The organism is Variovorax sp. 10L421 (assembly GCF_056395365.1).
This window is the reverse complement of the sequence record NZ_JBFTJJ010000001.1, coordinates 727,493-818,006: the sequence shown is the minus strand read 5'-3', so window position 1 is coordinate 818,006 and position 90,514 is coordinate 727,493. Positions and strand designations below refer to the sequence as shown.

Annotated in this window: 90 protein-coding genes, 1 tRNA gene, 2 pseudogenes and 1 riboswitch (1 of these 94 only partly in view); of the genes and pseudogenes, 39 read left to right on the top strand and 54 right to left on the bottom strand. The window is 63.2% G+C overall.

Annotated elements, in window-relative coordinates:
* Positions 1 to 185 precede the first annotated feature (185 nt).
* Positions 186 to 572, bottom strand: coding sequence for a limonene-1,2-epoxide hydrolase (locus tag AC1DFC_RS03985; RefSeq protein ID WP_478131972.1), 387 nt, complete (start codon positions 570 to 572; stop codon positions 186 to 188).
* 156 nt (positions 573 to 728) lie between these two features.
* Between AC1DFC_RS03985 and AC1DFC_RS03980 the strand changes: the two genes are divergently transcribed.
* Complete coding sequence (locus tag AC1DFC_RS03980; RefSeq protein ID WP_478080756.1) at positions 729 to 1,682, top strand: AraC family transcriptional regulator; 954 nt, start codon at positions 729 to 731, stop codon at positions 1,680 to 1,682.
* Positions 1,683 to 1,695: 13 nt separating this feature from the next.
* Positions 1,696 to 1,914, top strand: coding sequence for a hypothetical protein (locus AC1DFC_RS03975; RefSeq protein WP_478080755.1), 219 nt, complete (start codon positions 1,696 to 1,698; stop codon positions 1,912 to 1,914).
* A gap of 217 nt (positions 1,915 to 2,131) precedes the next feature.
* On the opposite strand, the gene AC1DFC_RS03970 is transcribed toward AC1DFC_RS03975, so the two are convergent.
* The 10 genes from AC1DFC_RS03970 to AC1DFC_RS03925 form a co-directional block, all read right to left on the bottom strand.
* Positions 2,132 to 3,121: a zinc-binding dehydrogenase gene (locus tag AC1DFC_RS03970; RefSeq protein WP_478080754.1), complete on the bottom strand. Its 990-nt coding sequence runs from the start codon at positions 3,119 to 3,121 to the stop codon at positions 2,132 to 2,134.
* An 82-nt stretch (positions 3,122 to 3,203) separates the two neighbouring features.
* The gene (locus tag AC1DFC_RS03965) at positions 3,204 to 3,560 is read right to left on the bottom strand and encodes an MmcQ/YjbR family DNA-binding protein (protein ID WP_478080753.1); all 357 of its coding nucleotides are present in this window, start codon (positions 3,558 to 3,560) and stop codon (positions 3,204 to 3,206) included.
* Positions 3,544 to 3,777 carry a hypothetical protein gene (locus tag AC1DFC_RS03960; RefSeq protein ID WP_478080752.1) on the bottom strand — a complete coding sequence of 78 codons (234 nt, stop codon included), beginning with the start codon at positions 3,775 to 3,777 and terminating at the stop codon, positions 3,544 to 3,546. The genes AC1DFC_RS03965 and AC1DFC_RS03960 overlap by 17 nt, the downstream gene beginning before the upstream one ends.
* A 54-nt stretch (positions 3,778 to 3,831) precedes the next feature.
* Positions 3,832 to 4,761, bottom strand: a complete 930-nt coding sequence (dctP, locus tag AC1DFC_RS03955; protein WP_478080751.1) for a TRAP transporter substrate-binding protein DctP — start codon at positions 4,759 to 4,761, stop codon at positions 3,832 to 3,834.
* A 32-nt stretch (positions 4,762 to 4,793) separates the two neighbouring features.
* Entirely contained in the window at positions 4,794 to 6,095 is a 1,302-nt protein-coding gene (locus AC1DFC_RS03950) for an amidase (RefSeq protein ID WP_478080750.1), read from the bottom strand.
* Positions 6,096 to 6,220: 125 nt separating this feature from the next.
* Positions 6,221 to 6,493 carry a hypothetical protein gene (locus AC1DFC_RS03945; protein WP_478080749.1) on the bottom strand — a complete coding sequence of 91 codons (273 nt, stop codon included), beginning with the start codon at positions 6,491 to 6,493 and terminating at the stop codon, positions 6,221 to 6,223.
* A 96-nt stretch (positions 6,494 to 6,589) separates the two neighbouring features.
* Positions 6,590 to 7,120 carry a flavin reductase family protein gene (locus AC1DFC_RS03940; protein ID WP_478083243.1) on the bottom strand — a complete coding sequence of 177 codons (531 nt, stop codon included), beginning with the start codon at positions 7,118 to 7,120 and terminating at the stop codon, positions 6,590 to 6,592.
* Positions 7,121 to 7,134: 14 nt separating this feature from the next.
* Positions 7,135 to 8,064, bottom strand: a complete 930-nt coding sequence (locus AC1DFC_RS03935; protein WP_478080747.1) for an ABC transporter substrate-binding protein — start codon at positions 8,062 to 8,064, stop codon at positions 7,135 to 7,137.
* A gap of 10 nt (positions 8,065 to 8,074) precedes the next feature.
* Entirely contained in the window at positions 8,075 to 8,467 is a 393-nt protein-coding gene (locus tag AC1DFC_RS03930; RefSeq protein ID WP_478080746.1) for a cupin domain-containing protein, read from the bottom strand.
* A gap of 12 nt (positions 8,468 to 8,479) precedes the next feature.
* Positions 8,480 to 9,208 (bottom strand): DUF2848 domain-containing protein, encoded by a 729-nt coding sequence (locus AC1DFC_RS03925; protein ID WP_478080745.1) that lies wholly within the window; start codon positions 9,206 to 9,208, stop codon positions 8,480 to 8,482.
* An 80-nt stretch (positions 9,209 to 9,288) separates the two neighbouring features.
* Between AC1DFC_RS03925 and AC1DFC_RS03920 the strand changes: the two genes are divergently transcribed.
* The 3 genes from AC1DFC_RS03920 (at position 9,289) to AC1DFC_RS03910 (ending at position 13,065) form a co-directional block, all read left to right on the top strand.
* The gene (locus AC1DFC_RS03920; RefSeq protein ID WP_478083241.1) at positions 9,289 to 10,899 is read left to right on the top strand and encodes a 4-hydroxyphenylacetate 3-hydroxylase family protein; all 1,611 of its coding nucleotides are present in this window, start codon (positions 9,289 to 9,291) and stop codon (positions 10,897 to 10,899) included.
* A 189-nt stretch (positions 10,900 to 11,088) separates the two neighbouring features.
* Positions 11,089 to 11,655 (top strand): MarR family winged helix-turn-helix transcriptional regulator, encoded by a 567-nt coding sequence (locus tag AC1DFC_RS03915; protein ID WP_478080743.1) that lies wholly within the window; start codon positions 11,089 to 11,091, stop codon positions 11,653 to 11,655.
* A gap of 444 nt (positions 11,656 to 12,099) precedes the next feature.
* Positions 12,100 to 13,065: a Bug family tripartite tricarboxylate transporter substrate binding protein gene (locus AC1DFC_RS03910; protein ID WP_478083239.1), complete on the top strand. Its 966-nt coding sequence runs from the start codon at positions 12,100 to 12,102 to the stop codon at positions 13,063 to 13,065.
* 116 nt (positions 13,066 to 13,181) lie between these two features.
* Here AC1DFC_RS03910 and AC1DFC_RS03905 read toward each other — a convergent pair whose 3' ends face one another.
* The 3 genes from AC1DFC_RS03905 to AC1DFC_RS03895 all read right to left on the bottom strand — a co-directional run bounded on the left by AC1DFC_RS03905 (position 13,182) and on the right by AC1DFC_RS03895 (position 15,676).
* Entirely contained in the window at positions 13,182 to 13,559 is a 378-nt protein-coding gene (locus tag AC1DFC_RS03905; protein WP_478080741.1) for an MmcQ/YjbR family DNA-binding protein, read from the bottom strand.
* 136 nt (positions 13,560 to 13,695) lie between these two features.
* The gene (locus AC1DFC_RS03900; RefSeq protein WP_478083238.1) at positions 13,696 to 14,454 is read right to left on the bottom strand and encodes a citryl-CoA lyase; all 759 of its coding nucleotides are present in this window, start codon (positions 14,452 to 14,454) and stop codon (positions 13,696 to 13,698) included.
* A gap of 40 nt (positions 14,455 to 14,494) precedes the next feature.
* Complete coding sequence (locus tag AC1DFC_RS03895) at positions 14,495 to 15,676, bottom strand: CaiB/BaiF CoA transferase family protein (protein ID WP_478083237.1); 1,182 nt, start codon at positions 15,674 to 15,676, stop codon at positions 14,495 to 14,497.
* An 83-nt stretch (positions 15,677 to 15,759) separates the two neighbouring features.
* Between AC1DFC_RS03895 and AC1DFC_RS03890 the strand changes: the two genes are divergently transcribed.
* Both AC1DFC_RS03890 and AC1DFC_RS03885 read left to right on the top strand, forming a co-directional pair.
* Positions 15,760 to 16,500: a dienelactone hydrolase family protein gene (locus tag AC1DFC_RS03890; RefSeq protein WP_478083235.1), complete on the top strand. Its 741-nt coding sequence runs from the start codon at positions 15,760 to 15,762 to the stop codon at positions 16,498 to 16,500.
* On the top strand, positions 16,497 to 17,363 hold the full coding sequence (locus AC1DFC_RS03885) for an SDR family NAD(P)-dependent oxidoreductase (protein WP_478080737.1): 867 nt from the start codon (positions 16,497 to 16,499) through the stop codon (positions 17,361 to 17,363). The genes AC1DFC_RS03890 and AC1DFC_RS03885 overlap by 4 nt, the downstream gene beginning before the upstream one ends.
* Before the next feature lie 273 nt (positions 17,364 to 17,636).
* Here AC1DFC_RS03885 and AC1DFC_RS03880 read toward each other — a convergent pair whose 3' ends face one another.
* The 10 genes from AC1DFC_RS03880 to AC1DFC_RS03835 are packed head-to-tail and all read right to left on the bottom strand — an operon-like array spanning position 17,637 to position 26,967.
* On the bottom strand, positions 17,637 to 18,737 hold the full coding sequence (locus AC1DFC_RS03880; protein WP_478080736.1) for a zinc-dependent alcohol dehydrogenase: 1,101 nt from the start codon (positions 18,735 to 18,737) through the stop codon (positions 17,637 to 17,639).
* Complete coding sequence (locus AC1DFC_RS03875; protein ID WP_478178686.1) at positions 18,734 to 19,966, bottom strand: NAD(P)/FAD-dependent oxidoreductase; 1,233 nt, start codon at positions 19,964 to 19,966, stop codon at positions 18,734 to 18,736. Before AC1DFC_RS03875 ends, AC1DFC_RS03880 begins: the two co-directional genes overlap by 4 nt.
* A 12-nt stretch (positions 19,967 to 19,978) precedes the next feature.
* Positions 19,979 to 20,284 (bottom strand): non-heme iron oxygenase ferredoxin subunit, encoded by a 306-nt coding sequence (locus AC1DFC_RS03870; RefSeq protein WP_478080734.1) that lies wholly within the window; start codon positions 20,282 to 20,284, stop codon positions 19,979 to 19,981.
* 12 nt (positions 20,285 to 20,296) lie between these two features.
* Positions 20,297 to 21,622, bottom strand: a complete 1,326-nt coding sequence (locus AC1DFC_RS03865; protein ID WP_478080733.1) for a Rieske 2Fe-2S domain-containing protein — start codon at positions 21,620 to 21,622, stop codon at positions 20,297 to 20,299.
* A gap of 25 nt (positions 21,623 to 21,647) precedes the next feature.
* Positions 21,648 to 22,421, bottom strand: coding sequence for an SDR family NAD(P)-dependent oxidoreductase (locus tag AC1DFC_RS03860; protein ID WP_478080732.1), 774 nt, complete (start codon positions 22,419 to 22,421; stop codon positions 21,648 to 21,650).
* A 32-nt stretch (positions 22,422 to 22,453) separates the two neighbouring features.
* Positions 22,454 to 23,149 carry an ABC transporter ATP-binding protein gene (locus AC1DFC_RS03855; protein WP_478080731.1) on the bottom strand — a complete coding sequence of 232 codons (696 nt, stop codon included), beginning with the start codon at positions 23,147 to 23,149 and terminating at the stop codon, positions 22,454 to 22,456.
* Entirely contained in the window at positions 23,142 to 23,894 is a 753-nt protein-coding gene (locus AC1DFC_RS03850; RefSeq protein ID WP_478080730.1) for an ABC transporter ATP-binding protein, read from the bottom strand. Before AC1DFC_RS03850 ends, AC1DFC_RS03855 begins: the two co-directional genes overlap by 8 nt.
* Positions 23,881 to 24,843 carry a branched-chain amino acid ABC transporter permease gene (locus AC1DFC_RS03845; protein WP_478080729.1) on the bottom strand — a complete coding sequence of 321 codons (963 nt, stop codon included), beginning with the start codon at positions 24,841 to 24,843 and terminating at the stop codon, positions 23,881 to 23,883. The genes AC1DFC_RS03850 and AC1DFC_RS03845 overlap by 14 nt, the downstream gene beginning before the upstream one ends.
* Positions 24,843 to 25,712: a branched-chain amino acid ABC transporter permease gene (locus AC1DFC_RS03840; protein WP_478080728.1), complete on the bottom strand. Its 870-nt coding sequence runs from the start codon at positions 25,710 to 25,712 to the stop codon at positions 24,843 to 24,845. The genes AC1DFC_RS03845 and AC1DFC_RS03840 overlap by 1 nt, the downstream gene beginning before the upstream one ends.
* 58 nt (positions 25,713 to 25,770) lie before the next feature.
* The gene (locus AC1DFC_RS03835) at positions 25,771 to 26,967 is read right to left on the bottom strand and encodes an ABC transporter substrate-binding protein (protein WP_478080727.1); all 1,197 of its coding nucleotides are present in this window, start codon (positions 26,965 to 26,967) and stop codon (positions 25,771 to 25,773) included.
* A gap of 154 nt (positions 26,968 to 27,121) precedes the next feature.
* On the opposite strand from AC1DFC_RS03835, the gene AC1DFC_RS03830 reads away from it, so the two are divergent.
* Entirely contained in the window at positions 27,122 to 28,348 is a 1,227-nt protein-coding gene (locus AC1DFC_RS03830) for an IscS subfamily cysteine desulfurase (RefSeq protein ID WP_478081845.1), read from the top strand.
* A 510-nt stretch (positions 28,349 to 28,858) separates the two neighbouring features.
* Here the strand turns inward: AC1DFC_RS03830 and AC1DFC_RS03825 are convergent.
* From AC1DFC_RS03825 to AC1DFC_RS03780, 10 genes and pseudogenes are all read right to left on the bottom strand, one after another.
* Complete coding sequence (locus tag AC1DFC_RS03825; RefSeq protein WP_478083234.1) at positions 28,859 to 30,715, bottom strand: DUF3363 domain-containing protein; 1,857 nt, start codon at positions 30,713 to 30,715, stop codon at positions 28,859 to 28,861.
* Between the two features lie 465 nt (positions 30,716 to 31,180).
* Entirely contained in the window at positions 31,181 to 31,714 is a 534-nt protein-coding gene (locus AC1DFC_RS03820) for a S26 family signal peptidase (RefSeq protein WP_478081836.1), read from the bottom strand.
* Positions 31,711 to 32,127: a DUF2840 domain-containing protein gene (locus AC1DFC_RS03815; protein ID WP_478081838.1), complete on the bottom strand. Its 417-nt coding sequence runs from the start codon at positions 32,125 to 32,127 to the stop codon at positions 31,711 to 31,713. Before AC1DFC_RS03815 ends, AC1DFC_RS03820 begins: the two co-directional genes overlap by 4 nt.
* Before the next feature lie 110 nt (positions 32,128 to 32,237).
* Positions 32,238 to 32,501, bottom strand: coding sequence for a chromosome partitioning protein ParB (locus AC1DFC_RS03810; protein ID WP_478081840.1), 264 nt, complete (start codon positions 32,499 to 32,501; stop codon positions 32,238 to 32,240).
* Positions 32,498 to 33,256 (bottom strand): ParA family partition ATPase, encoded by a 759-nt coding sequence (parA, locus tag AC1DFC_RS03805; protein ID WP_478081841.1) that lies wholly within the window; start codon positions 33,254 to 33,256, stop codon positions 32,498 to 32,500. Before parA ends, AC1DFC_RS03810 begins: the two co-directional genes overlap by 4 nt.
* Before the next feature lie 200 nt (positions 33,257 to 33,456).
* Positions 33,457 to 34,281, bottom strand: a pseudogene (locus AC1DFC_RS03800) (replication initiator protein A); the annotation flags it as partial.
* A 26-nt stretch (positions 34,282 to 34,307) separates the two neighbouring features.
* On the bottom strand, positions 34,308 to 34,604 hold the full coding sequence (locus AC1DFC_RS03795; protein WP_478080453.1) for a helix-turn-helix transcriptional regulator: 297 nt from the start codon (positions 34,602 to 34,604) through the stop codon (positions 34,308 to 34,310).
* Between the two features lie 92 nt (positions 34,605 to 34,696).
* Positions 34,697 to 35,236: a DUF2285 domain-containing protein gene (locus tag AC1DFC_RS03790; protein WP_478080454.1), complete on the bottom strand. Its 540-nt coding sequence runs from the start codon at positions 35,234 to 35,236 to the stop codon at positions 34,697 to 34,699.
* Positions 35,237 to 35,249: 13 nt separating this feature from the next.
* Complete coding sequence (locus AC1DFC_RS03785; RefSeq protein ID WP_478178685.1) at positions 35,250 to 35,501, bottom strand: transcriptional regulator domain-containing protein; 252 nt, start codon at positions 35,499 to 35,501, stop codon at positions 35,250 to 35,252.
* Between the two features lie 113 nt (positions 35,502 to 35,614).
* Positions 35,615 to 35,956, bottom strand: a complete 342-nt coding sequence (locus tag AC1DFC_RS03780) for a DUF2958 domain-containing protein (RefSeq protein WP_478080456.1) — start codon at positions 35,954 to 35,956, stop codon at positions 35,615 to 35,617.
* A gap of 209 nt (positions 35,957 to 36,165) precedes the next feature.
* Here AC1DFC_RS03780 and AC1DFC_RS03775 point away from each other — a divergent pair, with 209 nt between their 5' ends.
* The gene (locus AC1DFC_RS03775; RefSeq protein ID WP_478080457.1) at positions 36,166 to 36,456 is read left to right on the top strand and encodes a helix-turn-helix domain-containing protein; all 291 of its coding nucleotides are present in this window, start codon (positions 36,166 to 36,168) and stop codon (positions 36,454 to 36,456) included.
* A 30-nt stretch (positions 36,457 to 36,486) separates the two neighbouring features.
* Here AC1DFC_RS03775 and AC1DFC_RS03770 read toward each other — a convergent pair.
* From AC1DFC_RS03770 to AC1DFC_RS03755, 4 genes and pseudogenes are all read right to left on the bottom strand, one after another.
* Positions 36,487 to 36,835: pseudogene (locus AC1DFC_RS03770) on the bottom strand (DUF2958 domain-containing protein).
* Between the two features lie 621 nt (positions 36,836 to 37,456).
* Complete coding sequence (locus AC1DFC_RS03765; protein WP_478080458.1) at positions 37,457 to 37,765, bottom strand: DUF736 domain-containing protein; 309 nt, start codon at positions 37,763 to 37,765, stop codon at positions 37,457 to 37,459.
* Between the two features lie 690 nt (positions 37,766 to 38,455).
* Positions 38,456 to 40,492: a ParB/RepB/Spo0J family partition protein gene (locus AC1DFC_RS03760; protein WP_478080459.1), complete on the bottom strand. Its 2,037-nt coding sequence runs from the start codon at positions 40,490 to 40,492 to the stop codon at positions 38,456 to 38,458.
* A 74-nt stretch (positions 40,493 to 40,566) separates the two neighbouring features.
* On the bottom strand, positions 40,567 to 41,394 hold the full coding sequence (locus AC1DFC_RS03755; RefSeq protein WP_478080460.1) for a DUF932 domain-containing protein: 828 nt from the start codon (positions 41,392 to 41,394) through the stop codon (positions 40,567 to 40,569).
* 545 nt (positions 41,395 to 41,939) lie between these two features.
* Between AC1DFC_RS03755 and AC1DFC_RS03750 the strand changes: the two genes are divergently transcribed.
* The gene (locus tag AC1DFC_RS03750; RefSeq protein ID WP_478083231.1) at positions 41,940 to 42,752 is read left to right on the top strand and encodes an NYN domain-containing protein; all 813 of its coding nucleotides are present in this window, start codon (positions 41,940 to 41,942) and stop codon (positions 42,750 to 42,752) included.
* Between the two features lie 35 nt (positions 42,753 to 42,787).
* On the opposite strand, the gene AC1DFC_RS03745 is transcribed toward AC1DFC_RS03750, so the two are convergent.
* Positions 42,788 to 43,162 (bottom strand): JAB domain-containing protein, encoded by a 375-nt coding sequence (locus AC1DFC_RS03745; RefSeq protein WP_478080462.1) that lies wholly within the window; start codon positions 43,160 to 43,162, stop codon positions 42,788 to 42,790.
* Positions 43,163 to 43,276: 114 nt separating this feature from the next.
* Here AC1DFC_RS03745 and AC1DFC_RS03740 point away from each other — a divergent pair, with 114 nt between their 5' ends.
* The gene (locus tag AC1DFC_RS03740) at positions 43,277 to 44,140 is read left to right on the top strand and encodes a hypothetical protein (RefSeq protein ID WP_478080463.1); all 864 of its coding nucleotides are present in this window, start codon (positions 43,277 to 43,279) and stop codon (positions 44,138 to 44,140) included.
* 72 nt (positions 44,141 to 44,212) lie between these two features.
* On the opposite strand, the gene AC1DFC_RS03735 is transcribed toward AC1DFC_RS03740, so the two are convergent.
* Positions 44,213 to 44,863, bottom strand: a complete 651-nt coding sequence (locus AC1DFC_RS03735) for a hypothetical protein (protein WP_478080464.1) — start codon at positions 44,861 to 44,863, stop codon at positions 44,213 to 44,215.
* A 236-nt stretch (positions 44,864 to 45,099) separates the two neighbouring features.
* On the opposite strand from AC1DFC_RS03735, the gene AC1DFC_RS03730 reads away from it, so the two are divergent.
* The 9 genes from AC1DFC_RS03730 (at position 45,100) to AC1DFC_RS03690 (ending at position 58,276) form a co-directional block, all read left to right on the top strand.
* The gene (locus tag AC1DFC_RS03730; RefSeq protein ID WP_478080465.1) at positions 45,100 to 46,044 is read left to right on the top strand and encodes a hypothetical protein; all 945 of its coding nucleotides are present in this window, start codon (positions 45,100 to 45,102) and stop codon (positions 46,042 to 46,044) included.
* 302 nt (positions 46,045 to 46,346) lie between these two features.
* The gene (locus tag AC1DFC_RS03725; protein WP_478178684.1) at positions 46,347 to 47,585 is read left to right on the top strand and encodes a hypothetical protein; all 1,239 of its coding nucleotides are present in this window, start codon (positions 46,347 to 46,349) and stop codon (positions 47,583 to 47,585) included.
* Positions 47,586 to 47,638: 53 nt separating this feature from the next.
* Entirely contained in the window at positions 47,639 to 48,079 is a 441-nt protein-coding gene (locus AC1DFC_RS03720; RefSeq protein ID WP_478080467.1) for a hypothetical protein, read from the top strand.
* A 199-nt stretch (positions 48,080 to 48,278) separates the two neighbouring features.
* Positions 48,279 to 48,617: a helix-turn-helix transcriptional regulator gene (locus AC1DFC_RS03715; RefSeq protein ID WP_478080468.1), complete on the top strand. Its 339-nt coding sequence runs from the start codon at positions 48,279 to 48,281 to the stop codon at positions 48,615 to 48,617.
* A gap of 371 nt (positions 48,618 to 48,988) precedes the next feature.
* Positions 48,989 to 50,302, top strand: a complete 1,314-nt coding sequence (locus AC1DFC_RS03710) for a DUF6361 family protein (protein ID WP_478083252.1) — start codon at positions 48,989 to 48,991, stop codon at positions 50,300 to 50,302.
* A complete protein-coding gene (locus tag AC1DFC_RS03705) occupies positions 50,295 to 52,172 on the top strand; it encodes a phospholipase D-like domain-containing protein (protein ID WP_478178683.1) in 1,878 nt (625 codons plus the stop codon). The genes AC1DFC_RS03710 and AC1DFC_RS03705 overlap by 8 nt, the downstream gene beginning before the upstream one ends.
* Positions 52,169 to 55,351: a hypothetical protein gene (locus AC1DFC_RS03700; protein ID WP_478080470.1), complete on the top strand. Its 3,183-nt coding sequence runs from the start codon at positions 52,169 to 52,171 to the stop codon at positions 55,349 to 55,351. The genes AC1DFC_RS03705 and AC1DFC_RS03700 overlap by 4 nt, the downstream gene beginning before the upstream one ends.
* Before the next feature lie 775 nt (positions 55,352 to 56,126).
* On the top strand, positions 56,127 to 57,161 hold the full coding sequence (locus AC1DFC_RS03695; RefSeq protein ID WP_478083229.1) for a hypothetical protein: 1,035 nt from the start codon (positions 56,127 to 56,129) through the stop codon (positions 57,159 to 57,161).
* 89 nt (positions 57,162 to 57,250) lie between these two features.
* Positions 57,251 to 58,276, top strand: coding sequence for a hypothetical protein (locus AC1DFC_RS03690; RefSeq protein ID WP_478080472.1), 1,026 nt, complete (start codon positions 57,251 to 57,253; stop codon positions 58,274 to 58,276).
* A 672-nt stretch (positions 58,277 to 58,948) separates the two neighbouring features.
* Here AC1DFC_RS03690 and AC1DFC_RS03685 read toward each other — a convergent pair.
* From AC1DFC_RS03685 to AC1DFC_RS03630, 12 genes are all read right to left on the bottom strand, one after another.
* Positions 58,949 to 60,199 carry a tyrosine-type recombinase/integrase gene (locus tag AC1DFC_RS03685; RefSeq protein WP_478083228.1) on the bottom strand — a complete coding sequence of 417 codons (1,251 nt, stop codon included), beginning with the start codon at positions 60,197 to 60,199 and terminating at the stop codon, positions 58,949 to 58,951.
* A gap of 190 nt (positions 60,200 to 60,389) precedes the next feature.
* Positions 60,390 to 60,466 (bottom strand) — tRNA-Pro (locus tag AC1DFC_RS03680).
* Positions 60,467 to 60,492: 26 nt separating this feature from the next.
* Complete coding sequence (locus AC1DFC_RS03675) at positions 60,493 to 60,951, bottom strand: MerR family transcriptional regulator (RefSeq protein WP_007832504.1); 459 nt, start codon at positions 60,949 to 60,951, stop codon at positions 60,493 to 60,495.
* A gap of 64 nt (positions 60,952 to 61,015) precedes the next feature.
* Positions 61,016 to 61,387 (bottom strand): integration host factor subunit alpha, encoded by a 372-nt coding sequence (locus AC1DFC_RS03670; protein WP_042673257.1) that lies wholly within the window; start codon positions 61,385 to 61,387, stop codon positions 61,016 to 61,018.
* Positions 61,388 to 61,392: 5 nt separating this feature from the next.
* Positions 61,393 to 63,834, bottom strand: coding sequence for a phenylalanine--tRNA ligase subunit beta (pheT, locus tag AC1DFC_RS03665; RefSeq protein ID WP_007832501.1), 2,442 nt, complete (start codon positions 63,832 to 63,834; stop codon positions 61,393 to 61,395).
* A gap of 40 nt (positions 63,835 to 63,874) precedes the next feature.
* Positions 63,875 to 64,951, bottom strand: a complete 1,077-nt coding sequence (pheS, locus tag AC1DFC_RS03660; protein WP_007832500.1) for a phenylalanine--tRNA ligase subunit alpha — start codon at positions 64,949 to 64,951, stop codon at positions 63,875 to 63,877.
* A gap of 112 nt (positions 64,952 to 65,063) precedes the next feature.
* Positions 65,064 to 65,423: a 50S ribosomal protein L20 gene (gene rplT, locus AC1DFC_RS03655; RefSeq protein ID WP_007832499.1), complete on the bottom strand. Its 360-nt coding sequence runs from the start codon at positions 65,421 to 65,423 to the stop codon at positions 65,064 to 65,066.
* 24 nt (positions 65,424 to 65,447) lie between these two features.
* Positions 65,448 to 65,651, bottom strand: a complete 204-nt coding sequence (rpmI, locus tag AC1DFC_RS03650; RefSeq protein WP_007832497.1) for a 50S ribosomal protein L35 — start codon at positions 65,649 to 65,651, stop codon at positions 65,448 to 65,450.
* 154 nt (positions 65,652 to 65,805) lie between these two features.
* Positions 65,806 to 66,429, bottom strand: coding sequence for a translation initiation factor IF-3 (infC, locus tag AC1DFC_RS03645; RefSeq protein ID WP_081502643.1), 624 nt, complete (start codon positions 66,427 to 66,429; stop codon positions 65,806 to 65,808).
* 101 nt (positions 66,430 to 66,530) lie between these two features.
* A complete protein-coding gene (gene thrS / locus AC1DFC_RS03640) occupies positions 66,531 to 68,438 on the bottom strand; it encodes a threonine--tRNA ligase (RefSeq protein ID WP_007832494.1) in 1,908 nt (635 codons plus the stop codon).
* A gap of 325 nt (positions 68,439 to 68,763) precedes the next feature.
* Entirely contained in the window at positions 68,764 to 70,095 is a 1,332-nt protein-coding gene (aceA, locus tag AC1DFC_RS03635; protein ID WP_007832492.1) for an isocitrate lyase, read from the bottom strand.
* A 205-nt stretch (positions 70,096 to 70,300) separates the two neighbouring features.
* Positions 70,301 to 70,714 (bottom strand): gamma-glutamylcyclotransferase family protein, encoded by a 414-nt coding sequence (locus tag AC1DFC_RS03630; RefSeq protein WP_413336067.1) that lies wholly within the window; start codon positions 70,712 to 70,714, stop codon positions 70,301 to 70,303.
* Positions 70,715 to 70,752: 38 nt separating this feature from the next.
* Here AC1DFC_RS03630 and AC1DFC_RS03625 point away from each other — a divergent pair, with 38 nt between their 5' ends.
* The 15 genes from AC1DFC_RS03625 (at position 70,753) to arsC (ending at position 85,060) form a co-directional block, all read left to right on the top strand.
* A complete protein-coding gene (locus tag AC1DFC_RS03625) occupies positions 70,753 to 71,676 on the top strand; it encodes a DMT family transporter (RefSeq protein WP_042673253.1) in 924 nt (307 codons plus the stop codon).
* A 155-nt stretch (positions 71,677 to 71,831) separates the two neighbouring features.
* A complete protein-coding gene (locus AC1DFC_RS03620; protein ID WP_007832487.1) occupies positions 71,832 to 72,275 on the top strand; it encodes an SWIB/MDM2 domain-containing protein in 444 nt (147 codons plus the stop codon).
* Between the two features lie 256 nt (positions 72,276 to 72,531).
* Positions 72,532 to 73,188, top strand: a complete 657-nt coding sequence (locus AC1DFC_RS03615; RefSeq protein WP_007832485.1) for a TetR/AcrR family transcriptional regulator — start codon at positions 72,532 to 72,534, stop codon at positions 73,186 to 73,188.
* Between the two features lie 143 nt (positions 73,189 to 73,331).
* Positions 73,332 to 74,297 (top strand): tripartite tricarboxylate transporter substrate binding protein, encoded by a 966-nt coding sequence (locus tag AC1DFC_RS03610; RefSeq protein ID WP_413336069.1) that lies wholly within the window; start codon positions 73,332 to 73,334, stop codon positions 74,295 to 74,297.
* Positions 74,298 to 74,324: 27 nt separating this feature from the next.
* Entirely contained in the window at positions 74,325 to 75,098 is a 774-nt protein-coding gene (locus AC1DFC_RS03605; protein ID WP_413336071.1) for an ABC transporter permease, read from the top strand.
* A gap of 38 nt (positions 75,099 to 75,136) precedes the next feature.
* Complete coding sequence (locus AC1DFC_RS03600) at positions 75,137 to 76,138, top strand: ABC transporter substrate-binding protein (RefSeq protein ID WP_007832482.1); 1,002 nt, start codon at positions 75,137 to 75,139, stop codon at positions 76,136 to 76,138.
* A 157-nt stretch (positions 76,139 to 76,295) separates the two neighbouring features.
* On the top strand, positions 76,296 to 77,075 hold the full coding sequence (locus AC1DFC_RS03595; protein WP_413336074.1) for an ABC transporter ATP-binding protein: 780 nt from the start codon (positions 76,296 to 76,298) through the stop codon (positions 77,073 to 77,075).
* A gap of 11 nt (positions 77,076 to 77,086) precedes the next feature.
* Complete coding sequence (locus AC1DFC_RS03590) at positions 77,087 to 78,517, top strand: enolase C-terminal domain-like protein (protein WP_413336075.1); 1,431 nt, start codon at positions 77,087 to 77,089, stop codon at positions 78,515 to 78,517.
* Between the two features lie 42 nt (positions 78,518 to 78,559).
* Positions 78,560 to 79,723 (top strand): Gfo/Idh/MocA family protein, encoded by a 1,164-nt coding sequence (locus AC1DFC_RS03585; RefSeq protein ID WP_478178682.1) that lies wholly within the window; start codon positions 78,560 to 78,562, stop codon positions 79,721 to 79,723.
* Between the two features lie 7 nt (positions 79,724 to 79,730).
* The gene (locus AC1DFC_RS03580) at positions 79,731 to 80,918 is read left to right on the top strand and encodes a dihydrodipicolinate synthase family protein (protein WP_478178681.1); all 1,188 of its coding nucleotides are present in this window, start codon (positions 79,731 to 79,733) and stop codon (positions 80,916 to 80,918) included.
* An 8-nt stretch (positions 80,919 to 80,926) separates the two neighbouring features.
* A complete protein-coding gene (locus AC1DFC_RS03575; RefSeq protein ID WP_413336078.1) occupies positions 80,927 to 81,805 on the top strand; it encodes a sugar phosphate isomerase/epimerase family protein in 879 nt (292 codons plus the stop codon).
* A 194-nt stretch (positions 81,806 to 81,999) separates the two neighbouring features.
* Complete coding sequence (locus AC1DFC_RS03570) at positions 82,000 to 83,091, top strand: DNA glycosylase AlkZ-like family protein (protein WP_007836559.1); 1,092 nt, start codon at positions 82,000 to 82,002, stop codon at positions 83,089 to 83,091.
* 104 nt (positions 83,092 to 83,195) lie between these two features.
* Positions 83,196 to 83,359: riboswitch (FMN riboswitch) on the top strand.
* Between the two features lie 95 nt (positions 83,360 to 83,454).
* Complete coding sequence (locus tag AC1DFC_RS03565) at positions 83,455 to 83,967, top strand: 6,7-dimethyl-8-ribityllumazine synthase (protein WP_007836561.1); 513 nt, start codon at positions 83,455 to 83,457, stop codon at positions 83,965 to 83,967.
* Positions 83,968 to 83,999: 32 nt separating this feature from the next.
* Positions 84,000 to 84,683, top strand: a complete 684-nt coding sequence (locus tag AC1DFC_RS03560; RefSeq protein ID WP_478178680.1) for a glutathione S-transferase family protein — start codon at positions 84,000 to 84,002, stop codon at positions 84,681 to 84,683.
* Positions 84,680 to 85,060 carry an arsenate reductase (glutaredoxin) gene (gene arsC, locus AC1DFC_RS03555; protein ID WP_056511244.1) on the top strand — a complete coding sequence of 127 codons (381 nt, stop codon included), beginning with the start codon at positions 84,680 to 84,682 and terminating at the stop codon, positions 85,058 to 85,060. The genes AC1DFC_RS03560 and arsC overlap by 4 nt, the downstream gene beginning before the upstream one ends.
* A 4-nt stretch (positions 85,061 to 85,064) precedes the next feature.
* On the opposite strand, the gene queG is transcribed toward arsC, so the two are convergent.
* A complete protein-coding gene (gene queG / locus AC1DFC_RS03550) occupies positions 85,065 to 86,138 on the bottom strand; it encodes a tRNA epoxyqueuosine(34) reductase QueG (RefSeq protein ID WP_042673949.1) in 1,074 nt (357 codons plus the stop codon).
* Here queG and tsaE point away from each other — a divergent pair.
* From tsaE to AC1DFC_RS03535, 3 genes are all read left to right on the top strand, one after another.
* A complete protein-coding gene (gene tsaE, locus AC1DFC_RS03545) occupies positions 86,124 to 86,630 on the top strand; it encodes a tRNA (adenosine(37)-N6)-threonylcarbamoyltransferase complex ATPase subunit type 1 TsaE (RefSeq protein ID WP_007836569.1) in 507 nt (168 codons plus the stop codon). The genes queG and tsaE overlap by 15 nt on opposite strands.
* Positions 86,627 to 88,114: an N-acetylmuramoyl-L-alanine amidase gene (locus AC1DFC_RS03540; protein ID WP_007836571.1), complete on the top strand. Its 1,488-nt coding sequence runs from the start codon at positions 86,627 to 86,629 to the stop codon at positions 88,112 to 88,114. Before tsaE ends, AC1DFC_RS03540 begins: the two co-directional genes overlap by 4 nt.
* A gap of 150 nt (positions 88,115 to 88,264) precedes the next feature.
* A complete protein-coding gene (locus tag AC1DFC_RS03535) occupies positions 88,265 to 88,552 on the top strand; it encodes a glycine zipper domain-containing protein (protein WP_007836573.1) in 288 nt (95 codons plus the stop codon).
* Positions 88,553 to 88,612: 60 nt separating this feature from the next.
* On the opposite strand, the gene AC1DFC_RS03530 is transcribed toward AC1DFC_RS03535, so the two are convergent.
* Positions 88,613 to 89,272: a DedA family protein gene (locus tag AC1DFC_RS03530; RefSeq protein WP_007836574.1), complete on the bottom strand. Its 660-nt coding sequence runs from the start codon at positions 89,270 to 89,272 to the stop codon at positions 88,613 to 88,615.
* 115 nt (positions 89,273 to 89,387) lie between these two features.
* Here AC1DFC_RS03530 and mutL point away from each other — a divergent pair, with 115 nt between their 5' ends.
* Positions 89,388 to 90,514, top strand: the 5' portion of a protein-coding gene (gene mutL, locus AC1DFC_RS03525) for a DNA mismatch repair endonuclease MutL (RefSeq protein WP_007836575.1). 769 nt of this gene lie beyond the right edge of the window; only the first 1,127 of its 1,896 coding nucleotides appear in the window; it begins with the start codon at positions 89,388 to 89,390; the stop codon falls past the right edge of the window.

Sequence of the window (90,514 nt, the reverse complement as noted above, 5' to 3'; positions counted from 1 at the left end):
TGATGATCCGATATGCGTTTGCCGGGCAATGTGGCTGCCTCCTCTTGAGGCAAACCACTTTAAGACCCGACCGCAAACGCACCCCGGGCGCGTGCGTCAACCGCTCAGGATAGTTGTCGTCGACCGCTCAAGATAATTGTCGCTGGCCAGCATTCCCAGGCCCTGCGCTATAGCGAGCGGGCGTTCTAGCCGGCGGAGAACTTCTGGATGTTGTTTACGTCGAAATAGTCCCGCCACTCGACGATCTTGTCGCCTTCCACCTCGAAGATGCCCATGATCATCACGCGTCCGACTTCGCTGCCGTCAGCACGCTCGAACCGGTCGAGCCTTTCGGTGAGAACGCGAGATCCGTCGGCGGCGATCGCGAGCATGTCGATATGGACCGTGGAGATGCTTACCGATGTCTCCAGTCCGTCGATCATCGCGATGGCTTCTTCGGGGCCGGTGGTGACTGAGACGCCTTCGTTGACCCAGCGCGTGTTGGGTGTGAACCAACGACGGACGGCTGGTCTTCCGCCGTCTTCGTGAAACGTTGCGCAAAAAGCCGAAACGGTTTCGATTGGGGTGGGCATGGCAGCTCCTATTAGGTGATTTAGAAGCCTCGTGGCCTCGGTATTGGGCCTGATGATAGGTTTTGGGCCGCGACGCCACGATGCCGGATCTTCCTCCACTATTGCCTGATTTTCCGGAAATCTTGATAATTTTGGGCAATCGGGTAGGATGCCTTGATGAGCGAACTCGACAAAATTCGCGCCATGGCGATGCGCCACGCTGGCGGTGCCAGTCCTCAACTGCCGAGACTGTTCGCCTACACCCTCGACCATACAACTGAGATTGACCCGCTGATCTACGATCCTGCGGCGTCCCTGGTGATCCAAGGAACTCAGCGCATGTTTATCGGCGACCAGATGTTTGAGTACGGCCCTGGTCAAAGCATGATTGTCGCGGCTGAGATCGCTGCGTTGGGCCAGATCTGTGAGGCGTCAGAGGATCAACCGTTTCTCGCAGTCGGTCTGTTTTTGGACCAAGCTCTGCTGTCGGATCTCGTACTTGAAATGGCTGCGATACCAGAGTTGCCGATTGAATCGGGATACGGGGTTAGCACCGCGAGCGCGTCGCTTCTGGGCGCTTGGGGAAGACTGTTGGAACTGCTAGATCGGCCAACCGAAATCCCCGTCATGGCTCAGTCCTTGGAACACGAGCTCATGTTTCGGTTGCTGATGGGACCACACGGCGGCCTGCTCCGTCAAATTGCCGGATCTGACTCGCGCCTGAGGCATATCCGAAAGGCCATGGCTTGGATCCGTGATCATTACACCGAGCGCCTCAATTTCAAAGCGGTCGCTGCACTCACGGGAATGAGCGTATCGGTCTTTTACGAGCGCTTTAAAGCCGTCGCCGCCGTCAGTCCCCTTCAGTATCAAAAGTATATCCGGCTCCACGAGGCCCGCCGTCGCATGATCGCGGACCAAGTGAGTGCGGCCGAGGTGGGGTTCTCGGTCGGCTATGAAAGCGCCTCACAATTCAGCCGCGAGTACAAGCGTCTCTTCGGAGCGCCGCCAGGTCAGGACGCTGAAAAAGCGAAGGCGGGCCTGGGGGGAATTAATCGGCCAAAATCGCTTGGCGCTCGGCCAGATGCTGATTGGAACGTCGAGCGTAGTCTCGACCCACGGCTAAGATGACGCTCGCTCGCAAATGGACGTCTTCGACAACCTGTTAGATCAGGGCCGCTCGATGCCTTCAAAAGTTCTGAGGACCTCGACCGCATGGGCGGTAGCGTCGTATGGCGGATTGCCGATCCCTTGGGTGCAAGCGCTCCAGCGCCAGGTCTCGTTCGGTGGTCATCACACGCAGTTCGCCGATGAGAGATTCGCTGCGCCGAGTGGCCTCGGCCAGGGCTTGCTGCAGGGCTGAGAATTCTTCGGTGGTGGGCATCTCAACCATTGCCTGCTTCGATCAACATGACGTGCAGGCGTTCCTCGAACATCGCATTGTCGAGGAAGATTCGGCAGCACTCAACGTCCGCGAATGAGTTGCCTCAAATGTATTGGACTCCACCGATCTCTGACCCCAGATTGGATTGAACCCCATCGACTGGACCACTGGGGAAAGATGAACTGATACGCTGTTGTTAGTCGAGCACGACGACATGCTTGCCTGGTGTGTTGCCGGCCTCCAGATCAGATTGCGCATCGCGCACGCCTTCCAGCCCTTGATAGACTTTGGCGACGCTAACTTTCATCCGTCCCGCAGCGATGGCTTCAAGCTGGCCGTTGAACACGTCGGCAGGAAGATCAGTAGCCTTACCGCCATAGCACGTCAGCCGGACGCCGAACGGAATGAGAGAGAACGGGTCAAAAACGGGCATCGTCCATTGGTCGCCCAGGGCCCCGGTAAAGCAGGTGGTTCCATGAACGCGGACCGCCTTCAGTGTGTCGGCCAGAACGCCACAGCCGACAAGCTCCAGTGCGGCATCGACCCCCTCGGGAACGATCTTACGCACGGTCTCAGCGATGTTCCCGCCATCGACGACCACATGACGGACGCCGACCTTGCGTAGCATTTCGGTCCGTTCAGAATTGCGTGTCGTGGCAATCACGGTGACGCCCATGGCGTCTGCAATGGTCGCGGCCGACAATCCCACTGTAGAGGTGCCGCCCCGGATCAGCAGCGTTTGGCCCGCCTTCAGGTCAAGGCCCGTGGTCAACGATCCATAGGCCGTTTGGAACATTTCCGGCAAGGCGCCGACGACATTCCATGGCAGACCCGTCTCGAACGGAATGACTTGGCCGACCGGCACCACGACATACTCGGCATAGGAGCCATCAAACGAACGCCCCATACCGCCCATCATGGTGGCGACCTTTTGTCTCGGCCTCAGATCGCTGTCGGCGGGCGCTTCATCAACCTCACCAACGCACTCGATTCCGGGAATGCGCGGCAAGGTTACATCGGGCGAGGACAGACCCTTGCGGGTGGTGACTTCGGATTCATTTACCCCGAAAGCTCGGATCCGGATCCGCACCCAGCCGGGTTTGATTTCCGGGACAGGACGCTCCTCCAGAATGAGGTTTTCGAGTGGACCGGCTTTGTACAGGACGATTGCTCGCATCGTTTTCATGATGAGCTCCTGGCTAGGTGGGACGTGGAACGACGTGCCGCCCCCAAGGGCGACGCTGCCGGGGTGGCCCTGCGTCAGCGAGCTATTTCGTGAGGTCGTAGCTCTCATCGAGGAGGGAAAAGATCTCTTCCTTCGATACAGAGCCGTCGAGAACGGCGGTGAGCCAGTGTTCCTTGTTCATGTGATAGGCCGGCCGAAAGCCGGGTTTGGTCTTGAGGTCATCGACATTCGCCGGGTGGCATTTGACGTCAAGGACATCGACCTCGCCTTCGCCTTTCAGGCCCAACTTTTCCCTGGGGACGTTCATCACCAGCCCGAACCATTTGTCATCATCCGAATGGCGGAGGACTGCATAACTGCGGTACTTTTCGAAGGGGTAATCGGGCTTGGCGTTGTACTTCTTTTTGGCGTAGTCAAAGATTTCAGAACGTTTGATCATGATCGATCTCCAGAGGTGTAAATCCGAACGTCTTGGGAAGAAGAACCAGACAGCTGAAGTCTTGCTCATCTGATTTATCCGTATCAGCCGATCCCTTTCGGACGCGCGAGAAGCCGGCCGTGCGCCGCGCCCGCAAGATCGAACTCGGCCCCTTCGCCACAAGAACCGTCAGGTCCACGAAGCCTTCCTTGCGCGCTACCCCGACCAGGATACGCATTCGCCGGATCGATGCGCGCGCCCACCACGAAGAGGGTGCTGCTACGGGAGCAGTCTACCTACCCTGAGGCGACGGGAAATACTCTCCGAGGATCGAGGCAGTCCGGTCACACGCGCCCTGCTCCCATTGACTGATCGCCTTGTGTCCGCCTTCCCAGAGAGCTTGCTTCAACTTCGCGTCAAGTTCCGGGAATACCCGGACGCCGGCAGCCATCATGTGGCGATGGTTCCGACGGATACGTCCATCCAAGTCGCACCAGAGCGAACGCTCGACCGCTTGGGCCGCTTGATCAACAAACCGTCGCTGGTCGACTGTCAGACCGAGGTACAGCTCTGCATTCATGACAGCAAAAGAAATAGGCGTTGCGTACTTGATGTCATAGAAGCATCGGAGGTACTTGCCGAGGCGCTGGCCTGCCGCGCCGTCACCCGATGAGAGTACGCCATCCAATTGGCCGTCGCGCAGACGGCCGAAGGCTTCTCCGATTGGCATTTGCACCGCCTGGCCGCCCGCGCTACGTACCACGTCAGCGGACATGTCGTCGTACGTGCTAATTCGCAACCTTTTGAATTCCGCCTTTGAATGGACCGACTCCCGCGTCCACAGTCCAGTTGGAGGCCAAGGCGAAACGTACAGCAGACGGACTCCCAGAGTGTCAAACGTTTGCTCGTAGTGCGGTCGCGCCACCGCCAGAAGCTGCATCGCGGACGCACGGGTCGACGATTGAAACGGCATTGAGCCGATCTGGAAGATTCGATCAACCGTGCTCAGCGCACCACAGTAAAGTTCGCCGATCTGAAAGTCGCCACGACGCACCGCATCCAGTATCGCAGTCGCCCGCAGTGGCAGGTCGTGACGACACTCGACGGTCGCCTTGGAGCAAGAAAGCTCGCGAAGCCCCGTGGCGAATCGGGACAGCCCAATCCCTGGCAAGGTGCCTTCAGGATATGCGGAGGCCGCATCCAAACGGATTGCGCTTTGCATGGCGTTCTCCTTCGTCGATCCGTATTGAGGCGCTAGGCGGAGAGCACCTGCTCGATGGCATGCGCGATGCTCAGCACCTGCCAATCGCGCTGGCGGTCACCCACGATCGACAGACCTACGGGGGCCGCACCGCGTTCGTGACACGGCAACGACACTGCGCAGCCGTCCAGGACGTTCACGATGGTGGGGTTGCGCAGCATCAACAGATTGACACGCCCATACTCGTCGCCATCTTCAAGTGCTTCCAACGTGGGCGCCACTGTGGGCACCGTCGGCATCAGGACAGCGTCGAAGGCCGCTATCTGCGCAGACCAGCGTTGAATCATCCGTTCACGTAGGCCCAGCAATGAGATGTAGTCGGCAGCGCTAATGCTCTTTCCGCGCTGGATCCGGACCGAGACACGAGGGTCGTACTCTCGCTCTTGGCTGGACAGGAGCTCACGGTGCCACTGGAAGGCTTCCGCGGCGACGAGTCCGCCGCCATGAAGGACATTCGGAATATCGGTCAGCACCGGCAACGTCAGTTCGTGCAAGATGGCGCCGGCCGCCGCAAGTTTTCTCAACGCGGCTTCGTATGCGTGCCCGACGGAATCGTCTAGCCCGTCCATGACGTAATTCCGAATGACGCCCAAATGGAGCGTGGAGAATTCGCGTTCGACGAGCGCTGCGGCGGACGCACTAATGACCGAGTACACCCGCGCGCAATCTGCCACTGTCGACGCGAGCGGCCCAATGGAATCGTAGCTGAACGAAAGGGGAAGCACTCCGTCCCGCGGGACCGTAGAAGCCGTTGGTTTCATTCCTACGATGCCGTTCAATGCTGCGGGAATGCGGCACGATCCTCCGGTGTCTGTCCCGATGGCGGCCCAGGCCATTCCTTCGGCGACGGACACAGCTGCGCCGGACGATGACCCACCTGGGATGCGGCGAGCCGGCCGATCCCATACGCTCACCGGTGTTCCATAGTGGGGATTGATGCCCAATCCGCTAAACGCGAACTCGGTCATGTTGGTTTTGCCGATGATCGCCGCGCCGCATTGGCGCAGTCGGGCAACAACGGCTGCGTCGTGCATTGCAGGCTTGGTATCTTTCAGCACGCGCGAACCAGCCAGCGTCTGAGCACCCTTCACATCGAAAAGGTCCTTGACCGATATCGCCACCCCCGCCAGAGGGTGTTGCTCGATGCCCACCTTTTCCAATGCGTCCGCGCTCGCCGCGGACGCGCGAGCTTGTTCGCGGTACACCTGCGTGAACGCAACGGCCCCTTGTCCCGTCGGATCGTCGATCCTCGACAGCATTGCTTCGACGGTTTCAAGCTTGGAGAGTGTTTCCATGACGTCCCTAAGGGAAGAAAGTATTAATGTGGTGCGCCAAGCAGCAATGTGCTTATCCGCTCCTGTTTGACTCGCACCGGACCTACGTGGACCGACGAATGAAACCTCTGACCGGCTGGGACCATTCAGCGCCCATCACAATGCCAAGCCGATAGTTGTGGCCGCATGGCCTTGTCGCACGGGGCATCCGACAAGCCAAGCATTTCGACGCTGCACTTCTGTAGCAACTCTGAGTCGCTCGTCATCGCGCGCTGCAAGCACTCGTCGAGGTAGGCCTTGTCGCTCTGCAAGCGCGACAAGTTGACCCACCAGCCCATGCCGGCCATCAGCCATTTGAAGTCAACCAGATTTAGGAATTGGTCGCGTCCTTCCGCGGCTTTGATGTATGCGGTATTCATAGCTACAACAACTTCTAGTGCCGAGTACCAGGATGAGTCAGAGGATCGTGGCGACTGTTGTCAGCCGTGCCTTGTGCGAGTCTGAAGCGGCCGCGCTCACCAGCCGTGCAAGTACAGGTTTTCGGGAGGCGGCTTGGTTGCGGCGTCAAGGGCGCTCAGGTGCCTGTACCTGCCACCACAAAAGATCAGCGACGGCTCGGCTTGAGGGATCACGCGAAATGCACTGACCCGACAGATGAAGATCTCATGGTCCCCTCCGTCGCATACGCTCCAGGGCTCGCATTCGAAATAGGCGTTCGCTCCCGGGACCATCGGCGCGCCGTTGGCAGCAAACGCAGGGTCGATGCCGATCCACTTATCGGTTCCCGCTTTTGCGAATCGGTTGGACAAATCCCGTTGCGACTCGCCGAGAATGGCGATGCAATAGGATTTCGCGGCCTTCCACTGGGCAATGCCGAGAGAACCACGGATCATGCTGAATAGCACAAGCGGCGGGTCCAGCGACACGGAGTTGAACGAACTGATGGTGGCGCCCATACGGTTGCCGTCCACCGTCGCGGTCACGATGGCGACGCCGGTTGCGAACTGGCCCAACGCGTTGCGAAATTCTTTCTGGTCGACGGACATGGCAGACCTCCTGCTTATGCGTTCCAGAGCGGCTTGAACTGCTCGGCAACCACGTCGGAATAGACGGGATGGGCGTGGAGAATGCCCAGAGATCGGGCAAAGGCATTCATGCCGTCCACGGCTCGCGTCGAGATCGACGCGTCGTAATACGGCAAGTCCCGCTCGATTAGCGTGGCAATCAGCGACGCTTCCGTGGGAGGAAACAGCTTTTCGCCAACCTTAGCCGCGATACCGGGGTTCTCGATCAGTGCCTTCTGGGTTCTGACCAAGGCATTCACCGCGGCTGCTACCAGATCGGGAGACTTCTCGATGAATTTGTCCGAAGCGGCAATCGACGCGAACGTGTAGTCGAAGCAACCCGCAGGGCCGTCTCCCCGACGCACATCCAGGACGACGGTACCGACGCCATTGCGGACAGCCACTTCGGTGCCCATGCCGTTGGCCCAGAAGCCGTCGATCTTCCCGTCTTCGAGCGCTTTCGCGGCTGTGACGCCAAAGTTCACGTTGCCCGCCTGAACCCCAGGCACAGGCGCAATCTGAACACCGTCAGCCTCGATATTGATCCCGCCGGCAGTCAATAGCTGCCGCAGGCCCATTTCGACCCATGGGGCCGCGCCGATCTTGCGGCCCTTGACCACGCTGAGGTCGCCCTTTTGGTGGACCAGATCGGACCGCATGACAAGGAACCAGTACATGCCTTGCGCCTGGGCGGCCAACAGCTTCACGCCTTTCCACTGCGGGAAGGCGGCCAAGGCGGAATGCGCCGATCCCCCCACAAAATCGACTCGCCCTTCTTTCAGCGCCGCATAGGCCTTGTCAACTGGGAAGATCAACTCAAGTGAAACGTCCAGGCCCGCGGCTTTGAAGAAGCCGAGTTCCACGGCAGCTTCGACCGGAAAGTAGGAGTTCGAGATCAGGTCGGGGACGGCAATCTTCAAAGTCATGAGGTGCCTCTTACTTCTTGCTCTCGTCGTAGTAATGAATCTCGTACAGCAGACATCCAGTCTCGGACTTGAACGGACCGTGCCAGACACCTGGGGGACGGCATGCATAGGTTGGTGCGGCGAACTCTTCCCCTCCCACGCCGTTCTCGTCGTTGCCCACCGTCAGATTTCCCGACACCAGGTAGACCTCTTCCCAGTGGTCATGAACGAAAGGCTTGGTGGAGAATGCGCCCGCTTCGAACCGAAGCAGTCGCGTCCGGCTGCCGGACTTGTTCACTTCGTCGATGTCACTGGCCAGAATCTTCTCTTGCACGCCCGCGCCCGGCGGATATCCAGGGGGGCTCTGCCATCCGTTGACCATGTCCAATGGGTGAAATTCAAGGTGGGGTTTGTTCATCGGCATAGCGCTCTCCTTTTAGCCCTCGATGGGCAGTTCAGACACACGATAGGAATGGCTCAGGCGGCGCTGGAGCACAGGGTCTTCCAGCTCCATTTCGAACTTCTCCGCGGGCTCCAAGTTGCCGTGCACCGCCAGCGTTCCACAGAACATGACCAGTCCGGGCGCGGGAACGTAGCCATCGCCGCCATAGAGTCTGAGAAGTTCGGTGGGATGGCGAATCTTGGCGAGCGGTCCCTCCTGGTAAAGGCGACGTTCACCGCCCTTGGTCATCCATGAACGAACGATGAGTTCGTTCCAGTGGCCGGCCACCTCCTCAAAGGCCCAGACTTTTGTTGATACGGGCTTGGCGCACATCTGCTTGGAGATGGTGATGCCCACGGTCTCCACTTCGCGATCGGTGTGGTCGGAGCCAATGCCCAACCACAAACCGCGCTCGGTGCTGAAGATCACGGGTTCCACCTCACCGCTCGCGGTGCTTCCCACCACCTCGATAGATTCGCGCTGGGTCAGCAACGTGGCAGCACCCCGGTAGAAGATTGGCGTCTTCTTAGGGCGTCGTACACCCAACGCCTCGAGTTCCAAGATGTGGGCTTCGATGGCCGCAGCGTCGCTGCCGGTCCAGCCCGCAATCACCAGGTCAGTGACAGGCACCTCGAGGGCATGTTCGCCCAGAGAGTCGGTCGTCTCGAAATGCAGCGTTGTTCGAACAGGGCTCGTTTCCATCTCGTTCCTCTTGATCAACATGTCACGGGTTCGTGGACCCCGGCGCTGCATCGCGAACCCAACCCATTGCATGCGCCAGATAGATGAGTTAACATACCTATGTGGCTGAGTATGCAGCGTTTGCGATCTGGCGTCAACCGTCCGATCTGGCGAAGCCGACCGAGCCAAGTCGCCGCCCCGTCAAAGGCGGTATCAAGTCGTTTCAACAAGGAGCTACAGTGGTCACAGCTAACTTGCGTACAGGTGATGAGTACCTACGCGCGCTGCGCGATGGTCGACAAATTTATGTGGATGGCGAACGGGTTTCGGACGTGACGACCCATCGCGCATTCGCGAGGGGAGCGCGCTCGCTGAGCAACCTCTACGACATTGCGGCGGCGCCCGAAAATCGTGAGGTGATGACGTACACGTCACCGACGACTGGAAATCCGGTCCTTCGCGGCTTTCAGATCCCGAAGACCCACGCAGATCTGAAGGCGAAGCGCCTGGCGAGCGAGATGTGGTCGGAAGCGACCTTCGGCCTCATGGGCCGCTCGCCGGACCACGTCGCTGGATTCTTCTCCGGCTATGCAGCCGTACCGAGCGTGTTCGCTGCTGGCGGACAGCAGTTTGCGGACAACGTGATCAAGTTCTACGAGCACTTGCGCGAGACCCACCAGTACGTGACGTATGCCATCGTGCCTCCGCAGATCGACCGCAGCAAGCCGGCACATCTGCAAAGCGACCCCACCTTGTACGCAGGGGTCGTCAAGGAGAGAGACGATGGCATCGTCATCAAGGGCGCCCAGCAACTGGCAACGGCCGGCGTCTACTGCGACTACATCTACATCAGCACCATCCACCCCCTGCAGCCTGGCGACGAGAATTACGCATTCGGCGTGGCTGTGCCTGTGGGAGCCCCAGGCGTCAAGCTGTACCCGCGCCGCCCCTTCGGCGGTCAAGCACTGAACTCCTTCGACTACCCGCTGTCCAGCCGCTTCGACGAATCGGACTGCTTCGTGGTGCTCGACGACGTGTTCATCCCCTGGGAGCACGTGTTCATTTACCGCAACCTCCAAGTCGCCCGCGACCAATGGTGGAAAACGCCCGCGCATCTGTACGGCAACTTGCAGGCGCAGGCTCGCTACGCCACCAAGCTGCGTTTCATGACCGGCTTGGCCAAACGCATGAACGAGCTGACGGGCAACGATGCCAACCCCGCGGTGCAGACCCAGATGGGTGAGTTGACCTCGCTCGTGTCCATCGTAGAGAACATGCTGCTGGCCCAGGAAGTGGCGGCTGAAACGGACAGCAATGGCGTACTGTGGCCGTCGCGCACTGCGCTGTACTCGATCATGGCGCTCCAATCGGAGTTGAACGCTCGCATGGTGGAAATCATCCGTGAGCTCTCCGGCGCCGGGATGATCACCCTCCCCTCATCGTTCAAGGACTTCCAGAACTCCGAAACCGCCGCCGACGTGCAGCGGTACTACCGTTCGGCAACCACCAGTGCCGACGAGCGCGTTGCGCTGATGCGGATGGCCTGGGACTTCATTGGCTCGGAGTTTGGCAATCGCCACCAGCAATACGAGAAGTTCTACGGTGGTGCGTCCTTCTTGGTCAAGCAAAATGTCAACCGTAGTTTCGACTACGCACGAGCAACCGGTTTGGTTGATCGCGCGTTGGCCCTTCCAGGCTTCGAAGGCGCATTCGGACCGGACGACTATAAGTAACGATTGCGCAATTACAAAGGGCCGGAGTCGACGCCGGCCCTTTGTCGGCGGACGGTCAATGCTCCCTATATTTGCGTCATATCAGTATGTTGACAACGGTAGCTGAAGAATATACATTGCACTGGATCAAAGTCTTTATAACCTGAGGTGCGCCGGCGCGCGACGCACATTCGGGACCAAGTAGATTAAATGACCTCCGTAACGAAGACTTCCCGTGCTCTGATCAAACCGCGTGAACCCAAACTCGAAGTGCCAGTTGCTTCCCAGCCGCTGTCCGTTGACCGTATCCGTCGCAAAAGCGCTGCAAGCCGCAAAGCGCGGGAGAGCAACAAGCACCTCTACTTCATAGGTGTTGCCGAAGCGCGCTACGTGCTGCGCAAAGTGTTCCGCATCGTCGAAGAGCAGGCAAAAAAGTTTGGCATCGATCCGTTGGCTCACCAGGCACTGATTCAAATCTATGGTTGCCCCGACATGGAGCTTCAGGTCAATCAGATTGCAAGCCGCCTTGATATCACACCGGCCTTTTCCTCCAGCCTTGTCAAACTGCTAGTGGAAAAGGACTTGGTGGTTCGTCGGCGTGGTGATCAGGATCAGCGGACGACCTATGTCGCCATGACGGATCTGGGCCGAGATACGCTGCACAAAATCGACGAGAGCGTGAAATTTCACGTGGACTATTTCGTCAGTCAGTTGAGCATCGAAGAGCGCGAGAGCGCCTTGTCAATTTTGATGTTCTACGTGGGCGCGAAGCTCTGACAGCCTGCCGGGTCGGGCTGGTTCCTCGCCGCGGCCGGCGGCACCGCCAGCAGATGGGCGCCGACCTGGCCGCTGCGATCAGGGCTGCGGAAGCTCTTCCCCATCCGATCTTTAAGCCTTCCGCATTCATCAATGCTGGCGCCTCTCCGCGGCTTGGGCGCTGGCCCGGCGTCCTCGGTCCCTGGAGGCCATGGTGGCCTGCCTACCGCGGGTGCCCATCTACATCTCTTGCTGAATGGGATTAGAGGGCGACGGCATTAAGAGATACCAGATCGCACAAGGACGGGGCACCTCGACACTCCTCGTCGCTCGTGCTCAATGGGCCACGTCATCGGGTTGGCCCCAATATTGCATGAGGCAACAAGGCTACTTAACATAGCCTGTCGGATAGGTTTGCACGGGCCAGTATCCGGCTTTGAGGTAGTTAAACCCAAAGGATTTGCCATGCTCTCTCGTCGAACACTCCTGACCGCCGCCGCCGTTTGGGGCCTCGCGCATCAAGCCGTCGCGCAGGATTACCCCATCCGCCCCATCAAACTCGTGGTGCCATTCGGCGCGGGCACGACCGCGGATATCGTGGGACGCGTCTTCGGGGAGAGCATCGCTCGACAGATGGGCCAGCCGGTCGTCGTTGAAAACAAGGCTGGCGCTGGTGGCAACATTGGCGTGGATATGGTTGCCAGGGATTCCGCAGATGGATACACCATCCTGCTCGGCACCGTCGGAACACATGCGATCAACCCTACGCTCTACCGCAAGCCCACCACCAACGCGCTCAAGGACTTCGCGCCCATCGGCTTTGCCGGCTCTACCCCTACGCTGCTTATCGTGTCGGCCAACTCGCCCTACAAGACACTGAAGGACCTGCGCAACGCTGCATCAGGCGGGAAGAGCCTCAGCTTCGCCTCTGCGGGCAACGGCACTTCAGGGCACCTGGCTGGCGAGCTGCTCAAGACTCGCCTTGGCGGCGACATGGTACATGTGCCCTACAAGGAGGGCGCAACAGCGTTAAACGACGTGATCGCGGGCCAAGTGGACTTCATGTTCTACCACCCTGTGGCGGCACTTCCTCACATCCGCGCGAACAAGTTGCGAGCACTCGGCGCTTCAACTGCGCAGCGAACCTCGATTGCTCCGGACGTCCCAACAATCCAGGAGCAAGGCGTGGAGAATTTCGACCTGATGGCATGGATGATGCTCTACGCTCCTGCGAAGACCGCTCCTGCTGTACTTGCAAAGTTGCGGGACGCTGTCTCGAAAGCTGCCATGACCGAAGGGACCAGAGCCAAGTTGGTCGCGTTGGGCCTCGAGGTTCCACTGATGGACGAGCGACAGCTCGCGCAGTTCAGCAAGGCCGAGATTGAAAAGTGGTCCGAAATCGTGAGGCTATCCGGAGCCCACATCGATTGAGCCATACCAGGCGGAGGCAGAGCCGCCCCTGGTCTTCGGCGACCTTCCTGCGCTGCCGGGGTGCGGCAGCTTGATCGAAGCCGATGACCGGTCATCATCCGGCAGGTTGCCAGACCTCATGCGCCCGATGTGAGCTCGAAGCTGTCGGAGATCAATTCCAACACTAGCTTCTCTGGCACCGTTCTATCCAAAAGCACCGAGAGCCAGTGCTCCTTGTTCATGTGGTAGGCCGGAAGGATCCCGTCCTTCATCCTGAGGGATCCCACAATTTCCGGCCTGCTCTTGACGTTCACAATGTCAACAGTGCCGTCGCTCGAGAGCCCAAGCTTCTTCCGCTGTACGGTCGTGAACAGCGCATACCACCTGCCGTTGTCTTGATGCCTGAACACCGCGTATTCCGGAAGCTTTGCCCACGGATGATCCGGACGGGTACGGTACCGCTTCTGGACAGATTTCATTACCGCGGCCTTCAGGCTCAAAGTCGTTCGATCCATTCGATGCTTCGGAAAGAGTGGTGCGCCGAGTCGGCGCGGCGCCAAGGCTCAGAGGTACAGTCGCGGAACTAGGTGCCCAGGCACACGCCACCCGTCAACGGCAAGCGCGCGTTCTTCGCCCGTCTAGGAAATGCCTTTAATACGGCCCCTCTTCGTAGGCGATCGATTCGCTGAAGGCAAAAATATCTGGAGAAATGGGCGAGCTCCGCTCCTCGAGCACATGACCGACCAGCCCAGCACAGCGGCTCACCACAGCGACCGCGCGCATTGCCTCCACAGGGAAGTCGATCTCGTGCAAGATCGCGCCGAGTGCGCCAGTCGCGTTCAGGACAATCCGCTTGCCCGCGTCGGCATCGATCTCTTCACTCAACGTCTGCAGCAAGGCGATGTAGTCGCCCTTCACGCCGGCCGCTTCAGCCACCTCGAACAGCCGCGCCGCACGTGGGTCCACACTCTTGTAGTTGGCGTGACCGAAGCCGGGGACACGGCGCTTCGATTGACGAAACTTGGCGACGAGACTCTTCGCCCATTCGCGCTTGTCGCCCGCAAAGGACATGCCTTCGCTCAACACCCGGCCTGCGCCCACCATCGTACCCGCGTATCGATTGCCGACCATCAATGCACCCGCTGCCAGCGAGATCTGAATGTCATCGGGATTAGAGTCAGCAACGATGCGAGCCACGAGTGCGCTGGGCGTCAGGCCATGGTCCATTAGGACAAGTAATGCCGCGTCCAGAACCTTGCGCTGCGTCGCGGTCGGCACTCGGCCAGTAACGACCAAGTAGAAGCCTTCGGTAAAGCTCAGTTCGCCGACGACTTCACTTAGTGTGTCTTTGCCGCGAATCCGAAGCCGCGCGGTGTCATTAAGGTGGGTTCCAATTCGTGTCTTCGTCATGATTGATTTCCTGAAGTTCTATGTCTCATCCGCCACCTTTTTAGCCGCCGGACTGAATCTTCGCGATGACTTCGTCGGCGTAGCCGAGTGCGCGAAACACCTCGTCGGAGTGTTCGCCGAGGTCGGGGGCGGGCTGCAACGGTTGGTCCTCCCGCTGGCCGTCGTAAAGAACCGGCCTGCGAATCATCTTCTGCGGACCGTGCACGGCGTGTTCGGCCTCCGCGAAGGTCTTCAGGTGCTTCACCTGCACGTCGTCCATGACTTCTGGAAGCGTCAGCACAGGTGCATGCGGCACGTCGTTCTCGACAAGGCGAGCCAACCAATGGTCACGCGGCTGCGTCTTCGACGTACGGTTTAGTTCAAAGGCAAGTTCTTCATAGTTGTCCAGCCGCTGTGCTCGCTCAGCGAAGCGCGGGTCCGTCGCCAGGTCCTCGCGCTCAAGGGCCTTGAGCAAGCCCACCCAGAACTTTTGAGGCGAGGACATGTGCACGGCCACCAGCGATCCATCTTGGCAGCGCAATGCGTAAGACTGCGACGCGCGCACTCGCATCAAAGGATCCGGCTTGACGCCAGCCATCGTGAAGTTGGCGAAGGGATCGCTGATGAACGCCATTGTCGATTCCAGCATGTTCAACTGGAGCGTACGGGGCTTGCCTGTGCGTTCTCGCTCGAACAGCGCGCCGAGGATGCCGTAGCTGGCATACATGCCAGTCAGGTTGTCCGCAATCGAGGGCCCGGTTATCTGCGCGTCGGCACCAAGCAGGAGGCTGGAGATGCCGCTCAGCGCTTGCCCCACCGCGTCATAGGCCGGCCGATCAGCGTACGGCCCTGACTCCCCGAAACCCGTAATGGAGCAGACGATCAGACGAGGGTTGACTTCCCGCAGCTTGTCCACGCCCAGGCCAAGCCGCTCCATCACGCCGGAGCGGAAGTTCACTATCAGCACGTCAGCGCTTTCTATCAACCTCAGGAACGCCTCCTTACCCAGCGCACCTTTCAGGTTGAGCGTGACCCCTTTCTTGTTTCGGTTGTAGGTGGCGAAGTAGGGACTGTAAGTACCGCCGCGGAAAGACCGGAAAGGATCGCCATCCTTCGGGTTTTCCACCTTGACCACCTCGGCGCCTAGATCCGCCAACAGTGTGCCGGCCAGCGGCCCCGTGATCATCGCCGTGAGTTCGACGATTCGCACGCCGGTCAGGGGCGAGGTTGGGTTCTTGTCCATTTTTCCTTCCACGTCATTGCAACGCCAAATACTGCATGCTAGGATGCCTCATCCAACTACCTTTGTCAACAGACCTACTTGCCATGGATCTCCTTTCGACAAATGTCTCGATTCCCATCGGTTCTGACCGCATGGACGCGTACTTCACCCGACCTGCCCAAGCCAGCGGCTCCATCGTTTTGATCCAGGAGATCTTCGGTGTCACGCCCGCGATGCGTTCGATCGCGGACGACCTTGCCGGAGCGGGCTATGCAGTTGTTGTGCCGGACATCTACTGGCGGCTGGCACGTAATTTGGACTTGGGCAACGGCGAGGACGCCAATGAGCGCCAAGCGGCCGTGGACTACTCCCTGCGCTACGACGAGGTCACGGGAGTGTTGGATCTGACTGCTTGCGCCGACTGGCTACAGGCAGAACAGGCGGTAGACCAGCGGCCAATCGTGTTCGGCTTTTGCCTGGGCGGCCGAATGGCGGTTCGCTTGGCCGCTGCCACACCACTGTCCGGGATGATTTCCATGTACGGGGTGGGCTTGAACAAGCTGGGCGATCTGATCCAGGCGATCAGATGTCCTGTGCAGTTCCACTTCGGAACGAACGACAACCACAACCCTGTCGAGGTCATCCAAGCGGTCCGCGACGAAGTCGCCAAGCGCGAACGGGCCAACGACGAGTTCCATACCTACGAGGGCGCCGAGCATGCCTTCTTCAACCGGCTTCGAGCGGATCGCTTCAATCCAGGTGCGCACGAACTCGCGAGAAGTCGAGCACTGCGCTTTGCGGCCAGCCGCTTTGCCGAAGCAGTACCCAGGGACTCACGAGCATGATCGAATCCTTATTGCCATACGCGGTCAACGAGCTCAAGGGTCGAACGGCACTAGTGACAGGAGCGGCACAAGGCATTGGCCTGGCAATCGCGCAGCGCTTGGGCGCCGCCGGTGCCAGTCTCGTCCTGGTGGATGTCGCAGCACACGAACTCCAGCAGGTGGCCACGCACTTGCGGGAACGTGGTGGCAGCGTTATTGCCAAGGCAATGGACATCGCTGACCGGCCAAGTGCCCAGGCGCTGCGGGCGGAGCTGGTCGAAGCATCTTCCGGGATCGACATCCTGATCAATAACGCAGCGATAGGTCCTGAGCGCAATGATCCGGCCTATCTCGTGGCGAAGCCCAAATTCTGGTCTACCCCGGACGCGCTGTGGCTCGAAATGCTGCGGGTCAACGTCTTTGGAGCTCAACTGCTCAGCACACTGTTCGCTCCGGACATGGTACGGCGCGGGTGGGGCCGCATCATCAATGTCTCGACCAGCCTAGATACCATGTATCGCCAGGGCATCGGCCCCTATGGGCCTTGCAAAGCCGCACTGGAGGCGTCATCGCGCATCATGTTCCAGGATTTGGATGGATCTGGCGTTACCGTCAACGTGCTACTCCCCGGTGGACCAGTGAACTCCCGCATGGTGCCGGCGGACTGCGGGATAGAACCCGAAGACCTGATCCAACCCGAGAAGCTCGCCGAGCCAGTGCTCTGGCTGTGTTCGAACGAAGCAAATGACGTCACGGGCTTGCGGCTGGTGGCGAGGCACTGGGACTTGGCGCTCTCGATTCAGGAACGCCTTACCGCAGCAACCGCGCCGATTGCCTGGCCACAGTTGGGCGCGCAATCGCACATCCCGGTGGCCAAGGCCTGATTCCGCGGGAACCGTGCAGCCTGGTTGCTTGGTGCTGCGAACAACGCAGGCTCAATCTGCACTCGTCACTGTGCGCCGGGACGGGGGGCGCGTGGCGCTACACCCTTTGCTGGGACTGCTCGCTTCCAAGCGTACCGATTGAGGCTGGGGGAGATCCGTCAGAAGAATTGACCGGCGGGGGCTTTTGATTTTTCTTTTCGTCCGTCGTTGCGCGCTCCTCGTTCGCCAGAAGCGAACGAAACGAGGCAGCGCGATAACAGGCTGCACACATGCTTATTCGGGCGTCAGTGTGATGTGGATGGCGTCCCGCCCGTCGGTCACCTCTCGCCCGAGCGTGCGCACCGCCTCAGTGCCTCTGTCCATTCCAAAAGAATGCGTGCAGAGTGGCCTTAGCGCCTCTCCGGCATGCGTGACGATGTCGATCGCCAATTCAGTCGATTCCCACCCTGCGCTCAGCACTCCGACAAGCTGAATCTCCCGCAGCACTGCCTTGTCGATCGGAAACCCGTCGAGTGGTTTGTTCGCTTTGAGACCGGCCAGCACGATTCGCCCGCCGCGCTTGACCATGTCCACGCCCTGGATGATCGGAGCCATCGATCCTGCCGACACGTCAAGGACGACGTCCGCCAATCGTCCACCGGTGATTTCGACCACGCGCTCCACTGGATCCTCCTTGTCGACATCGATGACCGCCGTAGCACCAAGCTGTAAGGCCAGATCCAAACGGCCGCGGTCAGACGATGTCCCGGTCACAATGATCTGCGAAGCGCCTGCCCTGCGTGCAGCCACGGCGGCCAGCAGCCCCCGCTGACCTGGACCAGCGATCACGACCGTCTTTCCGAGCGCAGCGCCGCCCACCTCGTACACCCAGCGGATTGCGTTGGACAACGGATTCACCAAGGTCATCAGGTCGGTGGCGACGCTCGTGGGAAGCTTGTGCACCATCGTCTTCGGATGCAGGTACACATGACTCGCGTAGCCGCCCCACAGCGACGGCGCAGAATGGATATTCTGGTACAGGCCATACCCCAAGTCGGACTGACACCGCGTGTACTCGCCCGCTATGCAATCTGCACAGTGCCCGCAAGGGATGATCGGCTCGACCGCGACGCGGTCGCCTTCTTGCACACGCCAACGCTTGGCTGCCGTGGGCCCGATACGCTCGATGAATCCCATGATCTCGTGGCCGGGCACGATCGGCATGCCTCCGCCCCAATCACCAAGGTGGCCGAGCCACTGTTCATAGTCGGTGCCGCACAGACCACAGGCTTCGACCCGCAACACCGCGTCGTCGTCGCTGATCTCGGGTAAGGGGAATTCACGCAACTGGAGGTTCTTCGGTGACTCCAGCACCAACGCTCTTGCGCCGCTCATAGTTCTTTCTCCTGCCTCTCAGGGGCATCACATTGATCTTGAATCAACACCAAGCCTTCTTCAGAGAACGGAAGCGCTTTCTGGATCGCTCTCTTGGCTTCCCGCAATTCGCGAGGGCTGTTGATGGCCGCCGCTGCTACCAGGTGTCCTTCTTGCACAAAGAAGTCGATGAAGCCGCTGTCACTCGCATTGGCCTTTCGGTACTGCTGCGCGCCTGGGGGCACGACGCCCAACAACTGAAAGTTGATGTCGAACTGGTCGGACCAGAACCACGGCAGCTCTCTAGTGACGGGCTCGGCGCCCAGCATCGCCTTCGCAGCTGCCACCCCTTGATCCTGCGCGTTCTTCCAAGATTCGAGGCGTCCCCTGCCCTGTCCCAGCGGCTGGTCGGTCACGTCACCGCAGGCAAATACTCTGGGGTCCGAAGTCCGGCAGTGCTCGTCGACCACGATTCCATTGCCAACGTCCAGCCCGCAGGACCGTGCAAGTTCGTCGTTCGGCACTGCACCGATGCCTACGAGCACTACCGTAGCAGGCACGATCGAACCGTCATCGAGCTCAACCCCTTGAATCTTTCCATTTCCCACGAAGCGCTTGAGGCGAGCGCCCAGCCGAACGTCCACGCCGCGACTAACGTGCTGCTCCAGGAAATACTTGCTGAGCGACGGAGGAAGCGAGCGTCCGCAGAGTTGATTGGAAGCCTCGAGCACCGTGACATGGGCGCCGCGCGCTCGCAGACCTGAGGCAACTTCCAGCCCGATCCAGCCGCCGCCCACGACAACCAGCCGGATGGCAGTTCCGAGGTTGGCGCGAATGGCCAGGCAGTCGTCGATCGTCCGCAGGTAATGCACGCCCTGCAGCTCGGCCCCCTCGCAGGACAATTGCCGGGGTCGAGACCCCGTCGCCAGAAGCAGCTGGTCGAAGTGARACGATTTTCCATCCCGACAAACAACCTGGCGGCCGGCCCGGTCGACTCGCTCGACGTGATTCCCAAGCTCCACTTTGATTGCCAGCTCCACAAGGCGCTCTTGCGACCACAGTTGACATGCACCGAGTCCCAGCTCGCCGAGCAACACTTGCTTCGACAGGGGCGGACGTTCGTAGGGAAGATGGCTTTCATTGCCAATCATCTGCACTGAGCCGGTGAAGCCTGAGTCGCGCAACGTCTTGGCTGCCCAGCCGCCGGACTGCCCGGCTCCGATGATGACGATGTCGTTGACGTTAGACATGTTCGCGGCCGACTAAAGGTTAAGGAAGATCTTGTTGTCGACCACCGTGACGGGGTACGTCTCCAGATCAGACTCCGCGGGCGGGCCCATGCATTTGCCAGTGCGGATGTTGAAGACAGCGCCATGCAAGGGGCACTCGATGGTTTCGCCTTCCACGAAACCGTCGGACATCAGGGCGTAGGCGTGCGGACACACGTTGTCGGTTGCGAAGAACTCGTTGTTGACCCGGTAGATCGCAATCTTCTTTCCCTGGCCTTCATAGGCGTATGGAGCGTCCTGCGTGACCTTTTCACATGCGGCGATAAGCTGAAGCGTCATGACGGCAAGCGACTAGGCGGCAGCGGGCTCGGCAGTGTCGCCGGGCATCAGTTCGCCGTGATGACGTTCCAGGAATTCGTCCATCTCGCCAAGCTCGGAAACGACGTCGAGAGGCACAACCGCGTAGGCACTGCCATCCTTGACGATCTCGCGGAACTTCGCGAGGCTCTCTTCGGACTTGACGTACTCGAGCAGGCGGCGGCGGCTGCGGACGATCGCGATGTCCGTCGGGAGCAGGAACTCTTTCTCGCGATCGACGATGCGGCCTTCGGTCCCCGGGAGGGCCAGCATGCCTTCCTGCATGGCACGATCTTGGTCATTGAGGCCATGAATGCCGGACGGGCTCGACAGGCTGGCCCCCTTGCGGTCGATCATGTAGTTGTTGCGTTGATTCCGAACGGGAACGAACGTGTCAATGATGGCGCCCGTGTTCAGGCGATACGGTTCATAGACACTGTCCGGAGGAAAGGCCAGCCCTTTGCCGATGTAGTCCAGGAAAGCTTCGGGAAGATCGCCCTTGAGGTAGTAGTTGAAGTCCCAGGTGTAGGTGTTGTGGTCGTCGATCGGGATGAAGGCGCGGCCACCCACGGGGAAGTCTGCACTGGGGATGGAACTGAAGCACGGGGCCATGAACTGAGAGACGCGCCAATAGAAATTCTCGTCAGCGTTGCGGCGGGCGATGCCGATGACGCCGATGGACGTATCCTTGGCGAACAGCTTGGGCGTGATGTCAATCGCCGAATATGGACGGTGCACCGGAGAGGTCGCCATCGTGGCCGGGTTCGTGTGGAGGATCGAGACGTGCGAGCTGTCCAGTTCGCCTTCCATGCCCTGCAGCCAGTTGGACTCCTGGATCCACACCGTCGCATTGCGCTGCGACTTCGGCAGATCGATCCACGGAAATTGGGGAAGCGACGGGGGTTCGCCGCTGCCCATGAACACCCAGACGATGTCGGCTTTCTCCTGTGCCTTGTAAGCGGTCAACTTGACCTTCTTGCAGATCGATTGGTCGGCTGCGTTCTTCATCTCCAGGCAGTCGCCAGAGGCGTTGTAGAGCCATCCGTGGTAGTTGCATCGGATGCCTTCCTGCTCTACCCGTCCATAAAAGAGCGGTGCGAGTCGGTGGGCGCAGTTGGCCTGAACGATGCCGACCTCACCCTTGCCGTTACGGAAAGCGACGAGCTCTTCGCCGAGTAGCTTCAGGCGCACGGGCGCGCAGCCGGGCTCGGGCAGTTGAGATGAAAGCAAAGCGGGCAGCCAAACGGATCGGAACAGTTCACCGACCGGCGTTTCTTTGCTCACGTGGGACAGTACATCGAGTTTGTTGACGTGTGCCATGGTGTATTCCTTATCGAGACTCGAATCAAAGGGTGAGAAAGCCGCCGTCAACCGGGAGAATGACGCCGGTCACAAAGGAAGCAAGGTGCGAAGCCAGAAAGACAGCAGGGCCTGCCATCTCGTCTGCGCGGCCAGCGCGCTTCATCGGTGTATGCGACATGACGAACGCGACGCGGTCGGGATTGGCCCGAGAGACGGCGGTTTGCGGGGTTTCGATAAAGCCGGGTGCGATGGCGTTGACGCGCACGCCATGCTGGGCCAGGTCTACCGCCAGCGATTTGGTCAGCATCGCCACCCCGCCCTTGCTGGCGGCATAGGCCGTCGTGAAGTTCGGGGCTGCGGTGAAGGATTGGATCGACGCCAAATTGATGATGTTGCCTTTGGTGCGCTTGAGTTGATCCAGAAAAGCCGTGATGCCGTACATGATCCCGTCCAGGTTCACCGCCATGACCTCACGCCAAGTGCCAAAGTGGCCCTCCTCGCCGAACTGACCGCGGCGATGGATGCCCGCGTTGTTCACGAGAATGGACGCGTCGCCGGCCAAGTCGTGGACATGAGCCGCGGCCTGCTTCGCTTGGTCGGGATCGGATACGTCCCAAAGCACTGACCATGCGGTGCCTCCCTGCCGCGTGATCAGCGCGACGGTCTCTTCGATGGTCTGCATGTTGACGTCGGCGACCACCACCTTCGCGCCCGCTGCGGCAAGGCCGATGGCGATCTCGCGCCCCATCCCTTGACCCGCCCCGGTCACCACAGCCACCTGGCCGTCCAGCAGCGGGCTGCCGTTGAATTCGATCATCTGATAGCTCCTGATTCTCAATCGAAAGATGTTCAGATCGTCAGCCACTGACGATGGACGCGCTCCGCGTCGGCCTTGAAATCGGCGATGGAGAGCGTCTCCACAACTTTTCCTTTGGACATCACCAGGATGCGGTCCGAGATGCGCTCGGTGAGGTTCAGGTTCTGCTCGACAAGCAGGACCGCGACCCCTTCGGACTTCAGCAACTTGATCACGTCACCAATCTGTTGGACCACCATGGGTGCCAGGCCCTGTGTCGGCTCGTCGAGCATCAGGACTTTGACGTCCGTCACCAAAGCTCGCGCGATCGCTAGCATCTGCTGCTCACCACCAGAAAGCGCGTGACCTGCGTTCTTGATGCGGCGCTGAAGGTTGGGAAACAAGTCGAGCACCCGCTCTTCGGTCCATGTTTTTGGCTTGCTGCGCTGGCCCACGCGCAGGTTCTCAAGGACCGTCAGCGCCGGGAAGATCTGCCTGCCTTCGGGCACGTATCCAATGCCCGCTCTCACCACTTCGTGCGCTGGCTTGCGACTGAGATCGAGGCCATCGAGCGACACCGTGCCGGAAGATGCCTGCACAATCCCCATGACGGTCTTGAGCGTCGTGGTCTTACCCACGCCGTTTCGCCCGATGATTGCGGTCACTTCACCCTTGGGCACCTGAAAGTCGACGCCGAAGAGAACCTTGCCGGATCCATAGCCGGCTTCCAGCCGCTCAGCTTTAAGCATGTGCCACCCCCAGATACGCGCGCTGCACCGCCGGATCGTTTCGCACCGCCTCCGGCTTGCCATCGGCGATTTTTCGCCCCTGATCCAGTACAACAATGCGGTCCGCAACGCCGAACACGACCTCCAGATCGTGTTCCACCAGCAGCACCGCGATGGGTGCATCCTCCAGTAGCGACTTGAGCAATCTCACCGTCGCGCGGGTCTCTTCGACCGACATGCCTTGTGTGGGCTCATCCAGGAGAACCAGCTTCGGCTGAAGCGCTAGGGCCGTCGCGATCTCCAACAGCCGTTGATCACCATGGGATAGCTGCCCAGCCGTGCGGTCTGCGCAATCAGCCAAACGGACTCGGGCTAACCACTCCATCGCCGCTGCCTCGGTCTTGTCGACAAAAGCCTTCGACGCCATCGGCCTGAGCCGCCCGGGGGATCTGGCTTGAACGGCCAGTCGGACGTTTTCCAGGACCGTCAGCTGCGGAAACAAGCAGGTAATTTGGTATGTACGACTCAGGCCCTTCTGAGCCAGGTCATACGCGGAAAGGTGTTCGACACTTTCACCAGCGAAGCGCACGGCTCCAGCGGTCTTCTTTATCGCACCTGCAATCAGGTTGAACACGGTGCTCTTACCTGCCCCGTTCGGACCAATGAGTGCGACCACCTCGCCTGCATCTACGGTGAGGCTCACGTCATCGACCGTCGTGACCGCTCCCCAGCGCTTGGTAAGACCAGAACATTCAAGAAGCGGCATGTTTCTCTCCAGCAGTGGGCGCGCGGCGTCGGGAAATCCTGGCGGCGAGCGAAGCCTTGATGCCCCACAGGCCCTTGGGTGCAGCAATGACGACGATGATGAACAGCAACCCCATTACCAATGGCCAACTGTCGGTGACTGCGCTCAACTGGTGGTGAGCAAGGACGATCAAGGCGGCTCCGATCATCGGGCCGATCAGGGTGCCGGTTCCGCCAAGAATGACGGCGATGATGACGTGCCCCGACTGCGTCCAATGCAAGATCTCTGGAGAGACGAACAGCAGGAACCCTGCATGTAGCGCCCCCGCCATGCCCGCGAGCGCCCCGGACACGACGAATGCGACGATGCGCAAGGTCCGCGGCACGTAGCCGATGGCGCTGGCACGTCGCTCGTTTTCTCGAACGCCGACGATGGCTCTACCCATCGCGGAGTTCATGAAGCCTCGGGCCAACCAGTACATCGCAAACACGACGATCAGAACAAGCCAGAAGAAGCCATCGCGGGACATGAATCCCTCGAACCCGAACGGGCCTGCATTGCGCGCAAAGCCGGTCAGGCCATCCGAACCGCCGGTAAGCGTGTTCCACTTGAAAACAATTGCATAGCCGAGTTGCGCAAAAGCCAACGTCAGCATCGCGAAGGCGACGCCGCTAGCCCGTGTGCTTAACCATCCGATCGGGATGGAAAGGAGCGTTGCAACAAGCACGGCGGCAGCAATCGCGAAAGGCAACGGCCAGCCAGCCAATAGCGCAAACGCACAGGCGTACGCACCGACACCGTACGGCAGAACGTGGCCGAAGGAAAACATGCGTGCGTAGCCCATTTGCACGTCCAGGCTCATAGCAAACAGCGCAAAGATCAGTATTTCCGTCAACAGCGTGACTTGGTAGCTCTGGAGAGCGAACGGGGCCGCCGCCAGCATGGCGACGACAGGAACGGCGTACTTCATCACTCTTCTTCTCCAAACAAGCCACCCGGGCGATAAAGCAGAACGCCAATCATCAAGAGGTAGGTAACCACCAGCGAGAGGTCGGGAAAGTAGAAGTTGCCGAACGACTGTGTTGTGGCGACCAGCAGGCTGCCGACAGCGGATCCGAGAAAGCTGCCCATACCCCCGATCATCACGATGACGAACGATTCGATGATGGCCGCGCTGCCCATGCCGATGTAGCCCGTGATTAGCGGGACGGCAAGGAAACCACCCAATCCAGCAAATCCGCAACCCACGGCGAAGGTCAACGTGCGGATGGTGCCGACATTGACACCTAGCGCCTGAGTCATTTCTGCGTTCTGCGAGATCGAACGGATGAGCAGGCCCAGGCGAGACCTCAAGATGACGATCGCAAGGATGCCCAAAGCGGTCAACCCGAAAACGATCAGGAAAACGCGGTAGAGGGGGAAAGGCTCATCCATGACGAACACCACTCCAGCGAGCGCTTCGGGCAGTTGGACGTCGCGGCTGTTTGATCCCCACCCAAGGCGCGTGGATTCGGTGAGCACCAGACTCAGCCCGAACGTGATCAGAAGGAAGCTGCTTGCGTCGCGCTTATAAAGGTGACGCAGAAGCCCCGATTCAAAAATGGCCCCAACGGCCGCAGCGCTCAGCGCCGCGAGCAGAAGTCCGGCCCAGAAGTTACCGGCCCATTGGGCCGCCGAAATACCGACGTAAGCGCCAAACATGTACATCGCCCCGTGGGCAAAGTTCATGATGCGCATGATGCCGAAAATCAGCGTCAAGCCCACCGTGAGCATCGCGAGAAGCGATGCGAGGGATAGCGTGTTCAGCCCGAGGTTGAGCCAAAGTTGCAACACACTCATAGTGCGTCTTTCGTGAGGTTTGATGTTCTAGCGACGGGCGCAGCGGTCAACGCTCGCGTCAAAACGTGTCTTTGCGGCAGGCCGGAATGACTGCATCCGAGCTGAACGTTTCGATGATCTTGGGGAGTGGGTAACTCGCATCGGCACTCTTCTCCAGACGCGCGATAAAGACGCTTTGCTCGCCTTGCTGGTCGCAGCCACGCAGCTTCACCCGCCCCTTGACCGACTCGATCTCCAAGTCAACCAGCGCTTTCCTGACCGTCATCGCATCGACGGACTTGGCACGTCGCACCCCTTCTGCGAGCAGGCTCAAGCCTTGCCAGGTCTCGCCGTCGTACGTGTCCGGAATTTCGCTGTACTCGGCCCGGAAGATACGGTTGAACTCCCTGTTCTCGGCGGTATCGTATGAATAGTTGTACTGGCTCACGCCATACAACCCTACGCCGGCATCGCCCAGCGGTCGCGTATTCAACAGATCCAAGACCTCAGTCACGATTTGCATCTGCTCGCCCAGCCGGTATTGGCCAGCCTGCTTGAGGAAGGCAGTGGCGTCGTCGCCGCTCATGGCGACGTAAAGCACTTCCGGCTTGGCTTGACGGATGCGAGCGATGTAGCTGGAGTAGTCCTTGGTGCCCAGGGGCGTCAGGACGCTTCCCACCGTTTGCTTGCCCAGGCCGCCTATGAGCTGCTCGAACGTCGAAAGACTGTTCTTCCCCCAGGCGTAGTCCTGGGCGATAGTGAAGAACTTCATCTTGGGCGACTTGGCGAACCAGAGCGAGATCGCGCGGGCACGCATGGGACCGGAAGTGCAAGTGCGGAAAGCGTTGGGGACGAAGTTCTGCGCCGTCAGCGATCCAACACCGCTGATGCCTGCCAAGTACAGGGCGTTCCAATCTGCAAGGCGCGGCATGATGGCCAGGGATTCGCCGCTGGATATGACACCGGTGATCAACTTGACACCGCGGCCTTCGATCAGTTCGGAGGTCTTGCGTACGCACGCAGCGGGGTCCCCCTGCGTATCTTCGAAAAAGAACTCGACCTGACGACCGTCGATGCCGCCTTTGGCGTTTACCGTCTTCGCGAACAGTCGGCACGTGCGCTGGATCTGCGATCCAAGAGCCGACCAGTTGCCCGTGACGCCTGTCGGCACACCAATTCGCACTGCCTCCTTTGTTTGCGCCCACGCGGGCTGAAAAGTAGCCGCCAAACCTGCGCCTGCAGCGCCGGCCAAGAACCCTCTGCGATCGATAACCATGGTGTGCTCCTTGTGATTGCGAGGCAATGCTATATTCGCCATATACATCTGTCAACTAGGGTAGTTAAGGAATACAAGAGGCACTTTAATGGCGCAAAGCTTGCCTTTCTGGTGCACTCACACTTAGACACACCCGCAACCTGGACTCACGCGTATGACTTTGCCTTCCCCCCCTTCTCGTCCGATCTACATGGACTACATGGCGACGACCCCAACCGACCCGCGAGTGGTCGCCGCACTCCTTCCTTACCTTGGTGAGCATTTCGGAAATCCTGCCTCACGCAGTCATGTCTACGGGTGGGAGGCAGAAAGTGCTGTGGAGACGGCGCGCGCCCACGTCGCAAGTCTCTTAGGAGCCGATCCGCGTGAGATCGTCTGGACCTCTGGTGCCACCGAGGGCAACAACCTCGCCATCAAGGGTGCTGCTCACTTTTACAGCGGCAAGGGCAAGCACATCGTCACGCAGAAGACGGAGCACAAGGCTGTTTTGGACACGTGCAGAGAATTGGAGCGTGAAGGGTTCACGGTCACATACCTCGACGTTGAGAGCGACGGCCGCGTACGCATAGATTCGGTGCGAGAAGCCCTACGCGACGACACGATTCTGGTGTCCATCATGTTGGTCAACAACGAGATCGGTGTGATCAACCCAGTCGAGGAGATTGCGCAGTTGTGCCGTGATCGCGGCATCGTCTACCACTGCGACGCGGTGCAGGGGGCGGGCAAGATCCCGATCAACCTCAGCACATTCAACGCCGATCTGTTGACTGTGACCGCGCACAAGGTCTACGGTCCTAAGGGCATCGGGGCGCTGTATGTGCGTCGCAAGCCGCGGATTCGGATCGAGGCGCAGATCCATGGTGGGGGTCATGAGCGCGGGATGCGCTCCGGGACCCTTCCGACTCACCAGATCGTTGGTATGGGGGAGGCGTTTCGCCTAGCGAAGATCGAAATGGAGGCAGAGTCCGCGCGTGTGAGGCGGTTGCGGGACCGGCTCAGCGCAGGCCTGACCCAAATGGAGGAGGTGTATGTCAACGGCAGTCTTGAGCACCGGGTGCCGCACAACCTCAACATGAGCTTCAACTACGTCGAGGGGGAGTCGCTCATCATGGGAATGAAGGACATTGCGGTGTCGTCGGGTTCCGCCTGCACCTCCGCTTCTCTGGAGCCATCCTTCGTGCTTCGCGCTCTGGGTCGTAGCGACGAACTCGCCCACAGCTCCATTCGGTTCACGCTTGGGCGGTTCACTACAGAGGCGGAGATCGATGCGGTGGTCCGGCAAGTCACGGAAACTGTGGCGAGGCTTCGCCTGCTGAGTCCGCTGTGGGATATGTACAAGGAAGGGGTCGACATCTCATCGATTAAATGGGCTGCGCATTGACACGAGCATAGGTCGAAATCGCGGTGCGGTTCAAGACCCAGATCCGCTTGACGATGCCGGTGATGGGTCTCGCGGTTCCGAACGCTGGTCAAAGGCAGCCTGTTCGTTATGGCCGCAAGCGCCGGTGGCGGCTAGGATCGTGATCGGCCAGCATCCTTCGCAGTGCACAGGTCCGACGGCGCATGCTGGAGATGGGCGCCGAGCACCGAACCGGTAGGCGGGACGCCGGAGGCGTTCCGCAATCTGGCGCTGTCCGAACGTCGCCGCTGGGAGCTGGTGGCGCGTGCGGAAGAGATTCGTATTGAAGAAGGGCGAGGCGTGCACTCGGCTACGAAGGGCAGTCGAGCATTTCTGGGCATGGCCCACTGCGCCTGCAGGTGCTATGGGCCACTACCGCATTGAGCATGTTTACAGCCGTCGGCTCTATCGAAAGATGGAGCATTTTTCGATGCGTGTCTTCCAGCCGGACGCCGCGCTCGTCGCCGTACTTGTGATTCACCTACGTGGGCGTCAAATTGCCATGTCTCGCCGACGATCGAAATGCCATGTGACTGACTTTCCCTGGGCCACAGCAGAGACGTGTTGCCCCAGCCGAACTTCCACTGCAGGTCGCCACGCCACTAAGGTGAACCCCATGCCATCGTCAAGCACCGCAAAGCGCCCGCTCACGAGTTGAATAGAACAACGGTAGATGCCACTCGCTCTTCCATTCTCCCCAAGAGGCCGATAGGTCCGGCCTGTCCGCTCTTGCAGAGCCTCTCCGACGGCCACCAACTCGCGCTCCCTCAAGGTGTGCAGCAGATTGCGCGAAAGAACTACATGCGGGCCGCGTCGCTCAGCTAACCTCTGTTCGACCAGGAATTCCTGTCGGCCGCGCATTGCATCGCGCACCCGGGCGCCAAAACCGTGCGCCGCTAGTCCATCGCCATTTCCAATCAATTGCCGGTCCAGCCAGGTCGCGCCGATGGCTCGCACCTGTTGGTTGATCGGCAAGTGCGAGCGCAGTTCAATGACCGGAGCCGTGACTTTCTGCGTATCGTGCTGCTGGCCCTTCTGCGCTAAGTCAGACGGTACTCGCCAGACACCATCGGCCACGCGCACCACAATGCCAGAGCGACGCAACGCTTCCAGCCGTCGCACATGAACATCGATAGTGGCCAGCGGATCGCGGTATGCCGCCTGCCGCAGTCGATCTAGGTGATTCGCGGTCTTGTAGATGCCGTCCTGGGAGATTGCCGCGATAGTGCGATCGACCGCCCGCTCCCCTCCCGGCGTCTTCGCCTCCACAATGCCGTCCACCGGAAACGCCAAGAGATCGGCACCGGGCGGTAGTTTCAGATAGTGCGCCCGGCCATCAATGCCATCGACCACCAGATAGCCTCGGTCGTGCAGTTCGTCGGTCAGGCCCTTACCCGCGATGCGGCCGATGACGGGGGTGGTCGACGCGTCCTCCAGCACGCATTCACGCTGCTGGCCCTTGAGTGCCCGGCGCATGGTGTCCAGCGCCTCCTCGCGCTCGCCCATCGCGGTCAAGGTCCGCACCATGTCCGGCGCCAGCCGCCACCGGTTGACATCGACTCGCTCGGCCATCGCCATGGCTTCGAGCCGCTGCAGGCGCGCCCGCAGCAGGTTCTGGCGGTGCCGGTCCCCGGGCCGGCCAGTCAGGTCAACGGTATCGGCTACGGCTTGGCGCATCAAGGCCCGGTCCAGGCCGGTGAGTCGCTGCTGCTCGACTTCGCGCTGCAGGCTTTGCCGGATCTCGATCTCGGTGCGCGGCCCCAGCCATTGGGTAGCGATCTCGCTGGCTCGCATACGCATGCCCCGGGCGATGTAGTCCGGCGCGATGATGAGGTCTTCCTTGCCCGCGGTCCGGCCGTTCAAGACGACGTGGGTGTGCGGGTTGTCGGTGTCCCAGTGATCGACGGCCACCCAGTCCAGCGGCGTTTCCAAGTCCACCGCCATGCGCTGCATCAGTTGCCGTGTGAAACCACGCAGATCTTCCAGGTCGACCGCGTCCTCGGCCGAGACGATGAAGCGGAACTGGTGGCGATCTCCCCTGCCCCGCTCCTCGAAGGCCTTCAGGTCGGTGGCATCGGTCTCGGGACCATAAGCCTGCCCGCGCTGCCCGTCACGTGTCACCCCATCGCGCTCGATGTAGCGCAGGTGCGTGGATACCGAGTTCGCGCCGGCTTTCCGGAGCACCACGAAGCGGGCCTTGATGACCACGCGTCGGCCATGCACGCCCAGGCGATCGACTGCCATACCGGCCGCGACGCGGCCTCGGCCAAAGGTCGACGCGGGCCGCCCTGCCCGCTGGCCGGACGCTTTAGCGCCGGCCTTCGAGACTTCCCCGAGCACCCGGGACACGAAGCGCTCCGGGCGCGGTCCTGCGTGGGACTTCGGTGCCGCCGGTCGGACACGAAAGCGCTCGCCATCCGGTTCCTTACGCGAAGCCAAGGCGGGCACTCCGGAGCAATGACGCGCAAGGGATCGGAAGTGGCACGTGCGCAAGGCCGCAGCGACGTAGCGTTGCGCATCGGCGCAGCACCGGCATCGACAGGTGCCGTGCCGCGCCCAACCCACGTGCAGACTGACTTTGCGGGTGGCGGCGTGCCGCCCCTTTTATCTGGCCCTCCGTCTCCGCCTTCCGCTTCCGCTCCCGGCTCCGACCTACCGCCAGCCGCGCACGTGGTGCGCAACGCTGCCCGGGGGGCAGCGGCGGTGCAGCAGGTGCTGCACGCTGGCGGCGGGCTCCCTGCACGACGGTGTGCAGCACGGACACACGTCCGGCTGCAGTTCGGCGGCACCCTTGGCAACAGGACGCTGCGAAGTTCATGGCGCACTCCATGTCCACAAAGGCCGCGCAACGCCGAGCACGGCCGACGCAGAGACAGGCCCGAAATACCGACTGTCGAACGACGCCGGGTTCGTGTCGCCGAGCAGGAACAACTCGCCCACCGCAAGGGGGCGGCATTGCGACCAGGCTTGCAGCTGGCGATGCGCGCCGTCATCCGTTCGCAGGCTCGCCACCACGGCGCCGTCAATGCGCACGAGCTGATCGCAAACACACACCGATTGCGGCGCAAGGGCGCCGATGCGCTTGAGGATCGGCACGCCGCTCGGCAGGTAGCCGCGCTGGGCCGCGAAGGCGGTCACGTCGGCCGGAAGCCGTGCCAGAACGATGCTTCCGACGTGCAGCGAGGCTGAGCTACCCAGGCGGCCGATGCGGTACCAACCGCGCGGCACGCTGTCGCTCGGGTTGTAGACCACGAGCACGCGGTCGCGTGTCGCGACCGGCACGACGGCCGGCGCGCACAGCGCAGCCAGGCTGACGCTCATGCAGGCGAAGAGCAGGCGCGGTGTCATCGCAGCGCCCCGCGCGCCAGATGTGCCGCATGCCGTTCGGCGGTGTAGGCCGGCAGCGGCTGGCGCGCAGCCAGCCGATTGCCGACCGTGCGCCAGTACGTGACGGCCACCGCGCAGGGGTCGATGCCCAAGGCCTCGATGGCGTCGACCGCCGCGAGCACGGCCTTGACCTGGCTCTCGCCATCGGCGCGCAGCAGAATGCGCGCGCCCGGCAGTACACCGGCAACGCGCTGTGCGCCGTCGGGCGGCATGGGGGCCTGCAGCACCATCAGCTGCCAGAGCGCCGTGCCATAGTCGTTGCCGATCCACTTGACACGGCAGCAGACCGCATCCGACTCGAAGATCGCGACGCGCCGCCAGCGGTCGAGGATGGTCTCGTGCGCCGGCCGACCGAAGCGCAGCCAGACGTTCACGCGATGCTCAACGAAGGCCAGAGACACCCGCATGGGGATGGGCCCACGACCGGTACCCAATGACACTGCTGCTGGGGACGAGGGCCGCGCGGAAGGCTGCAGCGGCTGCATCACGTTTCACCTCCGCCGTACTCGCGCTCCAGCAGCTCGCGCAGCATCTCGGCCGCGGTGACGCCGCGCTTGAACGCGACCACCTTGATGTGACCTCGCAGCGCCGGCGTCACGTCGATGGTCAGACGCGCGGTGTAAATTGATGCCTTGACCGCAATCGCAGGTTGATCGGCCCGCTGCACCCAGGCAGACGCCGGATCGGCAGCCGGCTTGCGGCCGATCGGCGCGCGCTTCGGCGAGGCAGATATCCTTCGCGACGTCATCGCAGCATCTCCCGCACGGCTTGCGCCAGCGCAGCGATCTCGCGCGCTGCGGCGCACGTCGGCGCTGCTTCGCAGGCGAGCCGCCCGGCAGCAACACTGTCGGCGAACACGATGCGCTGCGAGATTTCAGCGCGCAGGGCAGCGAACGGCTGATCGGCCAATGCTGCGCGTGCCTCGCGCCCGATGACTGTGCCCACCACACGCCGATTGATCACGAAAGCGGCGCGCAGTTGCGGCCGAAACACCCTCGCCTCGATCACGAGCTGCACCATCTCGTGGCTGGCCCACACGTCGTAGGCGCTGGGCTGCACCGGGATCAGCACCAGATCGGCGGCCAGCAGCGCGGAGCGCGCGAGGGCCGCGACCCGGGGCGGGCCATCGATGACCACGTAGTCGGCCTGCGCAGCGATCTGCGGCGCCTCCTGGTGCAGCGAGTCCCGCGCCAATCCGAAGACGCCGTACAGCCGCGCCTCACCGTTCTGAAGCCGCCGCTGCGCCCAGTCCAGCGCCGACCCTTGCGGATCGGCATCGAGCAGCGTGACGCGCCGGCCTTGCATCGCCAGCTCGCCGGCCAGATGCGTGGCGAGCGTCGTCTTGCCCGCGCCGCCCTTCTGGTTCAGCAGCGCGATCACCTTGCCGGGCCGGGGCCCCCTTTCTAGCGAGCGGTTTTCGGCCGTCTGGTCTGCTTGGGCTGCCTCGGCAGAAGCGCTGCTTGTTGTTTGAGCACCTTCGGCTCGCGCGCGCGTGACTTCCATTTATGTATCCCTTTAGATGTTTAGGGAGGCCCGAAGCCGTTGCCGGGCGCGGCTTCCCGCCCGATCGGTGCGGGCGATCCACCGATAGTTCTGCGGGTGATCCACCGAGGGTCGTGCGGGCGATCCACCGAGCCCGTCCCCACGTCATCCACAGGTTCTTCAACAGAAACTGTGGATAAGTCGCATTGAAACGGTTCGCCCGGCACCGGCCGGAAAGCCAACCACTCCATGCCGCCACTGCGCTCAATGGACAGCCAGTAGCCCGGGACCGCCTGGCGCCGCACCAGATGGCGCACCTGCAGCGCGAAGTCGGAGCGGCGCTGCAGGCTTCCGGACTTCAGATGCAAGTGGCGCATGGCGAAGCGCCAGCCGCCGGGCTGCCGCCCTCCATGCTTGCGCACCAACCGATACAGCCAGCGCTCGATGCCGCCGGAAAGCCGGAAGTACGTGGGATCGAGCGTGAGCACCAAGGCCTCGTCCATCACGCCCGAGAAGAACCAGTCGGCTAGGATCAACTCGATGCCGTCGGCGCGTCCGTCGGAGCGGATGTATTCCTTCCACTCATTGATCCAGGAGAAGCGGTGCACGCGCATCGCGCCGCTCGGACGCTCCCGCTGGCGCAAGGTCGTGGCGACAGTGGTGGACTGCAGCCGGTCCAGCGCGGCGCGCAGCGCCAGGTAGTCGCTGCGGCCGGTGCCGCGCTGCGCGAAGCGCAGGATCTCGTAGGGCGTGGCCACCATCAGGCGCGAAGGCGCGATGCCTTCCTTCTTGGCCTGGACGATCTGGCTCGCGGCCCAGATCAGCACGTCGGCATCCCAGATCGTCGCGATGCCGTGCTCGGGCACACCCTCGACGGTGAGCGAGACACCGCCGGCGTCGAAGCGGATCGGCACCGCGCGCGGCGACTTGGCCAGCGAGAAGAACGGGTAGGCCATCAGGTCCTGCGCATCGCGCAGCGCCATGTCACGTCCCGGCAGCGCGCGGAACAGCGACAGCTGTTCGCGTTCGCTCGGACGCTTCGACATGGTGACGCCCCTGCCCTGCGCGCCGGTCAACGGACGGAGTCGCGTTGCACGTAGCCGGGGTCGGAGGTCATCTCATAGGCCCGACTGTTCGCCCAGGCCCGCAGATCCTCGACCGCGTAGACGACGCGCGCGCCGAATTTCCGAAAGCGCGGGCCCCCACCCAGCACGCGGTGCTTCTCCAGCGTGCGCGGCGACAGGCGCAGGAAGGCGCCGGCCTCGTCGGTGGTCAGGAACTCGGGGTTGGCTGGCGCGGCGGGCACCGCAGGGGGCCGCGGCGCAGCCGCCGCAGCGCGGGCGGAAAACAAGGAACTGGCACTTGCCATGAGGGCCTCCATCGTTGTCACGGGGCCGCGAACCATTCGCAGCCCAGTGGAGGCAGTCTCGGGAGCAAGGGCCTTTTTGCGCAGGGAGATATTCAGCGCATCGGTTCGTCTCCGGGACGCTCCGCCGCGTTGCGCGGAATGCCCGCGAGCGCCAGATAGCCACCGCCCATGTACGCTTCGGCGCGCCGCAGCAGGTGCCGGACCTGGGCGCGCAGCTCGCCATCAGCGTGCCAGCGCGCCACGGCTTCGAAACCGAATAAGGCTTGGGCGATGTCGCGGTGCGAGGCGCCGGCCTGCGCGCCGTCGAGCGCCTGCAGGGCGCGAAGATGCAGCAGCGCAGCACGGGTGACAGTCCGCGTGGAATCCTCGGCCGGCGCATGGCCCTGAAGAGCCTGTGCCTGCGCGTTGAACGCCTCCAACTGGCCGCGCAGGCCAGGGCCGAGCGGGACGGCGCAGATGTAGGCCGCGCCATCGCAGAGGTCGTCGGCCAGCGACATGCGCAGCCGCTGCGCGGACACCTCGGTCAGCAACGTGAGGCCCGAGCCGCCGAGCGCCAGGCGCTTGCGGCCAGGCACGCGCCAGAGGTCGAAGGTCGGCCGGGCCGACGCATCGTGCGCGCGCGAAGCACGCACGTGCAGCAGCTCGTCAGCCGCCGTGATCCAGTATGGTCGCGCTTCGCGCGCATCGAGACGGGGGTCTTCGGCGCTGTCGCAACCCCCACCGGTCGAGCGATGCGGCGCGCCGTGCCCAGTCCACCTGGTACTGCGGATGGCGGCGCAGGTACTCCCACGCGAGCGCGGGGCTGTCGAGATCGAGCGTGTAGAGGTAGGCCGCCGACGCGCGCCAGGGCGCGGTCGGCAGGCCTTCGGCCTTGCCGTCGGTCATGGCAGAACTCACTTCTTCTTGCTTGCGCGAAGACTGCCACGGGCACGGCCGGCATGGCTGGCTTTTGCGGCGATGCGCTCTCGCGCGGGCGGCGACGATCCCGTACGCCGGCCCACCAATGAAGTTCAGTCGTTGATCGACCCGTCGCGCTGCGCGTCGGCCACGTAGCCGGACAACGGCTGGCGTGCCCTGAAATGCGGATCGGCAACGATGCGCAAGCCGGTGGGGCCGCACACGCCCTCGAGCGCCAAAAGGCTCACGTGCCCGAGTTCGGGGAAGCCCGTGCCGGCATCGGTCAGCCCATAGGCGCGATCGCCGTCGGCATCGAGCTCGGTGAGCAGCCAGCAGGCCGGGGCGTCCAAGGTGTACAGCTTGACGACGGGATAAGGATCGACGGCGCGGCCATGGGCGCGCGCTGCGCCGTTGGCCAGCATCTGGTCACGCTGCTGTTCGGTGAGGAATGCCATGGCTTTGAGAGGAGACCTTGGAATGCTATTGCGACAGATGAAGATCTGTAAGTCAAATTGGTGACTTCATGCGACACAAAGCTTTGCGCGATGCCTCGCTGTCGAATCGCACTCGATAACGCCTCGATGAGAATGCGCTTTGAACACTATAGATTGTAGCCCTATAGAGGTCGATAGGTTGTCATCGCCGTTCCCCGACGAACGACCGAATGACCTCCCCCACCCACTCTTTCCCCGCGGCTCTCAAGGCTGTCCGGAAAGCCCGTGGCCTGAGTCAGGAAGCGTTTTCCGATGTGTCGAGTCGCACGTACCTGAGTTCGCTCGAGCGCGGCCTGAAGAGCCCGACCCTCAGCAAGGTGAGCGACCTGTGCGAGGTCATGGACGTGCATCCACTCACGCTGCTGACGCTCGCCTATGGCGGAGACGACAAGGCCAGAGACAAGCTCTTCGAGCGTGTACGGCGTGAGCTGGCCGAAATCCAAGGTTCACACACGGAATGAAAGCGCGGCCGGTTGGCCGCGCCTTTGGCGCTACGCCACGATGCGCCCGGCCAGCCCGCGCTTCGCGCGCGTAGCCGCTCAGCGGCTTGTCGGCGATGAAATGGAGATCGCGCTCAATCGGCAGGCCCCACTTCTCGCCGAAGCCCTCCAGTTCCGTCAGGCTCACGTGGCCCAACTCGGGAAAGCCTTGCCCGAGCTCGCAGAGGCCGAACGTGCGGTCATCATCCTCGCGATCGATCTCACACTGCAACCACGTCGCGCCCGCGTTGGGCGTGAACAGCTTGACCACCGGCAGTGGGTCGAATTGAGGGTTCTCGATCGAGTCTCGGCCATTGGCCAGCAGCTGCGCGCGTTGTTCGTCGGCAATGAGCGTCGTCATGGTCTTTCTCCTTGGAAGGATTCCGGGCGGAATTGCCCGAGACCGAAGCCGCACGGCGCAGCGCAGCCGTCAGGGTTCGAGAGACGGCCGCCGGCCGCCAGCGCACGACGTGCGCGCAGACCTTGACGGCGAGAACGCCGTGCAATGATGAAGGGAACAGCAAGCCCCCCCCCTGCCTCGTGGCAAGCGAAGCGCGCAGGCCGGGAGCGCAGTGAAGGCCGCAGGCGTCAGGGATGGAAGCCCGAAGGGTCAAGACGCCACCGGCGGCTCGATGCGCAGCACGACAGCCCGGCCCGGCACCGCCGGGAGACGCACGAACATCTTCGCCGCCGAACCGTGTGCACGCTGATTCGCAAAAACCTGCGATACGTCTCTGCACGAACCCACGGATCCGGAGAACCGCTTCCGCACATCCACTGCTGCCCGTGCATGCGCAGAACCGCAAAGTCGGAATGGCGACGATCCACAGATCAGGAAATCAGGAAGTACGGACTGACGCCAATCCGTACTTCCGCAATTCGGTAGGGGCTCGCAGCAGTTGAACGGCCCGCGACCAGCGCGGGCCATTGACGGAACTCAGAGGTGAAGCGCCCCGCCTGCAGGCGGGGCACCGCGCGACGCTCAGTCGCCCTTGCTGCGCGACCAGATCAGGTTGTGTGCGCCGTCGTCGCCCTCGACCAGGCGGGCATAGATGGTCGCCGGGAACGACGGGTCGTCCAGCGTTACCGACAAATAGGGCCGGTCCGCCTTGCTGACCTTCTTCCAGGCTGCGCCGATCTCGAGCCCGTTGCCGGCGACAACGCGGAAGTCCGGGGCGTTCTCGCTCGCCTTGTCGCTGGCGGCGATCTTGACCTTGACGTTCAGGGTCAGGGTGCGAACCGTGCCGGTGTAGCCGTTGCCCGACGCGGTGAAGTTGCCAATGGTGCTCATGATGAAGTCCTTTCGAGGTTGATCCAGGTCCGCGCCCATCGCGGCCTTGGCGTGATCCGACCGGCGCGGGTCCGGGCGCGCCGCACCGAAGGCCGCAGCACAGCGGAGGACCGGCAGGCCCGAGAAATTTGGCTCGCGAGGAATCTGCGCAGCAGAGGGGAAATTTGTTGGGCCGGACGGTTGCGGCGATGAAGCCCGAGGCAAGCGAAACGCAGAGCAGCGCCGCCGTGCCCGCGCCAGGATTCACGACACATACAAGGCCGTGGGCGTGGACCTGTCCTCGCAAGGGACGCATGCGCCCGGCAATTGCCCGCGGAGACAGCCTCCCGGCATGGATTCGGCTGCGGCCGAATGCCAAGCCGGCACACAGGCGAAGACAAGGGAGAACGCTCCGCCGCGTGGCGGCACACAAGATCGGCATCGGCGGCGTGGAAATCGGAGAGCACGGCGGACGGCCTGTCGGTGACACCAGCCGTTGTTCACGGGACCTGCCCGCCAGCGTCGGGGACGGTGCCGCATTTCGGAACCCAGCGCAGCAAGTTCTGTCGCAGCCCTGCGCCCGTCCTGCGACGGGTGCTCACTTTGAGATCTCGGCGGCGCAGTCGCTGGATGTGAAAACGCGCGCGGCACACTTGCCGCGCGCGTCGTGCCGAGTCAACAAGCCCCGGCCCGCAGGCCGGGGCTCCATGCTCATGCGACGGCGTGCATACCCTCGCGGTCTTCTGCCTCGGCTCCGCCGCTGGACTCGGCATCGGTCTCGGCCTTGCCCTCCGGCGCGGCCTGCGTTTCGGCAGCAACCTCCTGTCCTCGGAACATCGCGGGCAACCAGCCCGTACCCGCCGCCAGCCGTTCGGCTTCGCTCGCGATCTCGGCCTTCTTGAGCTTGCCAAGCCGGTTGACATGATCGGGCGCGAACGCCAGCACCGCTTCCAGCGCCTTGGCTTTCGAGACATGCTCGAAGTAGCCTGCGGCGGTCGGCGTCCACCAGTTGTGCATGTCGAGGTTCACCGCCTGCGCGAGCGCAGCGGCGGGGACTTCTTCCTCATGCGAAGCCAGCGCGCTGACCGTGGAGGCCACGCACACCGCCAGCAGCGACAACAGTTCCTGCTGCGGGAAGGCCAGCAGTTCGGCGAACAACGCATCCGGGTCGCCGGGCAGGCGATCGGCCCACGCGTCCCGAACCTTGCGCATGCCCATCGCCGCCGGTGCGTCCCCGATGTCCGGCGCATGTTGTCCGAGCCCGTCCTGCGGCGTGGCGGTGATGTCGACCGGCGACCCGCCCGAGCCATAGCTGTCCACGATCACACGCAGCGCGAGGCGATGCACCACCGCCACCAGCGCGACGTGCGGATGCCGCGCCACCTCGGCCTGCAAGGCCGCCGTGCGGTGCGCGCTGAGGCGCTTCGCCAGCTTCTCCGAGATGCCGGACTTGGTCGTTTCATCGACACCCGCATCCGGGCCGTTGCCCGCCGCGCTCCCCTCCTGCCGCGCCTGTTCCCGCAACGCCTTGGCCTGTTCCTCGCGCAGCAGGCCGCGATGCACGACCACGCCGCCCATCGGATCGAGCGACACCACGGTACCGGCCAGCGCCACCACGGCGGGCGGATACTCGACCAGCTGGCGTTCGATGGCCTCCAGTTCGTTGCCGAGCTCGTCCATGGCGTTGTGCAGCGCTTGCGCCTGCTCGTCGGTCATGTCCTTGTTGTCGTCATCCAGCCGCTCTTGCAGCTCCGCTTGCCGGTCCTCCAGCTTGGCGATGCGCTTGGCCTCGGCCTTGCTGGGTTCGCGGCGCGTGCTGCGCGCCCGCTGGAACTGGTACAGGTCGGATGACATGGCGCGTGGGACGGCATCCACCCAAGCCCACCCTTCGGCCCGGACCTGCTCGGCCATCGGCGCGAGCTTGTCGCGCGCCAATGCGTCCAGCAGCGCGCCGTCCGTCAGGAAGATGCCGTTCCGGTCGTCCGCGAACAGGTCACGGCGAACACCTCCACCCGCCTGCTCATAGGCCTCCAGCCCGACGAAGCGCGCCACCGCATCGCGGCTCGCGTCGATCTCGTCGCTCGTCAGGTGATCGCGCAGCGCCTCCGGGCTGCGCTGCCATGGCGGCGAGTCGTAGAACGCGGCTTCCTGCGCCACATGGTCGTCGGTGATGGCCAGCGCCATCAATTGCTCCAGCGTCACAGCCTGCTTTTCAAAGTCCGCCAGCAAACGGGGCGAGACGTTGGCGAGCTTGAGCCGCCGCTGCACCACGAGAGGCGTGACGCCGAAATCGGCGGCGATATCTTCCACTGGCCGGCCTTCGGCCACGAGGTCCTTCCACGCGAACAACTCCTCGATGGGCGACATGGCCTCGCGCTGCACGTTCTCGGTGAGGCTGACAGTGCGGGCTGCATCATCAAGCACCAACAGGCAATGCACCCCGTGGTTCTTCGCCAGCTTGCGACGCTTAACCAGCAGCTTCAACGCGGCCAGACGCCGCCGCCCGGCCACCACGTCGTAGTGCTCGCCATCGGGCGCGGCCACCACGGTGAGGTTATGCAGCAGGCCGACGCGCGCGATGCTCGCGGCCAGTTCGGGAATCGACGTGCCGCCGCTCTTGCGCACGTTGCGGCTCGAAGGCCGCAGCTTGGACAGCGGAATCAGCAGCAGTTCCTGCGAGGCCGCGAAGGCGGCGGCAGCGCCGCCCGTGGCGATGGTGTGGGTTTCTTGAAAGGTAGCGGTGTTCATGGTGTAGCTCCTATCGGGACAAGATGAAGAAAATGGGGAATGGATGGAGGGGCTGCGCCCCCCCGGCTGAGGGTTCAGGCTTTGAGCTGGCGCATGCCATCGGCCAGCAGCCACAGGGCGCGGTTCAGTCGCAGGTTTTGGTCGATGCCCTGCACCGGGCGCGTGCTCTGGCGGCGCCCGTTGGCGGCACGCCCGTTCAATCCGCCCTTGACGAGGTTTTCCTGCGTGCGGTTGAACACGCTCCACAGGTCGCGGCGGTCGTCATCCGTGCGGCGCGGCATCAGGATTTGCGTTTCCGTGATCGGCGCGGGCTTGTCCGGGTCGTCGTACTTGAGGGTCAGCGCGGCGCGGGCGAACACCTCCGACTCCCCGGCATCCAGCGTGATGGCCCGCATGGCCTCGCGCGACGCCTGCGCCCGGTCGAAGCCGCTCAAGACTTCATACGCACCTTCGACAACCTGCCCCGCCACATCGCCCTTGTGATGCACGCGCACATCGGCCACCGTGTCGCCGCACACCAGCCCGTTATGGCAGACGAAGCGAAACATGCCCGCCAGCATCTGGTAGCTGCTGGTGCCGTCATGCGAGTTCAGCAGGATGATTTCGTTGGCCTCGCGGCCGTTGATCTGGCTCGCGTGACGCAGCCGGATCATGTGCTTGGTGAAGTCGCGCCGCCCCTCCTGCCGTACGCGGGTCTGACACACCATGAAGGGCTCGAAGCCCTCCCCTCTCAATTCCCGCAGCACGGTGGCCGTGGGGATGTAGCTGTAGCGCTGCGAGCGGCTGCCATGGGGAGCGTCCGCAAAGATGGACGGGGCCACGGCCCTGATCTGGTCGTCCGACAGTGGGAATTCCGAGCGCAGCACCGGCGAAGCCGGTGCGAAACGGGAAACGAGTTGCATGGTCTTTCTCCTGACGAAGTTGGCTGTTGAACAACCCCCACCGGATTCCTAGATTCGGAGCCCTCTTCGGGTCTTCCGGTGGGGTTGGCACGAAGAACCCGGTTGGCCTCGTTGCCACCGTCTTTCCTGAGTTCATCGCCCGCGACGGTCAGGAGCGCGCGGCCGGATGCCGTCAAGGAGGAAAGCGCCAGGGTGGTGCGGCCCGCAGGCGCAGCCGAGGACACGGCCTGGCGCGCCTTGACGGCACCTGGCCGCGGGCTACAGTCGCGCACAAGGTGATGGAGTCGGGAAAGATGGCTGACAGGCAACGGTCGCCTTCTTCGCCGGCCCCACGCAAGCGAAGCGCGCAGGCCCGGATCGACGAGCCGGGCCGAAGGCGTTCAACCGAGCGGAGCGAGACGAACGATGAACGCCCGCAGGGAGCGAGGCGCCAAGGATGACTCGACGCGCAGCACGACAGCGCGGCCCGCCATGTCCGCCTGACCAGTGACGCGCGGAATCAGTTACCGTGAGGGCCCGTTCAACCCACAACAACAAAACTCCGGATGAGCACCGCCCCAACGACAACAGAGACCCGCGTGGCCGTCCTGGTCGACTGCGACAACGTGCCGCCCGACATCCTCGAGCACGCGCTGCGCATGGTGGCGCAGTTCGGCCGCGTCGTGCTGCGCCGCGGCTACGGCAACCAGGGCACGCTGGCCAACAAATGGCAGGACGCCCTGGTGCGCCTGGCGTTCACCCCTTGCCTGCAGTACCAGTACGCCGCCGGCAAGAACACCGCCGACATCGCCCTGGCGCTCGATGCGCTGGAAGCGCTCTTCGACCAGCGGGCCGACACCTTCTGCCTGGTCACCAGCGACTCCGACTTCGCATACCTGTGCCGCAAGCTGCGCGAACGCGGCGCCACCGTCTGCATCGTCGGCGAACCCAAGACGCCGGACGCCCTGCGCAACGCCAGCGACCAGTTCTTCGAATGGACGCGTCCCGAGCCACCAGCAGAAGCCATCGTCGAGGCCGCACCGAAGGCCCCTGCAAAAGCGGAACCGGCCAAGGCCGAGCCGCCGAAGCAGGAACCGCCCAAGCCGGCGCCGAAGCGCCGGCCACGCTTCCTCGTCGAGGCCGTGTCGCTGCTCGCCAGCGACACGTCCGAAGGCAAGGTCGGCCTGGGCGTCCTGGGCCAGTACCTCAAGCGCACCGACCCGGCCTTCTCGCCCCAGACCTATGGCCACTCGGGACTGTTGAACATGGTCAAGACCTATGACCTGCTGGCACCTCAGCAGGAGCAAGGCGGCCACTGGTCGGTGAGCCTGCTGCCCAAGGCCGAAGGCGCGGCGGAAACCGACGTCCCGCGCGCATAACGGCGCGCATCAAAAGGGGCGCGAATGGCCCTGCGTCACAGAAGCCCTCGCTCGGCCATGAGCAGGAACGGGCCGCCCGCGACGAACGGGTGGTCCAGCACCCACACGTCTACCGGCTCCGCCGCTTCTTTCTGCATTTGCGTCAGTTGCTCGTCGACCCGCGATGGCTCAGCGCGGGCGCTCGGGTGGCAATGCGCCAGCAGAAGTGCAGAACTGCTCAGTGCCAGCACATCCTTGACCACCTTTCGCAGATAGACCGAGGTCTGCGTCACCGCCCCGGAACATTTCGAATAGGGTTGGGCCGCATGCTGAGGCAAGCCCTCAAGCCACGCCCACAGAAAATCCTGCGCCACCACCAGCGACGTCAGCACGTTGGCGCCGCGCACCCGGCTTGCCAGCACTTGCTGCACCGCAGGCAGCACTTCGGCCGCCGGTATTCACTCACGATATCGCGAACCAGCACGGAAGATGAGAGAAGCGAAATACGCCCATGTAGCATGTAGCGATACGACTGATGGTCTGGAATGACGAAAAATCTCGAGAGCCCGAAGCGACTAGCACCCACAGGCGAGACCCTGCGTGAGTTGTTCCTCAAGTCCGGCAACCTCTGTGCTTACCCTGGGTGCGATCATCTGATGATGAACGCGGATGGCGTCTTCATCGGGCAAATCTGCCATATCGAGGCTGCGGAAAGGGGCGGACAGCGGTTCAACCCGATTTCAACGAATGAAGAACGTCGACAGGCCAAGAATCTCATGCTCATGTGCCATGCACATCACAAGGTCACTGACAAGGTCGGTACTCACTCCGTGCAGAAGCTGAGGGAGATCAAGCGCAAGCACGAGACACGCTTCTCGGCGCCTGAGCGCGCAATGATGGATCACCTCAAGGACTGGACAAAGTCGGCGGAGCCATCCGTCGCAGCGAACCTGGGGCGCTTTTGCCGAGTGCTGAAGTTGCGCATGGACACTGATGACCTCCAAAGCGAGGTGACCGACCTGAAAGCCTATGTCGCGCAGTTCAAGAAGGTCCCGGTCGAGGTGCGCGAATACCTGAGAGCCGTTGTCCAACGAACCTACGACATGCGAAAGTTCGATGTGGTGGTGCCCTATGGAGACTCGCCCGCGATTCTTGTGAGCGATCTCAAAGGGGCGCTTCGGATCTCGGAAAGCGCAGTTGCCAAGCGGGCCGGGGAACTGAAATCCTACCGCCTTGGAGGTCTGGTCGAGATCGAGGATGACGAGTACAGGAAGAGTTACGCCGTTCAGATATCGGGGCTTGATTCGGGTCGCTCTTTGTGGATGGACCTGGCGAGGTACTGTGCGAAATCTTCGATCGATCTCCGATCGTTCGCGATCGAGCTCGATTTCGCACAACTCGATGAATGAGATGGCCTCGCCAAGAGGCATTCAGCGGCAACTCAGTTCCCCCGAGAGATCCATTGCCAGAGAACCGATGCGTCACCGCTGACTTGGCGAGGGATCGCTTGACTCAGCTGGAATCTCCACCATCGCCTTGACTGCAGGCAGGGAGTCCAGATCATGTTCGCTGGCAACGATGCGCACCCCAGGCCGTTGGAATCTTGCCTTGACGAGATCGGCTATCTCTCTGATGGCCTCCTGTCTCGTCTCCAGAATTGTTTCAGCGAGCTGGATGCACTCGCTGGTAAGATCATTCAACTGGATTCCCACCTGTTGAGCATCTGTTTCCTCGGGGTACCTTATGTTCCTCAACAGCTGCACCAGTTCATCCGCCTTCGCCTTGTCTCCTCGTCCTCCACGTTTGAGGCAAGCTTCAAATGCGGCTTGCTCTATGCCCCGCTCGGTCCACGCCTCAGCAATTGCCCCGGCATAGAGCACGGCGATCCGCCGGCGCAGGTAGTCGCAGATGTCGCGGACCTCTCGGGTCGCACCATGCACGTTGACCTGCGCCTCTCCGGAATGCCCTCCCTCAAAGTCCAGCATCGTCAGGGCCATGCCGCTCGTGGTAAATCCCAGACAACGCGCGACCACAACGTGCCCCGCCTCGTGGCGCGCTAGACGTTCAACATGTCGGAGCATGGGTGGACTCACGTCAGTTGCCTGGGCCTGGCGCTTCTTTTTCTTGCTCATGGGAAACTGTATGCGAGAGGTTGGTCGGACTGCGCCTCTGCACGATGGCAGCAGGTGCACCTTGGTGTCCTGTACTCCTTGACCGGCAGATCGTACCTGCGGCGGTACCGCCTTCGATGAGCGCGTAGGCGCATAGCCGCGGGGCAACCCGCTTGAAGGTCGAGTCGTGCCTCGGCGGTAACATCTTCCGGCCCAAGGATGCACACATTTCTGACCCACCACAACGAAGTAGCACGATGACTGGTCTCATGAGCCCGATACGGACACCCGATGAGTTCGAGCATTTCGGGGTATTCTGGCTGCAACACCTCGCAAGGACTCGGCACGCCGTGCCTGCGCCTGTGTTCCAAACCTATGGCAGCCGAGGACAGGACCAGCAAGGGCTCGACCTGCTCCCGCTCTACGCTCACAACGGAATCGTTGGTCAGTGCAAGTATTGGGAAGGCGTGCTGAGCTTGCCCGAGATCGAGAAAGACCTCGCCAAGTCGGACAGGCACCCCGGCAAGATTGAGCACTTCTATTTTCTGACCACCGGCAAGCGAGACACGCGCGTGCAGCAACAGTCAGTGGGGGGCTACTTCCACACCCGCCCTTGCGGAACGCGCTTCCTCGTGCATGTGGAGTACTTTGCCGATCTGGATCCTCGGCTTGAATTTCTTCCCGCAGCGGTACGTGAGCAACTCGCCGGCCGCATGCCGTTCTTGACGAGCATGCTCGATGAGCGCGCGACAAGAAGTCCTGACGAATTCCTCAAGTCCCAGCGGTCCTTCCGCAGCTACATGCTGCGAAATATCCCTCCCGCCGCCGTCGATGTCCTGGAATTCAGTGATTGGCGGTCTGGAACAGTCGCTGGAGCCGTCGTGGATCCATTCAACCACGTGCACTTCGAGTACGACAGAGCCCGGCACGTACTCGAGGGAATCGAGTACTTTGCTCACGAAGGTGATCGCGCAGAGCTCGTTGCAGGGGTGCTTTACGGGAGGCCATTCTTGGATGCGGTGCGCAAGTTTCGGATGGCGTACGTGCAGCACGTTCACGGCGAGATGATCAACGGCGTTTACACGCTTGTCGCCAACGATCACCCTCATCACCATCTGCAATTCTCGAAGGTCGGTTCCAACGAGCGAATGGAGGTGGTCCATCTCTACCGTACCTTGGTGCAGGGAATCGCGGCCACCTAACCAGTGCGGAGAAGGCGAGTTCTTCCTCACCGGAATGTTGATTTCCATCTACAAGTGCCCCACTGTGGATTCGGCAAAAACCTTGCGTAGGCTATGACGTGAATCCAAGGCTCTGTCAGTACTCGACGGGGCTGTGAGAGCCAAGGGAGAGCCTCATCCGCTAGATCGGTGTCCGCAGAACCATCAGCCGCCCAAGCGCGCCTCCATGACGACGAGCGTAAGACGTCGCTAGACGACGCAGCCTTTTCGGCAGGCCAAAGTGCGTTGGCAGGCGTCCTTTTTGACTGATGATAGAGGTGCGCGTGAAACGATCCGAACTGTATGCGTTGGTCTGGCAGACACCGCTTCGCCATCTGGGACCGAATCTCGGCCTGTCCGATGTCGGACTCTCCAAGCTCTGCCGTCGATACAACATCCCCGTTCCACCCGTCGGCTATTGGACCCGTCTCGCGGTCGGCAAGATCTGCGTGCAGACCCCACTGCCGCCTTCCGACATCGATCACGAAGTCCACCTGCCGGAGAAAGACACCACGGCGTGCCGCTCCTCCGACACCACGAGGATCCAGCGGGTCCAGCAAGCGTTTTCCCGGGCCAGGGACGCTGTTGTGCTGCAGCCCATCGATGTCCCGCCCTCACTCGATCACTGTCACCCACTGGTGGCGAAGACCGCTCGCTTCTTCCAAGCCATCGAGCGCGATGAGGCGAAGTTGGCGGTGGAGGCTGAAGAAGCCAGGCGACTGCGCAAGCCCTTCTTCGGCGGCATGTCGAGTCACAGGATGACCACGGGCCGGTACACCTCCGGCAGCGGCTGCCTGCGAATCACAGCGACCCTGACCCACATCGACTGGATTCTCCGTTTCCACGAAGCGCTCATCCGGAGACTGATCGCCGGAGGTTGCCAGATCGTCGCTGGCCGGGGAGACGCATCGAATACGGTTGAAATCCGGCGCGCGGGCGGCGCCATCAGGCTGAGCTTCTCCGAACAGGTGGAAAAGATTGTTCAACCCAAGCGTCAGGATTTCCTCTTTCATCGAGACGAATACAGGGCCGTCGATGGCTACAAGCTGAAGCTGGAAAGAGATTGGCACGTCATCGCCCGCCAATGGACAGGCAGTCGTGAGCAGCTGGAGCAACAGCTTCCAGAGATCACACGCGCCCTGATCGCCTTCCCGGAAGCCGAAGCACTCAGGTCCAAGCTGGTGGCCGAAGAAGCCGCCATCCGACGACAGCAGGAGCGGGAAGCAGCCCAGGCTCACAACATCGCGGTGGCCGCAGAGCAGGCGCGTGCGCAGCGCCGGGAAGCGCGGGCGAATCAACTGCCTCGCTCCGTCGCGGTCGGCCAGTCCCTGGCGACCTATCACAGTGCTCTGGATGTGCTGTCGCGCCTGGAGGGTATCGCCGGCGATCAACCCGAGGATGACGCATTGCGCACATGGATCGCACTCGTGCGAAGCAGCCTCAAGGACCCCGTGCATGAACTGGCCGACGCATTGCGTGCCGAAGCGGCGCAGCCGGAACGGCCGCTTTGGTGGCCGGCGTGAAGCGCCGCCCCAGACCACATCACCAACCTTCGCAGAAACGATCGGAACCCGACATGGCCGAAAACCGCCGAATCCTTGCGCACGTTCTCATCGAAATGAACCCGCTCGCGGATCAGGGTGCAGACGCAACCAAGGCCGCACTGCGATCGGCAATTCAGGTGGGCTTGAATGCCAGGGTTCTGGAACTGAACGTCTTCCCGATCGCAGCGGAAGATGGAGCGCGTCATGTGAAGGCGCAGATTCCGCACTCGGAACCCTCGGACCATGATCAGATCGTCGAAGAGTACATGCACAGCGGCATGCAGGTACAGATCTTTCGCGATAGCGGGCGCCGCTCCCCGCCCACCTACTACGCAGTCGTCTTGAACCCGAAAGTGAAGAATCCTTCCGGATCGGTAATCGCAGCAAAGTCCTATGCCGAATTGAAGCAAGCCGCCGAAGCGTGCGCTGAACGTAGGGCGTTTCTGCTGCAAAGGAAGAAGGGAGGAAATTGAAGGGTACCGGCCCACACCGACTCTGGTTCAGAGTGCACGAAGGTTCGGCATGTGCTGAACGCCCTTTCCGATTCGCACGTCCCGTTCCAGTACGCTTCGCATTGCTACAGCGAGTTGGTCTCACCAGACATCCCCGGCAACCTATGGACGTCCCGCAACGGCATTGGATGCGCTGCGGAAGAATCGAAAGGCAATGCCCATGCGAGCCCAAACCAACCATGAATCGAGCGCGTGCGTCACCGCCGACCCTACCGATCAACGAGCCCTGCAGGCGGCTCGTCTGCTGCAGGAGGCGCTCATGCTCCTTTGCTCCGACTCAACGCTGCCGCTGGCGCAGACGATCAGGCGCGCCCCCGACAGGCTTCTGAGACTGCCTGAAGTCGAGCGCCTCACCGGCCTGCGCAGGTCAGCCATCTACGAACAAATGCGCATGGGCATCTTTCCGCGCTCGGTGAAGGCTGGACAGCGCACCGCAGCTTGGCCAGAGAGCGCAGTGCAATCATGGATCGCGGATCGCATGAACGGGCGCGCGACATGAATACTGCATGCAATCCACATCGGAGACGACCTAACCCCCCATGAGCGGCCCCTGCCGGCGACCCTATCCGCGAAAAGGCTCGGCAGGCAAATATCGAGCAGCAGGCCGATCAGCCAGGAATAGCCCGGCCTGGGGCTAACCGGGTTCTAAAGCTTCAGACTGTGAGCCGAAATTCACCCAACGTCCGCTTTGAAGCACCTCAGTGCAGCAGTATGAACCGAAGCGGATCAGTGGCAGGTGACGCACGGGGCTCTGCGGTTAGGGACAGAAAAATAGCGTCGGATGAGGTTTCCACGCGCTGCTTGGCCGTTAGAAGAGCGTCTGCTCGACTCTAATATGCTTGGATTCGACAAGCTACAAGGAGGCGCTTGGTGATACCGACTTCTTCCAAAAACACCAATACACACACTCGACCATCGGCGCCCAAAGCCAAGCAGCCAGCGTTAGGCTGGGTTCTGATTTCCCGAGCGGAAGTGGCCAAAGCCGAGGCGCTGCTGAATGACAGACAGCGCGGCGTGGTCGACGAGCTCGGACTGCTTTCGATCCACCAGGCTTTCGCTGACAGGCTGTTTCCTGGAACTTCGGTGCTGCACACGCGCCTCAGATACACGTTGTTCGTGCCCTGGCTGTTGCAGAGTGCAGCCGGCAGCAGCAATGCCATCCAGAAACTGGCGCAACTCGAGTTCACTTTGACCGGGCAGCTCAAGCTTGGGCTCAAGAACAGAGCGGCCGACACGGATGACACAGGCGTCATCGGCTCGCGCGTCTACGAGCAAGGAAAGTATGCGGCCCAGCCCGCGTCGTTCTCGTATTGGTCGGCCTTGGCGACGTGGGGAATTCTTGGTCGCGACTATATGCGAGCGGCGCCCTCGCGCGAGGCAGTTCTGGAGGCGCTGGGATCGGAGCGCAAGTCACGCACGGCCGCCGACATGGATGGGCAATCCCTGTCGACGGAACCGGGGTATTTCGGCGACGTACCCCTGCCGCCCCCCGGGTTTCTGGAGGATCCAAAGGGAGTGACGTTCAAGCTTCTGCCCCTCGAGAAAAGATACCTGCGAAATCGACTGGCCGCGCTCAAGGCGCCCACGCTAGAAGGCGAAAAAGCGCGTGAATCTTTCCTGGCAGCGCTGGCTCGCAACCCGGTGAGGCCGACGGTGGGTCGGGACTTCTGGAACGACGATGAGGTTCGCACCAGCGTCCCGCCCGAAGATGCGTCGCTCATCCCACTCGCCCGCAACATCTCTGCGCTGGGCGGCATCGTGCGTGCGGTCTATCTCGCGATGGTCGAACAGGCCTGTGAGAACAAGAATTACCTGACCTCACGCCAGCACCGACATCATCTGATGAAGTGTCGTGCGGCATGGGCTGAAGAGGCAGTGGAAGCAGACCTGGATGCCCTGGTCACTCATGGCCTTGGACTGAAGGAGGACGCTTTATACGACCTCCTCTCAGCAACACAGACTTGGCTGGGAGATTCAGCTGCGCTGCCCAACGCATCGGTTAGGAAGCTCTACGCGAATGTCGAGCACGACCGCAAGCTCGGCAGATCACGACTAACAGGAACTCCAGCCGCCAGTCAGCAGCTGCGCCGGTGGGCTCGTTCTGCTGAAAGCTCCACCCTGGCCAATCGTCTCCACTTCCGTTGGCCCAACGTCAGTCGCCTGATCCGAGACCTTCATGAATAGCCCGGCACACGAGGGGTTCGGTGACGACGATGAAGCGCAAGCCAAACACTTGCCCACATCGTCTCTGCTGGACATCCTGACCCCGCCGGCAGGCTATGTCGTCGATCGCGCGTTGTGCTCGGCCTACTCTGGGCAATGCGCGGTGCTCGTTGCGATGCTGGCGGCGATGATCCGCCAAGGCACGGCCGACGGCAAAGGATCGTCGTCACTGGCGCTCGCGCGTGCGCTGCAGCGCCTGCAGAACCGCGTGCACTTCGTTTTGCAGCACGGCCGCCTGGTCGGGCCGCGAAGCGCGAGCCCGATCCTGAACATGCTGGACAGATTCGTCGTGCCGGTGAAGTACGACGAGCGCTCCGCATCATGGCATCCCAAAGTGTGCATCGTGCGGTGCGTCAGCCGGGGCAACCCGAATGCCAAGGCAATCTGGCGACTATGGATCGGCAGCCGGAATTTCACGAGGGACGAATCCTGGGATATGGCATTGACGCTCACTGGTGAAGCCCGTGGCAAAGGAGAAGATATCCCTGATGTGATCGAACTGACTCGTCAACTCGCCACCGAAGCCAACGTCCAACCGAACTGGCAAGAAGCCTTTCAGGAGCTACCCAAGGTGAGATGGCAGGTCCCTGCCGGCCTTCGGATCGACAAGTTGGCACTGTTCAAGCGAGGCGATCTGCAGCGAGATCTTCAGCCGGCTCCGAAGGATGCACGGAGCATTCTGGCCGTGTCGCCGTTCCTTGACGGTTGGGCTGTCAGGCAACTTCTCAAAGACCAACCAGCGACCCCTGCCCATCGGTCGTTCAGGCCCAGGCTGATCTCGACGTTGATGTGTCTGTCTGAGGTGGCACGGCACCATCGAGCCGCCCTCAGCCGATATGACCTGCGGGAGTTGCCTGAGTCCGGCCAGGACGATCAGGAAGATGACGACGTCGATGCTGAAGCACACAGCCTTGATGCCGATGCGGACGCGACGGAAGGGCGTGGCCTGCATGCCAAGTTCATTTGGATCGAGACGCACAAGCGGGGCGAGCTGAGGTTGGGCAGCACCAATCTCACGGAACGCGGATGGAAGAGGAACGCCGAAGTCCTGGCGATCGCCTCTGTGTCGCTGCCGGGCAGTGGATTCAGCGAAGGCCTGCGCAGTGGATTGAAAGCCTTCGACGATCTCTGCATTGAACACGAACTCGCCGAAGAAAAGCCGCCGATTGAACCTGAGCAGCACCTGAAAGACGAGTTCGAAAAGGTGCGTAAGGCACTGGTGGCTAGCTTCGTCGCCAGCCAGAAGCTGCAGGACGGCGTGGCCATCGTGACGCTCCAGTCATCTCTGCCCCTGCCGGCAGATGCTCGTCTCCGGGTGGGGCGCATTGGAGACACGCTCACCCCGTGGGAGGCAGGCGCCACGGAGATGGCATTGCCAACCGCCCCAATTTACGAGAACGGCGACCTCATTCGCATGGAACTGGCGATCGGCGAGCTTCGATCCGAGTGGCTACAGCACGCCCCCTTTGATCCCAGCCTGTCGCGTGCGGACCGAGACGTCCCATTGCTGCATGCCTATCTGGGCATCGACGGCGTGATCTCCCTGCTCAACGACAGCCTGACCGCCGGCGGCAATGGCGGTGGCGAGCGTCGTGAATGGAACAAGCAGCACCCACCAGGCATCACGTCGGAAACGATCGCGTTGCTGGGCATCGAAGCGGTGCTGAGCAGTTGGATTCGTGATGCCGAATCGCTGCGGGAGACGCAGCGAATCGTCGAGATCGCGCGACGGTGCAAGCCAACGTCCAAGAAGGAAATGAAGACCTACCAACAGCTACAGGCTTTCCTCCTCAGTTGGGATGCGGTCGAACAGGAACTGGTGAAGCAATGAAGGCCAAGCCATTTCAAGAAGCCACGGTTGCCGCAGTCTTGCGCGCCTTCGACCGAACCAGCGCCAGGCGCTATTTGGTAGCCGACGAGCCCGGGCTGGGCAAAACCCTCGTCGCGAGGCAGGTGCTGTCGGAACTGTCTGCGAACCAGAAGATAACCGTTTTGTACGTGTGCGCCAATCAATCGATTGCCACCCAAAACGTGGATCAACTGCTCGGCGACCTGGACGTTGAGGAGCGTAAGAGCGCTCGGGCGTCAGCAGACCGCCCTGGCTTACTGCCGCTGACCACCGCGCCAGATCACCCGCGACTGTGCATCTATTCGTTGACGCCGGGGACGGCCTTCTCCGGTGCAAAGCACCGCCACAGAGGTCGAGTCCAGGAACGCGCGTTCGCCGCTGCGCTTCTTGAGTACGAGGCCGGATCGAGCCTTCAGTGGCTCAGGGACGAGCTGTCCTGGAACGCCCGCAATTTCGACGCCCTGCTCCAAGACTATGGCGTCGAGACCAGGAAAAGAGTTCGACACGTCGATGGAAAGTTCGCCCGGTTCATCGGCAGGTTTTGCACGGCAATGCGCGAATGCATCAAGGCTCAGGGTCCGGTGAAGACCCATGTCGCGCTGAAGGTCATCGTCGACAACAAGAAGTCCGGCACAAGGCTCGATGTCACTGGCTGGTGCCGCAATAGCCTTGCGGCTGCGGCGCTGGGAGAGCTCGAACCCGGCCTAATCATCTTCGACGAGTTCCAACGCTTCCGCGACCTGATGACCAACGCCGATGTGGCTCTTGATCCGGCCGAGGCACGCATCCGAGACATCTTGACCGCGAAGAGCAGCGGCAGATTGCTCTTGCTGTCGGCGACACCTTACCAGGCACTACGGCCCACGGCCAGAGTCAGCAAGGTCCGACCCTCGCCTGACGTAAAGCAACAAGATCCAAGCGACGACAACGACTTCTTCCGGCTGCTGGAGTTTCTGCTGGGCAATCAGTCAACGGCCCAGCGCGGCCAGACGATGCGGTCAATCCGAGAGGCCTTCAGCACGAGGGAGGCCGAGGTTCGCCGCGGATCACCCGATTCCGGCATCGCCAAGGCCGCCCTTGAGGACTTGGCATCCAAACTGAGCCGCATCATGTGCCGCACCGAGCGTCCAGTGACTGCTGACGCTGACCTCGTGGGCGAGCCGCCGTTGATTCCGCTGACGGCATCTGACGTCCGATCGTTCCGCGCCTTCTCGACCTGGGTGCCGCGCGACGGACACGCCCACTGGGCAGTACCCCTCTGGAGCTCGGTGCCACTGGCTGCCCAAACGCTCGGCAATCGTTACATGTGCTGGAAGGCGGCGCCCAAGAAACTGCCCACCGCGGAACTGACTGCCAAGACCCTGCACAGCTGGCGGCAACAGGAGTGGATGAGCCCGAAGGTGCGCGGTCTTCTCCAAGCCCTTCCCCCCGAGCGGCTCATGGCTCCCTGGGTGCGACCGACCGTGCCGTGGTGGCCGCTCGAAGGTGGCTGGACCGGGAATGGCGACCAGTCCTTGATCGATGGCAAGGCACTTGTCTTCAGTCGGTTCGCCGCGGTTCCCGGTGCGGTCTCCGCTGTCATCAGCTACAGCGTCGAGGCGCGTGTCTACAACCGCAAGAGCTCACGAGCCAAGCCTAAGTATCGTGCTGGCGCGAAACCGACGTTCAAGAGCGGCGGTGCCAGCCCAGGAATGTTCCGCCTCTTCTTCGCATCCGAATTCCTTGCGTGCATTGATCCGCTGACGAAAGGCTTGCCCAAGACCATTAAAGACGCGCGGTTGGCTCTCATTCCGCAAATCAAGGCGGCGCTCCGTGAACGCGGCACGCTATACAACCCGGCGTCAAAACGCAAGGCTGTGCCGGTCGAGGCATGGCTGGTGCACCTGGCGTCGGATCCGGCGAACCCAGCCGGCGCGGCGCGCAGGGCGTGGATCGATGCAATCGTTGCCGAAGAGGGAGACAAATCCACGCCCAGCCTCGTCGGCGCAGCCTTCGACCGCTTCATAGCAGGCGTACCGAAAGACAGGATGGGTGAGATCACCCGCGCCGAACTCAATGCCCTGGTGGAACTTTCACTGAACTCGCCGGCGGTAGTGCTCGCTCGGGCGGTCATGAGGCACTGGCGCGATGAAGACGGCGATCTCGATTGGGACCAGCCTATCAGCACCGAGGAAGGCAAGCGGGCGGACAAGCGCCGCCTGACCACGCCGAGGATGCTCTTGCAGCGTCTGGCCATCGGCGGTCTGCGGCGCTACTTGGACCGTCCCTGGTTTGCAGCGGCGCTTCAAAGGTCGAAGCGGTTTCACAAGGACTTCGCAGCGGCTCTGCACGACGCTGTCGTCGAGGGCAACCTTGAGAGCGTTCTCGACGAGCATCTGTGGTTCGTGTCGGCCACGAACTCTCAGTCATGGCCGAAGCGCCTGCTGGAGTTGCAGTCTGCGCTCGCTTTGTCAGGTGGGCGAACGGTGTTGCACGAGACAACCAAGGCGGCCAAGAGCAAGTCGCGGGTGCGTTGCAATGTCGCGCTACCGCTGCACCAAGCCAAGGACGAAGACAAGGAGGAAGCCCCGCGTCCTGACGTCGTGCGGCATGCGTTCAACACGCCGTTCTGGCCAATGGTCCTGACCACCACCTCAGTGGGACAGGAAGGCCTCGACTTCCACCCATGGTGCAAGACGGTGGCCCATTGGGACCCCGCGCCAGGTCCGGTCGAACTGGAGCAGCGCGAAGGTCGAGTGAATCGCTACGCGGGCTTGGCGATTCGACGCGCGCTGTCATCGAAGGTCGATACCGATGCGATGGGCAAAGCGGGTGGCAGTCCTTGGATAGCGCTGGCGACCCAAGCCGAGGAGCAAGCAGCGGTCGCCGACATGTCCGGAGGCATGGCGCCGTGGTGGTGCACGCCGGGTGCAGAGGCAATGCAGTTGTACCTGCACTGTGCAGGCAGCAGGGAGTCGGCCGTGCGTGTTCGCCTTGAGCGACGTCGCGCGGTCTACCGCATGGTGCTGGGAGCATCCGAGCCGCACTGGCTCATCGATGAACTCGATGCCACGCAGCCGCCGTCGCCAGAAGATGTTCTGGAGAATTCCCTGGAGTTAGGTGCCTGGAAGCTGAAGCAGAAGAATCAGGTCAAGTTCTCAAAGGCGCCCAAGCCTGCTTGATTCGGTGAGGAACGCTCAGCCGAACTGGACCTTCCTCTGGCGCGCGTTCTCGGCCGCAATCAGCTTGGCTGCTCCCGCCGGAAAGGAACTACGGGCGTTTTTCGCCGGGGGTTCAGCATCTGGTACGGCGGACCATTGGTATTGGGCGAATCATCCAAGTGCTCAACGCAACGCCGGCAGTTGTGTCCATCTGGTCACTTCAGCCGACGGCTTCGCGCCCGCTGAGCTTCGACGTTGGCCGATCACAATCAGGCGCCGAATTCAGCGACGTGAAGGACCGCAGCCGCTGCACACCTGCCATACGACGGTCGCTTGCGAAAAGCGGGTAGGCCCTTTGCCGGCATAGGCCAATTCGGCGGAAATGACCGCTCTTTCGGAAAGCAGTCGCTCGTCTCAATTCCGGCAACGTCCCTACGACTACCTTCGGCCCCGGTGGCTGGCCGGTGTGTGCCCGAAGCGGCTGGCAGCAGGACGGACCCCATGAATTGCCTGGCGGGCTACGGAGCATGGCAGTAGAGCGAGAGCAGCCAGCTTCATGGAGGCCTGCTTCAGGGGCCTAGTCTTGTGACACGCCCCGATGTTTTCTTTTTTCGTACTTCAAGGCACAATCCTGACGCTCAAGACTCGGGCGGAGGGAAATATGCAGCTTTGCAGGCCTCTCTTTGCGTGCGCGTGGTTGCTCCTCGCAGGCTGTAACGGGGACGCGCCGGCCCTGACGTGCCGAACGCCTTGCGCGTCGTCTAACGAGTATCGCGACCTGTTTTGCGTCTGCCGGGTGAAGCCACCACCGGGGCAAAACACCCAGTGGCCATCGCCGCCCAGTGCCGGGGATCCGCAACCCACGTTCGATTGGACTTGGCAGGAAGCGGATGGATGTGCGCTCAATCGCCACTACTGGCTCATTAATCCTGGTCCGAAGCGGCTGTCGATTACCGTCACCTGGAAGGTGCAAGGCTCTGATGACCGGGAGAGGCGGGAATATACGCTGCCCGCGCGCGTCACCAACCGGAATGACGGCATCGATCTTGGTTACGAGGAAGAAAAGAGCAATTCTGGCGGGCTGTGCTTTGACAAGGATTTCATGCTTGGCGGCTGGCGAGAGCCTCAGCACGCCTCCATTCAAGAGAGCGTTTTTGCCGCCCTGGACGAAAGCGCGGACGCGATGCGCTCCAGGCATCGAACGACCATTGCCCAGATGCAATCGGTCGTGGTCGCGAGCCTGGACAACAAGGGCTTGGCCCTGCCATTGACGAACGCCATCCAAATTCACGCCGACGCGCCCGTACTGAAGGAGATGAAGAAGATCGAGATGGTCGACTGCGTGTCCATATGCGACAGTGCGGACTCCATGCGATGCGCAATGCGCGGTTTTCCGCCTGACCAGGACAAGCTCAAGCATACGCGCGATCGGCTCCGTCAGACCAACGGAACCGGCACCTATGACCCGGCGGATATTTACAGCATCTTCGGTCTTCAGAAGCAGTCGTGCGTTCGCAGTGACGTCACCGTGGTGCGAGACAAAGTGTTCAACACCGGCGCCTATTGCGCATTCCCCTCCTTCTTGCGCGATACGGATGTTCGGCCGTTCTTTGCGCTTCATTTCCCCGAGAACGTCCGAGGAGTGCAGGTTAAGAAGAACGACAGCACGGCGGGCATCGTGTTCAACGCTGGGACGGGCATGCCGAATTTGCTGTTTGCCAACCCGGATTACAACTCGGACTTTGGCGGGGGCCTCTTGAGCGCCATGGCCTCTGACAAGGGGGTGTACTACCAAACAGGCACCGCCTGCATCTTCGCGGGGGTCAAATGAAGCCAGCTATCGTTGCCGCTGCTCTGGTCGGCGCCGCTCTCGGTGGGACCGTCCACGCGGGAGACGCACCGCGCAAGAGCCCGAGCGCTGTGAAGAAAGCCCAGGCTACGCAAAGCTCCGGCAGTGCGTCCCCAGCACCGGCGCCGAAGAAGGCGTGCGATCTGTCCGAAATCAACATGGGCCCGCTCACGATCGATAAGGCAGGCCCGTTGGATCGGATGTTCCTCAATGAGCGCTTGCGATTCGTCGAGTCGGCGGCCAACAAGGCCACTGGCGAGGCGACAGGCGTGATCATTTACGAGAAGATGGACATCGGCTTCTTCAGGAATTGGTTACCGGAATCCGCCGAGGCCTTCGCCGCCAATTTGCGAGCCTCGCTGTCCGACAGTTGTGGCAAATCGTTGGGCGCAACGACCGGCCTGGTTAGCTCGTATGCGCCTCCCACCATTGAAGTCAAGCAGAATGCGACTAGCCGGTTGTGCTCGTCCTTGGACGTACCGTGCGGCCTACCTCAGACGACCTGCACCGGGGGCTCCTCAGGGTCGCTGCCCTCGTGCGATTTCAGTGGATGTCATGGCGGCTCTCTTCCCGAGTTGCCCGTTTGCACCACGGTCCAACCCATGTGCCGGGCTGAGCAGAAGCAAGACCTCTACAGTGGCACAGGGCAGGCGCTTTACCAGCTCGAGGTCTTCCATACGGGCGAAGCGCCGAATCAGAAGATCGACGTGAAGTACCGGATGACGTCCAATAATTTCGAAACGTCGCAAGGCGACCTATTCAATCTACTGGATGCGATCGGCTTGAAGCGACCGCTCTTCGATATTCTGGCGCCGAAGGTTGAGGCGGGCATCAACGACTATCTGAATTCGAAGCTCAATGTGCTGAGCGAGGGTGCCGTGTCCATCAACGTCCCGACGCCTGACTACATCTATCTGCCTCAGGTGCGGGAGGTCAAATGGGGCGCCCCGACGCCCGTCCCGCAGGGAGCGGCGCCCTTTTCCATACAGGTCGCCCGGGACATGAAATTGCCGCGGCTGCTGGCCTGCGCCGTGGCCAAGTGTTTTCGCGATGCGAAGGCCTCGGGTGCTTCAGTCAACTCGTGCTCGCTGGACTAGCGCCCTCTGGGACGCGCGGTTAGCGAACCCAGCTCAGCGAGTACTGCTCGCACGCAGGCGCTTGGCGATCAAGCGGGTGGCCGCGTCGGTAGAGCCTTTCGCCCGCCGCCAACCGTGCTCTCGGTCCTCATGTAGCCTCTGGCGGTGGCCAGACTGGCCTCACCCGACATGGAAACAACGCGTGCGAGCTCGGACGAACACAAGTCCTGCGTCGGACGGATGAACTTCCGCTTTTCATATGCGCTTGCTCCGCAAAGGGCACGAACCCGAAGAACGGGTTCTTGCTTGAAGTGACTGCTTGGCGCCAGTCACAGGACATCCAGGTTCTTGCGCTGAATGATCGGTCCTGACTCGATCTGAGTCGTTGGCCGTGGTGTCATGAAGGACGGTTTTCGCCGCAAAGCCGCCTCCCATCGCAGACGCGCAGCCGGCTGGACCGTGCAGAATCCTCAGCAGAGCTCAGCAGACCATCGTCCCGGCGAGCCATTGCGCGATCCCGCTTCGCACTTTGGCCGAGAACTAATGGATGCCCTCGTCGCCGCAACGCCTTCGCGGCCGCTCGAGAACGATGACCCGCCTCCAGGCACCAGCGCACTGCGACATACTGCTTGGACGGCCGCTCCACGGCGGACCGGAGGTGCCGTGCCATCTAATCACCTGACAGAGTCATTCTCATGCGGCCGTTTTCAGCTCAGCCAGTGGAGAACTCGCCCTGGTAGCCAGCACGTCCAGATAGTCCGCCCACCGCTGGAGCATGACGATGCGCTGCTTGAGGTACTGCGTACGGTTGTAGGCACGCCCATTCGCGTCCTTGACGGCATGCGCCAACTGGGCCTCGATCACCAAGGGGTCGATCTCCAGTACTTCCGCCAATAGGGTCCGGGCTGTCGCCCTGAACCCATGAACCGTCTGCGCGGTCGGGCCGTACCCCAGGGTCAGAAGCGCTGCACGCAGAGTGTTGTCCGAGATCGGCCGTTCATGACTACGCTCGCCCGGAAAGACCAGCGTACTGTGGCCCGTAATGGGATGCAGCTTGCGCAGCAACTCCACAGCCTGCCTGGGCAAAGGCACCAAGTGCGGATCACCATGTTGCTTGCCATCGATGCGCCGCTTCATCCGCGCAGCGGGCACGGTCCAGAGCGCCCCGTCGAGATCGATCTCCGCCCAGGCCGCCGCTCGCAGTTCGTTCGGGCGTTGGAAAAGCATGGGAGCCAGTTGCAATGCCGTACGCACGATGGGACCGCCTTGGTAGCCCCGAATGACGCGTATCAGCGTTCCCAGTTTGGCCGGATCGGTGATCGCCGCGAAGTGCCGCTTCTTGTGGGGCGTGAGTGCCCCCTTGAGATCCGCCGTGATATCGCGCGGCGCCCGCGCAGTCGCCACCGCGTAGCGCCACACCGCGCGTGCCGTCATCAGGACGCGGCCGGCCACGTCGAGAGCGCCACGCTCCTCGACACGGCGTAGGGCCGCCAACAACTCGATGGCCTCGATTTCGCTGATGCGACGAGCAGCGAAGTACGGAAACAGGTCCTTTTCCAGGTTGCGCTTCTCGCGCGTGGCGTAGTGGCCGCTCCAGCGCTCATGGTGCTTGTCGAACCACTCTAGCGCCGTCTCTCGAAAGGTATCGCCGGTGTTCACGGTCGCCTTGAGCTTGACGACCTGGCGCGCCTGTATGGGATTGATTCCGGAAGCCTTCTGGGCTTTGGCAGCGTCACGGGCTTTTCGCGCCGCCGCAAGGCTCACGTCGGGATAGGAGCCCAAGGCGAATTTCTTCTCGACTCCCTCGATCCTGAACTTCCAGAACCATCGGCGAGAACCCGAGGTTGAGACTTCCAGATAGAGGCCACCTGCGTCGGCGTAGCGTGCCTGCTTGCGATCAGGCGGACAGGAGGCGTTGCGGCATGCGGCATCGGTCAACGGCATGGGGTACATCCAGGGTGGGGGTACAAAACCGCCATCCTGGGGGGTTCAGGTGGTTTGTACCCCCTTCTGTACCCCCACTTGGGGCTGGCAGTCACCGGATTTCAGTGTATGCCTCCGGACAAGATTTGCCCAGTTCCCCAATGAAAAAGGGCGTCCGGAGGATGATTCCGGACGCCCTTGGACGTTTTGTTGGTCGGTGTGAAAGGATTCGAACCTTCGACCCCTTGCACCCCATGCAAGTGCGCTACCAGGCTGCGCCACACACCGAAGCTCTCGATTATAGCGGTTGAAATTCAGCGTCCGATGGTCAACAGCTCACGAATTTCAAAGAGTTCGCGCCGCAGGTGCAACAACTGCGACAGATCGACCGTCTGCGCAGCAGCGGGTGCAGCGGACTCCTGCACCACCGCGGCGTCGAATTCTTCCTGATCGATCTCGATGGCCTCCACGCCTTCAAGCGGCACCTCTCCTGCCTTGCGACGGTCGCGCTCGCCCTGCACGAGTTCCTGCAGCTTGTTGCGCGCTCCGCTGATCGTGAAGCCCTGGTCGTAGAGCAGATCGCGGATGCGGCGGATCATCAGCACCTCGTGGTGCTGGTAGTAGCGGCGGTTGCCGCGCCGCTTCATCGGCCGCAGCTGCGTGAACTCCTGCTCCCAATAGCGCAGCACGTGCGGCTTGACGCCACACAACTCGCCGACCTCACCGATGGTGAAGTAGCGTTTGACGGGAATCGGTGGGAGCGTTTTCTCCATTGAAATCAAGACTGTGCGCGGGAAACCTTAGAGATTACTCCACCCGGGCGCACAGCACCAAGCACTATTCCGCGCCCAAGCTCCACTCGACTTCGGCTGCGCCGTTCTGGTCGATGCTTCCGTGAATCTGTTCCTTGAGCTTGGCGCTCGCGTGGAACGTGGCCACGCGGCGCTCGCCGATCGGAATCGCCTCGCCGGTGCGCGGATTGCGGCCCGGCCGAGGCGCCTTCACGCGGATCTGGAAGTTGCCGAAGCCCGAGATCTTCACGTCCGTGCCCTCGATGAGGCTGTTGGCCACGAGTTCGAAGAACGCCTCGACCATGTCCTTGGACTCACGCTTGTTCAGGCCGATCTGCTCGAACAGCAGGTCGGCCAGATGCGCCTTGGTGAGCGCGGGCGTTTCGAGAGCCTCGAGCGTGAATTCGGCAGCGTTCATTCCCGTCATCCCCTCAAGCGGCCGCCGAGCGTGGCGCCCAATTGTTCGACGATTGCGCGGACCGCAGGTTCGACCTGCTCGTCCGTCAAGGTGGCGCCGTCGTTCTGGAAGGTCAGGCGAACCGCCATGCTCTTCTCTCCTTGGGCCAGTGCACCGGGCGCAGCCACGGCACCATCGCGCAATGGCTGCGGACGATAGATGTCGAACAGCGTCACGTCGCGCAGCAGACCCTGTGCGGCTGTTGCCGTGCGAATGGCCTGTACCAGTGCATCGTGCGTGACGGCTTCGGCCACGACGACGGCGAGGTCGCGCTCCACGGCCTGGTGCTTCGGCACGGGCTGCGCAACCGGCACGGGGCGTGCAGTGACGGCGTCGAGGTCGAGTTCGAACAGCACTGGCGCCTGGGCGAAGTCCCACTTCTGGCGCCAGCGCGGATGCAGTTCACCAACGAAGCCGATGGCCTTGCCATCGACCAGCACACGTGCCGAACGGCCCGGGTGCAGCGCAGGATGCTCAGCCACTTCGAAGACCGGCACGAGCGGTGCAAGCAGTGCCTCGACGTCGCCCTTGACGTCGTAGAAGTCGACGCGGTTCGGCTTGCCGTCCCAGCGCGCCTCGTCGGCATCGCCCCAGGCGAGGCCCGCCACGCGCATCGGCTGATTCACGCCGCGCACGGTGCTGTCGGTGGTGACGACGCTGTCGTCGCGCATGAACACGCGGCCCAGCTCGAACACGCGCACGCGCGGCGCCTTGCGATCGAGGTTGAACTTGAGCACCTGCAGCAGCGAGCCGAGCAGCGACGAGCGCATCACGCTCATCTGGCTGGCGATGGGGTTCAGCAGCTTGATCGGGTTGGCGTTGCCCGCCAGGTCCTGCTCCCAGTGCGCTTCGACAAAGCTGAAGTTGATGGTTTCCTGGTAACCCAGCGCTGCAACGCTGCGGCGCACCGCGAAGCGGCTGCGCTGCGCCTCGGGCCGCACGCGGGCGGTGATGGGCGCGAGCGGTGCGATGGTCGGCAGGTTGTTGAAGCCGATCAGGCGCGCGACCTCTTCGATCAGGTCTTCTTCGATCAGCAGGTCGAAGCGGTGCGGCGGCGGGGTCACAGTCAACGTGCCCTCGCCTTCGGTGATCGCGAAGCCGAGGCGATTCAGCGCGTCGGCGCATTGCGCTTGCGTCAGCGGCATGCCGATCACGCGCGAGGCGCGCGCCACGCGCAGCGTGACGGGCACGGCCTCGGGCACGCGCAGCGTCTGGTCGTCCATCCTGCCAGCCTCGCCGCCGCAGATTTCAATGATCAGCTGCGTGATGCGCTCGATGATCTGCACCGTGCGGCTCGGATCGACACCGCGCTCGTAGCGGTGACCCGCGTCGGTCGAGAAGTTGAAGCGGCGCGAGCGGCCCTGCACCGCCTCCGGCCACCAGAACGCGGCTTCGACGTAGATGTTGCGCGTGTCGTCGGAGACCGAAGTGGCGTCCCCGCCCATGATGCCGGCGAGCGATTCGACTTCACGGTCGTCGGCGATCACACCGACCTTGTCGTCGACGGTGATGGTGTTGCCATTGAGCAGCTTGAGCTGTTCGCCCGCCTTGCCCCAGCGCACCGTGAGGCCGCCGTGGATCTTGTCGAGGTCGAAGATGTGGCTGGGCTGGCCGTACTCGAACATCACGTAGTTCGAGATGTCGACCAGCGGCGTCACACTGCGTTGGCCGCAGCGCGCGAGGCGCTCGACCATCCATGCCGGCGTGGCGACCTTGGTGTTCACGCCGCGCACGATGCGGCCCGAGAAGCGGCCGCACAGGTCGGGCGCCTCGACCTTGACGGGCAGCACATCAGAGAACGACGTGGCCACGGCCGCGATGGCCGGCGTCTTCAGCGGTGCGCCGGTGAGTGCGGCGAGTTCGCGCGCCACGCCGTACACGCTGAGGCCGTGCGCCAGGTTCGGCGTGAGCTTCAGGGTGAGCAACGCGTCGTCCAGCTTGAGTACGTCGCGCACGTCGGCGCCGATGGGCGCATCGGCAGCGAGTTCAAGCAGACCGCCGTGGTCTTCGCTCAGCTTCAGTTCGCGCGCCGAGCACAGCATGCCCTGGCTCTCGACGCCGCGCAGCTTGCCCAGCTTGATGAGAAATGGCTTGCCGTCTTCGCCCGGCGGCAGTTCGGCACCGACCAGCGCGCACGGCACCTTGATGCCGACGCGCGCATTCGGCGCGCCGCACACGATGTTGAGCAAGGCGCCCTGCCCCGCGTCGACCTGGCACACGCGCAGGCGATCGGCGTTGGGGTGCTGCACCGCTTCCTTGATCTCGCCGACCACGATGCGCGTGAAAGGCGGCGCCACCGGTCGGCGCTCCTCGACCTCGAAGCCGCCCATGGTGAGCGTTTCGGCCAGTGCGGCACTGTCGATGGGCGGGTTGCAGAACTCGCGCAGCCAGGATTCCGGGAATTGCATCTCTTCGATCTCGATCTGGTTTTTCTATCTGTGGAGGGGCTCACTGGAACTGCGAGAGGAAACGCAGGTCGCCGTCGAAGAACAGGCGCAGGTCGTTCACGCCGTAGCGCAGCATGGTGAGCCGGTCGGGGCCCATGCCGAAGGCGAAGCCGATGTATCGCTCGGGGTCGAGCCCCATGTTGCGCACCACGTTCGGATGCACCTGGCCCGAGCCCGCCACCTCGAGCCAGCGGCCGGCCAGCGGGCCGCTCGCGAACTGGATGTCGATCTCGGCGCTCGGTTCGGTGAACGGGAAGAAGCTCGGGCGGAAGCGCAGCACGAGGTCATCGCGCTCGAAGAAGGTGCGGCAGAAGTCGGTGAAGACGACCTTCAGGTCCTTGAAGCTCACGTTCTCGCCGAGCCACAGGCCTTCGCACTGGTGGAACATGGGCGAGTGGGTGGCATCGCTGTCGACGCGATAGGTGCGGCCCGGCGCGATCACGCGGATCTCGGGCGCCTTCACGGTGCCGGTGGTGTCGGCTGCAGCAGCGGCGAATTCGGCCGCGTACTTCTTGATGTGCTGATGCGCGTAGCGAACCTGCATCGGGCTGGTGTGCGGACGCAGGTTGTAGGGAATGCCGTCGTCGCCATTCAGGTCGACGTAGAAGGTGTCCTGCATCGAACGTGCAGGATGATTCGGCGGGTTGTTGAGCGAAGTGAAGCTGTGCCAGTCGCTCTCGATTTCGGGGCCGTCGGCCACGTCGAAGCCCATGCTCGAGAAGATCTCCTCGATGCGCTCCAGGGTGCGGCTCACGGGATGCAGTCCGCCGGAAATGCGGCGACGGCCGGGCAGGCTCACGTCGAGCGCTTCGGCGCGCAGTTGCAGCGAGAGTTCTTCGTCGGCCAATTGCTGGCGGCGCTCGGTCAGCGCGGCCTCGATGGACTGCTTGCCCACGTTGATCGCGGCGCCGCGGGACTTCTTCTCTTCGACACTCAGCGCGGCCATGCCCTTCATCAGCTCGGTGATGCGGCCTGACTTGCCGAGGAACTGGGCCTTGGCGTTTTCGAGCTCTGCAGGTGTCTTCGCCTGGGCAAAGGCGGCGCCTGCGGTGGCTACCAGGGAGTCCAACTCGTTCATAGCAACAAAAATCTTCGAGGGGAAATAAAAAAGAGCTGGAGCCTTTTCAAGCGCCAGCCCTTGAGCCGTGGGCGCAAGAAGCCGTCCGGAGACGGCAACCTGCTGTGCAAAATCAAGCAGCCAGCTTGGCCTTGACCTGCTCCACGATGCCGGCAAAAGCGGCCTTGTCGTGCACGGCGATGTCCGCAAGCATCTTGCGGTCGATCTCGATACCGGCCTTGCGGATGCCGTTGGCGAACTGGCTGTAGGTCAGGCCCAGTTCACGCGAGGCGGCGTTGATACGCGCGATCCACAGCTGACGGAACACGCGCTTCTTGGTACGACGGTCACGGTAGGCGTATTGGCCTGCCTTCATCACCGCCTGTTTGGCGACGCGGAAGACATTGCCGCGGCGACCGCGGAAACCCTTGGCGAGTGCGAGAACTTTCTTGTGGCGGGCGCGAGCCGTTACACCACGTTTGACGCGAGGCATGTGTGTACTCCTTGTTCGTCTGAGTTAAATGCCACGGCCGGGCAGCATGGCGGCGACAGAAACCATGTTGGTCTCATGCACTGCGACTGCACCACGGAGGTGACGCTTGTTCTTGGTGGTCTTCTTCGTCAAGATGTGACGCTTGAAGGCTTGACCGCGCTTGACGGTGCCACCGGGACGAACGCGGAAACGTTTTTTCGCGCTGCTCTTGGTCTTCATTTTGGGCATGTGAATGCTCCTTTAGTTTGTGCTCGTGAGGCGCCATGGATGCTCCACGGACTTGTTGGCCCCGAGACACTTCTTTATCTCGCCCCTGCCCGCTCTTCTTTCAAAGTGCCGGCAACGGCGAAATCCCTTCAAAACCCTGACTGCTGCAAACGCCTCAGGCAGTTGCAGCCGGCGCCGTTGCCGGCGCAGCGTCTGCTGCCGGCTTGGAAACCCCGCCGCCGGCCTTCTTGCGGCCCGGCGCGATCATCATGATCATCTGCCGGCCTTCGAGCTTCGGGAACTGCTCGACCATGATCAGGTCGCCCAGTTCGTCGCGAATGCGCTGCAGCAATGCCAGACCCAGCTCCTGGTGCGTGATCTCGCGGCCGCGGAAGCGCAGCGTGATCTTGCATTTGTCGCCGTCCTCAAGAAAGCGCTTGATGTTGCGCATCTTGATGTTGTAGTCGCCATCGTCGGTACCGGGTCGGAACTTGATTTCCTTGACCTCGATGACCTTCTGCTTGGACTTCGCCTCGGCCGCCTTCTTCTGCTCGTGGTACTTGAACTTGCCGTACTCGATCAGGCGACATACCGGCGGGTTGGCCGCCGCGACGACCTCCACCAGATCCACATCGGCCTCGCCGGCGAGGCGCAAGGCCTCCGAGAGGCTCATAACACCCAATGGCTCGTTTTCCGGGCCTACAAGGCGGACTTCCGGGGCCATGATTTCCCGGTTCAGGCGGTGTTGGCGTTCCTCGCGGTGGCGGCGGTCGCGAAATGCAGTAGCGATGGTCAGAATCCTTCAAAAATTGCTACAAAATCTGTAGCGAACGCCGGTCAGTCCTCGCGGACAAGCGGCACGATCTGGCTAGGAAACATATGGGGTGTTTCAGAGGCAAATCAACGCTTGTCGGCAACGTCCTGGACGAGCCGTTGCACGAACGATTCGAGGGACATTGCTCCGAGGTCTTGATTGCCCCGGGCGCGCACTGCGACGGCACCTGCTTCCTTTTCCTTGTCGCCCACGACGAGGATGTAAGGGAGCTTTTGCAACGAATGCTTCCGTATTTTATACGTAATCTTCTCGTTGTGCAGATCCAGCTGGACCCTAAGCCCTTGATTCTGCAGCGTTTTCGCCACTGAAGCAGCGTAGTCGGCCTGCCCTTCGCTGATGTTGAGCACCGCCACCTGCACCGGAGCGAGCCATGCGGGCAGTGCGCCGGCATGGTGTTCGATCAGCATGCCGATGAAGCGCTCAAGGCTGCCGACGATGGCGCGATGCAGCATCACGGGGTGCGCGCGGCCGCTCGATTCCGTCACGTACTCGCCGCCCAGGCGCTCGGCCGTGTTGAAGTCGACCTGCATCGTGCCGCACTGCCACTGGCGACCCAGCGCGTCCTTCAACGTGTATTCGATCTTCGGGCCGTAGAAGGCACCATCGCCCGGCGAGATGATGAAGTCGACGCCCGAACGGCGCAGCGCCTCCATCACCGCATGCTCGGCCTTGTCCCACAGCTCGTCGGAGCCCACGCGGTTGTCGGGCCGCGTGGCCACCTTGTAGAGGATGTCCGTGAAGCCGAAGTCGGCATAGACCTTCTGCAGCTGCTCCGTGTACGCGATGCACTCGTCGAGGATCTGGTCTTCCGTGCAGAAGATGTGGCCGTCGTCCTGCGTGAAGCCGCGCACGCGCATGATGCCGTGCAGCGCGCCGCTGGGCTCGTTGCGGTGGCACTGGCCAAACTCGCCGTAGCGCAGCGGCAGGTCGCGGTAGCTGCGCAGGTCGCTCTTGAAGATCAGCACATGGCCCGGGCAGTTCATCGGCTTGAGCGCGTATTCGCGCTTTTCCGACTCCGTCGTGAACATGTTGTCGCGGTAGTTCTGCCAGTGGCCCGTTTTCTCCCACAGGCTTTTGTCGAGGATCTGCGGACCCTTCACTTCCCAGTAGCCCGTGTCGCGGTAGATGCCGCGCATGTACTGCTCGACCTGTTGCCACACGGCCCAGCCCTTGGGGTGCCAGAACACCACGCCCGGCGCTACTTCGTCGATGTGGAACAGGTCGAGTTCCTTGCCAAGCTTGCGGTGGTCGCGCTTCTCGGCTTCCTCGATGCGCTGGATGTACTGGTCGAGCTGCTTCTTGTCGGCCCAGGCCGTGCCGTAGATGCGCTGCAGCTGCTCGTTTTTGGCGTCACCGCGCCAGTAGGCGCCGGCCAGCTTCGTGAGCTTGAAGACCTTCAGGAAGCGCGTGTTCGGCACGTGCGGGCCGCGGCACATGTCGACGTATTCCTGGTGGTAGTACAGGCCCATGGCCTGCTCGTCGGGCATGTCCTCGACGAGGCGCAGCTTGTAGTCTTCGCCGCGCGACTTGAAGACCTCGATGACTTCGGCGCGGGGCGTCATCTTCTTGATCACGTCGTAGTCCTGCGCGATCAGCTCGCGCATGCGCGCCTCGATGGCGGCCATGTCCTCGGGCGTGAAGGGGCGCTCGTAGGAGATGTCGTAGTAGAAGCCCTCGTCGATCACGGGCCCGATCACCATCTTGGCCGTCGGATAGAGCTGCTTCACCGCGTGGCCGACCAGGTGGGCCGTCGAGTGGCGGATGATCTCCAGGCCCTCGTCGTCCTTGGGCGTGATGATCTGCAGCCTGGCGTCGTGGTCGATGACGTCGCTGGCATCGACCAGCCGGCCGTCGATCTTGCCGGCCACCGTCATCTTGGCGAGCCCGGCGCCGATGGACTGGGCGACTTCGGCCACCGAAACCGGGCCGGGGAACTCGCGGCGCGAGTTGTCGGGGAGCGTGATCTGGATCATGTGGAAACCTCGGGAGAAAAACAAAAAAGCGCGGTGGATGCCGCGCTTTGCCTGGTTGAAGAGCTGGCGGAAACCAGCGAGCGCGGGGCTACCGGCCTTTTCCTTCGAAGAAGAAAAAGCCGCTGAATCCTTGCGGAGTAGTTCGCGGTGTCATAACCAAGATGCCTTTCTCGCTCTTGTTGAGTGCAGAGGCGCGGATTCTAACTTCTGCCCGTTCAAGCTGCGGCCGCGGCGCCGTGGAGCCCCGGCGCCTCGTCGGGTTGCCCATAAAAAAGCCCGGCGCGTGGCCGGGCTCGAGAGTGACAGCGAAAACCGCGTCCGCGGATCAGTGGAACTGCTCTTCCTCGGTCGAACCCGACAGCGCCTTCACGCTGGACGAGCCGCCCTGGATCACGGTGGTCACGTCGTCGAAGTAACCCGCGCCCACTTCCTGCTGGTGCGACACGAAGGTGTAGCCCTTGTCGCGCGCGGCGAACTCGGGTTCCTGCACCATGTTGACGTAGTGCTTCATGCCTTCGCCGCGGGCATAGGCGTGGGCGAACTGGAAGGTGTTGAACCAGTTGACGTGGATGCCGGCCAGCGTGATGAACTGGTACTTGTAGCCCAGCTCCGACAGGTCTTCCTGGAACGAGGCGATCTGCTTGTCGTCGAGGTTCTTCTTCCAGTTGAAGGAAGGCGAGCAGTTGTACGACAGCAGCTTGCCAGGGCAGGCAGCGTGCACCGCCTGTGCGAATTCGCGGGCGAAGCCGATGTCCGGCACGCCGGTTTCGCACCACACCAGGTCGGCGTAGGGCGCGTAGGCCACGCCGCGGCTGATGGCTTGCTCCAGGCCGTTCTTCACGCGGTAGAAGCCTTCCTGCGTGCGCTCGCCCGTCAGGAAGGGCTTGTCATTGGCGTCGTGGTCGGAGGTGATCAGGTTCGCGGCTTCCGCGTCGGTGCGGGCCAGCACGATGGTGGGCACGCCCATGACGTCGGCGGCAAAGCGTGCCGAGATCAGCTTCTCGCAGGCTTCCTGTGTCGGCACGAGCACCTTGCCACCCATGTGGCCGCACTTCTTCACGGCGGCCAGCTGGTCTTCGAAGTGCACGCCGGCCGCGCCCGAGGCAATCATGTTCTTCATGAGTTCGAAGGCGTTGAGCACACCGCCGAAACCGGCTTCCGCGTCGGCAACGATGGGCAGGAAGTAGTCGATGAATTCCTTGTCGCCGGGGTTGATGCCGCGGCCCCACTGGATTTCGTCCGCGCGGCGGAAGGTGTTGTTGATGCGACGGACCATCGTCGGCACCGAGTCGTACGCATAGAGCGACTGGTCGGGGTACATCGTCTCCGACGTGTTGCCGTCGGCGGCGACCTGCCAGCCCGACAGGTACACGGCCTCCAGGCCGGCCTTGGCCTGCTGCATCGCCTGGCCGGCGGAGATAGCGCCGAACGCGTTCACGTAGCCCTTCTTGGCGCCGCCGTTGATCTTGTCCCAGAGTTTCTCGGCACCGCGCTTGGCCAGCGTGTGCTCGATGGGGAAGGAACCGCGCAGGCGCACGACGTCTGCCGCGCTGTAGCCGCGCTTGACACCCTTCCAGCGGGGGTCGGTGGCCCATTCTTTTTCGAGGGCGGCGATCTGCTGTTCGCGGCTCAGTTGTTCTGTGAGGGTCTGGGGCATGGTCACTCCGTGAGGTTGATTGAAGTTTGGCGCTGCGGCCGTGGAGTTACTTTAATCGAATCGCAGACTCTTATGTCTTATATAAGACATATTTTTCATCAAACAAAATCAACAACTTATGGAGATATTTCTCAATGCAAAATTATTTTTCTCATATTGAGAAAAAATATTGCAGCGCAACAGTCGTGGATTTCGCTATGCGCAATCAGTCTTTCGGTTGTGAAAACCAGGCATCGCCGCGCGCCGCATGTGCGATCCAGTCGCCGCTTTCGATCACACGACGGCCCGCGATGCGCGCTGGATGGATCTCGTAGACCAGGCAGTCGAACCAATGGCTGCCAACCTCCACCCGCACCTGTCGTTTGATGTACTCACCCGAGCCGTCGGCAGCCACCTCTTCGAGCACATCGAGCGCCGCCTCGACGGCGGGCTCGATGACGTAGACCTCGCCCCTCACACGCCGCGTCCCACCCAGCACGACGCCCGGATAGGCGCCCAGGTCGTACAGCGTGCCGGCGATGCCCGCCTCGCCGATCCACACCGGCGCGGGCCGGTAGCGCGCGATGTCGTTGCGCCCGCCGCGGCGCAGCGTGCCGTAGACAAAAACGTGGGGCATCATCGAAATCGCTTTCTCCGCAATTACATGGCTTCAGTCTATTGAACTCCGCTACCCCTGCATCAGGCCGCCTCGTGGCCTACGGCTGCCTGGCCTTGAGCATGTCGCTCGTCGGCGGCTACGTCGCCCTTTCCAAACCCCTTGTTGCGGCCTTTCCGGTGCTGCTGCTTGCTTGGCTGCGCTTCGGCATCGCCGCGCTGGCCATGCCGCATTGGCTCAAGCGCGCGACCGACGAGCCACCGATGGCGGCGCGCACGCGCTGGCTGGTGTTCCTCGAGTCCTTCCTCGGCAACTTCATGTTCTCGATCTGCATGCTGTTCGGCGTAAGCCTGACGAGTGCTGTGTCCGCGGGCGTGATCATGGCGTCGATCCCCGCATGCGTGGCCGTCGCGAGCTGGCTCTTCCTGCGCGAACGCATCACCGTGCGCATCGGCCTGGCCATCGGCTGCGCCGCGCTCGGCATCGGCCTGCTCGCGTTGTCGCCAGCGCACGCGCAGGCATCGCCCGCCTCCACGCAATCGTCCATGCCCTGGCTCGGCAACCTGCTGGTGTTCTGCGCGGTGCTGTGCGAGACGGCGTATGCGGTGATCGGCAAGTCGCTCACGGGGCGGCTGGGGCCCAAGCGCATCGCCTCGCTCATCAATCTCTGGGGCTTCGTGCTCTCGATGCCCTTCGGCATCTGGTTCGCGCTGCAGTTCGACTTCACCTCGGTGCGCTTCGGCACCTGGGCGCTGCTCGTGGCCTACGCGCTTGCCGCGAGCATCTGGACGGTGTGGCTCTGGATGACCGGACTTCGCCACGTACCAGCCGCACAGGCGGGCGTTTTCGCCGTGATGCTGCCCGTGAGCGCGGCCCTCGTGGGCGTGCTCGTACTGGGTGAAAGCCTCTCTTCGCCACAGCTGGTTGCGTTCGTGATCGCGCTCGTGGGCGTGGTGCTTGCAACGTGGCCCGGTCGCCGAACGTGAAAAAGCGCGCTTCTCCCCTCTGAAAAAACAACAGCTCCCAATGAAAAAAGCGCTTTTTCCCTTGGAAACGCGTTTCTTCTCATTTAGCATCCGCATTGCCACTGGAGACGCAAGTTTTTCATTGGTGAACGTTCAACCAAAAAAGGAAATCAACCATGGCAACTGCAAAGAAGGCTCCGGCCAAGAAAGCTCCGGCAAAGAAGGCCGCTCCCGCGAAGAAGGCTGCGGCTCCTGCAAAGAAGGCCGCTCCGGCCAAGAAGGCAGCGGCACCCGCCAAGAAGGCTGCTCCTGCAAAGAAGGCTGCTCCGGCGAAGAAGGCTCCTGCAAAGAAGGCCGCTCCCGCCAAGAAGCGCACCCCCAACGCTGCGTTCATGAAGGCCCTGACCCCCAGCCCGGCCCTGGCCGCTGTGGTCGGTTCGACGCCTCTGCCGCGCACCGCTGTGGTGAGCAAGCTGTGGGACTACATCAAGAAGAACAACCTGCAAGACAAGGCCAACAAGCGCAACATCAACGCCGACGCCAAGCTGAAGGAAATCTTCGGCAAGCCGCAAGTGTCGATGTTCGAGCTGGCCGCGCTGATCGGCAAGCACGTCAAGTAAGCGCTCGGGAGCTTCGCGCTCCTGAATCAAAAAGCCCGCTCTGCGGGCTTTTTTTTCGCCTGCAGCGCCCGCGCTCGGCCCTGCGAGTGCCGCTGCTTCGCCGAGCGCGGGATCCGACCCGGCACTCGACGATCAGGTGGCCCGCGGGTTGTGATGTACTCATGAGAAGTAGAACCTCAGCTGCAATGTCTTCGGCAATTCTCTGTGCCCACTCCAGGCGCCTTGCGTTAATTCACCAATTGGTTAAATTCTCGCCATGAAGGCCCCCAAGGAACCCACGCCCGAAGCGCTCGAGCCCCGCTCGCGCGACGCAGACCGTTCGCAGCTCGCCATCCTCGCGTCCGCACGCGACGAGTTCGCGGAGCGCGGCCTTGCCGGTGCGCGCATGGACAGCATCGCCGAGCGCGCAGGCCTCAACAAGCGCCTCATCTACTACTACTTCGGCAGCAAGGACGATCTGTTCCTCGCGGTGCTGGAGCGCGTCTACGCCGACATCCGCGCGGCCGAGCAGCGCCTGCACCTCGACGAGATCGAGCCGGTCGAGGCCATCCGCCAGCTGGTGTCGTTCACCTGGCACTACTACCTCGAGCACCCCGAGTTCATCACGCTGCTCAACAGCGAGAACCTGCACTGCGCGGCACACCTGAAACGCTCCGAACGCATCCAGGAAATGAACTCGCCACTGGTGCAGCTGCTCGACACGGTGCTCGAGCGCGGCCGCCGCGACAAGCTGTTCCGCGCCGGCGTGGACCCGGTGCAGCTGTACATCTCCATCGCGTCGCTCTGCTACTTCTATCTCTCGAACAACCACACGCTGTCGGCCATCTTCGGGCGCGACCTGCGCGCACCCAAGGCAATGGCGCAACGCCTCTCGCACATGACCGACCTCGTGCTGGGCTACGTCCTGCACTGAGCCTCAGCGCACTTTCGCACACCCCGGGTATTCACTAGGCAGCAGCCGTTGACGCTGCGGCGCAGCCGTTTCTACAATGAATAATTCACTCAATGGTGAATTGATCGATTCGAGAAGACGGCCCGACCGCGCGGAGACATTCCATGAAGTTCCTTGCCTCGCTGACCTGCGTCCTTGCCCTGCTGCCGTGCGTGGCCTCCGCGCAGGGCGCCTACCCCAGCAAGCCGATCCGAGTGGTCGTGCCCTTCGCGGCCGGCAGCACCACCGACATCATTGCGCGTGCCATCGCCGACAAGATGAGCCTCAGCATGGGCCAGGCGCTGGTCATTGACAACCGAGGCGGCGCGAGCGGCACCATCGGCCAGCAGGCGGTGGCCACGGCCGCGCCCGACGGCTACACAGTGATGATCCACTCGTCGTCGCATACGGTGAGCCCCTCGACCTTCGCCAAGCTGCCCTTCGACACGCTGCACGACTTCGCAGGCGTCACCCCCATCTCGTCGCTGCCCAACGCGCTGGTCATCTCGCCCACGAAGAACATCAAGACGCTGCCGCAGCTGCTTGCCGCCGCGCGCGCCAAGCCCGGCAGCATGAACTTCGCCTCTGCCGGCCAAGGCAGCGCCACGCACCTGAACGCCGAGAAATTCAAGATGGCCGCGAAGATAGACGCCACCAACATCCCCTTCAAGGGATCGGGCGAGGCCGTCACCGAGGTGCTCTCGGGCCGCGTCGACTATTACTTCTCGCCCATCGCACCGGTCATCGGCCAGATCAAGGAAGGCCAGCTGCTGGCGCTGGCCGTCGGTTCGCCCAAGCGCGCCGCAGCCCTGCCCGACGTGCCCACGACCACCGAAGCCGGCGTGCCCGGCTCCGAATTCAACTTCTGGATCGGAATGATGGCGCCCGCCAGGACCCCGCGCGACATCGTCGAGCGGCTGAACGCCGAAGTGGCGAAGGCGCTGGCCTCGCCCGAGGTGAAGGAGCGCTTCGCCAAGCTCGGCGCCGATGCATGGACGCTCAAGCCCGAGCAGTTCGACGCCTACATCAAGGAGGAAATCGCCAGCAACGCGCAGCTCGTGAAAGCTGCCGGCCTGTCGGCGCAGCAGTAGACGCGCACGCACGCCTCGGTACCCGCCATGTTCCGCAAGCTCCTGCTCTCTCCGGCCCTGCGTCCTTTCATCCTGATCCTGTTGCTGCTGGTGCTGTGGGACCTGGCAATCCGCCTCTTCAGGATTCCGGCCTACCTGATCCCGCCGCCGTGGGAGGTCGTGAAGCAGCTCGTCGTCGAATGGCCGCGCCTGCTCGGCGAGAGCTGGAAGACCACGCTCGCCACGCTCGGCGGCTTCGGCCTGACGATCCTGATCGGCATTCCGATCGCGATGGTCATCGCCTACTCGCGCGTCGTCGAGTCGTACGTGTACCCGCTGCTGGTGTTCTCGCAGAGCATCCCCAAGGTGGCGATCGCGCCGCTGTTCGTGGTGTGGTTCGGCTTCGGCATCTTCCCGAAGGTGATCAGCGCCTTCCTGCTGGGCTTCTTCCCGGTGGTGGTGTCCACGGTGATGGGCTTCAAGTCGGTCGAGCCCGACATGCTCGACCTGGCCCGCTCGATGGGCGCGAGCCGCCTGCAGACCTTCTTCAAGATCAGCCTGCCGCAAGCCATGCCCGCGATCTTCAGCGGCCTGAAGGTGTCGGTCACGCTGGCCGTGGTGGGTGCGGTGGTCGGCGAGTTCGTCGGCTCCAACTCGGGCATCGGCTACGTGCTGCAGGTGGCCAACGGCAACTTCGACCTGCCGCTGATGTTCGCCGCGCTGGTCGTGCTGTCGAGCATCGGCGTGATTCTTTTCGTCGCCGTCGACCTCATCGAGCGCGTGATGATTCCGTGGCACGCCTCGCAGCGCCACGCCCAATGAGTTCCTTCGCCAAGCCAACAACTCCCGGAGACAAGACCATGAAGAAGCTGCTTCCCTCGCTGCTCGCCGCCGCAGCGCTCGTCACCTTCGCTATCGCTCCCGCCCACGCGCAGGCCGACAAGCCCAAGGACAAGGTCACGCTGATGCTCAACTGGTACCTCTACAGCGAGCACGCGCCCTTCTTCCTCGGCAGGGAAAAGGGCTTCTACGCCGACGAAGGCATCGACCTCGAGATCCAGGAGGGCCGCGGCTCCGCCGTCACCGCGCAGGCGGTGGCCGCCAAGTCGGCCACCTTCGGCTACATCGACGTCACGACCATGATCAAGGCCGCCGCCAAGGGCGCGCCGCTGAAGTCGACCGGCGTGCTGTTCCAGGTGAGCCCGATGTCGGTCATGGGCTTCACCGAGAAGAACATCAGGGTGCCGAAGGACATCGTCGGCAAGACCGTGGCCGTCACGCCCGGCGATTCGATGTCCCAGATGTGGCCGCTGTTCCTCAAGGTCAACAACATCTCGCCGGACCAGGTGAAGATCGTCTCGGGGGACGCCCAGACCAAGCTCAATGCGGTGACCAACGGCCAGGCCGACCTGCTGCTGGGCTACGTGATGGACCAGGCGATCAAGCTGCAGGACGCCACCGGCAAGCCCGTGACGCCGATCCGCTTTGCCGACTCCGGCGTGAACCAGATCAGCTCCGGAATCATCGCCAACAAGAACCTTCTGACCGAGAACCCCGACCTCGTGAAGCGCTTCATGCGCGCCTCGACCAAGGCCGCCGAAGCCGCCGAGAAGAGCCCCGAAGCCGCTGTCGATGCGATGCTCAAGGCCAACCCTAAAGCAGGCGTGCGCGACACGCTGATCGTGGGCATGAAGCAGAGCGTGGCGCTCTATCACACGAAGGAAACGGCCAACCAGCGCCCATTCCGCGTCGCGATGAAGAACGTGAACGACTCGCTCGACCTGCTGGTGCAGTACGGCGGCATGGATCCGTCGACGCGCGGCAAGCCTGAGGACTACGTGACCCTCGACTTCCTGCCGTAAGCAGGCTCGCCCCCAGGCTCCACGCACTTCGTGTCGCTTCTCCTTCCCCCCTACCGGGGGCAACACCTGCGGCCCGGCAAAGCCGGTTCCGCGGTGTTCCCCGAAAAGACCTCAGCATCCCGCCGCCTCGTCCGCTTCCGTCCTTTAACTACTCTCCATGTCCACTGATGTCCTGATCGAGGCGCGCGGCGTCTCGAAGACCTACCAAAGCAAGGACGGCCCGGTCGAGTCGCTCAGGCCTCTAGCCTTCTCCGTCAAGGAAGGCGAGTTCATCTCCGTCGTCGGCCCCTCGGGCTGCGGCAAGAGCACGCTGCTGAAGATGGTGGCGGGCCTGCTGCCCATCAGCGGCGGCGAGCTCACGCTGGCGGGCAAGCCGATCAAGGGGCCGCAGAAGGACGTGGGCATCGTGTTCCAGAGCGCGGTGCTGCTGCCCTGGCGCAGCGTGGAAGACAACATCCTGCTGCAGGCCGAGATGCGCCACCTGCCCAAGGCGGCCTCGCAAGCCCGCGCACGCGAGCTGATGGAAATGGCTGGCCTCAAGGGCTTCGAGGGCAAGTACCCCTGGCAGCTCTCGGGCGGCATGCAGCAACGCGCCTCGATCTGCCGCGCGCTGCTACACGACCCGTCGGTGCTGCTGATGGACGAGCCCTTCGGTGCGCTCGACGCGATGACGCGCGAGAAGATGAACCTTGAGCTGCAGCGCATCTGGATGGCGTCGAAGAAGACGGTGATGCTGATCACCCACAGCATCCCCGAGGCGATCTTCCTGTCGGACCGCGTGATCGTGATGAGCGAGCGGCCAGGTTCGATTGCCGCTGTTTACGACATCGACCTGCCGCGCCCCCGCACGCTCGACATGATGGGCTCAGCCGAGTTCGGCGCGTACACGAAGCTGGTGCGCGCGCATTTCTTCTCGCAAGGCATCCTGGACCACTGAAGGCGCCGGCCATGGATGCAATCCGTTTTCATGTCGAGGAGATCCGCTTTGCCGAGCGCGACGTGGCGCTGCGGCTGCCGTTCCGCTTCGGTGCGGCGACCGTCACGGCCTGCCCGCAGGTCTATGTGAAAGCCCGCATCCGCTTTTCAAACGGCCGCACGGCCGAGGGCTGCGCCGCCGAGATGATGGTGCCCAAGTGGTTCGACAAGAACCCGGCGCTCACCAACGAACAGAACTTCGAGCAACTGCGCTTTGCGCTGCGCGATGCGCGCGAGGCCTATATCGCCGAGCCCGATGCGCAAACCGCGTGGACACACTTCGCATCGAACTACGCGGCGCTGCAGGCGCGCGCCAAGGCCAAGGGCCTGCAACCGCTGGTGGCCAGCTACGGCCCTGCACTGATCGACCGCGCCCTGCTCGACGCGCTGTGCCTGCGCAGTGGCGTGAGCTTCGCGACGGCCATGAGCGGCAACCTCTGCGGCCTCGACATCGCAGGCAGCGGCCTCGCGGATGACCTCACCGGCTTCGACATGTCGGCCTTCCTGGCGAAGCAATCGCCGCGCACTCGCATCGCGGCACGCCATACGGTGGGCCTGGCCGATGCCATCGACGACTACGACGCCCTGCCGGACGCCCCCGCCGACGGCCTTCCGAGGACTCTCGAAGCCGCCGTGCGCCGCTACGGCCTCACGCACTTCAAGCTCAAGCTGTGCGGCAACACCGCACAGGACATCGCGCGCCTCCAACGCATCGCCCACGTCATCGACGAGCACGCGCAGTTGGTGACGCTCGATGGCAACGAGCAATACGCCGACGCCGATGCGTTCGCCACCTTCCTGGACCGCATGCTGTCCACGCCCGTGCTCTGGAAGCTCGCGCAGAAGACGGTCTTCGTCGAACAGCCGATCCGCCGCGACGCGGCGCTGCAGCGCGACGTGTCCGCGCTGGGCAAGCGCATTGCGCTGCTCATCGACGAATCGGACGCCACGCTCGATGCCTTCGTGCAGGCCCGCGCGCTGGGCTACACCGGGGTGTCGAGCAAGAGTTGCAAGGGTTTCTACAAGTCGGTCGTCAACGCGGCGCGCTGCGCGCAGTGGAACTCGACCGATGACGCCGCACGCTACTTTCTCTCAGGCGAAGACTTGACCATGCAGGCCGGCCTGGGCGTGCAGCAAGACCTGGCACTGGTCGCATGGCTCGGGCTGTCGCACGTCGAGCGCAACGGCCACCACTATGTCAACGGCCTGGCCGCGGCGCCTGAAGCCGAACAGCAGGCCCTGCTGCGCGCCCACCCGGGCCTGTACGAACTGAGCGACGGCGCTGTGCGCCTCGCCATCCGCGAGGGCCAGCTCGACCTGTCCTCGCTTACCACCGCGCCCGGCTTCGCCACCGGCAGACCCGGCGCCGGCATCTCCTGGGACGCCATGCGTTCCGTCTACTGAAGCCAACTTCTCAATCTCTCTCGCATCTCAAGGAAGAAAACGATGGCCACCCAACGTCTAGGAATCATCATGCACGGCGTCACCGGCCGCATGGGCATGAACCAGCACCTGATCCGCTCGATCTGCGCCATTCGCGCGCAAGGCGGCGTGACGCTGTCGAACGGCGACAAGGTCATGCCCGACCCGATCCTCATCGGCCGCAACGCCGAGAAGATGGAAGCGCTTGCCAAGGCCCACGACATCGCGCGCTGGGGCACCGATCTCGACAAGGCGCTCGAGAACAAGGACGACACCCTCTTCTTCGATGCCGGCACCACGCAGATGCGCCCCATGCTGTTGGCCAAGGCCATCCGCGCCGGGAAGCACGTGTACTGCGAGAAGCCGATCGCCACCAACCTGAACGAAGCCGTTGAGATCGCGCGCCTGGCCGAAGGATCCGGCTTGAAGCATGGCGCGGTGCAGGACAAGCTCTTTCTCCCGGGCCTGCGCAAGCTCGACATGCTGCGCCGCGCCGGCTTCTTCGGCCGCATGCTCAGCGTGCGCCTGGAGTTCGGCTACTGGGTGTTCGAGGGCGACCTGCAGCCCATCCAGCGCCCGAGCTGGAACTACCGCAAGGAAGACGGCGGCGGGATGATCCTGGACATGATGTGCCACTGGCGCTACGTGCTGGACAACCTGTTCGGCGAAGTGAAGTCGGTGAGCTGCCTGGGTACCACTCACATCCCGAAGCGCTGGGACGAAGCCGGCAAACCCTACGAAGCCACCGCCGACGATGCCGCCTATGCCACCTGCGAACTCAAGGGCCACAATGGCGAGCCGGTGATCGCGCAGATCAACATGAGCTGGGCGACGCGCGTGCGCCGCGACGACCTCGTGACCTTCCATGTGGACGGCACCGATGGCTCCGCCGTCGCGGGCTTGTCGAGCTGCCGCGCGCAGAGCCGCGTCGCCACGCCGCGCCCGGTGTGGAACCCCGACGAGAAGCAGACCATGAACTTCTTCGACCAGTGGCAGGAGATTCCGGATTCGCAGGTCTACGACAACGGCTTCAAGATCCAGTGGGAGCACTTCATTCGCCACGTGGTCGAGAACGAGCCCTACAAATGGACGCTGCCCGAAGGCGCCAAGGGCGTGCAGCTGGTCGAGGCCGCACTAGAGTCGTGGAAGGACCGCCGCTGGGTCGACGTGCCCGCGCTGAAAGTCTGAGGCAGGCATGGCGCTTTCGCTCACCCTCCCCACCGCGAGCGGCACCCTCGCGCCCTACGCCCTGCGCGGCAGCGCACCGGTCAAGCCCGATGCGTGCGTCAAGTTCAACCGCATCGCCTACTCGGCCGCGCACGTCGTAGCCGACCCGCTCGCGGCCATCGACCCATGGCTGCAGTGCGCGGTCGACTGGGACACCACCATCGCCTACCGCCGCCACCTGTTCTCGCTGGGCCTGGGCGTGGCCGAGGCCATGGACACCGCGCAGCGCGGCATGGGGCTCGACTGGCCGACCTCGCTGGAGCTGATCCGACGCTCGCTCGATGCCGCGAAGGACGTGCCGGGCGCGCTGGTCGCTTCGGGTTGCGGCACCGACCACCTCAACATCGACGACGTGAAGAGCGCCGACGACGTGATCCGCGGCTACGAAGAGCAGATGGCCGCCATCGAGGCGCTCGGCGGCAAGCTCATCGTGATGGCCAGCCGAGCGCTGGCCCGCGTGGCCAAGAGCCCGGCCGACTACGAGCGCGTGTACGACCGCATCCTGCGCCAGGCGAAGCAGCCGGTGGTGCTGCACTGGCTCGGCGACATGTTCGACCCGGCGCTGGCCGGCTATTGGGGCACGAAGGATGTCGATGCAGCGATGGACACCGCCGTGGGCATCATCGCGGCGCATCCAGGCAAGGTCGACGGCATCAAGATCTCGCTGCTCGACAAGGACAAGGAAATCGCGATGCGCCGGCGGCTGCCCCAGGGCGTTCGCATGTACACGGGCGACGATTTCAACTACGCCGAGCTGATTGCGGGCGACGGGTTCGGAAATGAGCCGACGCACGGCCAGAGCGACGCACTGCTTGGCATCTTCGACGCCATCGCTCCCGCCGCGAGCGCCGCGCTGGGCGCACTGGCCCAGGGCCGCACCGAGAAGTTCCACGCGATCCTCGGCCCCACGGTGCCGCTGTCCCGCCACATCTTCGCGGCGCCCACGCGCTTCTACAAGACCGGCGTGGTATTCATGGCCTGGCTCAACGGCCACCAGAAGCACTTCACGATGGTGGGCGGCCAGCAGAGCACGCGTTCGCTGCAGCACTTCGCCGAACTGTTCAGGCTGGCCGATGCGGCGAACCTGCTGGAGCAACCCGAGCTGGCCGTTCGGCGCATGAAGACGCTGCTGGCACTGCACGGCGTGGAAGGATGAGCAAGGCCATGCGCGATTTCTCGCAGAACCACGACTGGCTGTCGATCAACACCGCCACCATCCGCAAGCAGTCGGGCTTCGAGGTGCCGCTCGACCGAATCATCGACCAGTGCGCCGAACGCGGCATCCGCGCCATCAGCCCCTGGCGTGACCAGGTGACGGCTGTCGGGCTCGACAAGGTGGCCAAGCAGCTGAAAGCGCACGGCATCGGCCTGTCGGGCTACTGCCGGGGCGGCTTCTTTCCCGCACCCGACGCTGCAGGCCTGAAAGCTGCGCTCGACGACAACCGCCGCGCCATCGACGAAGCGAAGACGCTCGGTGCACCCTGCCTCGTACTCGTGGTCGGCGCGTTGCCCGGTGCGCTCGAAGGCAAGGCCGCCTACAAGGACATCGGCCGCGCGCGCGGCGAGGTGCACGACGGCATCGCAGCCTCGCTCGAATACGCCCGCGAAGTCGGCATGCCGCTGGCCATCGAGCCCCTGCACCCGATGCAGGCGGCCGACCGCGCGTGCATCAACACGCTGGAACACGCGCTCGACCTGTGCGACGAACTCGATGCGGGCAAGACCGGCATGCTCGGCGTGGCCCTGGACATCTACCACGTGTGGTGGGACCCGAAGCTGCAGCAGCAGATCGCCCGCGCCGGCCGCGAACGGTTGCTGGCTTACCACGTCTGCGACTGGCTCACGCCCACGCGCGACCTGCTCTCCGACCGCGGGATGATGGGCGATGGCGTGGTCGAACTGAAGAAGATCCGCGGCTGGGTGGAGGACGCGGGTTTCGCTGGGTTCAGCGAGGTCGAGATCTTTTCGAACCTCGATTGGTGGCAACGGGCCGGCGAAGAGACGCTGGATGTTTGCATCCAGCGGCACAAGCGGGCCGTCTAGGCGCTCGGGTTCTGCTCCGCTAGCGCCGGCAGTCCAACCGCTCTGCTGAACGCTCACGCCGGCGGGGTGCCTTGCGCAGCGAAATAAAGGGGGAGGCCGAAGGCCGGAGGACATTCGCGGAGCAAGGCACCCCGTCGGCGTGAGCGCGCCCTGAACACCTCGCGAACAGCAGCCACCTGTGCTGCAATTCGCCCATGGCTGCCACGACCCTCGACGACCTGCGCCGATACGCAATAGCGCGCACCCTGTTCAAGCCGACCACGCTGCCGGGCGCGATCCGCCGGCTCGGCTTCGTGCAGGCCGATCCGATCCGCGCACCGGCGCGCGCGCAAGACCTCACCCTGCGCCATCGCGTGAAGGACTACCGCGCAGGCGATCTCGAGAACCGCTACACGCGGCTCGCCATCGAGGAAGACTGCCTCGTCAACTACGGCTTCCTGCCGCGCGAGCACCTGGCACTGATGCATCCGCGCGAAGCCAAGCGCGCATGGGACACCGACACGCGGCGCAAGGCAGCCGATGTGCTCGCCTACGTGCGGGAACACGGCCCCGTGCACCCGCGGCAGGTGGAACAGCACTTTGCACACGGCCGCATCAAGAACTACTGGGGCGGTTCCAGCAACGCGACCACGCACCTTCTCGACGAGATGCACTACCGCGGCATGCTGCGCGTGGTGCGGCGCGACAGCGGCACGCGCGTCTATGAAGCCGTGACGCACCAGCCCGCCGACGACAGCCCCGCCGGCCGCGCCCAACGCGCCGCCGCACTGATCGAACTGGTGGTGCGCAAGTACGCGCCGCTGCCGACCGCGAGCCTGACGTACCTCGTGCGGCTGCTCGGCTATGGCGCGCCGCACCTGTCGCAGCAGACGCAGGCGGCTCTGCGCATCGCCCGCGAAGAACTCGCGAGCTGCCGCATCGACGGCACTACGTGGTACTGGCCCGCCGACGAGAACCCCGTCTCGCGCCGGCACGCCCCCGACGACGCGGTGCGCCTGCTGGCGCCGTTCGATCCCGTCGTATGGGACCGCCGCCGCTTCGAGTTGCTCTGGGACTGGACGTACAAGTTCGAGGCCTACACGCCGGCGCCCAAGCGCCAGTTCGGCTACTACGCGCTGCCGATGCTCGTGCACGACCGAGTGATCGGCTGGGCCAACGTGACGGCGCCCGAGGGCCGGCTGCAGCCGGCTTTCGGCTACGCCGGCAAGAAGCCACGCGACGCGGCCTTCCGCGCGGCGCTGGACGACGAACTGCACCGCATGACGCAGTTCCTGGCCGGGCGCTAAGTCCGGACAAAATCCCCTTATGCCCGAAGGTCTGGCGCGCGGGCGACAACCGCGCGCGGCAACGGGCTTCTAGAATCGCGCCGTTGTCCGGTTCGCCGGACGGCAAGCGTTCTCAGGGCGGGGTGCAATTCCCCACCGGCGGTGATGGCGGCGTAAAAAACCGCACAAGCCCGCGAGCGCCCGAGGCTGCGCAAGCAGGCCTAGGGGTCAGCAGATTTCGGTGCGATTCCGAAGCCGACGGTCACAGTCCGGATGAAAGAGAGCGCGAAATGCGGGCGAGCCCGCGCGTTCTGCCGTGAGCGCGCGGCCTGCCTTGCGGTTTCGTGCGCCCTGATTCAGGAAACCTGCTTTCAGAGGCACACCATGAGTCAGATCAACGACCTTCCCCTTTCCGCCATCACCGCGTCGAATGCATCGCGCGGCGAGCGCATCGCCTTCGTCGAAGCGCAATGGCATTCGGACATCGTCCACCAGGCACGCGACGCCTTCCTCGAAGAAATGGCGCGCCTTGGCGTGGCCCGCGAACGCATCGACATCTTCGACGTGCCGGGCGCCTTCGAGATCCCGCTGCACGCCAAGCGGCTCGCCAGCTCGGGCAAGTACGCGGCCATCATCGGGTGCGCGCTGGTGGTCGACGGCGGCATCTACCGCCACGAGTTCGTGGCGAACACGGTGGTCAGCACGCTGATGTCGCTGCAACTGGAAACCGACGTGCCGATCTTCTCGGCCGTGCTCACGCCGCATCATTTCCACGAGCACGTGGAGCACCGCAAGTACTTCCACCGCCACTTCGCGGTCAAGGGCACGGAAGTGGCCGAGGCCTGCTTCAAGACGCTCGAAGGGCTGAAGAAGGTCGACGCGCTGCTGGCGGCGTGACAACAGGCGCAAGCCTGCAGTAATCTGGGGGGATGAGTTCTTCATCACCATCCCCCAGAGAAGACCGCTACACCCTCTACGGAGCGCCCGGTTCGGGCGCCACCCCCATACACGCCGCGCTGACGCTGATCGGCGCGCAGGTCGAAACCGTCGAAATCTCCCCCTGGGAAAGCGAGGCCGAGCGCGAACGCATGTCGAGCATCAATCCGATGCGGCAGGTGCCCGCCCTCGTGCTGCCTTCGGGCGAGTTGATGACCGAGAGCGCGGCCATCCTGATCTGGCTCGGCGACCGCTACCCCGAGGCCGGGCTCTGCCCCGCGCCCGGCGATCCGCTGCGCGCGCGCTACCTGCGATGGATGGTTTACCTGTCGGCGTCCATCTATTCGCTGTTCTGGGTGCGCGACGAACCCACGCGCCTCACGCCCGACCCGGCCGCGCAGGCCGTGATGCTCGAACGCACCGCCGAGCGCATCGCGCACTGCTGGCACCTGATGGACATGCAGATCGACGAGCCCGCGCCCTACCTGCTCGGCGAGAAGCTGAGCATGCTCGACCTGTACGTGACCGTGATGTCGCGCTGGACGCTGCAGCGCACGCGCTTCTACCGCGTGGCGCCGCGCATGGCGCGGGTGGTTCGCCTCGTGGATGCCGATCCCCGGCTGGCAGACTTCTGGGCGGCGCGCTTTCCCTTCACCACGACCCCTTCGACCCCATGACCGCACGCACACCGACCACCGCCTATCCGATGACGATCTATCACAAGCCCAACTGCAGCACCTCGCGCAACGTGCTGTCGCTGATCCGCGAAAGTGGCGTGGAGCCCGAGATCGTGCTGTACCTGGAGACGCCGCCATCGAAGAAGAAGCTGCGCGAGCTGGCGAAGGCGATGAACATGGGTGCGCGCGATCTGCTGCGCGCCAAGGAAGCGCCATACGAAGAACTGAAGCTGGCCGATCCGAAATGGACCGACGACCAGCTGTTCGACGCCATCGTCGAGCATCCGATCCTGCTGCAGCGGCCCATCGTGGTGTCGCCGCGCGGCACGCTGATGTGCCGGCCGTGGGAGCGCGTGCGCGAGATCCTGCCGGCCTGAAGTGTCAGCCCGCGGCCTGCTGCGCCAGGCCCCACGCAACATGCTCGCGCACGAGTTCGCTCGAATGCCCGGCGCGTGTCGCCAGCGCCTCCAGCGCACCGGCCTCGCCCGCTCTCGCCGCATTGCCCAGTGCCACGGCAATGTTGCGCAGCCAGCGCTCATGCCCGATGCGGCGAATGGGACTGCCCTCGGTGCGGCGCAAAAAATCTTCTTCCGTCCACGCAAAGAGCTCGGCCAGCGTGCGTCCCGTGAGCCCTTCGCGCGCATCGAAGTCGGGCAGCTCGCTCTTCTTCGCGAACTTGTTCCAGGGGCAGATCAGCTGGCAGTCGTCGCAGCCGTAGATGCGGTTGCCCATCAGGGGGCGCAGCTCCACCGGAATGGGCCCGCCGTGCTCGATGGTGAGATACGAGATGCAGCGCCGCGCATCCAGCCGCTGCGGCGCGACGATGGCTCGCGTGGGGCAGATGTCGATGCAGGCACTGCAGCTGCCGCAGTGCGCCGTGACGGGCTCGCTCGGCGGCAGTTCCATGTCGACGTAGATCTCGCCCAGGAAGAACATCGAGCCCGCGTTGCGGTCCAGTATCAGCGTGTGCTTGCCGCGCCAGCCCTGCCCGCTGCGCGAGGCCAGCTCGGCTTCGAGCACGGGGGCCGAGTCGGTGAAGGCGCGGTGGCCGAAAGGCCCGACCTCTTGCGCGATGCGCTCGGCCAGTTTTGCGAGGCGGTTGCGCAGCACCTTGTGGTAGTCGCGGCCGCGCGCATAGACCGAGACGATGGCTTCGCCGGGCCGCGTGAGGCGGTCGAACTCGATGGCCTGCCACTCGGACTCTGTGCTGCGCGGCAGATAGTCCATGCGCGCGGTGATCACGCTCACCGTGCCCGGCACCAGTTCGGCCGGACGAGCACGGCGCGTGCCGTGTGTTGCCATGTATTGCATCTCGCCATGGAACCCATGGGCCAGCCATTGCATCAGACCGTCCTCGGCGCTCGATAGATCGACGCCCGCGATCCCGATTTGGGAGAATCCGAGTTCCCGGGCCAAAGCCCGAATACGAACAACGAGTGGATGGCTGACGATCACTTGCCGATTGTAGAAACGCACAAGAACACCCGCATCCTGCGCTGGTGCAGCGAAGCCGACACCGACGCCTTCGCGCGATCGCTGGCCGCTTCGCCCGCATTGCGCGACGCCTTCATCGCGCTGCAAGGCGACCTCGGCGCCGGCAAGACCACTTTCGTACGCCACCTGCTGCGCGCGCTCGGCATCGCGGGCCGCATCAAGAGCCCCACCTACGCGGTGGTCGAGCCCCACGAAGCGCCCGACGGCCTGCAGATCTTCCATTTCGACTTCTACCGCTTCGCCGATCCGCGCGAATGGGACGACGCCGGCTTCCGCGACATCTTCGCAGGGCCGGGCCTCAAGCTGGCCGAATGGCCGGAGAACGCCGCGGGCCGCACACCAGTTGCCGACCTCGCTATTAAAATAGAAGCAATGACCGACGACACACGCAGCGTGACCCTCCTCGCGAACACCCCTCGCGGCAGCGATCTGCTGGCGCGCACCGCCGCATGAAGGGGCGCGGCCTGAAACGGCGCGTGCTGCTGCAGGGCGGCAGCATCGCGCTGATGCTCGGCGTGCACCAGATCGCACGCGGCGCCACCATCCTCGCGGTGCGCGTCTGGCCGGCGGCCGACTACACGCGCGTGACCATCGAGTCCGATGCGCGGCTCAGTTCGCAGCAGCTCGTGGTCGGCAGCCCGCCGCGCCTGGCCGTCGACATCGAAGGCATCGAGCTCAGCCCCGAGCTGCGCGAACTGGTCGGCAAGATCAAGCCGGGTGACCCGTACATCAACGGCCTGCGCGTCGGCCAGAACGCGCCGAAGGTGGTGCGCATCGTTTTCGACCTGAAGCAGGCCGTGGTGCCGCAGGTGTTCTCGCTCGCGCCCGTGGCTGCATACAAGCACCGATTGGTGCTCGACCTGTATCCCGAGCAGGCGGTCGATCCGATGGAAGCGCTGATCGCCGAGCGCCTGCGCGATGCGCCCCGCGGCGGCAACAGCAACAACAGCTCCGCAGCCGTGGCCGGCGCACCGCCCGCACCGGCACGCCCCGCCCCGCCGGCCGTCGATCCGCTGGGCGACCTGATGGCACAGCAGGCGGTGCGTCCCGGCCCACCCGCACCGCCGCCGCCCGTGGTGACCGGCAGCGAGCGCCCGACGGGACTGCCCGTGCCCCTGACTCCCCCGCCGCCTGCGGTGGCCGCGGCACCCGCCAGGCCCGTCGCGCCGCCGGTAGCCGCCGGACGCGGTGACGCCACGGCGAGCCGCACCGACCGCATCATCATCGTGGCGCTCGACCCCGGCCACGGCGGCGAAGACCCCGGCGCCATCGGCCCCAACGGCACGCGCGAGAAAGACATCGTGCTGCAGGTGGCGCACCGGCTGCGCGAGCGCATCAACGCGAGCAGCGTGAACGGCAGCCCGATGCGCGCGTTTCTCACGCGCGACGCCGACTTCTTCGTGCCGCTGGGCGTGCGCGTGCAGAAGGCGCGGCGTGTGCAGGCCGACCTGTTCGTGAGCATCCATGCCGATGCCTTCACCACGCCCGCCGCGCGCGGCGCCAGCGTGTTCGCGCTGAGCCAGAGCGGCGCGTCGAGCAGCGCGGCGCGCTGGCTCGCCAACAAGGAAAACGACGCCGACAAGGTTGGCGGCGTGAACGTCGGCAATCACGAGGCACAGGTACAGCGCGCGCTGCTCGACATGAGCACGACCGCGCAGATCAACGACAGCCTGAAGCTCGGCGGCGCAATGCTCGGCGAGATCAAGGGCATCGGTGCGCGGCTGCACAAGGGGCAGGTCGAACAGGCCGGCTTCGCGGTGCTGAAGGCGCCGGACATCCCGAGCGTGCTGGTGGAGACCGCCTTCATCAGCAACCCGGAAGAAGAAGCCAACCTTCGCCGTGTCGACTACCAGGAGAACCTAGCCGATGCGCTGATGCGCGGCATCCAGCGCTATTTCGCCCAGAACCCGCCTCTGGCACGCAGCCGGCAGCTCTGATCTCGCGCTGCGGCTTTTGTAAAGCCAAAGCACGCCTTCCGTCCCACGCCGTGCGGCCCGCTACACCGCACAGGCAGGTGCGGCAGGCTCCTACACCGGGGCACCGCCTTGCGGACATGATGAATCATCACTCCTCGAAAGGTGGACATCATGAACACACGTCTCTGGATCGCTGCAGCCGCAGCCACTTCGGTCATGGCGATTGCAGGCTGCGCGAGCGGCCCTAACCAGAATCTCGGGACCGGGGTAGGCGTCGTAGGCGGCGCGCTGGTGGGCAATGCCATCGGCGGCAACACCGCAAGCACGGTGGGTGGCGCGGCCATCGGCGGCGTCATCGGCAACCAGATCGGTCGCAGTGCCGACGAGCGCAACTACTACAACCAGCAGCGCTATCCGCGGGGCAGCGGCTACTACCCGGGCAACGGGCCGAACTACTGATAGCAGCCTGAACGACAAAGCGCGCCGATTGGCGCGCTTTGTCGTTGATGGAGCAAGTCGTCAGGCCCGCGCCGCGCGCTCCTTCTCTGCCTTCGATGCACGCCACGCGCCAAAGATCGCGAGCAGGCCGGGCACGAAGATCAGCGCCCAGATGATCTTGTCCAGATGCTGGCGCACGAAGGGCAGGTTGCCGAAGAAGTAACCCGCGGTCGCGATGCCCAGCACCCAGAGGAGCCCGCCGATCACGTTGTACATGGTGAACTTCGCGCGGCTCATCTCGGCCACGCCGGCCACGAACGGCGCGAAGGTGCGGATGAAGGGCATGAAACGCGCAAGGATGATGGTGATGCCGCCGTAGCGCTCGTAGAAGCCGTGGGCCTGGTCGAAGGCCTTGCGGTTGAAGAAGCGCGAGTTCTCCCACTGGAACACCTTCGGCCCGAAGTAGCGGCCGATCGAATAGTTGCACTGGTCGCCCAGGATGGCCGCGGCGATGAGGATCCCGCAGGCCAGCGGAAAGCTCATGAGCCCCACGCCGCACAGCGCGCCCACGATGAAGAGCAGCGAGTCCCCGGGCAGGAACGGCATCACCACCGCGCCGGTCTCCACGAAGACGATGAGGAACAGCAGCGCATAGACCCAGGGCCCGTAGGCAATGACGAAGGCTTCGAGGTGCTTGTCGACGTGAAGGATGAAGTCGACGAGAAAGCTGATGATTTCCATGGGGGCGGATTATCCTTGCTGCCACCGAACGCCCTGCCAATCACCCCATGCCGCACATACGCGTGCCACCGATGCGGGCCAGCGCCTGAACGAGCACCGCTTTTAGAATGCCCCGGTGAGCGCCCTCCCCACTTCCATCTCCCCCACCGAACGCCGCCCCATCCGCGAACTCCCCGACGAGCTGATCAGCCAGATCGCCGCCGGCGAAGTCGTTGAGCGCCCCGCCTCGGTGGTGCGCGAACTGCTGGACAACGCGCTCGACGCCGGCGCCGGCCAGATCACGGTGCGGCTGGCCTCGGGCGGCGTGCGGCTGATCTCGGTCGAGGACGACGGCCTGGGCATCCCGCGCGAGGAACTCACGGTGGCCCTGCGCCGCCACGCGACCAGCAAGATCGCGAGCCTCAACGACCTCGAAACGGTCGGCACCATGGGATTCCGGGGCGAAGCGCTGGCCGCCATCAATGCGATCGCCGAACTCAGCATCCTTTCGCGCTTCGCCGGTTCCGAGGGTGCCTTCGCACTCGACGGCCGCACCGGCGAATTGCGGCCCGTGGCCCGCTCCACCGGCACCACGGTCGAGGTGCGCGAGCTGTTCTTCGCAACCCCCGCGCGCCGCAAGTTCCTGAAGACCGACGCCACCGAACTGGCCCATTGCATCGAGGCGGTGCGCCGCCACGCGCTGGCACGGCCGGAGGTGGGCTTTTCGGTCTGGCATGACGGCAAGCTGGTCGAGCAGTGGCGCGCCGCCACCACGCGCGAGCAGCGGCTGGCCGATGCACTGAGCGACGATTTCGTGGCGCAGAGCGTGGCCGTCGAGCGCGAAGGCGGCCCGGTGCGCGTGATCGGCCGCGCCGGCATTCCCGATGCGGCGCGCTCGCGCGGCGACCAGCAGTTCTTCTACGTCAACGGCCGCTTCGTGCGCGACAAGGTGCTCTCGCACGCGGTGCGCAGCGCGTACGAAGACGTGCTGCACGGACAGCGCCAGCCGATCTATGCGCTGTACCTCGAAATCGATCCGGCGCGCGTCGACGTGAACGTGCATCCGACCAAGATCGAAGTGCGCTTTCGCGACGGGCGCGAGGTGCACCAGGCGGTGCGCCACGCCATCGAGGACGCGCTGGCGGCTCCACGCGCGGGCGACGCCGTGGTGGCCGCGGGCGCACCGCAGCCGTTCTTCAAGCAGGCCCCGCTGCCATCGAACGCCAGTTGGGCGCAGCCCGCCATCAATTTCACGGCGCGGGA

What these genes read in the sequence shown, in the direction of transcription:
- AC1DFC_RS03985 (WP_478131972.1), bottom strand. Translation starts at nt 572, where the DNA reads ATGCCCACCCCAATCGAAACCGTTTCGGCTTTTTGCGCAACGTTTCAC.
- AC1DFC_RS03980 (WP_478080756.1), top strand. Translation starts at nt 729, where the DNA reads ATGAGCGAACTCGACAAAATTCGCGCCATGGCGATGCGCCACGCTGGC.
- AC1DFC_RS03975 (WP_478080755.1), top strand. Translation starts at nt 1,696, where the DNA reads ATGGACGTCTTCGACAACCTGTTAGATCAGGGCCGCTCGATGCCTTCA.
- AC1DFC_RS03970 (WP_478080754.1), bottom strand. Translation starts at nt 3,121, where the DNA reads ATGAAAACGATGCGAGCAATCGTCCTGTACAAAGCCGGTCCACTCGAA.
- AC1DFC_RS03965 (WP_478080753.1), bottom strand. Translation starts at nt 3,560, where the DNA reads ATGATCAAACGTTCTGAAATCTTTGACTACGCCAAAAAGAAGTACAAC.
- AC1DFC_RS03960 (WP_478080752.1), bottom strand. Translation starts at nt 3,777, where the DNA reads ATGCGTATCCTGGTCGGGGTAGCGCGCAAGGAAGGCTTCGTGGACCTG.
- dctP (WP_478080751.1), bottom strand. Translation starts at nt 4,761, where the DNA reads ATGCAAAGCGCAATCCGTTTGGATGCGGCCTCCGCATATCCTGAAGGC.
- AC1DFC_RS03950 (WP_478080750.1), bottom strand. Translation starts at nt 6,095, where the DNA reads ATGGAAACACTCTCCAAGCTTGAAACCGTCGAAGCAATGCTGTCGAGG.
- AC1DFC_RS03945 (WP_478080749.1), bottom strand. Translation starts at nt 6,493, where the DNA reads ATGAATACCGCATACATCAAAGCCGCGGAAGGACGCGACCAATTCCTA.
- AC1DFC_RS03940 (WP_478083243.1), bottom strand. Translation starts at nt 7,120, where the DNA reads ATGTCCGTCGACCAGAAAGAATTTCGCAACGCGTTGGGCCAGTTCGCA.
- AC1DFC_RS03935 (WP_478080747.1), bottom strand. Translation starts at nt 8,064, where the DNA reads ATGACTTTGAAGATTGCCGTCCCCGACCTGATCTCGAACTCCTACTTT.
- AC1DFC_RS03930 (WP_478080746.1), bottom strand. Translation starts at nt 8,467, where the DNA reads ATGCCGATGAACAAACCCCACCTTGAATTTCACCCATTGGACATGGTC.
- AC1DFC_RS03925 (WP_478080745.1), bottom strand. Translation starts at nt 9,208, where the DNA reads ATGTTGATCAAGAGGAACGAGATGGAAACGAGCCCTGTTCGAACAACG.
- AC1DFC_RS03915 (WP_478080743.1), top strand. Translation starts at nt 11,089, where the DNA reads ATGACCTCCGTAACGAAGACTTCCCGTGCTCTGATCAAACCGCGTGAA.
- AC1DFC_RS03910 (WP_478083239.1), top strand. Translation starts at nt 12,100, where the DNA reads ATGCTCTCTCGTCGAACACTCCTGACCGCCGCCGCCGTTTGGGGCCTC.
- AC1DFC_RS03905 (WP_478080741.1), bottom strand. Translation starts at nt 13,559, where the DNA reads ATGGATCGAACGACTTTGAGCCTGAAGGCCGCGGTAATGAAATCTGTC.
- AC1DFC_RS03900 (WP_478083238.1), bottom strand. Translation starts at nt 14,454, where the DNA reads ATGACGAAGACACGAATTGGAACCCACCTTAATGACACCGCGCGGCTT.
- AC1DFC_RS03895 (WP_478083237.1), bottom strand. Translation starts at nt 15,676, where the DNA reads ATGGACAAGAACCCAACCTCGCCCCTGACCGGCGTGCGAATCGTCGAA.
- AC1DFC_RS03890 (WP_478083235.1), top strand. Translation starts at nt 15,760, where the DNA reads ATGGATCTCCTTTCGACAAATGTCTCGATTCCCATCGGTTCTGACCGC.
- AC1DFC_RS03885 (WP_478080737.1), top strand. Translation starts at nt 16,497, where the DNA reads ATGATCGAATCCTTATTGCCATACGCGGTCAACGAGCTCAAGGGTCGA.
- AC1DFC_RS03880 (WP_478080736.1), bottom strand. Translation starts at nt 18,737, where the DNA reads ATGAGCGGCGCAAGAGCGTTGGTGCTGGAGTCACCGAAGAACCTCCAG.
- AC1DFC_RS03870 (WP_478080734.1), bottom strand. Translation starts at nt 20,284, where the DNA reads ATGACGCTTCAGCTTATCGCCGCATGTGAAAAGGTCACGCAGGACGCT.
- AC1DFC_RS03865 (WP_478080733.1), bottom strand. Translation starts at nt 21,622, where the DNA reads ATGGCACACGTCAACAAACTCGATGTACTGTCCCACGTGAGCAAAGAA.
- AC1DFC_RS03860 (WP_478080732.1), bottom strand. Translation starts at nt 22,421, where the DNA reads ATGATCGAATTCAACGGCAGCCCGCTGCTGGACGGCCAGGTGGCTGTG.
- AC1DFC_RS03855 (WP_478080731.1), bottom strand. Translation starts at nt 23,149, where the DNA reads ATGCTTAAAGCTGAGCGGCTGGAAGCCGGCTATGGATCCGGCAAGGTT.
- AC1DFC_RS03850 (WP_478080730.1), bottom strand. Translation starts at nt 23,894, where the DNA reads ATGCCGCTTCTTGAATGTTCTGGTCTTACCAAGCGCTGGGGAGCGGTC.
- AC1DFC_RS03845 (WP_478080729.1), bottom strand. Translation starts at nt 24,843, where the DNA reads ATGAAGTACGCCGTTCCTGTCGTCGCCATGCTGGCGGCGGCCCCGTTC.
- AC1DFC_RS03840 (WP_478080728.1), bottom strand. Translation starts at nt 25,712, where the DNA reads ATGAGTGTGTTGCAACTTTGGCTCAACCTCGGGCTGAACACGCTATCC.
- AC1DFC_RS03835 (WP_478080727.1), bottom strand. Translation starts at nt 26,967, where the DNA reads ATGGTTATCGATCGCAGAGGGTTCTTGGCCGGCGCTGCAGGCGCAGGT.
- AC1DFC_RS03830 (WP_478081845.1), top strand. Translation starts at nt 27,122, where the DNA reads ATGACTTTGCCTTCCCCCCCTTCTCGTCCGATCTACATGGACTACATG.
- AC1DFC_RS03820 (WP_478081836.1), bottom strand. Translation starts at nt 31,714, where the DNA reads ATGACACCGCGCCTGCTCTTCGCCTGCATGAGCGTCAGCCTGGCTGCG.
- AC1DFC_RS03810 (WP_478081840.1), bottom strand. Translation starts at nt 32,501, where the DNA reads ATGACGTCGCGAAGGATATCTGCCTCGCCGAAGCGCGCGCCGATCGGC.
- parA (WP_478081841.1), bottom strand. Translation starts at nt 33,256, where the DNA reads ATGGAAGTCACGCGCGCGCGAGCCGAAGGTGCTCAAACAACAAGCAGC.
- AC1DFC_RS03795 (WP_478080453.1), bottom strand. Translation starts at nt 34,604, where the DNA reads ATGGCAAGTGCCAGTTCCTTGTTTTCCGCCCGCGCTGCGGCGGCTGCG.
- AC1DFC_RS03780 (WP_478080456.1), bottom strand. Translation starts at nt 35,956, where the DNA reads ATGGCATTCCTCACCGAACAGCAGCGTGACCAGATGCTGGCCAACGGC.
- AC1DFC_RS03775 (WP_478080457.1), top strand. Translation starts at nt 36,166, where the DNA reads ATGACCTCCCCCACCCACTCTTTCCCCGCGGCTCTCAAGGCTGTCCGG.
- AC1DFC_RS03765 (WP_478080458.1), bottom strand. Translation starts at nt 37,765, where the DNA reads ATGAGCACCATTGGCAACTTCACCGCGTCGGGCAACGGCTACACCGGC.
- AC1DFC_RS03760 (WP_478080459.1), bottom strand. Translation starts at nt 40,492, where the DNA reads ATGAACACCGCTACCTTTCAAGAAACCCACACCATCGCCACGGGCGGC.
- AC1DFC_RS03755 (WP_478080460.1), bottom strand. Translation starts at nt 41,394, where the DNA reads ATGCAACTCGTTTCCCGTTTCGCACCGGCTTCGCCGGTGCTGCGCTCG.
- AC1DFC_RS03750 (WP_478083231.1), top strand. Translation starts at nt 41,940, where the DNA reads ATGAGCACCGCCCCAACGACAACAGAGACCCGCGTGGCCGTCCTGGTC.
- AC1DFC_RS03740 (WP_478080463.1), top strand. Translation starts at nt 43,277, where the DNA reads ATGACGAAAAATCTCGAGAGCCCGAAGCGACTAGCACCCACAGGCGAG.
- AC1DFC_RS03735 (WP_478080464.1), bottom strand. Translation starts at nt 44,863, where the DNA reads ATGAGCAAGAAAAAGAAGCGCCAGGCCCAGGCAACTGACGTGAGTCCA.
- AC1DFC_RS03730 (WP_478080465.1), top strand. Translation starts at nt 45,100, where the DNA reads ATGACTGGTCTCATGAGCCCGATACGGACACCCGATGAGTTCGAGCAT.
- AC1DFC_RS03720 (WP_478080467.1), top strand. Translation starts at nt 47,639, where the DNA reads ATGGCCGAAAACCGCCGAATCCTTGCGCACGTTCTCATCGAAATGAAC.
- AC1DFC_RS03715 (WP_478080468.1), top strand. Translation starts at nt 48,279, where the DNA reads ATGCGAGCCCAAACCAACCATGAATCGAGCGCGTGCGTCACCGCCGAC.
- AC1DFC_RS03705 (WP_478178683.1), top strand. Translation starts at nt 50,295, where the DNA reads ATGAATAGCCCGGCACACGAGGGGTTCGGTGACGACGATGAAGCGCAA.
- AC1DFC_RS03700 (WP_478080470.1), top strand. Translation starts at nt 52,169, where the DNA reads ATGAAGGCCAAGCCATTTCAAGAAGCCACGGTTGCCGCAGTCTTGCGC.
- AC1DFC_RS03685 (WP_478083228.1), bottom strand. Translation starts at nt 60,199, where the DNA reads ATGCCGTTGACCGATGCCGCATGCCGCAACGCCTCCTGTCCGCCTGAT.
- AC1DFC_RS03675 (WP_007832504.1), bottom strand. Translation starts at nt 60,951, where the DNA reads ATGGAGAAAACGCTCCCACCGATTCCCGTCAAACGCTACTTCACCATC.
- AC1DFC_RS03670 (WP_042673257.1), bottom strand. Translation starts at nt 61,387, where the DNA reads ATGAACGCTGCCGAATTCACGCTCGAGGCTCTCGAAACGCCCGCGCTC.
- pheT (WP_007832501.1), bottom strand. Translation starts at nt 63,834, where the DNA reads ATGCAATTCCCGGAATCCTGGCTGCGCGAGTTCTGCAACCCGCCCATC.
- pheS (WP_007832500.1), bottom strand. Translation starts at nt 64,951, where the DNA reads ATGAACGAGTTGGACTCCCTGGTAGCCACCGCAGGCGCCGCCTTTGCC.
- rplT (WP_007832499.1), bottom strand. Translation starts at nt 65,423, where the DNA reads ATGCCTCGCGTCAAACGTGGTGTAACGGCTCGCGCCCGCCACAAGAAA.
- rpmI (WP_007832497.1), bottom strand. Translation starts at nt 65,651, where the DNA reads ATGCCCAAAATGAAGACCAAGAGCAGCGCGAAAAAACGTTTCCGCGTT.
- thrS (WP_007832494.1), bottom strand. Translation starts at nt 68,438, where the DNA reads ATGATCCAGATCACGCTCCCCGACAACTCGCGCCGCGAGTTCCCCGGC.
- aceA (WP_007832492.1), bottom strand. Translation starts at nt 70,095, where the DNA reads ATGCCCCAGACCCTCACAGAACAACTGAGCCGCGAACAGCAGATCGCC.
- AC1DFC_RS03630 (WP_413336067.1), bottom strand. Translation starts at nt 70,714, where the DNA reads ATGATGCCCCACGTTTTTGTCTACGGCACGCTGCGCCGCGGCGGGCGC.
- AC1DFC_RS03620 (WP_007832487.1), top strand. Translation starts at nt 71,832, where the DNA reads ATGGCAACTGCAAAGAAGGCTCCGGCCAAGAAAGCTCCGGCAAAGAAG.
- AC1DFC_RS03615 (WP_007832485.1), top strand. Translation starts at nt 72,532, where the DNA reads ATGAAGGCCCCCAAGGAACCCACGCCCGAAGCGCTCGAGCCCCGCTCG.
- AC1DFC_RS03610 (WP_413336069.1), top strand. Translation starts at nt 73,332, where the DNA reads ATGAAGTTCCTTGCCTCGCTGACCTGCGTCCTTGCCCTGCTGCCGTGC.
- AC1DFC_RS03605 (WP_413336071.1), top strand. Translation starts at nt 74,325, where the DNA reads ATGTTCCGCAAGCTCCTGCTCTCTCCGGCCCTGCGTCCTTTCATCCTG.
- AC1DFC_RS03600 (WP_007832482.1), top strand. Translation starts at nt 75,137, where the DNA reads ATGAAGAAGCTGCTTCCCTCGCTGCTCGCCGCCGCAGCGCTCGTCACC.
- AC1DFC_RS03595 (WP_413336074.1), top strand. Translation starts at nt 76,296, where the DNA reads ATGTCCACTGATGTCCTGATCGAGGCGCGCGGCGTCTCGAAGACCTAC.
- AC1DFC_RS03590 (WP_413336075.1), top strand. Translation starts at nt 77,087, where the DNA reads ATGGATGCAATCCGTTTTCATGTCGAGGAGATCCGCTTTGCCGAGCGC.
- AC1DFC_RS03585 (WP_478178682.1), top strand. Translation starts at nt 78,560, where the DNA reads ATGGCCACCCAACGTCTAGGAATCATCATGCACGGCGTCACCGGCCGC.
- AC1DFC_RS03580 (WP_478178681.1), top strand. Translation starts at nt 79,731, where the DNA reads ATGGCGCTTTCGCTCACCCTCCCCACCGCGAGCGGCACCCTCGCGCCC.
- AC1DFC_RS03575 (WP_413336078.1), top strand. Translation starts at nt 80,927, where the DNA reads ATGCGCGATTTCTCGCAGAACCACGACTGGCTGTCGATCAACACCGCC.
- AC1DFC_RS03570 (WP_007836559.1), top strand. Translation starts at nt 82,000, where the DNA reads ATGGCTGCCACGACCCTCGACGACCTGCGCCGATACGCAATAGCGCGC.
- AC1DFC_RS03565 (WP_007836561.1), top strand. Translation starts at nt 83,455, where the DNA reads ATGAGTCAGATCAACGACCTTCCCCTTTCCGCCATCACCGCGTCGAAT.
- AC1DFC_RS03560 (WP_478178680.1), top strand. Translation starts at nt 84,000, where the DNA reads ATGAGTTCTTCATCACCATCCCCCAGAGAAGACCGCTACACCCTCTAC.
- arsC (WP_056511244.1), top strand. Translation starts at nt 84,680, where the DNA reads ATGACCGCACGCACACCGACCACCGCCTATCCGATGACGATCTATCAC.
- tsaE (WP_007836569.1), top strand. Translation starts at nt 86,124, where the DNA reads ATGGCTGACGATCACTTGCCGATTGTAGAAACGCACAAGAACACCCGC.
- AC1DFC_RS03540 (WP_007836571.1), top strand. Translation starts at nt 86,627, where the DNA reads ATGAAGGGGCGCGGCCTGAAACGGCGCGTGCTGCTGCAGGGCGGCAGC.
- AC1DFC_RS03535 (WP_007836573.1), top strand. Translation starts at nt 88,265, where the DNA reads ATGAACACACGTCTCTGGATCGCTGCAGCCGCAGCCACTTCGGTCATG.
- AC1DFC_RS03530 (WP_007836574.1), bottom strand. Translation starts at nt 89,272, where the DNA reads ATGGAAATCATCAGCTTTCTCGTCGACTTCATCCTTCACGTCGACAAG.